This window comes from Enterococcus sp. BWT-B8 (assembly GCF_020567625.1).
GTDB lineage: Bacteria > Bacillota > Bacilli > Lactobacillales > Enterococcaceae > Enterococcus_L.
Genome location: NZ_JAJDJV010000008.1, coordinates 1 through 115,343 on the forward strand (window position 1 = coordinate 1; position 115,343 = coordinate 115,343).

Here is a 115,343-nt window from a genome sequence, read left to right on the forward strand (position 1 = left end):
ATTTCCCATTTCTTTAAGAAAGTAAGACCCCTGAGAGAAGATCAGGTAGATAGGTTGGAAGTGGAAGGCTAGTGATAGTTGGAGCGGACCAATACTAATCGGTCGAGGACTTAACCAAAGAATAGGAAGAGAAAAAGAATGAACTAGGTGAGTAATGTGTTGAAGAGAAACGATCTATCCAGTTTTGAGTGAATAAAGAAGTCACTCAAAAGTAAATAAGCACCAACACCAGTGTGGTGGCGATAGCGAGAAGGATACACCTGTTCCCATGCCGAACACAGAAGTTAAGCTTCTTAGCGCCGATTGTAGTGAAGGGTTTCCCTTTGTGAGAGTAGGACGCCGCCGCGCGATGATTCCGGCATAGCTCAGTTGGTAGTAGCGCATGACTGTTAATCATGATGTCGTAGGTTCGAGTCCTACTGCCGGAGTATAGCGAAAACCAATTAATTGGTTTTCGCTTTTTTTGTATTAGCAGACATGAGATGATAAAATCGTAGTAGTTAGTTGGGGTATCTTTTTGTTGGCAGCATTTAAACTTCTTTCTAACACTTATGTAAGTTTGTTGTTGTTATTTATTTGCAAGGGTGTATATTTCAACGTTTTTCCATATTTCAATAATGATATATACAATTTAAGACTTAAGTTTGACTAAACTCTTTTTGACTTGTGATATAATGTTTTTATTGTGATATGGAAAGACGATCCTGTCTGTAAGACTAACTCATCTTTTCCTGAAAAAAGATAGAGTTGTAAATAATTTGAAATAGATATGGAATTAATGGAGGGAAAAAAAGTGAAAGTTGGATTTTTCACCGATACCTATTTTCCCCAGATAAGCGGGGTAGCAACTTCAATAAGTACGTTGAAACTTGAATTGGAAAAAATGGGACATGAGGTTTATATTTTTACAACAACTGACCCGAATGCAGATGCATTTGAAGAAGATGTTATCAGGATGCCAAGTGTTCCCCTGGTCTCTTTTAAAGAACGTAGAATTGTTGTTAGAGGTATGTGGTATGCCTATTTAATTGCTAAAGAATTGGAGTTGGATTTAATTCATACCCATACAGAGTTTGGTGCCGGCTTATTGGGAAAAATGGTAGGTAAGAAATTGAAAGTACCCGTTATTCATACGTATCATACAATGTATGAAGAGTATCTTCATTATATTGCGAAGGGTAAAGTGCTGAAGCCGACACACGTCAAATATTTTTCAAGAGCATTCACGAATCATACGACTGGAGTAGTTTGCCCGAGTAAGAGGGTAATAAATAAACTGCAGGAATATGGTGTAAAATCACCGATGCGGATTATACCAACAGGAATAGATATAGAGAAATTTAAACGTCCTGATATAACAGCTGAGATGGTCGAAAATCTTAGAAAAGAGATTGGTCTAACAGAAGATCAGCTGATTCTGCTTTCTCTGAGCCGTATTTCTTATGAGAAGAATATTCAGACCATTTTAAAGGGAATGGATCAGATAATTGAAGAATTTCCTGAAGCAAGACTAGTAATCGTTGGAGATGGACCTTATGTTGAAGCGTTAAAAGAGCAGGCTCAAAGGTTGGGGATTAAAGACTATGTTATGTTCATTGGAGAGGTTCCCAATGATCGTGTAGCAATCTATTATAAAGCTGCTGATTATTTTGTCAGCGCCTCAACATCTGAAACACAGGGACTGACTTATACTGAGGCTATCGCTGCGGGTGTACCTTGTGTAGTGGAAGGCAATGATTATTTAAATGATTTGCTGGATCATCGTTCTTTGGGCATTACTTTTGAAAAGGATGAGGATTTTGCGTCGGCTTTTATTGATTATGTACATGAAAATGTACCTCATGAACAGGAAGTAGTTGAAAATAAGCTTTATGAGATTTCAGCTGATTATTTTGGTAAACGAATGATTGGGTTCTATAATGATACACTTAACTATTATGAGGAGCATTATGGTAATAAGAAAGAAAGTCTGGTCTCCATGGAAAAAATAAAAGGGAAATTTATTTCTCTAAGAAGGCAATAAAAATGTAAAAAACTCTGTTTGTAGGATATACTACAAATAGGGTTTTTATATTTTTATTGAGAGGGATGCAAGTATGAAAAAAATTGGATTTATCGGAATTGGTGTAATGGGCCATTCAATCGTAATGAATATGATGAAAAATAATTTAACAGTTTCTGTTTATAATCGTACAAAGAGTAAAACAGACGACCTGGTAAAAGAAGGAGCTGTTTGGAGAGATACCCCAAAAGACATAGTTGAAAACAGTGAGATTATTTTTACAATGGTTGGCTTTCCTTCGGATGTTGAGGATATCTATTTTAAAAAGGATGGGATATTTGATGCAGATGTGACAAATAAGATTCTTGTTGATTTAACTACCAGCACGCCGTCTTTAGCTGAGAAAATTGGAGCTGAAGCAGCTGAAAGGGGGGGATCTGCTTTGGATGCACCAGTTTCTGGAGGAGATCTTGGTGCTAAAAATGGAACATTAACAATTATGGTTGGCGGGTCGGAAGATGCATATAACGAAGTTGTTCCTGTTTTCAAAACGTTTGGAAAAACAGTTAATCTTCAAGGTTCATCTGGGAAAGGACAACATACCAAAATGGCGAATCAAATCATGATTGCCGGAACAATGACTGGAATGTCTGAGATGCTGGTTTATGCTGAAAAGTCTGGACTTAATCTGGATAAGGTAATTGAAACACTTGGCGGCGGGAGTGCATCGAACTGGTCAATGAACAATTATGCTCCCAGAATTTTAAAAGCAGATTATTCTCCTGGATTTTTTGTTAAGCATTTTATTAAAGATTTACGAATAGCCCTGGATGAGGCTGAAAAAATGAATTTGAAGCTTCCGGCAACAAAGCTTGCTGAAGAGCTGTACACTTGTTTGGCTGATAAAGGATTTGAAGATGACGGGACTCAGGCGCTTATAAAGCTTTGGTGGGATTAAAATGAACATTTAAAGAAAATTATTAAAGAACATCAAAAAAGTTAAAAAAAATGGCGAAAATCCATGCACAATAGCCAATGTTTTGTTACAATGATACAGGAATGAAACTTAGTTCGCCGAGGGAGGTCAAGTTTATGAAGCAGTCACAATTAGTAGCGATTATCAAAAGACTTGAAGCAATGACAGAAGCAGATGATAATGAAATACAAGTTCGCCGTTTTGAGCGTGAAGGCGTTGAAAAATGCTTAGTTAGTTTTGATAAAACGACGGATACTTTTGAACTGACAGAAACAGACAGTCAGCAAGTTTATCAATTTGACAATATTGATATTGTAGCTATGGAGATTTACGACTTAATCCAGTAATGAATAGCTGAAAATCTTTTAGTTGTATACAAAACTCATTGTTTAATAGGACAATTAAAATGAAATGCTTTCATCTGTCTTATCATTTATAGAGTAAAAAACAGCCATGAATGGAATGAACTGCTAAATGTTAGCTAAAAAATAACATTTAACAGTCTGTCCAACTGGCTGTTTTTGTTTGTTAGTAAGGAAGCTTTAACTGTTAAGTGTCAATTCTTTGAATATTTCATGAACTGTTGTCTGCTTTTGAATTTTGAAGGCATTTGTACCTGCAAAAACCAAAGCATTCTCTGGATTATTTGTCACAGCATTCAGCAGCGTTTCAGAGATACAGTAAGGAATTGTTTTACGATCACAGTGTTTAAAAGACAGGCAGTTTCGACATTTTTCTATAGGAATCTGTTTATTTTTGATTCGTTCAGTAAAAAGATTCTTAATAGCTCTTCCTGGCATACCCACCGGACTTTTAATAAGAGTGATATCTTCTTCTTTTGCATTGATGTATGCTTGTTTAAATGATTCGGGGGCATCACATTCTTCTGTAGCCACAAAACGGGTGGCCATTTGAACACCGGAGCAGCCTAAAGCGATATAATGGTCAATATCTGAACGGTCAAAAACCCCTCCTGCGAATATAACGGGAATCTGTTTTCCAAATTCATCGGCAAAAGAGTTGACAGTTGCAATGATTTTCTTTAATTCGTCATCCATGCCCTCAATATCCTCTTCAATAGTTTCTGCCTTGAATCCTAAATGACCACCTGCTTTTGGTCCCTCAACCACGATGAAATCTGCTGTTTTATTATATCTTTTTTTCCATAACCCCAACAATACTTTAGCTGCTTTGTTTGAAGAGACAATTGGTGCAATTTTTGTCTGACTGCCTGCCACCAGTTCGGGAAGATTAATTGGGAGTCCGGCGCCGGAAATGATAACATCTGCGCCAACTTCAACGCAGCGCTTAACATAACGATCATAGTGAAGGGTTGCTGCCATAATGTTAAATCCGATGATCCCTCCTTCAGCAATTTTTTTTGCTCTATCAAATTGAATTTTTATTGCTTCCATATTTGCCCGCATAGGTGATTTCTCAAATAATTCTTCTTGATAACCGATTTGTGCGGTAGACAGAATACCGATCCCGCCTTCTTTGGCAACAGTACCTGCTAGATTTGCCAGACTGATACCAATACCCATCCCGCCTTGAATGATGGGGACCTTTGCAATTAATTTATCCATTATTAATGGTTCTAAAATCATAGGTAAGCTCCTTTTTCTAAATGTAAATATAATTAATTTGATGATCAAACTAAAGTCACTATAGACAGTTCTTGATGAATTGTCAAATCTTTTCTGAAAATGAAAGATGAAATAGAGAGGATTGATTCAATTCGAACACTGATACCACAACTGTTTTTTCGAATAATGTAAAAAAAACATGAAAATACTTGCAATTAGTTTATGAATACGATATAGTTTGAACATCAAAACATTTGATAATCAAATTAATTACGGATGGTGTGCATGATGGAACCAGATTTAGAAACAATCAATGATTATCTTGTCAATGTTTTCAATGATATTTTGACTATCGAGGAATCAGAATTAAAAAAATCAAAATTCAAGGATTTATCAATCACTGAAATGCATACAATTGAAGCGATTGGCATGTATAAAAGGAAGACTTCATCAGAAGTAGCGAAAGAGCTTTCGATTACTGTAGGAACTTTAACTGTGGCTATCAATAATTTGGTGAAAAAAAATTATGTGGAGCGCATTCGCAGTGAAGATGATCGGCGAGTAGTGAAGTTAGGTTTGACCCAAAAGGGAAAACTGCTTTACCGTGTTCATCAGCATTTCCATCGTGAAATGGTCAAAAATATTTTAAGCGGAATGGATCAGAAGGAAGAACAAGCATTATTAAAAGCTTTGAAGAACCTTCATGATTTTTTACAAGAATATAAGTAGAGCGGGGAAAGAATGAATCAATACGGAAAAATAACCTATACAGGCAGCTATCTTCCAGAAAGAAACGTGACAAATGAGGAACTAAGTCAGTTTATGGATACTTCGGATGAATGGATTAGCAGTCGAACAGGGATTCGTTCCCGTCATGTCGTTACAAGCGAAAATACTTCAGATTTATGTATTAAAGCAGCGCAGGTTCTTTTGGATAAATCTCAAATTGATCCTGAAACAATCGATTTTATTATTGTCGCTACGATCACACCGGATTATCAGATGCCTTCTGTAGCCTGTCAGGTACAAGCGGGGATTAAGGCGGTTAACGCATTTGCTTTTGATATTAGTGCCGCCTGTTCAGGATTTATTTATTCACTGAGTATTGGAGAAAAAATGATTCGCGGCGGTTATAAGCGAGGAATCATTCTTGGAGGAGAGACATTGTCCAAGGCTTTGAACTGGGAAGATCGAACTAGTGCTGTTCTCTTTGGAGATGGTGCTGCCGGAGTTATTCTGGAGGCTGTGGAAAAACCGCATCTATTGGCTGAAAAACTTCAGTCAGATGGGCAACGAGGCAGCGCATTGACTTCTGGTTTTCAGTTTAATGAGAGTCCGTTTTACCAGTCAGAGGGAAATAAAAGAGAGCAAAGTAGCAGTTTCTTAAAAATGAACGGGCGTGAAATTTTTGATTTTACAATGAATGATGTGAGTAAGAACATTCAAAGCCTTGTAGATGAACATGACTTTGAAGCAGATTATTTTTTGCTTCATCAAGCAAATATTCGAATCATTGATAAACTAGCCAAGAAACTGAAGATTCCAAGAGAGAAATTTCTATCTAATATGGATAAATATGGGAATACTTCAGCAGCAAGCATTCCGATTTTATTGGATGAAGCAGTGAATGAGGGGATTATTAAACTAGATTCAACACAACAAGTGGTGTTAACAGGATTTGGCGGTGGGTTAACATGGGGCACAATGCTTCTGACACTGTAAAATCTGTTCACATATAAAATTAAACTTAAATTTTTGGAGGAATATACACATGGTATTTGAGAAAATTCAAGCAATTATTGTAGAAGAACTGGGAAAAGAACTGGAAGATGTTAAATTGGAAACAAATATCCAGGAGGAACTGGATGCTGACAGCTTGGACTTATTCCAAATTATTAATGAAATTGAAGATGCTTTTGATGTGAAGATTGAAACAGAAGATGGCATCGTGACAGTACAGGATTTAGTAACCTATGTAGAGAAACAAAAAAACAGTTAATTTAGAATAAAAGATTTTGTAACGAGATTAAGGCGAAAGTGTTGAATTTCCAAGAGTGGGCATTTATACAAAAAAGAAACAGATTTTTGTATAATATCACCTGCCTGTCGAAATTCGGCTTTCGTCTTGTGGTTTATTAAGACCTAAACGTCAGGACTATTGATTGAAAACAGTTATTGTAGTTGAATCGTTTTAAAATGATGAAGGATGTATTAACAGATGAACACAAGAATATGTGAGTTGCTTGGCATAAAATATCCTGTTTTTCAGGGAGGAATGGCCTGGATCGCTAATGCATCACTGGCAGGTGCTGTTTCTGAATCTGGCGGATTGGGAATCATTGCTGGTGGAAATGCCCCTAAAGAAGTGGTAAAAAAAGAAATTAGAAAAATCAAGGCTATGACAAACAAGCCTTTTGCTGTAAATATAATGCTGTTGTCGCCGTTTGCTGAAGAGATTGTAGATTTAGTCTGTGAGGAAAAAGTTCCGATAGTAACGACAGGAGCAGGGAATCCAAGTAAATATATGAAGCGTTTTAAAGAGAATAGCATTAAAGTAATTCCGGTTGTTCCATCAGTTGCGTTGGGGCTCCGTATGGAGAAAATAGGTGCGGATGCCGTTATCGTAGAAGGAATGGAAGCTGGCGGACACATAGGAAAATTGACCACGATCAGTTTGGTTCCTCAAGTAGCGGATGCTTTATCCATTCCGGTTATTGCAGCTGGAGGTATTGGAGACGGCAGAGGGATGGCCGCTGTCTTCATGCTTGGAGCAGACGGGGTACAAATAGGGACTCGTTTCCTTGTGGCAAAGGAATGTACAGTTCACGAAAACTATAAACAAAAAATTATTCAAGCAAGAGATATCGATACAGTAGTCACTTGTCAGCACTTCGGTCATCCAGTTCGGGCGTTAAAGAATAAATTAACCAGAGAATATGATCAATTGGAGAAGCTGGAACTGAAACAAGAAAATCCAGATCTGAAAAAATTTGAAGAGTTGGGTCAGGGTGCTCTTTATAAAGCAGTGGTAGAAGGAGACATGGATTCTGGTTCAGTTATGGCTGGTCAGATAGCCGGCTTAGTAAAAAAAGAGGAAACAGCAGAGGAAATTATCCACTCTCTGATTGAAGAAACAACCGAGGTAATTAAGGGACAGTATCAAAAATATTTGTAATCAGAATTTGGAAACAGCGGATAGGATTATTTTGATTTTGTGTCGGAAACTGTTCGCATTAGTAATAGTTAGCAGAGGTAATTGCACACGAACTATTAATAAAAAGAGTTTATTTAGAATTATCAAAGGAGACAACACATGAAAACAGCTTTTGTATTCAGTGGTCAGGGTGCTCAATACACAGGAATGGGTAAGGAGCTCTACGATCAGGAAAAGGTTGTTCGAGATACTTTTTCTGAAGCTAGTGAAATTTTAAATTATGATATGGCTGAGCTTTGTTTTTCGCCAACGGATAGACTAAATGAAACAGAGTATACTCAACCGGCAATTTTAACGGTCAGCACGGCATTTTATCGTATTCTTTCAGAGTATGGTATTAAACCGGATGTTGTAGCAGGCTTAAGTTTGGGAGAATATAGTGCGCTGGTAGCCAGTGAGGCTGTTTCATTTAAAGAGGCAGTGGCGCTGGTAGCAAAAAGAGGTGCATTTATGACTATAGCTGCTCCGCCCGGAACAGGGAAAATGGTAGCCGTAATGAATGCTGATAGAGCGTTAATTGAAGAGTGCTGTCGAAATGCAGAGAGTAAGGGAGTCGTTTCACCGGCAAACTACAATACACCACAGCAAATCGTTATTGGAGGAGAAACAGCTGCAGTCGATTATGCGGTTAATTTACTGCAAGAGCAGGGTGTAAAAAGAATGGTGCCGCTGAATGTAAGCGGACCGTTTCATACAGCACTGCTGAAACCAGCGTCTGAAAAGCTGGCAGAAGAATTGGCAAAGATAACGTTTCAGGAACCGAAGATCCCTGTCATCAGCAATACAACGGCTGATGTGATGGAGGGAAATCAAATTTGTGATCTTTTAACACTCCAGGTCATGAAAGCTGTTCGATTTGCAGACAGCATTGAAACAATGAAGCGCTTAGGTGTCACCAGAATTATTGAGGTTGGACCGGGAAAAACATTGACCGGGTTTGTGAAGAAAATTGATCGGGAGATCATTACTGGACGAGTGGAAAACAGTGTTACATTGGCAGAAACTTTAGAACTTTTAAAAGAGGGATAACTAAATGAATATACAAGGAAAGAATGTCTTTGTTACAGGAAGTACCAGAGGTTTGGGAAAAGCGATTGCACTTGCGTTTGCTGAAGCAGGTGCAAATATCGTTCTCAATGGGCGTAAGGAAATTTCTGAAGAGTTAATAAACGAAATAAAAGCTTATGGCGTGAATTGCATCGGAATTTCAGGAGATATTATTGATTTTGATACTGCCGGAAAGATGTTGGAAGAAGCAGAAAACAGTTTAGGTTCTGTGGATATTCTAGTTAATAATGCAGGCGTTACAAAGGATAAGCTGCTGTTGCGAATGTCCCCAGAAGATTTTGAACAGTGTATTCAGATTAATTTGAATGGGACATTTAATATGACGCAGCATGCTATTAAGCGAATGATGAAACGACGAAGCGGACGTATTATCAATATATCCAGTGTGGTTGGTCTGATTGGGAATGTTGGTCAGGCTAATTATGCTGCGAGTAAAGCCGGGATTGTCGGCTTCAGCAAATCTGTTGCCCGTGAAGCCGCTGCAAGAGGGATTACCTGTAATGTGATTGCTCCTGGCTTCATTGAAACAGAGATGACGGATGTTCTTTCCGATAAAATCAAAGAACAGACAAAAAGTCAGATTCCGTTACAATGCTATGGTCAGGCAGAGGATGTAGCAAAAGCTGCTGTATTTTTAGCTGAAAGTCCCTACATTACCGGGCAGGTGCTAAATGTAGACGGCGGTTTAGTGATGCATGGATAAATCGGTTGGGAGGAATAGTTGAATGAACCGAGTAGTAATTACGGGTTATGGAGTAACTTCTCCAATAGGAAATAATCCTGAAACTTTTTTAAACAGTTTAAAAGAAGGAAAAAATGGAATTGGTCCGATAACAAAATTTAATGCGGAAGAAACGGGGATTTCTTTGGCGGCTGAGGTGAAGGATTTTCCGTTTGAAAAATATTTTGTCAAAAAAGATGGGAAACGGATGGATATGTTTTCTATTTATGGTATTTATGCTGCACTGGAGGCCATGGACATGAGCGGTCTGAATGCAGAGGAGATCGATGCTGATCGTTTTGGCGTGATGGTGGGATCTGGGATAGGCGGATTACAGACGATTCAGGATCAGGTGATTCGTATGCATGATAAAGGGTCTCAAAGAGTGAGCCCTCTATTTATCCCCATGTCAATTGCCAATATGGCAGCAGGAAATATTGCTTTGCGTATAGGAGCTAGAGGCATTTGTACAGCAGTTGTAACTGCGTGTGCCAGCGCTACACATTCCATTGGAGAGGCATTCCGAAACATTAAGCATGGCTATTCAGATGTGATTCTAGCCGGCGGAACGGAAGCTTCTGTTACGGAAATCGGAATTTCCGGGTTTGCTTCGTTAACTGCATTATCTGAAGCAACGGATAAAGATCGGGCTTCTATTCCTTTTGATAAAGACCGTGATGGTTTTGTGATGGGAGAAGGAGCTGGAGTATTTATTGTTGAGTCTTTGGAACACGCGCAAAAACGGGGAGCAGCAATATTGGGTGAAATAGTCGGATATGGTGCCAACTGTGATGCTTATCATATGACTTCTCCTACACCTGATGGGAGCGGTGCAGCCAAGGCAATGATTCTGGCAATGACCGAAGCAGGGATTACTCCTGAACAGATTGGTTATATTAATGCTCATGGTACAAGTACGCCATCTAATGACGGTGCCGAGGCAAAAGCGATTAGGCTGGCGATGGGAGCAGCAGCTGATGACATACGGGTCAGCAGTACAAAGAGTATGACGGGACATTTATTGGGAGCCGCCGGTGGAATTGAAGGGATTGCAACGCTTAATGCACTGCAGCATCAGTTCATTCCTCCAACAATTGGATTGAAGGAACAGGATGAGGAAGTGACAATCAATGTAGTCGCTAATGAAGCTCAGCCGCATGCATTTGATTATGCACTAAGCAATTCACTTGGTTTTGGGGGACATAACGCAGTCATTTGTCTGAAACGTTGGGAGGAACAGTACTGATGGATATTAGTGAAGTAAAAGAGCTTTTAGCAAAATTTGATCAGTCCAGTTTGACTGAATTTGATTTAAGAGAAGGTTCATTTGAATTATATATGAATAAAAATACGATCTCACAAAAAAGAATTCAGCCGCAGGAAGAGCATTCCAATGCTGCAATAGAAATGAACAGCGAACTTTTGACTGCTAAAAACGAAGAAACAAAAGCTGCTGCTGTGGAAAATAAAGCGGTGCTATCTAAATCAGAAAATGCTGCAGAGGAAGAAATTACCTCTCCTCTTGTAGGGATTGTTTATTTACAGCCTGCTCCTGACAAGGAAGCTTTTAAGAAGGTTGGTGACGCAGTCAAAAAGGGTGATGTAGTCTGCATTATTGAAGCAATGAAATTGATGAATGAAATCACTTCTACTGTAGATGGAACGATTGCTGAGATTTTAGTTGGAAATGAAGAGGTTGTAGAGTTTGGACAGCCATTATTCAAAGTAACCGAAGTTTAATTTTAGTTTGATTGAAAAGAAGGAGCTTGTATAAGATGAATGTTCAGGAAATCATGGAGATCATTCCGCATCGATATCCTTTTCTATTGTTGGATCGAGTGGAAGAGATAACAGTTGGAGAGAAAATAGTTGCAAAAAAAAATGTCACAATCAATGAGCCCTTCTTTCAGGGTCATTTCCCATCAGAACCTGTGATGCCGGGCGTTCTGATTGTTGAAGCTCTGGCACAGGCTGGTGCAGTGGCGTTATTGTCAAAACCGGAATTTAAAGGAAAGACTGCTTATTTTGGCGCAATGGACAAAGTTCGTTTTAGAAAAAAAGTGGTACCCGGCGATACGTTATCTCTTGAAGTGGAAATTTTGAAAATAAGATCTGCAGCAGGAACTGGTCTGGGGATAGCTAAAGTAAATGGAAAAAAAGTAGCAGAAGCAGAACTAACTTTTATGATTGGATAGATGATGATGTTTTCAAAAATATTAATAGCTAATCGCGGTGAAATTGCGGTCCGGATTATTCGTGCATGCAGAGAACTAGGTATTCATACTGTAGCGGTTTATTCTGAAGCAGATCGGGAAGCTTTGCATACCCAATTGGCAGATGAAGCGATTTGTATTGGACCTGCAAAAGCGGGAGACTCATATTTAAAGGTTCAGCATGTACTGAGTGCAGCGATTGTGACAAACGCAGAAGCCATTCATCCAGGTTTTGGATTCCTCTCAGAAAACAGCCAGTTTGCTGCAATGTGTGAAGAATGTAATCTTACATTTATTGGACCAAAGGCAGAAACAATAGATGCAATGGGAAATAAAATCAATGCACGGAAATTAATGATCGAAGCAGAGGTACCTGTCATTCCTGGAAGTCCTGGTGTGATTGATACGGTTGAAGAGGCATTGTCTGTTGCTGAGAAGATCGGCTATCCGGTGATGCTTAAAGCAGCAGCTGGAGGTGGGGGGAAAGGAATCCGTAAGGTCCTTTCTCAGGATGAATTGCCGAGTCACTTTACCTCCGCTCAGCAGGAAGCGAAAGCAGCTTTTAACAATGGGGATATGTATATCGAAAAGATTATTTATCCGGCTCGACATATTGAAGTTCAGATTCTGGGCGATCAGTATGGAAATATTATTCATCTTGGCGAACGAGATTGTTCGCTACAGAGAAATAATCAAAAGGTATTGGAAGAGTCACCCTCCGTTGCTATTTCAGATGAAAAAAGGGCTTATTTAGGCGAAATTGCGGTAAGGGCTGCAAAAGCAGTTAATTATCAAAATGCCGGAACCATTGAATTTCTGATGGATGAAACCGGAAACTTTTATTTTATGGAAATGAATACTCGTATTCAGGTAGAACATCCGGTTACTGAAATGGTTACAGGATTTGACCTGGTTAAAGCACAGATTAAAATTGCTGCCGGCGAGGAGTTATCTATTACTCAAAATGATGTAAGGATAACCGGACATGCAATTGAATGCCGAATAAATGCTGAAAATCCTGCGTTCGATTTTGCACCGTCCCCTGGGACAATAAGTAATTTGCTGCTGCCTAGCGGAGGAATGGGCCTGCGTGTTGACAGCGCTATGTATACAGGTTATAAGATTTCCCCTTATTATGATTCTATGATTGCGAAAGTGATTGTTCATGGAGAAAACCGCATGGATGCTTTTATGAAAATGCAGCGTGCGTTAAGTGAAATAGTAACAGAAGGTCTGACAACCAATGCAGAGTTCCAGCTGGATCTGATTACTCATGAGAAAGTATTGGCTGGGGAGTATGATACAAGCTTTTTACAGGAAATCTTTTTACCTTCATGGGAACCTGAAACTGAACAATAAGAAGGGATAAAATCATGGCTTTATTTAAAAAGAAAGAGTACATTCGGATTAACCCGAACCGTGAATCACATTCTGATAATAAAAAGCCGGCTGTTCCAGATAATATGTGGGCTAAGTGTCCGTGCTGCAAACAAACACTTTATACAAAAGATATGGGGCCTGAAAAGGTCTGTCTACACTGCGGCTACAGTTTTAGAATTGGTGCGTGGGAGAGAATGGCGGTTACCGTAGATAAAAAAAGTTTTCATGAATGGGATAATGATATTAAGACAAAAGATCCCTTGAGTTTTCCTAACTATCATGAAAAGATTAAGTCTATGCAGGAGAAAACCAATTTAAACGAGGCAGTTTTAACGGGTCGGGCACAAATTCAGGGAAATGAGACAGCAATTGCCGTGATGGATGCGAATTTCATTATGGGTAGTATGGGGACAGTTGTTGGTGAGAAAATCACTCGTCTGTTTGAACGGGCAGCAAAAGAAAAGCTTCCAGTTGTGATCTTCACAGCATCCGGAGGTGCTCGTATGCAGGAAGGGATTATGTCGTTGATGCAGATGGCAAAAATATCTGCAGCAGTTAAGCGCCACAGCAAACAAGGTCTTCTTTATATTACGGTTTTGACTGATCCAACGACTGGAGGAGTAACCGCCAGTTTTGCCATGGAGGGCGACGTTATTTTGGCTGAGCCTCAAAGTCTGATTGGTTTTGCCGGACGCAGAGTGATTGAACAGACGATTCGTCAGGAACTGCCGGAAGATTTTCAAAAGGCAGAATTTTTATTAAAGCACGGTTTTGCTGATAAGATTATTCCCAGAAATCAAATGAGGGAAGTACTGGGAAGCATACTGAAGATGCACACGATGGAGGGATGGATATCATAATGAAAAGAACAGCAAATGATATCGTTACTTTAGCCCGATCTCAGGATCGTTTTACTTCATTGGAATATATCGATGCAATTTTTGATCAGTTTATCGAATTTCACGGCGACCGCTACTTTGGAGATGACCAGGCAGTTGTCGGCGGTGTTGCATTGCTTGCCGGAAAGCCGGTTACTGTTGTTGGTATTCAAAAAGGCAGAAACCTGCCGGAAAATATTGATAGAAATTTTGGTGCTCCTCACCCTGAGGGATATCGAAAGGCATTACGCCTAATGAAGCAGGCAGAAAAATTCAATCGTCCGGTAATTACTTTTATTAATACCGCCGGGGCTTACTGCGGCATTGAGGCAGAAGAACGCGGTGAAGGAGAAGCAATTGCCCGGAATCTTTTGGAAATGTCTGATCTGACAGTTCCAATCATTTCAATTATCATCGGGGAAGGCGGCAGTGGAGGTGCTTTGGCATTGGCTGTGGCCGATGAGGTTTGGATGCTGGAGCATACAATTTATGCGATACTCTCTCCGGAAGGTTTTGCATCAATTCTTTGGAAAGATGGGAGCCGCGCTAAAGAGGCTGCTGAGTTGATGAAGATAACAGCAGCAGAACTGAAAGAATTGACAGTCATTGACAAAATAATTCCTGAAGAAATGAATGGAGAACTGCTGGGACAATCCAAAATTAATCGAATGCTGCAGAAAGCCCTGATAAGTAAGTTAACAGAGCTTTGTAAGCTGACGAAAGAAGAGCTGACAGAGAATCGTTACCAGCGTTTTCGGAACTTTTGATTTCAAAAAGCAGGAATTAAAGTATATGTCAGAAGTGAATAGCTATGAAAGGGAACCGGGAGACTTAGATGACCGGTTCTCTTTTTTTGTATAAAATTGTGCATATAGTATCGTTATAGCTATTAAAATGAATAATTTTTCAAAAAAAGTGTTAAAATGGATGAAATTTCATTTTTGTTGTGGTATGATAAACCCACTTAATCATTTAACTTTAGGAGGAGTATTCAGTATGAAAAAATTGAAAGCAGTCATTATTGCCGCTTTGTCAGTGTTTGTATTAGCAGGTTGTGGAGGGAATGGGGAGACTAAAGATACCGGAAGCAGCAGTGCCAACTCAGAAAGTGCACTGGAGAAAATTAAAGAGAAGGGGACATTAGTGGTCGGAACATCGGCAGACTTTGCCCCTTTTGAATTTAAAACACTGGTCGACGGTAAAGATACGATCGTCGGCTCAGATATTGATATGGTTAAAGCGATTGGAGAAAAACTTGGCGTGGAAGTTGAATTTATGGATATGCAGTTTGATGCAGTTCTCGTTGCTTTGCAGCAGAATAAAGTTGATATTGCAGTTTCAGGTATTTCAGCAACAGAGGAACGGAAAAAAACATTTGATTTCTCCACTCCATATTACAATCCGCCTCAAAAAATTGTGATCAATAAGAACAATAAAGATATATTTACAAGCATTGACTCACTGAATGGGAAAAAAGTAGGTGCACAGAAAGGCTCAATTCAAGAAGGCGTTGTGGAAGCTCAGCTTCCTGATACACAGAAAGTTTCTATTCCGCGCGTACCAAATCTAATTGTCGAGTTAAACCAAGGTTCAATAGATGCTTTGGTACTGGAAGAAACAATTGCTGAATCTTATATTAATCAGAATCCTGATTTAATGATGGCGGATATCGAACTGACTTCCAATGAAGATGAAGCATTTGCCATTGCATTTTCTAAAGGTCAGGATGATCTGAAAAAAGAAATTGATGTGATTTTAGAAAAAATGATTGCGGATGGTTCTATTGATCAATATGTTAAGGCTGCGATGGAACTATCTGATAAAAGCAGTGAAGAATAAATTGGAGGAAGAGAAATGAATTTTTCATTTTTAGAAACCTATGTTCAATATTTTATATCCGGGGCAGCGGTAACGATTATAATCTCGCTGGTAACTGTCTTTTTTGGGACAATGCTGGGGGTATTAATTGCTTTGTTGAAACTATCCAAAGCAGCACCGCTACGTTGGCTGGCGAATATTTACATTGAAATTTTTCGCGGTACTCCAATGCTGATTCAAGTATTGATTGGTTTCGGTCTGCTGCAGAATCTGTTTCCTTCTTTTAATATGCCGATTGGGATTCTGACAATTGACTTTGGTCGTCTGGTTCCAGGAATGATTGTTCTGTCTCTAAATTCCGGTGCGTATGTAGCTGAAATTGTCCGTGGAGGAATTAATGCAGTGAACTATGGACAGACAGAAGCAGCACATTCTTTGGGGCTGCGCCCAATTCAGACGATGAGGTATGTTATTTTACCACAGGCTTTACGGAATATTCTTCCTGCTTTGGGAAATGAATTTATTATTCTAATTAAAGATTCTTCTTTACTGTCCATTATTGGTATTAATGAGCTCTTAAGCAGTGCACAAACAGTTATTTCCAGTACCTATATTCCACTGGAGCCCTATTATATTGCAGCAGCAATCTATTTTGTCATGACATTCCTGACATCAAGAGCACTGGCTGCTTTTGAGAAAAAATTAGGAAAAGGCTATCATCGTTAGGAGGGATTTTTGTGGAAAAGGCTGTAATTACTGTTAAAGATCTCCATAAAAATTTTGGAGAGGTTTCAGTTCTGAAAGGGATTGATTATCAGGTGCTTCAAGGAGAAGTAACTGTGATTATCGGTCCCTCCGGTTCAGGTAAAAGTACATTTCTGCGTTGCCTGAATCTTTTGGAAGTTCCTACTTCCGGACAAATATTTTTTGAAGGAACAGATATTACAGATAAGAAAAATGATATATTTAAGATGAGAGAAAAGATGGGTATGGTATTCCAGCAGTTCAATCTTTTCCCAAATATGACTGTGCTTGAGAATCTGACACTGTCTCCAATCAAGGTGAAAAAATTGTCTAAGGAGGAGGCTGAAGAAACGGCACAAAAGCTGTTAAAAAAAGTCGGTTTGGAAGAGAAAGCCAATGATTATCCTCAATCTTTGTCAGGAGGTCAGCAACAGAGAATTGCCATTGCCAGAGCATTGGCGATGGAACCGGATATTATGCTCTTCGATGAACCTACTTCCGCTTTAGATCCTGAAATGGTTGGCGAAGTTTTGAATGTGATGAACGATCTGGTGAAAGAAGGAATGACCATGGTGATCGTCACACATGAAATGGGATTTGCCAGAGAAGTGGGAGATACTGTTCTATTTATGGATGAAGGAAAAATTATAGAAAAAGGAACACCTGAAGCTGTTTTCGAGTATCCTGAAAACAGTCGAACGAAAGATTTTCTTGGAAAAGTTTTATAGAGCAATGGCAACGAGGGTGGGACAAAAGCGATCAGCTCCGAGAATTAAGAAGGAATATCCGAAAATTGTAAAGGAACACGATTCATAGAATGAATAGCTGTGAATGGATACACTACGCTGCATTTCGAGCACCTCAACTTCTACGTAGGAAACATACGAGAGTTGACAGGCTTCACTAGGATTGCTTTAGCAGAGTAGCTGAAGTCCTGTTACCTACTCGGTGAAGGACCTTGAGGTTCTCATATTTTCAGGATCGTTCGGCTTAATTCCGAAGGAGCTGCTCCTGCGGTTACTCGTCGTAAAAAGAATTTTTACTTTTGTACGGCCGTTTATTCGAGGGTAGATACGAAGAGAGAGTGGAACTTTATTTCTGTCCCTCTCTCTTTTATTTGCAGTTTCTGATAGACAGATAACAGTTTTGTAAAATTTGAATAGGGTGTGGAAGGGCTGCTTTTTTCGGTTAATCTTTCCGAATGGCTTCATTTTATTTATTTTAGTCTGTCTTTCTAAAGAATTTCAAGCTTTGTCGAGCAACCTCAGCGGCATTTATAGAATTTTTTAGTGAAATGCAGTATAATACTACAGAAGAGGTCGGGGCAAAAGTCATGCAGCTTCATATCAGAAGCAGATTTTGTCCCGCTATTTGTTCGCTTCCGGCGAAATTGCTGATGAAGAGCAAGAATTATTGTATAGATAGTGAGAGGAGTCCACATGTTTTCAAAATTTAAACCTACTTGGATGGTTGATGCCATTTATAAAATCACACCTGAACAGCTGCGGAAGCTAGGTGTTAAAGCTGTTTTGACAGATTTAGATAATACACTGATTGCCTGGAATAATCCTGATGGGACAGAAGAACTGCTGGTATGGATCGAAGAGATGAGAAATGCCGGATTTCCAGTCGTTGTTATATCTAATAACAAAGCCAGCAGAATTAAGCGTGCTGTTGAAAATTTTGAATTGGCCTATGTTTCCAGAGCGTTGAAGCCTTTAACAAAAGGCTTTAAGGAAGCGGAAGAGATGCTGAATTTAAAACCTGAAGAGCTTGTCATGGTTGGTGATCAGATCATGACTGATATCAGAGGTGCAAACGCTGCAGGAGTCCGCAGTATTTTAGTTCGTCCAATTGTGGACACGGATGGATGGAACACCAGAATTAATCGTTTTTTTGAGCGATTGATTATGAAGCAGCTGACAAAGAAAAATCCTGATATGGTATGGAAAGGCGGACTCGAATGAACGAAGTAATTCATTGTATCGGCTGTGGAGCTGTTATTCAGACAGAGCATCCGAATGAACTGGGGTACACTCCGAAAGCAGCTCTTGATAAGGGTCTGGAAACTGGTGATGTCTATTGTCAGCGCTGTTTTCGATTGAGACACTATAATGATATTCAGGATGTTCATTTAACCGATGATGATTTCCTGCGTCTGCTGAACGAACTGGGACGCAAAGATGCACTGATTGTTAATGTAGTAGATATATTTGATTTTAATGGTTCGCTGATTCCCGGACTGCACCGATTTATTGGGGATAATCCTGTTTTACTGGTGGGGAATAAAAAAGATATTCTGCCTAAGTCGTTGAAAAAAGGAAAAATGATTCAGTGGATGAAAGAGCGGGCTCACGAGCAGGGCTTGCGTCCGGTTGACGTACTGCTGACCAGTGCAAAAAAAGCGCATGAAATGGATGAGCTTCTTGCTGTGATTGAAAAGTATCGTGAAGGTCGGGATGTGTATGTTGTTGGTGTAACTAATGTTGGAAAGTCAACCTTGATCAATCAGATCATCAAAAATACAGCAGGTGTCAAGGATGTTATTACCACTTCTCAGTTTCCAGGGACGACATTAGACAAAATAGAGATACCTTTGGCTGACGGTCATTTTTTGATAGATACACCCGGAATTATCCATCGTCATCAAATGGCTTATTATCTTGGAAAGAAAGACTTGAAGCTTATTGCGCCGCAGAAGGAAATCAAACCAAAAATCTATCAGCTGAATCAGGAGCAGACGTTATTTTTAGGCGGGCTGGCCCGCTTTGATTTTATTCAGGGAAATCGTAGTTCGTTCATTGCCTATGCTTCAAATGACCTGACTATTCATCGTACAAAGCTGGCTAATGCTGACAGCTTTTATGAAAAACATTTAGGCGGGCTGCTCCAGCCGCCAAGACCGGACGAAGTCGCAGAATTTCCGGAGCTGGTGCGTTTTGAATTTTCGATTAAAGAAAAAACAGATATCGTCTTTGCCGGTTTAGGCTGGATTACGGTCCAATCAGCAGCCGTAGTGGCGGGTTGGGCGCCAAAAGGTGTGGAAGTATTAAAGAGAAAAGCGTTGATTTAAAATATCAACAATGGAAAGAAGGATTTTTGTGGAATTAAGAGGAAAACAGAAACGTTATTTACGTAGCCAGGCACACCATCTGCAGCCGATTTTTCAAATTGGCAAAGGCGGATTGAATGAAGAAGTTATTATTCAGATCAATGAGGCTTTGGAAAAACGTGAATTGATTAAAGTCAGCTTATTGCAGAATACAGATGAAGTGGCAGAAAATGTGGCTGAAATACTGGAAAAGAAGATTCATTGTAATGTTGTTCAGGTGATTGGACGTGTATTGGTTGTATTCAAGCCATCGTCTAAAGAAAAATATCAGAAATATTCTAAAGAAGTTAAATCAATTTAGGATGTGTCTGGAAAGTACTCGCCACTAGAGTTTTCAGACAGGGCCTAGCAAAGTAGCAAAGTTATTGGAGGAATCAATCGATGAAGGCAGCTGCCCGTGCGATAAGAGGAACTCAACCAATTGTTAAGGAAAAATTGAAGCTTTTTCAAAGAAGAAAACAAGTGGGAATTCTTGGCGGAAATTTCAATCCGGTTCATAATGTCCATTTAATGATGGCAGAGCAGGTCTACCAACAGTTAGGCTTGGATAAAGTGTATTTGATGCCTTCCTATTTACCTCCCCATGTGGATGAGAAAATGACTATAGACAGCAGTCACCGTCTGGCCATGCTGGAGCTGGCTGTTGAAGGAAACAGTCATTTGGCAGTAGAACCAATTGAAATAATTCGAAAAGGTAAAAGTTATACATACGATACCATGAAAGCGTTAATTCAAAATAATCCCGATACGGATTACTATTTTATTGTTGGCGGAGACATGGTAAACTATTTACCAACCTGGTATAAGATTGATGAATTGATTTTGATGATGAATTTTGTTGGAACACGGCGTCCTAATTATGATGTGGAAACACCTTATCCGATTATTTGGGTAGATACACCTCAAATGGATGTCAGTTCAAGTATGATAAGAGAAAAAATAGCTCAGGGATGTACTGTACGCTATCTTCTTCCTGATAATGTGATAAACTATATCTACGAGAAGGGATTGTATGTTGATGGAATTTAGTGGAAGATATACTCCTTTTAAACGGGAAGAGCTGATGCAGAAAGTGCAGATGCAGATGAGTGAACGGCGGTTTCAGCATGTTTTAGGTGTTGAAGAAGCAGCTGTTGCACTGGCGTCAAAGTACAATTGTTCTCAGGAAAAGGCGAGTATTGCAGCATTAGTCCATGATTATGCAAAAGAACGTCCGGATGATGAATTTCAATTGATTATTGAAAGAGACGGCTATAATCCTGAGCTGTTGAATTATGGAAATGCAATTTGGCATGGACTTGTAGGTGCAGATATGATTCAAAGAGAGCTGGGAATAGATGATGAAGAAATTTTAACAGCTGTTCGCTTGCATACAACCGGTGCAGAAGAAATGAGTCTGCTGGCTAAGATCATCTATATTGCCGATTATATTGAGCCGAACAGAACATTTCCTGGTGTTCAGGAAGCCAGAGAGATTGCATTGATAAGTTTGGACGATGCAGTTGCTTATGAAACGAAGCACACACTGCTTCATTTAGTTGAGCAGGAACAGAAAATTTACCCAAAGACGATTGAAACATATAATCAGTGGGTTGTGAACAGAAAATAGGAGGGAACAATCATAGATAGTCAGAGGATTTTAGAAATTGCTGTTAAAGCAGCGGATTCAAAAAGAGCGGAAGAGATTGTCGGCTTGGAAGTAAAAGACATTTCATTGCTGGCAGATTACTTTATGATTTGTCAGGCAAACAGTGAGCGGCAAATCAACGCAATTGTTGAAGAAATCATCGAAAAAGAAGAAGAGGCTGGAACTGAAGTTAAACGAATTGAAGGAAAAGACGGCGGGAAATGGGTACTGATCGATCTTGGAGATGTGATCGTTCATGTATTTCAAACTTCTGAACGAACTTTTTATAATCTGGAAAAACTTTGGTCAGATGCACCATTGGTAAATACAGAGCAGTGGGTAAGCTAACATGACCTACAAAACCTTTGCTTTTGTTTATGATGAAGTAATGGATGAAGCATTGTATGAACAATGGCTGGCTTTTTCAATGAGGCATTTACCAAAACAGACAAAACGTATTTTGGAACTGGCTTGTGGTACTGGACGTTTGGCGGTTGATTTTGCTGAAGCCGGGTTTGAAGTTACTGCTTTGGATCTGTCAGAGGAAATGCTGGCAATTGCCAGCAAAAGATCCAATGAAAAAGACATGGACATTCAATTTGTACAGGGAGACATGTTGGAGCTTTCGGAAGTTGGTCAGTATGAAGCAATTACTTGTTTTTCAGATTCTCTTTGTTATATGGAAAGTCGAAGAGATGTTCAACAAGTATTTGATGAGGTCTATCAGGCGTTGGAAGATCAGGGAACCTTTATTTTTGATGTTCACTCCATTTATCAGATGGATGAAATTTTTCCTGATTACAGTTATCATTATCAAACAGAAGAGTTTGCTTTTCTTTGGGATAGTTATCCGGGAGAAAAAGAGCACAGCATTGAACACTTTCTGACTTTTTTTGTGAAGCAGGAAGAAGGAAGAGAAGTCTTTATTCGAAGAGATGAGCTGCATCAGGAGCGGACCTATTCACTGGATAATTATTTGATGATGCTGGAAAGCAGCGGTTTTTCAGAAATTCAGGTTTATGGGGATTTTACTGATGAGGAACCAAAGGAAACAACGACTCGATGGTTTTTCGTTTGTCAGAAATAAACAGATAATAAAGCTGGGAAGCAGCGGGCGAAAAGCCGCCTTCTCAGCTTTTTAACTTATTGGTGAGGGAGGTTTGTCAATGAAAGCTTGTGGAATAATTGTTGAATATAATCCATTTCATAATGGACATGCTTATCATATTGAAAAAGCCAGAGAAGCTTCTAAGGCAGAAGTGATTGTTGCAGTTATGAGCGGCAATTTTCTTCAAAGAGGAGAACCGGCAATTATAGACAAGTGGATGCGTACAGCTGAAGCCTTAAAGAATGGTGTTGATTTGGTTGTAGAGCTTCCATTTTACTGGGCAGTTCAATCGGCAGATTATTTTGCTCGTGGCGGTGTAAAACTGCTTCAGGCATTAAACTGTGAGTCTTTATGTTTCGGAACGGATAGTCCATCGGAGAATGATTATCAGAGTTTTGGAGAATTTACAGCAGCGAATCAGCAGTTAATTGAGCGAAAATACAAAGAAATAAATCAGCAGCATTTGAGTTATTCACGACAGATGACACAAGTTTTTCAAGAATTGTATCCATCACTGCATTTGGATTTTTCTTCTCCAAACCATATATTGGGTTTGAGTTATGCAAAAGAGAATGCTCAGTATGAGCATCCCATGTCATTGCTGCCTATCAAAAGAAATGTGTCAAAATATAATGAAGAAAAGATTCATCAGGAATTTGCTAGTGCGACTGCTGTCAGAAATGGCGCATTTAAAGGGCAATGGGGAGCTTTGAAAATGGTTATTCCTGACCAGACACTAATAGATTTGACACAGAAAAAATTAGTATCATGGGAAGATTATTGGCCGCTTTTGAAGTATCGTCTGATTAGTTCGTCCTATGAGGAACTGCAGCAGATTTATCAGATGACGGAAGGAATTGAGTATCGTTTAAAAGAGAAAGCATTGAAAGCCGAGACGTTCCATCAATTTATAGAATCTGTTAAAACGAAACGCTATACATGGACACGACTTCAACGACTGGCAGTCTATATCCTAACGAATATTTCTGCTGAAGAAATCTATCAAGGATGGAACAACAGCTATCTAAATATTCTGGGAATGACTGAAAAAGGTCAGAGCTATCTAAAAATACAAAAAAAGAAGAGCAAATTGCCAATCCTGACTAAACAAATGAAGAATACAGAAAAATATTTTAAAATAGGGGTTAAATGCGACAGAATTTATCAGTTGGGGAATAATGGGATTGCTGAACAAAATAGCGGACGATTTCCCATTCGAATAAAAAATGCTTAACAAAACTTGTTCTGGCAAGTATAATAAGAAAGGCTGCAAAGCAAACAATAAGAATAAGACGAAAGCGAAGTGAGAATATGGGCCGTAAATGGGCAAATATAAAAGAGAAAAAAGCTGCTAAAGATGCAAACAACAGCCGAGTTTATGCAAAATTTGGAATAGAGATTTATGTTGCAGCGAAATCAGGTGATCCTGATCCCCATGCAAATCAAAAGCTGCGGTTTGTAATCGATCGAGCTAAAACATACAATGTACCAAAACATATTATTGACCGCGCAATTGAAAAGGCAAAAGGTTCAGGTGATGAACAGTATTCTGAACTGCGGTATGAAGGATTCGGCCCAAATGGTTCAATGGTGATTGTTGATGCGTTGACAAATAATGTAAATCGTACGGCAGCAGATGTACGGGCAGCATTTGGGAAAAACGGAGGGAATATGGGTGTCAGCGGCGCAGTTTCCTACATGTTTGACAATACGGCGATTATTGGATTTGAAGGCAATGATGCAGATGATATTCTTGAGTTTCTGATGGAAAAAGATATTGACGTACGCGATGTAGTTCAGGAAGATGAACAAATCATTGTTTATGGTGAGCCGGAAGATTTGCATGCTATTCAGGAAGCATTGAAAGAAAAAGGAATTGAAGAGTTTTCTGTCACTGAATTGGAAATGGTTCCTCAAAATGAAGTAACTTTAACAGGTGATGATTTAGAGAAATTTGAAAAAATGATTGATGTCTTGGATGACTTGGAAGATGTTCAAAAGGTTCACCATAACGTGGACTTAGGAGAATAAAAATTATGAAACCCTATTGTCGGTTCAATTAACGAACCCGACAGTAGGTTTTTTTTTATTTGAATGAAAAATAAAAAACCCTCCGCATCACACACTAATACGAAGGGAAACACAAAATGAAATCTAAGATTGAATTCATAATAACATGAAATGAATGTTTTCTCAATAATTTAGCATAATGTATAAAAAAATGAGAAAACACGAAGCTTAATCCAACTGAACTGGCAAAAACCTCAAATTTTTTAAAAAAAGGAAAATAATTTACTTTAATTGATTGGGATGGAAAGAGTATAGTTATGAGCTCAAAATATCAAAGACGGGCTTAGAAAAAGCAGTTAAAAACTAGAGAATAAACAAAGAGAACTGTTATAAAATACTTTTTAGATTAAATGAAACATATTATATTAATCTGTTGTCTTCTTTATGTCAAGTATATTGTCTTTTCAAAAAATTAGAAAAATCTCTAAAAGTATGGTAATTAAAACGCCAATATGTATTGTATAATTAATTTTATGTAAATACAAATATCTTTTAAATCAACTATTTTATAGATTTGATCTAAAAATTTTTTTAAAAAAAAGAAGGGAATGAAATACAAAATGAATAATTCGTTAAAAAAGGGCTCATTTAAGTTTTTATTGTATTCAAATACGATTCTCATGGGGGCAGTAACTCCCATTCGTTCGTTGTCTGTTTTTGCTGAGCAGATTACATCTTCAGCAGAAGTTGCAGTTCAACGAAATTATGCGAATACACTGGTTGAATATCAGGATGCAAGAAATGAGTATGAAACAGCTAAAGTAACATATGATCAGGCTCTTGCAGATTACAATGGATTGAAGGATACAGCAGATGCTACATATGCTGTGGCACAACAATTGAAAACTGAATTAGAGACATTGAAAGCAGAGTATCAAGATCAAGCAGCTGTTTTTGAAACTGCAGCTCAAAATTATAATGCTGTAAGAGAAATTTATGAAACAAACAAAGCCGAGTATGAAGCAACAGTAACTGATTACAATACAGCAAAAGCTGATTATGAAGCTGAACAGCTTATTTACCAAGAGATGAAATCTGCTTTTATCGCTAAACAAAATAAGTATTTTACATCCCTTTCTGAATATGAAACATTAAATAATGATGTTGAAACAAAAAAGATTGCGTATGAATCACTACGCATGGAATATGAAAGCAAGCGTACTGAATATGAAGAGTCTGCTAAGGCTTATGAAGAGGTTCAGGCTGCTTATAATGATGCGAAACTTGCTTACCATACTCAGTTGACAGATTACAATGAGGGGAAATTTTCTTATGAAACATTACTGAATGAATATACTAATAAGAAAGATAGTTATGCTGTCTCAGCAACAGTTTTTAATCAGGCTGCAGAGATGTATGCGGGGATAAAAGCAGAGTTAGAGGCTGCTAAAATAGCTTATGTTGGAGAAAAAGCACAATATGATCAGGAGCTCAGCAAATATAATATTCTGTTAGAGGAGTACAATACAAAGAAAGATGAATATTTAACTAAAAAGACGGCATATGAAACGCGTTTGGCTAAATTAACTGCTTTAATCAGCGGTTATGAAAAGCAACTTGCTGCATATAATCAGATTAAGGATGACTATTTAACGACCAAACAGACCTATGAAGCTTCAAAAATAAGTTATGAAACATTGTCTGCTCAATTAACTGAATTAGCTAGTCAATACGAAAACGAGCGAACGGCTTATGAAGTTGAAAAAACAGCTTTTGAAGAAAAGACAGTTGTTTATCAGACTGCTAAAACAGCCTATGATCAGCAAAGGGCATTTCATAATACACAACTCGAAGCTTATGAAAATGAGCTGAAAGCTTACAACGAGAAACGAATTGCAGCAGAAGAACTTCTTGCTCAATATGAAGAAGGAACGGCAGAGTATCAATCTGCTTTAGAAACATACAATGAAAATAATAATCGCTATAATGAAATTAATATAAAGTATCAGGAAGTTAAAGCTCAGGCTGATCAATTAAGTGTTGAATTCAAAGAAGCACAAACAGTTTATCAAACAGCGTCTGTTGATTATCAAACAACTACTACTTCCTATCAAGCAGTTAAACAACAGTATGATACTTTAGCAGCTCAACTGGAGCAGGCCAAAGGTGACTATCAGGAGTTGGAAAGAGATTATCAGTTTTTAAGCAGTAAATATGCTGAAGGAATGGCGGTTTATACAGAAACAGAAACAGCTTATCAAAAAACTTTGACAGAATCAGATGAAGTAAGAGCTGAATATATGGAGTTAAATAATTCTTATGATCTTGTTTTAGCAGAATTTATCAACGGTTCAGCAATTTACGAAGCGACGGAAGAAAAGTATATTGCTGCAAAAGCTTTCTATGATGCTGTCAATCAGCAATATGAAGCAGCCCGATCAGAATACGACCGTTTATTGTTAGAGCAGCAGTCTCTTAAGGATGAACTGACTCAACTTCAAACAGAACTTTCTCAGCTAGAAGCAATTTATAACAGTCTTGGTATTTTAATGGTCACTGTTCAAACTCAATACAGCGAATTGGAAGCGCAATATAATGAAGCAAAAGCTGCGTATCAGGAAGTAACTGCGCAGTTGACAGCTTTGGAGCCAGAATATACCGCTGTATCTGCAGCCTATATATCTGCTCAGGAAGCCATCGCAGATGTTGCAGCTGTTTATCAGCTTCGTGAAAATGAGTACACAGCTTTAGCAGCTTCATATGTTGAATTGAACGAAAAATATAATCAAGCTTATGCTCTTTACCAAACTGCTTTAGGTAAACTTAGCGATGCTCAGAATGAGAAAGTATTCCATGAAGCAGAGTATGGAGTAGTACAGGGAGAGTATGATGATTTACAGATGGAGTTCTCTGCGTTGGAAATTAAGTATAATGAAGTGAATCAGGCATATACAAATGCTTTTGAAGCTCATAATACAGCTCAAAGCGCTTATATTGAAGCAAAAGATAAATTACTGGAACTTACAGACAAATTTACAGAGGCAAACACAAAATATCAAGCTATGTTAGTAAAATATACAACTGCAAAAGAGGAATATGATGAAGTACAGAGATTATATGATGTAGTTGAAAGTGCGTATCAAGTTGCATTAAGTGCTGAACAAAAAATTAGTACTGCTGTGACAAATATGAACTCTGTAATGAATAATTTTCCTTCCATTACACAGGAAAATCTTGTCAATATTGCAGCTGAGATTGAGGTATGGCAAGTTGATTATGCAAATGCAAAAGTTGAATTAACTGAGGCTTTAGACTCTTGGTCAGATATTCAAGCATACCAGACTGCAAGCGATGACTATAACAATAAGTTAGGAAATTCATCAAGTCCTGTTTATACTCCGGAGTCGTTTAGTGATGAGCTGGCTGACTATATTAATGAGGCTGGCACAGCGATGACAAATAATATTAAGAATGCTGAAATCTATCAACAATATTATCAGGCATATGCTGATTATCAAGAGGCGTTTACAAAATATACAGAAGGATGGGGAGAAAAAAATCCTTATAATAATGATTTAGATGATTGGGTGGCAGTAATCAATGTTCCAGTCAGTCAGAATTATAGTTTAATTGGCTTAACTGATGAAATATTGTTGGAGATGGAAGATACTCCGGAAAATCGTCAGTTGCTTATAGATACTTACGAGACTTTTTCAAATGATCAAGTGACGGAATTTGAAAAACTTGCAGACTATTTGAGGGAGGTTTCAGCTGAATGGCAATTGGCCAAAATAGCGTTAGCTGATGCTATTGAAGTATTTAATAATGCAACTCAAAACAGTGTAATAATGGGTGAGGAGACTGATCCGCTTCCAACGAACGCCAATAATATCCTAAAAAGAGTAAGATCAACAATAGAAAATAATTTGGATGAATTTGGAGACTATGCTACTATTTCGAAAAAAACTTCTATATACGTATGGATTCATTCACTTGGGAATTTTGTTGCCTATACAAGGTATTTAAGCGGTCAAGATGTAGAAGATCCAATTTCGGAAATTCCTCCTATGGTAATTGAAACACTTGGAGCAGAACCAGGACCTTTGGCATTGATACCGGTTGAACCCACTGAGGAGGAACTTCCAGAACTGCTTGCTGCACCAATAGAACCAGAAGTACTCAATGAGCCAGAAGCAGTTTCACCTGTTGCAGAATACGAGATTCCTGCAATTGAAGCACCGTCATTAGTTTCAGAAATGACAATTAATGATAACCTCACTGGCATTACTCAGGCAACTCTTACAGAAGCTCGTGCTTCCGCACCAACTGATTCTGTTGTTGAGCCAGGTGTATCTCAACCAGTAACGGATGTGGAATGGGACAGTGAAGAAGCAGTGGCTTCTATCACTCCTGAAGCTCCTTCCGAACTAAATGATTTGGAGGAGGTAACAGCTCCTGAACCTATAGAGGTACCTGAAGTGATTGAAGAAGTACCTGCTGTAGAAGAGCCGATCATTCCAGAAGTCACAGCTCCAGAAATAGTAGAAGAAGCTGCGGCTCCAGTGGAACAGCCAGTCGAGATTACTGAACCAACAGAACCAACAGTGATCGAAGCACCCATGTCAGGAGAAGTACCGTCCGCACCTATTACTTTGACTGCACCTGTGGAAAAAGCACAGCCTGTTTATACAAATACTGTAAGTATTGCAGCTGAGCCTGAAAATCAACTTTCAACCACTCGTTCTAAAAGAAGGTTACCAAATACAGGAACAGAAGACTCTACAGCCGGACAAAGTGCCGGAATGCTTATGACCGGCTTGGCTGGTTCCCTTATGTTCTGGAAGAGAAGAAAAAGAAGGCATGTGAAATAAAGTAATCGATTATTCAAAGTGATTCTTTCTAAAATAAATAGGTGTGGTTTTGACGGTAATTACCAAAATCACACTTATTTTTTAATTCATTCTGTTGTCTGTCTCTGAGTAAGGTTGTTACCAGTCAAAAAGGACTGCATAGCTAAGTGCAATAATCTCCCGGGCATACATTCTCGCTGTAACAGAGGATTCAGATTTGGCAGGTAATCCGCTTAGTTCCTCAATTCCTAAGCGGTTTGCCAGGAGTTTAGAGCGATAGATATGGAAATCACTAGTTACAATTACGGTTTTTCCCAAGTCTCTTTTTTCCAGCGCATTGGTAATATTCTCTTTTGTTCGGGTGGATTGATCTTCGCGAATGATTCTTGATGAGCTGACACCGTTGGCAATCAGATAGCCTGCCATAACATTTGCCTCGGAATCTGGTTCATCGGAACCTTGTCCGCCGCAAACGATGATAACCGCCTGAGGATTTTCGTCAATATAGCTGATTGCTGTATTTAGGCGTTCTTTCAGCACTGTGCTGGGATAAGCAGTTTCTTTACTCTGACCTCGTACTTGTGCTCCCAGAATAAGGATTGTATCCGGCTCAGCTGCTGGTATTTCTTTTGTGCCCTTTAAAATCAGAAAAAATATGGAGCCAATATATATGCTGCACAAAATAACAATAACTGCTAGTACTTTTTTAATTTTTTCATTCATTCCCCTCTTTGCTGCTAGTCATTATACCCCGTTACTTTGGCAGGCAGGGTAGGCTTTGTTAATCATTGAATTAAATAATTTGACTTTTGTAATGATAGTCTGACGTTATTAAGTGTAAACGAGAAAGTACGAAAAGGTCTTGTTTTCACTGCACTTTAAATAATTTTTAAACTCATTAATTAATTCTTGAGGTTCGATGGGAAATACTCTATTTTCTCAGGCAAATTAATAGAAATCACTTGTTGAATCCTATATGATTAAAGATATATATAATGAATTAAAAAAAATAAAAGTGATAAATTGATGTATTTTCCAAATTTATTCATAAAATAACTGAATAAAGTCTACGATCCTTCGAGATTATATGGTAGAATAGAAAAATGTATAGTTCTAGAGATAATTGATTTATCAAGAGTGAAATAACTGGGAATTTTGACCATAAAATCAAATGATAAAAAAAGGAAGTTTGTTAAAATGAATGAAAAAAATATCACTACTCGTTCGGAAAGAAATAAACAAAATAAGCCAGTTAAAGAGACAAAGCAGGCTGATCCGGATAAACCGATAAAAAAAGGCACAGCTAAAAATAAGACAATAGCTATCCCTCTTGTTACTGCTGTAACTTTATTTACGCTGGTTTTAGTGGTAGGATATGTATTTTTTCAGTCTCACTTTTTACCAACTGCAGAAGCAAATGGTGTGAAAATAGGCTGGTTAAATGTAAGTGCTGCTGAGGAAAAATTGAAAAGTTTGAATACTGATGCCGGAGATATCGTGATTGAGACTGCTGATGGACAAAAACAGACAATCCAAATTCCTGAAAAATATGCGGTTACAAAAGAATATTTGAATGAAAATATTGGAAGCCAGTCAATTGAACTGCCTTTGAATGAGTCATTTAAGACAGAACTGGAAGCTAAACTGAACGAGTTGACATTTGCTGAAGGAACGCCAAGCAAAGATGCACGAATTGAGCGTTTGGATACTGGCTTCCAAATTGTTCCTGAAGAAAATGGAACGGTCATTGATAAAGAGAGTCTTATGAATAAAATAATTTCTGACGTAGAGAAAAATACCGGCAACTATATTTATAATGTAGCTGATTTTTATCAGAAACCGGCTGTACTGCAGGACAATGAAGACTTGAAGAAGCAATTAACTGCTCTCACGCAAAAAGAGAATAAGAAAATAACTGTTGCTGTCAGCGATAAAACAGTAGAGATTCCGAAAGAAACATTGCAAAGCTTCATCAATGATGAAGGTCAAGTTGATACAGGTGTTGTTGAAATCTGGTTAAATCAGATCAGTTTGGAGTATTCTGCTGTCAGTCAGCCAATCACATTTACCAATGTGCATGGTGAAACGAGACAATATAAAAATAATGGCAGCTATGGCTGGTCATTGAATGTTGCTGAAACGATCCCTTTAGTTGTTCAGGCATTAGATAGTGCTAATTTGGAAGAAACAGTTACTGCTGTGATTGACGGAGATGTTAATCAGTCATCGGTTGTTAATCAGACATATATAGAAATTGATCTAAATAATCAGATGATGTATTATTTTGAAAATGGCGTAAAAACTTTGGAGACTCCTGTTATTACTGGACGCTATCATAAAGGAACTGCAACTGTACCGGGTTTCCACACGATTCTTTACAAGGATACAAATACAAGCCTTAAAGGTCAGATGCTGGATGGTTCAAGTTATGATGTTCCTGTAAGCTATTGGATGCCGTTACTGAGCTATGGCGGAGTTGTTACACAAATTGGTATACACGATGCAGATTATAAATTGGAACATTTTGGAAATAAAGAAGCTTACAAAACAACCTTGGGAAGTAATGGCTGTATTAATACACCGGGAAATGTAATGGCTCCATTATTTGCCGCTTCTTATCCGGGAATGCCTGTTATTATTTACGGTACTATCTATGATGATGCTCCAGGTGAATTCGACAAGCCGGTTGATTATGGTACACCGGTTTAAAAATAACGAAAATAGTTAAGAGCTTTTGAGGTTTTCAGCTTCAGAAGCTCTTTTTAGTTAATTTTTTGTATTCTTGGAAGACTTTTGTTGGGCAGAAATCGTTGAATAAAAAGCTTCTGAAAAGAAGACTAATTTTTATTCTCACGAAGGGCTTGCTTTTTTATTTGAGAAGTGATTAAATGGGTACATAACATGATTGAAGAAAAAGACAACTGAACTTGAGATGCAGTCTTACAGAGAGGAAAAACACAGCTGAAAGTTTTCCGGATATGCGCAGGGGATGACCACTTTTGAAACCTTTGTTGAAGCAGAGGCGGTTGTACCGTTACCACATTTAAGGAACAGGGTTTTTTACTTTGTTTAAAATTAGGTGGAACCACGAAATATTCGTCCTAGTATCTAACATAGATACTGGGGCTTTTTTATTTAGTGACGGGACTAAGAAGTTGGAGAAGCATTCTGAATCAAGTTTTTCTTAATTATCCTGATAGCTGATATAATATGAAATGTATAAAATCAGTAAATTTAAAAGGATCATTAAGCAGAAAAAAATTCAATCAGCGATGAAGGAGGAATATCTACCATGTTAATCAAAATCACTTTTCCAGATGGTGCAGTCAAAGAGTTTGAGGCTGGTATCACTACACTGGATATTGCTAAAGGAATAAGCAGCAGTCTGGCTAAAAAAGCGTTAGCTGGAAAATTTAATGGAGAACTGATCGATTTGGAGCGGTCGATTGAAGAAGATGGGGTCATTGAAATTGTTACTCCAGATCACGAAGAGGCTCTAGGAATTTTGCGTCATTCAACTGCTCACCTGATGGCCAATGCTCTGCGCCGCCTATTTCCATCCATTAAATTTGGGGTGGGTCCTGCTATTGAATCAGGATTTTACTATGATACTGATAACGGGGAAAGTCCTGTGACAGCCGAAGATTTGCCGGCTATTGAAGCTGAAATGATGAAAATTGTCAAAGAGAATAACCCCATCGTCCGTAAAGTAGTTACAAAAGAAGAAGCACTTGATTTGTTTGCTGATGATCCGTATAAAGTTGAGCTGATCAGTGAGCTTTCGGCTGATGAAGTGATTACGGTCTATGATCAAGGAGATTTTGTAGATCTATGTCGAGGAGTTCATGTTCCGTCAACAGGTCGGATTCAGGTCTTTAAACTGTTGTCTGTAGCTGGTGCATATTGGCGCGGAAACTCTGACAATCAGATGATGCAGAGAATATATGGTACAGCATTCTTTGACAAAAAAGATTTAAAAGAATTTATCAAAATGCGTGAGGAAGCGAAAGAACGTGACCACCGAAAGCTTGGGAAAGAGTTGGAGTTGTTCATGATTTCTCAGGAAGTAGGCTCCGGTCTGCCATTCTGGTTACCTAAAGGTGCAACAATCCGCCGTACAATTGAACGCTACATTACAGATAAAGAAATTAGTCTAGGCTATCAGCATGTCTATACACCAATTATGGCTGATGTGAATTTGTATAAAACTTCAGGCCACTGGGATCATTATCATGAAGATATGTTCCCGCCAATGGATATGGGAGATGGAGAAATGCTTGTTTTGCGTCCAATGAACTGTCCGCACCATATGATGGTCTACAAAAATGATATTCATAGTTACCGTGAATTGCCGATTCGTATTGCAGAGCTTGGAATGATGCACCGTTATGAAAAATCAGGAGCACTTTCCGGGCTGCAGAGGGTGCGGGAAATGACACTGAATGATGGTCATACTTTTGTTCGACCGGATCAAATTAAAGAAGAATTCAAACGGACACTTGAATTAATGGTGGCAGTTTATGAAGACTTCAATATTACTGATTATCGCTTCCGTCTAAGTTATCGTGATCCGAATAATACTGATAAATATTTCGATGACGATGCAATGTGGGAGAAAGCTCAGACTATGTTGAAAGCAGCAATGGATGAAATGGAGCTGGAATATTTTGAAGCAGACGGAGAAGCAGCATTCTATGGTCCGAAGCTGGATGTTCAGGTAAAAACAGCTTTGGGAATGGAAGAAACACTTTCGACTATTCAATTGGACTTCCTGCTTCCTGAACGGTTTGATCTGACATATGTTGGGGAAGACGGAGAAAATACACATCGTCCAGTTGTCATTCACCGTGGGATCGTTTCAACAATGGAACGTTTTGTTGCTTACCTGACAGAAGTTTACAAGGGAGCTTTCCCAACTTGGCTGGCACCTATCCAGGCGACAATCATCCCTGTCTCTGTAGAAGCTCATTCAGAGTATGCTTATGACTTGAAAGAACGCTTGCAGGCTGAAGGCTTGCGGGTTGAGGTTGATGATCGCAATGAGAAAATGGGATATAAAATTCGTGCCTCTCAAACACAAAAAATCCCTTATCAAGTAGTTATTGGTGATAAAGAAGTAGAGGATGCGACTGTTAATATTCGTCGTTACGGAAGTAAAGAGACAACTGTGGAAGACACAAATATTTTTGTTGAAAGTATGGCAGCTGAAGTGAAAAACTTTAGTAGATAGACTGAGGGTGTGATCGTTCTTTGCTTGTCTCAGGCTGTCAGTTCTGCTTACGCAGTAATAAGTTAGCAGGATGGTATACAACGCTCTGATGAGGATAAATTTGTCAGAATTTATTCTATATCACTAGTGTTGCATGAAACGTTGAATGTTTCATGCAACACTAGTGATTTTTGATATATTTAATATAATTTGTGTAATTTAAACGAGTCTTATAAAATACTTTTCTCAGCACTTGATCAAGTTTCAACAGGAAAGATGAAGTTGTTTGTTTCTCATAATAATAATTGATTTTCAGAAGAAATTTTTAAATATTTGCTTACGATGCTTATTACCACTATTAATTTTAGATATTTTTGGTTAGAATAAGAAAGCAGGACTTTTTGAGTATTGAAAGGAAACTACTATGAAAAATATGAATTTCTTAGATAAATGGAAAAAGAATCAGGAAGAACCAAGTACATATAAAGCAAGGAAATCACATATTCCCTTTCGATTGAACTTTTTATTTTTTATTATTTTTGGTTTGTTTGTTTCATTGATTGTTCGTTTGGGCTATCTTCAAATTGTTGAAGGAGCAGATTATGAGGAGCGAATCAGTCAGATTTCCAATCTTGAAGTGGAGAGCGCATCTCCCAGAGGGGAAATTTATGATGTGAATGGAACTGCTTTGGTAAGCAATAAATCAAATTTGGCAATTACGTATACACGAGGGAAGAATGTTCAGGCAGAGGATATTTTGGAAATTGCCAATCGTGTTAATGAGTTGATCAATGTTCCGGCAGAGGAACTGACAGAAAGAGATAAAAAGGACTACTGGCTTGCAAATAGTGAAAATCTAAAAGCAGCACAGGATCGTTTGACGGATAAGGATAAAACTGACGAGAAGGGCAATACCATTACAAATGAAAGTACCTTGTATTCTCTGACTGTAGATAAAGTAACAGAGGAAGAAATCAATTTTGATGAGTATACGCTTCAAGCAGCAACGATATTCAAAAAAATGAACTCTGTTCTTGAATTGAACACAACCTTTATTAAGAATGACGGAGTTACAGAAGACGAAATCGCAGTAATTGGAGAACATGTGGCTCAAATTCCCGGCGTATCCACAGGCATGGACTGGACAAGAGAATATCCTCAGGGTGATTTGTTGAGAACGATATTAGGAACTGTCTCCACTGAGAAATCCGGTTTGCCGGCAGAAGAAGTGGAAGAGTACCTGGCAAAGGGATATGCTCGAAATGATCGTGTGGGCACCAGCTATTTGGAAAAACAATATGAATCTGTTCTTCAGGGGACGAAATCGAAGTCTCAGCTGGTTGTTGACAATAATGGCAAAGTCACCAGTCAGACACTTGTTTCTGAAGGAGAGAAGGGACAAAATCTGAAGCTGACGATTGATTCAAAATTTCAAACCAAAGTGGAAGAGGTTGTTAAAGCACAGTATGAACAATTGCTGCAAACTGGAAAGGCACCTTATTCTGATGGAGTCTATGTTGCAGTGACTAATCCTAAAACAGGGGCAGTTCTGGCAATGGTGGGTTATAATCGTGATCTCATTACGAATGCATTAACTCCAGATCCTCTGTCAATAATTAACAAAGCTTTTGAACCGGGATCAGTTGTCAAAGGGGCTACTATTTCAGCCGGGTATGAAGCGGGTATTATCAATGGGAACGAATCGTTCATTGATGAGCCGTTTCAAATTGGGGGAAGTAATCTGAAATCATCTAACTTTAACCCGGTATTGGGCAATAGGATAGAGGTAACCGCAGAGCAGGCTCTGGAGTATTCATCCAACGTTTATATGATGCAGCTGGTTCTTAGAATGTTGGGAACAGAATATAGTTATAATATGACTGTTCCATATACAGAAGGAGATTCACGAGTATTTGATATTTTGAGAACAACCTATGCTGAATATGGAATGGGCGTCTCAACAGGTATTGATTTGCCTGGGGAATCTACGGGACTTGTACCAAGTAATTTTGATGATCCTGATTATGCACCTAGTGCAGGTAATTTACTGGATTTGTCTTTTGGTCAGTATGATAACTATACTGCATTGCAGCTGGCTCAGTATGTAGGGACGATTGCGAATGACGGAAAACGGATGAAGGCTCATATTGTTGACGGTATTTATGATAATAATTCTGATGGCACTATCGGAGAGCTTGTAGAAAAGATTGAGCCTGAAGTGTTGAATGAAGTGAATATATCAGCTGAGCAGATGGATTTGATTCAAAGAGGATTCCATCAGGTTGTGTATGGAACCAGCGGATTCACTACAGGGAGATATATGGCTGAAGCAGCACTTGAAATGGGAGCGAAAACAGGGACTGCAGAGGCTTTTTATAGAGATGAAGATGGGACAGTACACAGCGACTTAATCAATAGTAATGTTGTTGCCTATGCTCCTTATGATGATCCTGAAATTGCCATCAGCGTAATTTTGCCGCGACTAAACAATGATACTGAAAATTACAAGGCAAATCAGTATGTTGTTAATGCAATTGTTAATGCGTATGCTGAAATGTATAAACAATGATTTTGTAAAGGAGTTTCACTTTACAAAATCTGTAAAAAGGCTGGTAATTGAAAAGTAAACATGATATGATATTTGAGGCTAAGAATTATCTTAGATATCAATGAATCAAGTATAGGAGGGAAAGAAATGCGCGTAAACATCACATTAGAATGTACTTCTTGTAAAGAACGCAACTACCTTACAAGCAAAAATAAACGTAACACTCCAGATCGTTTGGAGAAACAAAAATACTGCCCGCGTGAAAGAAAAGTTACTTTACACCGCGAGACTAAGTAAGAAATTTATTTGTGAGCTAGAACTCTTGTGCGATAAGGGTTCTAGCTTTTTTATTTTGCTTATAAATCATATTTAACTACGTGGCTAACTACAATCAAAAGTTCATATACTGTGTATGCCGTTCAATTGCAGTGCTTAGTTTCTTCTCAGATACATGCGTATATGTGTTCATGGTGATTGCAATATCGATATGTTCAAGTATTTCTTGAACTTCTTTTGAATCAGATCCGGAGTCATACATGAGACTTGCAAAAGTATGTCTGAATCCATGGCAACCTGATTAATTTTATCTGGGGAGGAGCAGTGGCTGAGCTTGCTGCCAGAGCACGGGGAAAAGACAAAGAAAAACGGCAATCGAAATCTTTCAACAGCTTTTTGATTGCCATTTTTCTTTTTTGATTATTTTAGGACTACTTTTGTCACAACACCCCTTTATTTTGTTCATATAAAATTTAGAACTATAAAAAATAGGCTATGTGACAGCAAATAGAGAGTATAAACTAAAACAATCATATTATTTAGATTCAATTTTTTAAATTTATTGAAGTGAATCTTTTGAATGGTTATGAAAAGCATTAGCAATACAATAAAAGGGACTGCATTTTTTTTTATATCAAACAATATATTCAGAAATGGAGAAAGCGTAGATATCTGTACTCTTGGTAAAGCAGGATACAGAAAGATTGCTAGATAAATATGAAAATAAAGATTGTCTCTTTTCTCTGTCATAATAACGCCCCCTGTCTAATAGACCAATCTGTGCTGTTCTTCAACACTATTATGCTTAGTAGATACAGTTCGTATATATCTATTACTGTATTTGTCGTATAGATCATATTGAGCTGTATACGATACATTTCTACGGAAAACATTATATCTTCTGCTAACAGTTACTCCCCACTGGCTAACTGCAAAATTAACTGTATGTGAATAATACCATCCAGAAGTCACGCGATAATTAGTTGTTCGATGATTTTTAGCAATATAACCTCCAGTTCTTGAAGAAATTTCTGGCCCAGAAAATGCAGACAATTCTGGCGTAGAATATTCTGCAGCCAAAGCTGTTCCCGCCGGTGCTAGGGATGTCAAAATGACTCCTAAACTAAAACAAGTTACCATTTTCACAAAATACTTTTTCATAATAACCTCCCTAAATCTATATTTTTGTTTCCAAATTAAAGCTAGCATGAGTTTCTCTATTAGTCAATATATCGTTGTTACTTCATGTTGTTGATAATTACGTTAAACGCTTTCATATAGTGTTCAAAATTTGAAAAATATTAATAAAAATAAGAAAGTTCATTCTTTTTGAAAATTTTTAATTATTTGTATTTTGGTCGAATTGTTACGGTTGTTAAAAATTAGTATTTATTGTGGAATAGTTGTAAAAAATAGAGAGCCCGTTTTACTTGAAGAGTAGCGGACAATTATCATCTCGTAGCGCCTATTTTTGACCTTGAAACCATTGATAAATATTCTGATGTATTTACTAATAAAATCCCATTATCTGATTCAATCTGGCTATTATCTACTTTTATTTTTAATGCCAGCTTATTCACTGAAAGTATCTCCCCTCTAATCTTCCTTGGTAGAATTTCTTCAACGGGTGCAGGTGTTTCAGCTTGTTCATTTTGTTTTTCATTCTTCGTACAACTTACCCTAAATCCCCAAATAACCAAAATTAATAATACAAAAAATTTTTTTTAATGATACCAACTCTTCTATCATTGCTTTTGATCTGGAAATAAAAGTTATCACAGGGTACATCTTTTGGTAAAGGACATTCATGTCTTTTAGCGATATTAGTTTTTAAATAGAAAAGAACCGTGAACAGCGCCGTAGCTTATGAGAAATTTTCTTTGTCATTTTGAATGCCATCAGTAAAATACTTGTTGATAGTCCATGACAGATGATTAGTAAATTTTATTTTTGCTAGTATAAAATACTGTTTAATTTGATGATATCTAGCGACCGAAATACCGCGAAACTAAATAAGTTTATTATTTATCGGCTCAATCCCTTTCCGCACATAGGATTGATTACATAACAACTTATTTAACTACGATTAATGGTTCATATATTGAGTATGACGTTCAATGACTCACTTTTTTGTTATTGTGAGGGGACATTTTCCGATCGTTATGATTTTGTATTCCCAGAAGAGTTCCGTCTTTACGTTTTTCTTTTTGAATGCTAACGTAAGTCATAAAATTTTTTCCTCCCCTGTTCAATTCGTCCACCTTGCCATAAACGGGAGCGATGTCCAAGTAAAGAGTAATGCGCTTTATTAACGTAAAGAATATACTTTGCCGAGGGCTATTGGTTAGTGTACCGAAAGATTGTTCCTCTCAATCGACACCAGCCAATGATCAAAAAATAAGCAAGCAATTTTTACAACTGTAGAAATTACCCACCTATTTTTTTAATAAAAACCCGATCTATTCATCATGAAAATCCTTCTATCACCAAAACAACTTAGTTAGTTTTGCTATAGATTAAATTGTTAACGTTTTCTGTTTTTAGAAAATGTTTCCTCTTTTACCATACTCTATAATTTTGAGCAAATTTGTGTTCTAAGGTGAGCCAATTAGAATTGCTGGTCGTTCCTAGGTGAGTCCATCCACTTGCAGCATATCCATTCTGAACATTAATAGTTCCGTAGATATACCCATGTAGGTTAGGAGCCCAATTCCCTGTTAATCTAGTTTGATACTGATGGAAATATCTCAATACTGTGGTAACATAAGCTCTGGTTTTTGGGTTGATAGACTGACTGCCAATTTCTGTTTGCAGTTCTATTAAAGCATCATGCTGAATAACTTCTTCAGCATTAACTGATGAAACAAACAACAAACTGCTTCCCAACAAAATTGTTACAATAAAGCCATAAATAAGATTCTTTTTCATTTTTTAAACCTCCAACTATATGTTTTTTTGTTAATTCATGATAACATATTATTATCAATAATAAAAGTTTTGTTAATTTAATTTAATATTACATTTAAAATGAATGGAATTTCTAATTTTAAGGAGGAACAGTTTTGGAAGAATTAATAACAATTAGTAATCTTCATGTAAAGATAAAAAAAGAAATGATAATAAGCAACTTATCTCTGAGTTTGAAAAAAAACTCCATAAATTGTGTTGTAGCTCCAAATGGAATGGGAAAAACAACTCTTTTTAAATCATTAGTTAATATTATTCCAATTGAATCAGGTGAAATAAAGATAAATTTGGAGACTTTGAAAAACAGGAGAAAGTTCAACAGAAATATATTTTTTTTAGAAACTTCGGATCAATTATTCTCTAACTTAACAGTCTATGAAAACATGTTGTTCATAGCAAAATTATGGGAATATAAATCTGATTTAGAAAATATTATTGATTTGGTCGGTGTAGAAAGTTATAAAAATAAAAAAATAAAGCATCTTTCTTTAGGCATGAAGCAAAAAGCTTTAATAGCTGTCGCTATTTCTAGTGGAGCGAGGTTCATTATTTTTGATGAACCAATAAATGGATTAGACATTGAAAATATCGAAAATATAGCTACTATTTTCTTAACTCTAAAGAGTGCAGGGAAAACTATATTATTGTCCTCTCATAACATTTTTGAAATAAGTAAACTATGTGACAATATTTACTTCTTAAATAATGGTGTTCTGAAAACAGCTCCTTTAGATTATGAATTGTTAAAAGAAGAATACAATGAATTATATGTAACTAAAAGGAGAGACTAAATGTTAAAATTTGAACTAATAAAAATATATAGAGAGAAAACAATATACATATTGTTTTCCATGTTGTTATTTGTTATATGTGTGCCATTATTTTTAGGGAATACTCAATTTGATTATTTAAAATATTATGAAAACAACTACAATGCAAATTTAACAACTCTCGAAAATATAAAGAATGATCCTACAGCAGCAGAAACAGTTGAGGATATAAAGGAAGTAAACGGCTATTTAAAAGAGCTTGTTGAATCCATGAAAAAAAAGGATACTAAGAACATATTAAAAAATGAACTCAATTTTGAAAAGAAAAATCTAGAAGATATGGAAGCAGGTAAACTGCATGCAGGTTCATTAATTGATAAAAAAATTACGGTTGCTATACTTGAGTATCTAAAAAATAATGATATGGATAAAAAAAGTGACGATACAAAAAAATTAGAAGGAATACAGTATCTAAATCTGATAGTATCTACACCGCAATTAATGCTAATTATACTGATTTTAATTTGTTTCCATGTAGCATATGTATTTAATTTAGACTACAGAAAAAATAATTTTATACTATATTGTATATCTCCTAATTCGTATTTAAAAACGTATTTTACCAAATTTTTAGCAAATATAATATCTAGTTTTGTTAACGTAACAGGATCATTTTTAATTATTCTGACTATTCTATCTATAAAAAATGGAATAGGAGCATTGAACTATCCTGTTCCAACTATACAAAATAATGCAGATATAAAGCTTATATCTACAGGGGAGTTTGTATTCAAAGCAGTACTTTTTCTATTTCTATTTTTGGTATTTATTAATTTATTCGGGTTGTTGTTATCAATCTTATCGGATAATTTAATACTAAACATATCTGTTTTGATATTTCCGTTAATTTTTGGTCAATATGAAGTAATAAATGCTTTTGTAAGCGATAAGTTTAAACATTTTATCCTACTGAGTTACATTGATATAGTTCATATTCTATCAGGCGGAAGCAGCATGAAACCTCTTACTAGCCCAATGCTAACGTATGAGAACGGAATGATAGTATTGATAATAAATATTGTCGTATTTTTATTTGTCGCTATAGGCATTTTACTAATTCCTTCACAAAAATTAATGGTTAGAAAATTAATGAAATAAGTGGATTCACTAGAAAATGGAAGAGATTCGTCGCAAAATACTTGGGAGGAAATACCAGTCACAGCTAGTACGACAGGTAACGATCTCAAGGTCAATGAAAGGGGATAGGTTGTTGGGGGATTCCAACAGTCATAGACCGAGTAACCCAACAAGTGATTGCACAAGTACTAACTTCAATTTTTGAAATAAGGTTTCATCTAAACAGCTGTGGATGTATATTTGGAAACAATGGAAAACGCCCAAAAACAGACGAAAGAGTTTAATCAAACTGGGAATGGATAAAAATTAGGCTTATAGAATTAGCTATTCAAGAAAAGCAGCAGAAAGAATAGCCAATTCATGGGTGGTGTTGTGTACAACAATCACTAATTGTAGACTGGAACGCTTCGGTTTATTGCCAGTAGTCACACAGTATCAAAAAGTATATGTGATATAAAGTTGAACCACCGTATACGAGAGCCGTGTGTCAGACTGTTTAACAAATACTTCAATATAAAAAATCTACTTTCGATTTTACTCAATCATAGTTCCAAACGACATCAGAATAACAAAAAATAAAAGCTTCAGGATCATTGGGTTGCCAACAACCTTACGATTTCTGAAACTTTCTTTATATTTATCAATCGTTTGAAGTTGTAAACGAGACCAAGTAGAATTGTCTCTGAGTCAACAGAACTCAGTTCTTTAAGTAAACAGGAAAATGTCTGTATTACTTTTTTATCCCTGTACGGTTATATGGCTGCTGTCCAGGATTTTGTTTTAATACTCCACGATGCCATCTAAGATAAGCAAAGTCATTCAACGAGAGCATCGACAGCTCGAACTGGATTTTCACTATCAATGATTTCATCAAATGAGAATAACTGAAACCTTATTTGTTCTCTTGAGCAGCTTTGAACAGTGCTCATTTGAGTAAACTCCCCTAGTTAGCCCAATTATAACATCAACGGAGTCACTTGCTAGATAGTCTGACGTGTGGCGATTTGTCGATTAATGATTAGCCTTCTATTCGATCGTTTTAAATGTAAAAGTACTTTGCAATTTTTAGAAGTATATTTTTTGGTGTCTGTACAATTAAAACAACGTAGGATAAAATGAATCATCCCACGTTGTTGTTCTTCTTGATACTAAAAGACAGTATTCATCACATCGCCATCCACGACGGCTCCAATGTATTTCCGTCTGGATCCTGTACTTCCAGTCCATACATTTGTTCTTCTGGAATGCCCATGTCTACTCGATAGAAATCACCGCCGTTTGCTTTTGCTGTTTCGCCAAATTTTTTCACAGCTTCTGCACTTTCTAAACTAAATGCAGTCAGAACACTGCTGGTAGTTTTTGTATCTGCAATTTTTTTACCATTGATAAACTTACTGTAAAAATCATGGTTAAGAAGCATAATCCAAAAATTATCATCCCAAACCATAGCACTCGCTTCTTCTGTTGAGAAATCTTTATTTTGTGTGAATCCCAATTTTTGATAGAATTCAGTGGAGCGTTGTACATCAGTTACAGGAAAATTCACAAAAACCATTGTTGCCATAAAAAACCTCCGCTTTTCATTTTGGGCAGTTCAAAATATATTCTAAAAAATGCTCTGAAAACCTAACAGCAATGCAGTTTTCATCTGCTTTGACACTTCATCCTCGTGTCAAAGAGCAGCTGTTATCTAAGGCAGTGAAACGAACAATTTACAGTGAGCATCATTAAGCTAAGCCTGTTGTTCTGACGCACTTTTTTACTGTACTTTTTTCTTCAGCACGATCGATGTTGAAGGCTAGCTGTCAAGTGCACTGATTATTCAGTACAGAGTTTTCATAGATTATTTTGAGTTACCTTTATTTTGTTTATTAGGAGAAAAGAATCTCATTATGGTACTTTTTTGTCAAGAATAAGGTTCTGAATGAATAAGGATAATTGCAAATATCATTTAATTATCAGTAAAATATGCTTTTTCGGCTATGTATAACCCGATTTCACGAAAATAATGAATAGTGGTACACTTAAAAGGAATTGAAAGGAATGGTTAAATGGATAAGCGTGTATTGTTAGGGATTGGCGCTATTCTGGCTGTTGTACTCTTGATTATAATGATTGAGCTTTTTTCACAGCATAAACTTAAACTGAGAATTAGATATCAGTGGGGGAAAAAGCCGGCTTGGAGCCGTTTGGATAATGAAGACAGCCTAAAAGAAGCATGGCATTCTGCTCAAACCTACCAAAAAGCGGACAGCATAGTAGACGATATTACTTGGAATGATTTAGATATGTTGGAAGTCTTTGAAGCAGTTAATGCAACCTATTCCAGTGTGGGGTCAGAAGCATTGTATCATCAGCTTAGAAGCTTTGATTTTAACAGTCAGTCGGCTGAAAAAATGGAACAGCTGATCACTTTTTATCAAAACAATCCTGAGATGCGTGAGAAAATACAATTTAAATTTGCGCAGCTGGGAAAGAAAGATAATAATTTTGTGAAACATTATTTATCAACAACAGAAGGGAAGGAATTGCCTCATTTTTATCTATATATGTTGTTAGGGCTGCTGCCCTTCACAGGTCTTCTCTTCTTGAGTTTTGGACAAGTTTTTGGTGCGGCTGTTTCACTTGGCAGTATCTGCTTTAATACTGTTTATTATTTAATCAAAAAGGAACGGATGGAAATGGAACTGAGCAGTCTCCGTTACTTTGTTCGTACACTTGGGATAGCCAAAGATTTAAGCAAGCTGGAAACACCCGTTCAAAAAAAGCTGAAAGAAAATCTCAGTCCGCTGAAAAAGATTTTGTTCGTTGGCTTCTCTTTTAGAGTAAAATCCAATTCCGAAGCTGAAATTATCTTTGACTATGTCAATATGGCTTTAATGCTGCCGTTTATTTCCTATAATTTTGTATTGAAGCGATTGGCCAGACATCGTTCAGAAGCAATAATGTTATGGGATATTCTTGGAAAAATGGAAATGGCATATGCTGTACTGAACTTCCGTTTATTTATGCCTGCAGTCTGTCAGCCTGAATTTGCCAGAGGAGGTATAACTGCGACGAACAATTACCATTCTTTATTATATGTCAATGCAGTTGCCAATCCTATTGATTGGGAGCATAATACGCTAGTTACCGGTTCTAATGCTTCTGGAAAATCAACGTATGTAAAAAGTATTGCAATTAACTGCATTTTAGCCCAGACAATACAAACTGTAACGGCAGACAGCTTTAAGATGGAGAGAGGACATGTTTTAACATCAATAGCGATTGAAGATAATATATTTGAAGGCGACAGCTATTTTGTAGCAGAAATCAAATCAATCAAACGAGTATTGGATCAGGTTGAACATGGAGAACGTAATTACTGTTTCATTGATGAAATACTCAAAGGCACCAATACGATTGAACGGATTGCTGCTTCAGCCAGCATTATTAACTGGCTGAAGCAATACCCTTCTCTGGCCTTTGTGGCGACCCATGATATAGAGCTGACCGAAATCTTAAAGCATTCCTGTGAAAATGTACATTTTGAAGAACGTGTGGAAGAAGAGGGAATTACATTTGATTACGAATTAAAAGCAGGACCGGCAACAACACGAAATGCTTTGCAGCTGCTGCAGGTTATGAATTATCCTGATGAGATAGTAACAGCAGCCAAAGAAGAAGCTCAGTTTTTTGATGATTACAGGACCTGGAAGATTTTGAACAGCTGAATATTTCTAAAGAATTTGTGGTGAGTAAGAAAATGATTGAGCCTCTTCAAAACTTGAACGGGGAATGTTTATTCCGTAAGAGTTACCTTTGCTGCTAAGCTGGGTGAACTGTTATGATTTATCAAAAATGCCGGAAAGGATTCAATGTAGACTGCTATTATTCTGTCATGGAACGAAAGATGCAAAAATTGATTACGAAGATACAGATGATCTTGAAACCAATGGTTCCGGATAAGAGTACGCTGAAAATACTCAGTTTCTGATTGGTGAAGATGAAGGACATCTGGGTTAAGGAAATCTAATGAATCAGGTCACAGATGTTTTTGAAGAAGAATTACAAACAAAATAGAGTTTTCAAGTTACAAAGTGAGGCAAGTCTAAAAGGGCGGCCTCTTTTTATATTCTATTGAGTTAACCAAGTAAAAGTTTAAGAAAAAGATAAGGTACTTGTTTAATAAATCAGGCACCTGTATAATGATAGTTTGTAAGGTACCTTGATATTTGGATGGAGGAATGTATGATGAAAAATTTTTTTGATGATCAACTAATAAAAGACTATTTTAATTTCGAGAGAACGATGCATCAGTATTATACCTGGAAGCGAAGAGAAAAAGATGGGGATGGAATTTCAGTTAAAGAGCAGCGAAGACTGTTAAGCTTGTTGACGATACAGCCGCAAATGAATAAGAGAGAAGTTGGTTTTCTTCTTGGAATGCATCCAAAATGGCTGAATCAGCTTTTACAGCATTTGAGTGAAAAAGGCAAGGTTATAGTAGAGGTATCTAAAAAAGATTCAACAGCTGCTGAGATTACACTGACTGAAGCTGGGAGAAAAGAAGTTGCGAAAATGGATGAAGAAAAGAAAACATCCGTATTTGATATCTTGTCGGATGAAGAAAAAAGTCAGTTCCAATCAATAATCGGAAAAATTACAAGAGAACTTGATGAAGAGCTTCCGGAAGATGCGAAGAAGTTTTTTAAGCATAATGGATATGGTCGAAGAGGATTCGGAGGGAAAGGCAGAAAGGGCAGATTCCATCATTTTGATTGTCAACATGATGGCAGACCAAAAGAGCATCCTGTACACGGACCTGAGTTTGAAGGTTTTGGATTATTTGAAGATAGAGCTTGAAGAAAAGAAGCGAGTAAGCAGGATATTCAATTGAGCAATAATGTGTCAAGATAGCTGTAGTGCAGGATATGCGATTTACAGAGACTTGGAAATAATTACTATTTAACTGAAGAGCTCTGGCAAAGCAGCTTATTTCCTAATTTGTACAAAAAAGTCATGCGTCTTAGTTTTTATTTGCTCAGCTCTAAAATTTAGGATTGAAGGAGATTCAATTCAGCAGAAAACAAAAAATGGTATGAGTAGCTTGAGATCCACCCACACCATTCGCTTTTTCAAAGAGTAAGTAAACTTTATTACCTAATTTCATAGAAATATTCTACTGATGCTAGATATTTTCCTGAAAATTAGGTACAATAAAGATCGCTAGTACTTCGGTACTCGCAAAGGGCAACTTGGATAGATAGTGGCAGCTCTCTATTCAAGGCTTCATCGTCTGGTTGGCGCCAGGGGATGAAGTGCCTTTTTATTTTGTTGTTTAAAATGACCAGATCAGGTTACAGAAATCAGGATTAGGGTTGAGTATTTTCATTGGGTCGTGCTGGTGAAAACAGTTCCCGCCTGTCTGGCTTCATTCCCTGCTGCTGTAAAGAAACTCCTTCAATACAACTAGCAGGATAGAAAAAAACGGTATCAGAGCTGCTGCTCCAATACCGTCAATAGTTCACAACAAATATACATAGTTTCCGATACCTGAAATTTGGGAAAGGAGAAAAGTAAACTTCTAAAGAAAGATTTCAGGCAAAACAAAAAAACTAGTATGAAAAGCTGAAGACTACTGGCATTTGTATCGGCAGTGGCAGCTGTCTGTACAAGGCTTAAACTATCTGGTTGGCGCCAAATAGATAAGTGCCGTCTTTTATTTATATCAAGTTAAATATTTCTATCCTACGTCTTATAGTATACCTAAATAATTTGTCCTTCGCAATAAAAAAATAAAGGTTCGATTAATTTATTTGATAAATACAAATGAAAAAGAACAATTTGGAAGAAAAAACAGCTATTGTTGTTTCTTTCTTATAGTCCATTTCAGTCTGCTATGTTATCCTGATAGAAAGCGCTTTACTTTCTGGGAGGGATAATTGAAATTGAAAGTAGTTATTATAGGGGCTTCATTTGCTGGAATAGCTGCAGCCTTTGGAGTACGAAAAAAATTTAAAAGAGCAGATATATATATTATTGATCAGCAATCAGAAATAGGCTATTTACCCGGAGGGTTAAATTTATTTGCCTATCATCAAATCGCCAGTTTAAAGGAAGCACGATTTATTACTGAAAGTGAATTGCAAAAAGAGAATATTCAGTTGATGCTTCAATCAAAAGTGATTAAGCTGCATACGAAAAATTATGCTTTAACTTATATTAAAAAGGGACAGGAGTATTTATTTTCATATGACAAATTGATTCTGGCTACAGGGTCCAGTCAATGGTCAGAAAAGATATCCGGCAGCAGTTCTAAAAAAGTCCTAAAATACAAATTCTTTGAAGACAGTTGTCATTCTTTGCCAATGTTGGAAAGCAGCCGGAAAGTATCTATAATAGGCGGTGGTCAGATTGGTATTGAAGCAATCGACAGTCTGTTGAAAATGGGTAAAGAAGTTTGTGTGTTTGAAAGTATGGATTATCTGTTGTTCAAATATTTCGATAAAGAAATGATTCAGCCTGTTTACGAAGAGATGTTGAAAAGAGGTGTACTGTTTCATTTCAATGAGCCTATAGATAAAATTGAGAGCCTTGAAAATGGACTGAGCATACATACAAATAAGGAAGAATACTTCAGTGATGTTGCTGTTTTTGCAATGAACGTTCGCCCTGATTTATCCTATCTTGATTCTAAAATAAAAAGACACATCGATGGAACTGTTTTGGTTGATGAGTACCTGAGGACCTCTCAAAAGGATGTTTTTGCCGCAGGAGATTGTATTCAAATCGCTCATTCAGTGTTGGGGGAATCATTTTATATTCCACTGGTAAATAATGCCGTTCGAACAGGGCTGGCTGTTTCGCAGAATTTATTAGTTCCGACAGCGGAATTTATCGGCTCAATTCGAACCATTGGAACGCGAGCTGTTGGATATTATATAGCTAGTACAGGTTTGACCGAAGAAGAAAGTCTGTTTTATCCGCAAGAAGTAGGTTCTGTTCACATAAAACAAAGAAGCAGTCTTTTTTCAGGTGAAGAAATTTCAGGGAAGCTCATTTTTGAAAGAGCCACGCATAGATTATTAGGTGCACAGCTAGTTTCAAAGGACAATATTCTCGAAAAAATCAATACTTTGGCACTGAGTATTCAAGTCGGACAATGTTTGGAGGAAGTGTATCAGAAAGAATATTTTTTCCATCCGTTTTATTCAAGTCCTTTAGACATTACAAATCTATTGGGAATAAAAGGAGTATGGGAGGAGCAGAATGAGAGTTGAATCATTACTTGATAAAAAGAAAGCTCGGGAGATTCGGCTGTTAAAGAAAGTAGTGCTGGAAGGCGGGCAAATTTCGGATGCAGCATTAATCAAGTATCTCAATATTTCCAAGGCATCGCTGGAAAATGACTTAAAGGCATTGAATTGTGGACTGAAAGTTTATGGGAATGATTGTTGTCTTTTTTATGATGGGCAGCAGATCAAGGTAGAACTGGCAGCCCATTTTAGTATGGCACGTGTAATTAATGACTATCTTCAGCAGTCACTTAAATTTCAGTTGATTGATTATTTGTTTATTCACCGGGAGTTTACAATTATCCAGTTAACAAATAAATTTATGATAAGCGAGTCCTCTCTTTTTAGAAAGATAAGAGAACTGAATACTGTATTAAAAGAATTTGACATTCAAATAAAGAACGGTCATTTAAAAGGAGAAGAACTTCAAATCCGTTATTTTTATTTTCAAATTTACTGGTTCCTTACGCCATATGAAAAGCATTTAAAAGCAACTATAAACGCTCAGAATGAACGAATGATCAATTCACTTGAAAAACGGCTGACTATAACGCTGGCTCAGGATAGTCGATTGAAGCTCAGCCTTTGGCTGACAATCAGCAAGAGGAGGCTTACAGTACCTGGAAAAATTTATCGTTTATTAACAGAAAAATCATCCAGCTACGAAGCTGATCCGATGTTTCAACAGCTGCGCTCTTTTATTTTACGCTATTTCAGCCGTTACCCGCTTGAAATAGATAATGAAGAAAGTATGCTGCATTTTATCTTTTTAACGAGTATGTTTGTTCTTTCGGAAGAGGATATTGAAAGGTACGGACAAATAAGAGGCAGACGGACACCGACTTCATTGGCGGATACATTCATGCTGGAACATGCGGTTCTCTATTATCGGCCTCAAAAATTTTTTCCGACACTTGAAAGAAAGATTTTTTACTATTTTTCTCAAATTCACAGCCGACTTTATTTTTTTAAAGGAGAATTGGAAATTTTTGACAAGGACAATATTTGGGAAAAAGAAGAAAAACTTTCAGGACACCATTTAATGAATTTTTCAAAAATATTACTGTCTGAAAGCTTGGATGTTTTAGGTTTGTCTTATGAAGAGAACAACAGTCTTTATGAATGGTCGCTGGTAAAGTATGTGAGTTTGCTTGCAATTATTGATTTTGAGATGATGAGTGAGCTTCAAATTGGCATTGATTTGAAAATGGACCCATTATATCGTGACGCACTGACTCAGGTTTTAATCTTGAGCTTAAAAAATGTAAGCGGGGTAAGGATTGAGGAATACCGGATAAAAAAGAATTATGATTTAATTATTACTAACAGAATGGGGGGAGAAGCTTATCCATCCGGTCAGCACCTCTATGTTCTTTCAGAGCTGGGATCAGCCTATGATATTGAACAAATCAAGAAAAAAATCAGGCAGTTATATCAAAAAAGTAATAGCTAACTTGAGGTCTGGACAAAAGCGATCAGCTCCGAGAATTAAGAAGGAATATCCGAAAATTGTCAAGGAACACTATTCATAGAATAAATGGCTGAGAATTGATACACTGCGCTTCGATTACATCAACTTCCACGTATGAAACATACGAGAGTTGACAGGCTTCACTAGGATTGCTTTAGCAGAGTAGATGACGCCTGTTACCTACTTGGTGAAGGACTCGGAGCTCCTCATATTTTCAGGATCGTTGGGCTTAATCCCGAAGGAGCTGCTTCTGCGGTTACTCGTTGCAAAAAGAATTTTTGCTTTTGTACCGCCGTTTATTTGAGGTTAGATACGAAGAGCATTTGGAACTTTATTCTGTCTCACTCTCATTTGAATCTGGGGGAATCAAAAACTATCAACAATTTTTAAAATTAAAAAAAATATGACACTTTTAATGGGGTGTTTTCTTTTATGATAGAAAAGGAAAGCGATTTCATTAAAAACAGGAGGAAGCAACATGACAGAGAAAAAATATATCATGGCAATTGATCAGGGAACAACAAGTTCGAGAGCAATTATTTTTGATAAGGCTGGCAATAAAGTCGGCAGTTCCCAAAAAGAGTTCACGCAGCATTTTCCTAAAGCCGGTTGGGTGGAGCATAATGCAAATGAAATATGGAATTCAGTACAGTCAGTTATTGCAGGGGCACTGATTGAATCCGAAGTCAAACCAACAGATATCGTTGGAATCGGAATTACCAATCAGCGCGAAACGACCGTTGTCTGGGATAAAGAGACAGGTTTGCCGATTTATAATGCGATAGTCTGGCAGTCACGGCAGTCTTCGCCGATTGCTGATCAGCTGAAACAAGCTGGACATGGAGAGATGATTCACAAGAAAACTGGTTTGATTATTGACGCATACTTCTCTGCCACAAAAGTCCGCTGGATTTTGGATCATGTTGACGGCGCACAGGAACGGGCTGAAAAAGGAGAATTACTGTTTGGAACAATTGATACCTGGCTGGTGTGGAAATTAACCGGTGGTGAAACCCATGTAACGGATTATTCAAATGCGAGCAGAACGATGCTTTTCAATATTCATGAACTGGATTGGGACCAGGATATATTGAAGCTGTTGAATATTCCAAAAGCGATGCTTCCAAAAGCTGTATCAAATTCAGAAGTGTATGGACTGACAAAGACCTATCATTTCTATGGAAGTGAGATTCCTATTTCAGGCATGGCAGGAGATCAGCAGGCTGCTTTATTCGGACAAATGGCATTTGAGCCGGGAATGGTTAAAAATACGTACGGTACAGGTTCCTTTATAGTAATGAATACCGGAGAAAAACCGCAGTTGTCAGATAATAATTTATTAACTACCATCGGCTATGGAATCAATGGAAAAGTTTATTACGCATTGGAAGGAAGTATTTTTGTTGCAGGTTCAGCAGTTCAGTGGTTAAGGGACGGTCTGAAAATGATTCAGACTGCAGCAGAATCTGAAGCTGCAGCAGAAGCTTCTTCTAACCGTAATGAGGTTTATGTAGTTCCGGCATTTACCGGTCTGGGTGCACCATATTGGGATTCTGATGCACGAGGGGCAGTCTTTGGCTTAACAAGAGGAACAACAAGGGAAGATTTTGTGAAAGCGACATTGCAGGCTGTGGCTTATCAGGTGAGAGATATCATTGATACGATGAAAAACGATACTGGTATTGATATACCTGTCTTAAAAGTAGATGGCGGCGCAGCTAATAACGATTTGCTTATGCAGTTTCAGGCGGATATTATGAATACTTCCGTTCAAAGGGCTCAAAATTTGGAAACAACTGCATTGGGTGCAGCGTTTCTTGCAGGACTTGCTGTAGGCTTCTGGAAAGATTTGGATGAGCTGAAATCTTTCCATGAAGAAGGGCAGGTTTTTGAAGTGAAAATGGCTGAAGAAGAACGTGAAGACTTATATGAAGGCTGGAAACAAGCTGTAAAAGCAACACAAATGTTCAAACATAAACCAAAATAGGAAGAAGGGTGCAGGATGTCATTTTCAGTAGCCAAGAGAAAACAATATATCGAGAAAATGAAAGAAGAAATCCTTGATTTACTGATTATCGGCGGTGGTATCACGGGAGCAGGTGTTGCTTTGCAGGCTAGTGCTTCCGGAATGAAAACGGGACTGATTGAGATGCAGGATTTTGCTGAAGGCACATCTTCAAGATCTACAAAACTGGTGCATGGCGGTATCCGTTATCTGAAAAATTTTGATGTTGAGGTTGTTGCTGATACAGTTCAGGAACGAGCGGTTGTTCAGGCAATTGCTCCCCATATTCCCAAGCCTGATCCAATGCTTCTGCCAATTTATGATGAACCAAAAGCAACCTTTAACATGTTTTCTGTAAAGGTGGCAATGGATCTTTATGATCGGTTGGCAGGTGTTCTTGGCACAAAATATGAGAACTATACATTGACAAAAGAAGAAGTGATTGAAAGAGAACCGCAGCTGAAAAAAGAAGGATTGCTTGGAGGCGGAGTTTATCTGGATTTTCGAAACAATGATGCCCGCCTGGTTATTGAAAATATCAAACGTGCAGCACAGGATGGCGGTTATCTGGCAAGCCGAGTTAAAGCAGTTGGTTTTTCTTTTGACGGTAATGGAAAGATTAGCGGTGTGAAGGCAGAAGATCTGCTGACGGGAGATCAATTTGAAATAAAGGCAAAAGTTGTAATTAATGCGTCCGGACCATGGGCTGATAACGTTCGGGGACTTGCTACTGAAATGGAAATCATTCCTCAGCTTCGTCCAACGAAAGGGGTCCACCTTGTCGTTGACAGCAGTCGACTCCATGTTCCGCAGCCGACTTATTTTGATACCGGTAAAAATGACGGCAGAATGGTTTTTGTTGTTCCCAGAGAACAGAAAACGTATTTTGGCACAACAGATACAGACTATACCGGGGATTATGAGCGTCCGGAAGTAACTCAGGCGGATGTTGATTATCTATTGGAAGTGGTTAATTCACGCTATCCTGAGGCAAACCTAACGATCACGGACATTGAAGCCAGCTGGGCAGGCTTAAGACCTTTGATTTCAGGCAACAGCGGGTCAGATTATAATGGCGGGAATAATGGAAAGATTTCAGATGAGAGTTTTAACCAGTTAATCTCAATAGTCGAAAAGTTTCAAAAGAAGGAAATCGAACGATTGGAGGTAGAAAGTGCACTGAAACATCTGGAAGATTCATTATCAGAAAGTGAGAATAATCCGTCTTCTGTTTCCAGAGGCAGTTTGCTGGAACGATCCAAAGAGGGGCTGCTAACGTTATCAGGAGGAAAAATAACTGATTATAGAAAAATGGCTGAAGGAGCGATGAGAGAAATTCAGCGTATTCTAAAAGACGAATATGACAGCGGTTTCGAACTGATTGATTCTAAGAATTACCCTGTTTCAGGCGGAGAAATTTCACCGGAAAATGCTGAGGAAGAACTAAAACAGTTGGCAGATGAAGGTATAGCTAAAGGATTAAGTGAGGAAGAAGCTTTATACCTGGCTCATTTATATGGATCAAATGTCGCCTGGCTGTTTGAACGTATCGATGAAATAAAACCTGCTGAATACCTGACATTAGCAGAAACATTGAGCTTATACTATGCACTTGAAGAAGAAATGACACTGACACCGGAAGATTATCTGGTTCGCAGAACAAATCATCTTCTATTCATGAGAGATTCGCTGGATCAGGTGAAAGAAGGGGTTGTTGCAGCGATGGCCGATTATTATCATTGGACAGGGGCAGAGACGAAAGAGTATCGGGAAAAATTGAATGAAACAATTGCTAAATCTGATTTGACTGAGCTGAAAGGCAGGGGACCTCAAAATGGATACATCCAACATGACACAACTATTCAGTGAATTTTTGGGAACACTTATTTTAGTACTTTTAGGTGACGGTGTATGTGCAGCCGTCAATTTGAAAAAAAGTAAAGCAGAAGCTTCAGGCTGGATTGTCATTGCTTTAGGCTGGGGAGCAGCTGTAACAATGGCTGTTTATATTTCAGGATTTATGGGGCCGGCGCATTTGAATCCGGCAGTAACCATTGCAATGGCTGTGGTAGGGAATTTTGAATGGGGAGCGGTTATTCCATTTGCCATTGCTCAAGTGGCTGGTGCTTTGATTGGTGCAATTTTGGTTTGGCTGGCTTATCTTCCGCACTGGGAAGAGACAGAAGATAAGGGTGCTGTCTTAGGGACGTTTGCTACAGGTCCTGCAATTCGCAATTATCCGGCAAATGTAGTGACTGAAGCTATCGGTACAATTGTTCTGATCCTTGGGCTGCTTGCATTTTCTCAACACACATTCGCTGACGGAGTGAATCCATTTGTTGTTGGGATTCTAATCGTATCCATTGGACTTTCACTTGGAGGTCCTACAGGTTATGCTATTAACCCTGCAAGAGATTTGGGGCCGCGTATTGCTCATCAAATACTGCCGATTGCAGTAAAAGGAGAATCAGATTGGGGATACTCATGGGTACCCATTGTTGGTCCGATTATTGGAGCTGTGGTTGCCGGCGGAATCTGGATGGTTATGATCTAACCTGCATATAATCGAGCATAATGGTTGGAACAGAAGCTGTTTCTGTTCCAATCATTATTTGTTTTTACCGGAAAATGAGTTTGAAGATCTATGAATTGTTATGAGTAAAAGATTTAAAGTTGTTCAGCTTTCTTTTCAGGCAAACTCATGCTACCATTTTGAGTAACAGTAAATAAAAGCAAATAACAGGATGTGAAGACTTGGAAGAAAATAAATTTTTATATGCAGAGGAACGAAAGGCTGAGATATTGAGATTGCTTGAAGAACAGGAACGGCTTCAGGTAATAGATTTGGTGGAATTATTTCAGGTTTCGGGCAGTACTATTCGAACGGATATGCGTGAACTTGAAAAAGAGCATTTATTGACACGAACTCATGGAGGAGCGATTCGCAATCCGCAAAGAAGTTTTGAAGATAAGCCCAAAGTCAGAGAACTGACGGCTGAAAAAAGGCAGATTGCTCGTAAAGCAGCTAGTTTGCTGAACGATGGCGATTCTCTGGTTATTGATACTGGGACTTCCTGTCTGGCTTTTGCAGAAGCTTTGGTACACAGCCAGATTAAGGGTCTAAGAATTCTTACGTATGATTTGCAGATTGCTTCCATGCTCAGCGAGGAAACAGAGCATGAGATTTGTTTTATCGGTGGGATTATTCGAAATGGATTTCAGTATACTTCAGGAGAAATGGTGATAGAATCATTACGGACATTTTTGGTTGATAAAGCAATTATTGGGACAACATCATTTTCTATAGAGAAAGGCTACTCTACGCCAAATATAGGCACAGCCGAACTCAAAAAGATTTTGTTTTCCATCGCAAGACAGAAGCTGCTGCTTTGTGAATCCAGCAAAATTGGGAAAGAAAGTTTCAAACTATTTGCCGGAACTGCTGATGTGGATATTTTTATTACAGATAAAGGAGTCAAAGAAACGGATCAGCATTCCATGAACGCTAAAGGCTTGACTGTTTTAACTGCCTGAAAAAAGAATGAAGTGAACGAAAAGAGCAGAAATACCATCAAAAAATGATGATATTTTCTGTTCTTATTTCTTTTCTTCAAAAGCAATTGAAAATGATTTGACTTTCATTTTCTTTTATTTATTGACAAAATGAAAGTTCGTGATAAAATGAAATCGTATTCAAGTAAGAGGAGGAAATGAAATGACAGTCAATTTATCAGTGAAAGAATTAGCAAATTTGGTTGATCACACCTTATTAAGGGCAGATGCACAGCGTGCAGAGTTTAATAAACTTTGTCAGGAGGCAAATAATTATGGTTTTAAAATGGTGGCAATTAACTCATCTCCTGTTCAGCATTGCGCAGAACTTTTAAAGGAAAGCCCTGTTCATGTCGGTGCAGCGATTGGATTTCCTTTGGGGCAGACGACGATTGAGACAAAAGTCTTTGAAGTGGCCAATGCAATTAGTAATGGTGCAGATGAAATTGACTATGTAATTAATATAGGGGAGTTAAAAGATGGAAATTTGACTTACATCCGACAGGAAATGGAAGAGATCGTTTCGTTGTGTCGGGAAAAAGGAATATTGAGCAAAGTGATTCTTGAAAACTGCTATTTATCTGATGAAGAAAAGGTTGCTGTTTGTAAAATTGCGAAAGAAGTACTGCCTGATTTTGTAAAGACTTCTACTGGATTTGGTACAGGCGGCGCAACACTGGCTGATGTGAGATTGATGAAAGAGGTAGTGGGTGATAAGGTGAAAGTTAAGGCTGCCGGAGGCATTCGTGATTTGGAGACAGCTCTGGCAATGGTTGAAGCAGGAGCGGAAAGACTGGGAACGAGTTCAGGAATTCCAATTGTTGAAGCGTATAAAGAATTCATGGAGGAAAAAGGATGAGTTTAAAAGAGCTTATGTCTGAAAAACTGATTATCATAGAATTGCAGAGTAAAAATAAGGAAGAAGGGATTAAAGAGCTGGCTGAAAAAATGGCTGCATGCGGAAGAGTCACAGATCTGCCTGTCTATCTGAATGCTGTAATGAAGAGGGAAGAGGAAGCAACAACTGGTATAGGATTTGGCGTAGGCATCCCACATGGAAAGTCGACATCAGTTGCAGAGGCAAGTCTGGCATTTGGTCGAAGCAAAGAGGGAATTGTTTATGATTCCATGGATGGAAGTCCAGTGCATTTATTATTTTTAATTGCAGTCCCGGAAAATTCTGATAATGAACACCTGAGGATTTTGAGCCAGTTGTCCAGAAAGCTGATGCATCAGGAGATTAGAGAACAGTTGATGAATGCTGTCAGTAATGAAGAAATTTATTCGATTATTGACATGTAGAAATTTTACTCTGCCAAGGAGTTTTCAAATGAAATATTCCGTGGTAAACAGTAACAGCTATTATTCTCTAATGATGCAAGAGATCAACACTGAAATGGTTGGATGCAAGAAAGACTAAGGAGGAAATAGAATGAAAATAGTTGCAATTACTTCATGTTCCACTGGAATTGCCCACACGTATATGGCTGCTGAAAATTTGGAAATGGCTGCAAAAGAAAAAGGATATGAAATCAAAGTTGAAACTCAAGGTTCTATTGGGGCTGAAAATGTTCTTACCACAGATGAGATTACTGCTGCTGATGCAGTGGTGATTGCTGCCAGTACAACGGTCAATAAAGAGCGTTTTAATGGAAAACGGCTGATTGAAGTGGATGTGAACGAAGCAATTAATAACGGACCCAGCCTGCTGGAACGATCACTTTCAGCACCTGTTTATCAAACGGGTTCGGGAACAGAAAATATGAAGGAAGAGAGACAGTCAGGTAAAGGGATATACAGTCATTTAATGACAGGGGTTTCCTATATGATTCCATTTGTAGTTGCCGGAGGCTTGTGTATTGCACTGGCATTTGCTTTTGGGGGAATCAATGCCGAAGGAGATTTTGCTCAGGGAATTAATGAATTGGGCGGCTTGGCGATGGGGCTGATGTGGCCAGTTCTGGGTGGATATGTTGCTTTCTCTATTGCGGATCGGCCCGGTCTTGTTCCGGGAATGGTCGCAGGAATGGTTGCTTCGGGAATGAATGCCGGCTTTTTAGGAGCCCTGCTGGGCGGATTTCTGGCAGGTTATACAATTTTAGTATTAAAACGATTCTTAAAACTGCCTGCAGCTTTTTCTGGTTTGCTGCCGGTATTAATCCTTCCAGTTCTATCAGTTTTAATCGCCGGAGGAATTATGAAGTTTGTTGTAGGTGTTCCAATCACAGCAATTAATGAAGGGATAATGAACTGGTTGAACAGTTTAACAGGGATTAATTCTGTTTTACTGGGGCTTATACTAGGAGCCATGATGGCTGTTGATTTGGCCGGACCTATTGGAAAGGCAGCATACTTCTTTGGTGTCGCTTCTCTGACAAATCTGGGGGCAGGTGAGACCAGCACGATTATGGCAGCTGTCATGGTTTCTGGAATGGTACCTCCTCTGGCAATGGCTCTTTCTTCTACTATACTTGGAAAACAGCTGTATACAAACGAAGAAAGAGAAGCAGGAAAGTCGGCATGGGTATTGGGGCTGTCTTTTATCTCTGAAGGAGCCATTCCATTTGCGGCAGCAGATCCAATACGAGTGCTAGGTTCAGTTACAGTTGGTTCAGCGATTGCCGGGGCTCTGTCAATGATATTCAATTGCGGCATTGCAGTTCCGCATGGCGGATTTTTTGTATTTTTGATCCCAGGTGCAGTCACAAATGTTTTATTCTATATCATTGCACTGGCAGTTGGAACGGCAATCAGCGGTTTTCTGGTGACAGCAGTGAAACTGGCGGGTGTCAAGAAAAGGGAACAAGTGTAAACGAGAGAACAGGCGGAGGGGAAATTCGTGAAAATGGTGAATATTTGTTTAATCGGTACAGGACGAGCTGGTATGATTCACGGCAGAAATATGGCAGCTAAAATAAAGGGCGGCAAGTTGATTGCTTTATGTGATCCTTCAGAAGAATCTCTAATGAATGCACAAAAGGAGCTGACCGTTGATTATATTTATAAAGATTATAGAGAAGCGATAGAGAACCCGGAAGTTGATGCAGTAGTGGTTGTCACGCCGACAGTCTATCATAAAGAAATCGTCATTGCTGCAGCTGAAGCCGGCAAACATGTTCTTTGTGAAAAACCTTTGGCAATGGATGAGCAGGAATGTCTGGAAATGATTCAGGCAGCTGAAACAAATAACATCAAACTTCAGGTGGGCTTCATGCGCAGATTTGATGAAAGCTTTCAGGAGGCAAAAGCAATTGTGGATTCCGGAGCAATTGGCGAGGTGGTTTTGGTTAAATCTCTAACCCATGGTCCAAGTGAACCAAAACCATGGATGTATGACATCTCTCAAAGTAATGGACCTATTGGCGAAGTGAACAGTCATGATCTGGATACCCTGCGCTGGTTTACAGGTAGTGAAGCAATCTCCATTTATTCCATTGGCGGAAATTTTCGTTCACCGGAAGTTCGAGCAGAATATCCGGATTACTATGATACGGTTTCCATGAATTTGCAGTTTTCTGATGGCAAACTGGGCGCTGTGGATGGTGCTCAATATGTTCAATATGGTTATGATGCTCGCGTGGAAATACTGGGTACAACAGGCAGCATACTGATTGGAGATCAAAGTAAACATAAGCTGGTTGTCGCTAATCGGCAAGGAGAAATTGTTCGGCCGGCAATGCACAGCTGGACATATCTGTTTCAAGATGCGTATGTGGCAGAGGATCAGGCATTTGTCGACTGTATCGCAGCAGATACAGAGCCGCTGGTTAGTGGCTATGACGGAATGATGGCAGTAAAACTTGTTCATGCAGGTTTAACGTCGCTACTTGAAAAACGAGTGGTACAGATAGATTAGGAGGATAAGGATGTCTCAGAAAATGATGAAAGCCGCACAACTTTCAGGAAAAGAAAAACTTCAAGTCACAGAGGTGGATACACCGGAAATCAGTTCTTCTGAAGTACTGGTAAAAGTGAGGGCTGCTTCTATTTGCGGAACAGATGTCAGAATGGTTAAAAATGGCTATACCAATGTGGATGAAAGACATCCATTGACATTAGGACATGAAATTGCAGGAGTGATTGAAGAGGTTGGCTCTGAAGTTAAAGGCTGCGAAAAAGGAATGCGTGTCGCAATTGCTCCAAATATGGGCTGCGGCATTTGTAATCAGTGTGTCAGTGGAAATACGCATTTATGCGAGCACTATGAAGCCTTTGGAATCAATCTGCCGGGCGGCTTTGCTGAATATTTGAAAATACCGGAAAGAGCAATCCGTCAGGGGAATATCACACGGCTTCAGGATGAAATCAGCTTTGAAGAGGCAGCATTAATCGAGCCGTTCAGCTGTGTATTTAATGGACAGGAAATTGCAGGAGTTTTCCCAGGGGATACAGTGTTGATTATCGGCGCAGGACCTATCGGTATCATGCATGCAATGTTGGCTTTGAGTCAGGGAGCTGGTAAAATTATTATGAATGATCTTCAGGAAGAGCGTTTGAATACAGCAAAAGAACTGGTGCCGGAGCTGGTAATTCTGGGGAGTGAGGATTTACAGAATAAGATTATGGAGGAAACCAATGGTCAGGGAGCAGATCTGTGCATCGTGGCAGCACCAGCTCCGCAGGCTCAGGAGGCTAGCTTCAACTATATGGGAATGAATGGTCGTCTGCTCTTTTTTGGAGGGCTTCCGAAGCAGAAAGAAAATGTTTCGCTGAATACGAATATTTTGCATTACAAGCAATTGAGAGTTTACGGCTGTACCAGAGCCAGTCTGCGCAGCTACCGTATTTCAGAACAGTTAATTGCCAGTGGGCGCATTCCAGTTAAACGCCTGATTACGGAATGTTACTCTATTGATGATTTTATGACTGCCATGCAAAATGCCAAGCAGGCTGTCGGCTTGAAACACGTCATCACATTTAATTAAGAGATCTGTTATTTATGTCAGCTGGTCAAAGGTGGTAATCCGCAGACCAGCTGACATTTTTCCCTTATTAATTGTTTATCAAGATAAAAAGAGAATCGGTCTATTTTTTTTACGACTATTGTATTTACCTCCGTTCTATTTTTTACTCTTAAACGGGGTTTATTTTTGAGTGAGAAGTAACAAAAAGTGTTTTATCAGGAAATAGTCTTTCTTTTTTGGGAGGTCCGGGGATTTTTCTTTTCAGAATAATGTATATGGGAGATGGACTTCAAAAACAGCAGGGGATTCTCTGCGGGAAATTTTAAATACATTTACTCCTACACTATTAGGAGATGTTTTTGCCGATCTTATTGTAACCGCAATTGTTCAAAGCAGTTTAGGAACAACAGTATTAACAGTTGGTTTGGCAAGAGTTGGGGGGATGTTTCTATGCTAGGTGATTGGCGTAATCATTGGGGCTAATGTTGATACTGGGAGAATCGTTTTCTGTATTGAGTTTAACTTAAGTGAATATGCACTATTCATTATGGGTGTCGGTTCCATTAGCTCTTTTTTTAAAAAAGAGTGTATTAATAATATCGGACAGATAGTTTTTGGTTTTGGCTGTTTGTTTTATGGTTTGAAATTAATGGAGAATGGTATAGTGTCATTATAGGATATACCTCAGCTTGCTGATTTAATGGTTGAAGTATCTGATTTTCCGATTCTGGGTACAGGAATTGGCATGTTGCTGACCATAGTTTTGCAAAGCGTACGGCAGCTTCACAGGCTGCCTTTAGCATAGTTGGAGCGGTTATTTTTACTATTTTACTGTCTCCATTAATCCGATTATTCATATAGGAGATAAAATCTAAACACTCAAAAATTTCAATACATTGGGTTTTGAGTGTTTTTACAGACAAAAATATGCTGATAAAATTAAATCCTTCTTTTTCGGGCAGATAAAGTAGGGTTTTCAGATGCAAAAAAAGTAGAATAGAAGTAGGAGTTGATAATAGTGGAATGGATAGACAGACTTGAACAATCTTTGGACTACATAGAAAAAAATTTGACTGAAAAAATTGATTATTCGGAGCTGGCTAAGATTGCTTGTTGTTCAGAGTATCATTATCAGCGAGTTTTTTCTTATATTGTAGGCGTGCCGTTAACGGAATATATTCGCAGAAGGAGGCTTTCACTTGCCGGTGCAGAACTGCAGCAGGGAGATAAAGTACTGACAGTGGCTGTGAAATACGGATATGAATCAGCGAATTCATTTACACGGGCTTTTAAAGCTATTCATGGGATTACCCCTTCTCAGGCAAAAAAAGAAGGTGTTCGTTTAAAAAACTATCCGCGTATCAAATTTCAAATTTCGATTAAAGGAGATGTTGAAATGGAGTACCGTATTGAAACAAAAGAAGCATTTAGAATTGTGGGAGCAAGGACACCCCTTTCCAAAGAAATTGAGGAGAATTTCAAAGAGGTTCCTCAGTTTTGGTCTAAGGTTTCCACAGATGGGACACTGTCAAAGATAGTTCCTCTGATGAATCAGAAGTTAAAAGGGGTTATGGGAGTCAGTTCCGGATTTGCCGCCAATGAGGATGAACCGGAATATTACATTGCTGTTGCCAGTGATCAGCCGGTTCCGGAAGGTCTGGCGGAATATACTGTGAAAAGGTATACTTGGGCAATTTTTTCCGGCAGCGGACCGATGCCTCATGCAATTCAGGAGCTGGAAAAACGAATTGTGACAGACTGGCTGCCAAGCTCCGGCTATGAATATACAAATGGTCCGGATATTGAACTCTATATTGAAAGCAACCCTGAAAATGCTGTCTTTGAAGTTTGGATGCCGGTGGTAAAGGCAAAAGAAAATACAGAAGATTAAACAATTGCTGTTGTCAGGAAAGCGGTCTAAGTGTGATGCTTTCTCTACATACAAAGACTGCGATGAGGATCGCAGAATAGCGAGAACCTTAGGAGCACTACTCTTTCCCATGATTCATGACAAATAATTGCAGGGAAGCTTGCAAAAACCAGATGGTATGTATCGAGAATCAAAATGAAATCCTTCAATTCTTAATGGCTTTCCATTTAGAAATTGGGGAGATCGAAACAAAGTGTATCGAGAGCCGGAGATACATATTTTAAATGGTATGTATCAGGAATCAGAACGAAACATGCAAACGATGAAATCCTGTTTATTCGGCTTTTGGGGGATGAGGCATATTGATGCCTCATCCCCTTTCGTGTGGGCTCATTATGCCAGTCTTTTTTCCGTGGTTAAAGAATCTTAAAGAAAAATTATAAAAGAAAAGTACAGAATTTCCACTTCAATGATTCACAATCCGATATAATAAAAGGGATTGAGAGAAGGTGAGGGAGAGCAATGGAATCAACGTATATACTGTCTTCAGATAAACAGACCCGGCTGCACCTTGTTTATTGGGAGCCGCAGCAGTCTCCGGTGGGAATTGTTCAGATTATTCATGGAATGGCTGAGTACATTGAACGGTATTCAGATTTTGCAGCCGAGCTTAACAGACTTGGGTACGTGGTTGTCGGACACGATCATTTAGGTCACGGAAAATCTGTTGATGAAGTCAATCCTAAATATGGCTATTTCGGTAAAGGCGAGACTGCTAAAACAGTTATAGAAGATATTCATCTCGTTAAGCAATGGACAGAATTATATTTCCCTGAAATTTCCTATTTCATGCTAGGGCACAGTATGGGATCGTTTGCTCTCCGTAATTATTTACAGCAGAATCAGAAAGAACGATTGAACGGAGCAATTCTGATGGGGACAGGGACAGGCGCAGCAGTTATCCCAGCAATATTGGCACTCACTTCTGTACTGAATCGCTTACAGCCTGAAAAAGTCAATTATCTATTGGATCATTTGGCTTTTGGTTCTTTCAGCAAAAATTTTCCGGAAGAAAGTCAATTTAATTGGTTAAGCAAAAATCAGGAAAATGTAAAGAGCTATGAAAAAGGAGCTCTGACAGGCTTTATATTTACCAATAATGGCTTTCATACATTATTTCAGCTCCTTCATAATGCAAACCGAAAAGGCTGGGCTGACAACATTTCCAAAACGCTGCCAATCCTCGTAATCAGTGGAGAGCAGGACCCTGTTGGAGACTTCGGAAATGGTGTGAGAAAAGTGGCAAAAGACTTAAATGCAGCCGGTGTAACTGATGTAACAATGGCAATGTTTGCAGAGCTTCGCCATGAACTATTATTGGAGAAAGAAAAAGCTCAGGTCTACGAAAAAATCAGCAGCTGGATAAAGGCCCATAACAAATAAGAATGTCGGATCGCTCAAGTGTCTGCTTCAGCTTGAAAAATAACGTAAAAAGTACAGCTTGCATTTTGGAAAATTCTCCAAAAGAAAAAATTTGCTCCGGGTGATTTGATTGCTATTTTTCCTGTTTTTTTATAAACTTAATAAATTGAATGAAGGAAAATGAATAGTGTTAAGCAGTGCTGGAAGGAGTTGCAAAATGATGGATAAAAAAGGCACCAGAAAATTGGGGAAAGCAAATTTACATTGGCTTCATAAAAACAATGAGATAAAAAAGAACAAAGAACAACTGATTCGGGAGCAATTATTTTCAGATCAGCTCTGGATAGCTGCGCAAACCATTGGTGTGGTTAAGTCCATGCCTTTTGAATTCAACACATTGCCGGTTATAGAGCAGGCCTGGTCTGAAGGCAAAAAAGTGGCTGTACCTAAAACAGAAAAAAAAGGATTGTTTTTTCATTCGATACATACTGAATCAACATTTGTTAAGTCTTCTTTTGGGGTAGAAGAACCGGCTGAACATGCGGTAATTTCTTTGGCGGAGATTGACTTGCTGATTGTTCCGGGCGTGGTTTTTACAACAGACAGGTTGAGAATAGGGTTTGGCGGCGGCTATTACGACAGAATTTTGGAACAGTATTCGGGAGCCAGCTGCAGTTTGGTATTTAGTGAACAAATTCAGGAAGGCTGGCAGGCGGAAAGCTTTGACCAGCGGGTAGACAAGTTGTTTATTCGATAAGGAGGATTTGATGGATTATCAAACGAAAATGAAGGTAAAGAATTTTTTGAGCAAGCCTTTTATTACATACGTAATACTTGGAATTACAGTTATTGTATTTCTGGGTATGGAATTGTCTGGCGGATCTGAAAACAAGCAGGTACTGCTGGACTGGGGAGCAATGTCAAAAGACCGGGTGGTTCTCTATCATGAGTATTGGCGCTTCTTTACGCCTATGTTTCTTCACATTGGCTGGATGCACATCATTCTGAATATGATTACGTTATACTATGTGGGTGCTCAGGTGGAAGGTGTTTACGGACACTGGCGCTATCTGCTGATCTATCTTACAAGCGGTCTGCTTGGTAATTTTGTCAGCTTTGGGTTCGGCTCACGATTTACAATTTCTGCAGGAGCCAGTACTTCTATTTTTGGATTATTTGGTGCATTAATTATTCTGGGGTGGCATTTCCGTGATAATCAGGCAATTCGATTTATGGTTCAGCGTTATTCAGTCTTTATTGGAATAACACTGCTCTTTAATCTGTTCAGTTCATCTGTTGATATTTTAGGTCATATTGGCGGTCTGCTTGGAGGATTACTCGCCGGGACATTTGCTGCTGTTCCAAAGCAATCTGAAAATTTTAATATTCATCAGCGAATTATTTCGGTAATGATCATCGCATTCATTTTTGTTGTTTGTTTCTTCTTAGGTTTTAAAAATTACAATTAACTTGTATAATAAGGAAGTGCTTTAATCATGGAAACGTTATATGATGTTCAGCAGCTGTTCAAGCGTTTTGGGATGTATATTTATGTAGGCGCCCGAATCTATGATATTGAACTGATGGCAATTGAATTAAAGAATCTCTATGAAGGACATTTAATTGATAGAGACATCTATCTTCAGGCCAGACGAATCCTAAGCAGAGAGCATAAAATAGAAGAAAACAGGTTAACAGAGAGAGGGATCGAATGACATGGAAAAAAAGATCATAGGAATTGATTTGGGCGGTACAACAATCAAGTTTGCAATTTTGACCTTGGATGGAGAAATCCAGCAAAAATGGAGCATTGAGACCAATATTTTGGATGAGGGATCGCATATTGTTCCAGATATCATTGAATCGATCAACCATCGAATTTCTCTTTATGGAATGAGTAAATCAGACTTTGTGGGGATTGGTATGGGAACTCCCGGCAGTGTAGACTTGGAAAAAGGTACAGTGATCGGAGCTTATAACCTGAACTGGACCACGCTTCAGCCTGTGAAAGAACAGATTGAAGCCGGAACAGGTATTGTTTATGCTCTTGATAATGATGCAAATGTAGCTGCTTTAGGGGAGCGCTGGAAGGGTGCAGGGGAGAATGATCCGAATGTGGTATTCATCACATTAGGCACTGGTGTTGGCGGAGGAATTATTGCAGAAGGCGTACTGCTGCATGGAACAGCCGGATGTGCTGGAGAGATAGGTCATGCAACCGTTGATCCTAATGGTTTTGACTGTACCTGCGGGAAAAAAGGCTGTCTGGAAACAGTAGCAAGTGCTACCGGAGTTGTCAGACTGGCAAGAAAATTGTCAGAAGAGTACGCTGGAGACGCTGAACTGAAACAAGCGGTCGATGACGGACAGGCAATTACGAGTAAAGATGTTTTTGAATATGCTGAAAATGGAGATGCTTTTGCTTTAATGGTTGTTGACAGAGTTTGTTTCTATTTGGGTCTGGCATTGGGCAATATCGGAAATATTCTGAATCCGTCAAGCATTGTTATTGGCGGCGGAGTATCAGCTGCTGGAGAGTTTTTACGGGGACAGGTTGAAAGCTACTTTAAGGAGTTTACTTTTCCTCAGGTTCGGGAAAGTACTAAAATTAAGTTAGCTGAATTGGGGAATGAGGCAGGTGTAATCGGAGCCGCTTCGCTGGCATTAAAATTTATTGAAGAGTAAGAGAGGGTTTTGAGATGTCTGGGTTATTAATGTTAAATATTATTTTAGGTTTGGTTCTTCTGGCAATGGTCGGCAATACGCTGTATATGTATATTCTGGGGAAACGGTCAGCCAAGCTGATCACAGAGGACGAGTTTAGGGAAGGGATGAGAAAAGGGCAGGTCATTGATGTCAGAGAAAAAGATGCATTTGATGCCGGTCATATTTTGGGTGCCCGCAGTCTTCCTTACTCCATGCTGAAAACAAGTATGCAGTCTCTTCGGAAGGATCAGCCAATCTATCTATATGACCAAAAACGATCAATCAGTATTCGGACAGCAAGCAAGCTGAAAAAAGCCGGTTATACAGATATCTATGTATTAAAAGACGGTTATGAGGGCTGGACAGGGAAAATTAAAAAGAAAAGTACACTTTAACATTTCAAAGATTGAAGCAGAGTTTAGGATAAAACGTGAAAAGTTTTGTATCCTCTTTGCTTCAGTTTTTTTTCTTTAGAAAGCCTAGGAAAGAGAGGGGGTCTGTCAAACATTTATGAACTCATCCTATTTTGAGCTCTCACCTAAAGGGAAATAGTTTTATTTTTTGGGATTTACGCTACAATGGAAGAGGGGCGATTAAAGTGATTTATATTAAAAGAGCTTATGAAAAACCAGATAAAAAAGATGGTTATCGGATTTTGGTTGATCGTTTGTGGCCGCGAGGAGTCACTAAAGAAAAGGCTGAAATTGACTGCTGGATGAAGGCTATTGCGCCTAGTAAAGAGTTAAGAAAATGGTTTAATCATGAACCTGAAAAATTCTCTGATTTTAAAGAAAAATATAAAAAAGAGCTTTTGAATGAACCGGAAACTGTTCAGGAGCTTTCAGCTATTCTTAAGCAAGAGCCGATTGTGACATTTGTTTATAGTGCAAAGGATGAAACGATGAATAATGCAGTAGTTTTGAAGGAAATCATGGAAGAAGTCCACAGAAAAAAATGATAAAGAGGAGAAAGACGGGTGAAAAGCGTCGCCATCGGAGGCGGACTGCGCAGATTATCAGTGTGGGACTGAATTTTCGTGGAATATGAGAGAAGCTGACAGGATTTCAGAAAAAATCCTGTAATAGTATTTTCGTTAAGCTGATGACAAGTCTCCAAATGGATGCACGTGAAAAAAAGAAATCGGCTGCTTGTTCAGCTGATTTCTTTTTTCACTGTTGACTTCTTAGCGTGTAACACGTTTACGCATTGCTTTTTTACGGTTTTGTTCAATCATATCCTCTTTTTCTTCGATCGGATCAATTACTGTTTTCTTTACAGTAAACGCAAGACCGGCAACAGCAGCACAAGTAACAGCTGTACCGACTAACAGGCCGGAAATAAATTTTTTCATAACATCATCTCCTCTATATAGTTAATTCTACATATTTCATTATGAACGAAAATACGAAAAAAGCCAACTCTTTTGTCATAGAAAGTAAACCTTTAATAAAATAGTTATATAATGAAATTCATTGGAAAAAGTGAGATAATCTTTCGTGAATGATTTGCAGAAAGAGGAGGATTAAACAATGAACCTTAATCAGATAATAGAAGCTTTTCTATCTCTTTCTATTCAGAACGGCGGCTGGATGGAATTGGATTGTTTTTACTTAAAAAACAGAATTTTACTACTTGTAGGTGAAAAATTATTGGAGGAAGAATCACAGACAGTGGAGCTCTTTCAAGGGACAGCAGAAAAAATGGTAGACGAGTTAATAAACTATGCTTTGGCTAATAAAAAAATAGAGAATGATCAGGCATCAAAAAATGTGCTGAAAGCTCAGTTATTTGATCTTCTTATGCCGCCGCCAGCCGTTGTTAATGCATTTTTTGCTCAATATTATTCAAAAACGCCTCAAGATGCGACGGACTACTTTTATCAGTTAAACAGGAAGAGCGGGTATGTTAAGAAATATGAATCTTTGGAATCCATGACAGTTGAAGCAGGCTACGGAGAAATGACGTTTAAACTGATGACTGATCAAACGAAAAAGACATCTGAAACAGCGGCTAATGAATTTGCTGCCGCATGTATTCAGGAGAAAAGCTCTCCTCAATGTCCTTATTGTTTTGAGAGTGAAGGATATGCGGAACAAAAGGCAGAAAATAGTATGAAGCGTTTTATTCGGATGAATCTCCAAGGTGAAAGCTGGGGATTTCAGTTCGCTACTGATGAACAGTATTCTGAACAATTCTTTATTTCTCCAGAAAAGCATAGCTCTTTGGAATATGGGAAGAGAGGAATTAATCGAATGACTCAGATTCTTGATGTTTTTCCGCATTATTTTATCAGCTTAAAAGATGATGGGAGTATAAGACATGGCTGTTATGAAGGAGGTAAGGAGCAATTCCCGTTATTTCATAAGAGTATCAGTCGTTATATTGAGCTTGCTGATTTTCCGTTATTGAATATTGGGACAGTTTATTGGCCTTTTCCTGTAATTCGGCTGCAAAGTCCCAATAAAGAAGATATTACGGAAGCCGCAGCAGTTGTTTTGAATAGATGGGAAAAGAGTATTAAAACTATTGAAGATAATATATTTATTTCGATTATTGGCCGGCGTAAAGAAGGGACATATGAGTTTGATTTGCTGTTTACTAACGCAGATAAAACAACTGAGAACAGAGAAATAGATAGACAGAAATTTTCGATTGCGGAACTTTCAGGGGTGCTTAATCTTTATGATGCAGAGCTTATCAAGACCGAAGAAATAGAAAGAAGCGGGCGGATAGAACAGCTGTCAGAACAATACCTTGGTCAGCTGATGCAAACGGATCTATTTAAAAGGGGTGATTCTAGGATTGAAAGTTTTGAAGATTTTTTAACCAAGCTGGAAAAAAATTAATGAGATATTTATAGTGCTATACTTATCGATGTTCATTACAAAGGGGTTCATATTGTTTGAGTAAAACATGGCAAGTACAAGATTCAACAATCCACTCTTTTTTTCCTTTGAAAGGACTGGTATACTAATTAGGAAACACAAATTTTAAAAAGGAGAGTAGGAAGAGAGTAATGAAAAAGAAAGCGTACAGAAATACTCCGGCTTTTTCATTTATGAGCTGGGGATCATTTGCCTTTTTTGTAGCATTGATGTTGATTGGTTTATACACACTTAAAGAACCCTTGATGGTAAAAGGGTATTACTTGATGGGTTCAGTTGGTTTGATTTCTTCGTCTTTTACACTTGCAAAAGTAATCAGAGATAATCAGGAAGATGAAGAACGTTATAATCAGATGTTCCGTGCAATGGATGATTCAATAAAAAAAGAAGATTAATTTGTTGAAACTGAATATTAAATGGAGCTTGGGAATGATTCCTCGGGCTCCTTTTTCGTTTAAAATAAGGGGCTTGATAAGTTGAAACAGGAATGTTTCCAATCGTTATATCAGACTGGCTCAAGACTAATTTTTCCTCTGGTTGAATTTTTCATTTTGACAGTCAACCTGAAACTTTTTATGGATTCATTATCAGATGAACTTGAGCAATTTTTTGTTTTTTGATAGAAAATCATAAAAGGTTTTTAATGCTTAAATGGTTAAAATCACGTATAATAGTACATAGTGAAATTTCAGAGGAGGGTAAATAATGGCATATCAGGCACTTTATCGTGTGTGGAGATCTCAGCGTTTTGACGATATTGTTGGGCAAAAAGCTGTTACAAAAACATTGAAAAATGCGATTATACAGAATAAAACTTCTCATGCTTACTTGTTTACCGGTCCAAGAGGAACTGGTAAAACCAGTGCAGCAAAAATCTTTGCCAAAGCAATCAACTGTAAAAACAGTGTGGATGGAGAACCCTGTAATGAATGTGAAATTTGTAAGGGAATTACAGAAGGACGTTTGAATGATGTTATTGAAATTGATGCGGCGAGTAATAACGGTGTCGAAGAAATTCGGGACATTCGAGATAAAGCCAAATATGCGCCTACACAAGCTGACTATAAAGTTTATATTGTGGATGAGGTTCATATGCTGTCCACAGGCGCTTTTAATGCCTTGCTGAAAACGCTGGAAGAGCCCCCAAAAAATGTTATTTTTATTTTAGCTACTACTGAACCACATAAAATACCGCTGACAATTATTTCAAGAACACAGCGTTTTGATTTTAAACGAATTAATACACAGGATATCGTAGAGCATTTGGCCTATATTTTAAAGCAAAGCTCTCTGAGTTATGAAGAACAGGCATTGTATACAATTGCCAGAGCAGCTGAAGGCGGGATGCGGGATGCACTGAGTATTTTGGATCAGGCACTTTCATTCAGCGACGAGATGCTGACACTGGAATCTGCACTGCAGGTGACCGGGAGCCTGACTTATGAGATGATGGATCAATATGTTTCTGCCTGTATCTCAGGAGACGTTGAGAAAGGTCTGGAAACACTGGAAATCATTTTAAGTGCCGGTACAGAAGCAAGTCGTTTTTTGGAGGATATTTTATTGTATTCCCGTGATTTGCTTATGTTTCAACAGGCACCTAAGCTTCTTGAAGGGAAGACAGGTACGATTACAGATCGTTTTAAACAGCTTGCAGAAGAGACGGCACCTGAACGAATCTATCATTTGATGGAAATTCTAAGTGATACGCAAAATGATATTCGTTTTACAAATCACGCTGGAATCTATCTTGAAGTGGCAACAGTCAAGCTGGCTCAGACCGGTAAAGCTGCTTTGCAGCCAAGTGTAAACCTGCCTGAGCACACTCAAGTAAATGAGAGCAGCGGTCAGGCAGTATCTGATCTTCAGAAACAAATCCAGTTCCTGCAAAAGGAAATCGAAACACTTAAAAAGAATGGGGCGGCTTCGACTGCTTCCGAGCCAGTTAAAACTGCGCCAAAGCAGGCAAATCGAAATGCCTTTAAAGTGCCGACTGAACGTGTTTACCAAGTCTTAAGAGAAGCTACAAGGAAAGACCTTCTCAATATAAAAAATGTTTGGGATGATTTGCTGCAGATGATGTCGGTTACGCAGCGGGCGATGTTGAAAGCCAGTGAACCTGTGGCCGGCAGTCCAGCGAGCATTGTGCTGGCATTTGATTATGAGATTGTTTGTTCCAGAGCTGCAGGAGATGATGAACTTCAACTGGCGATTCAAAATAATCTAAGCAGACTGATTGATGCATCTCCGGGCATTGTCTGTATCACAAGAGACAGCTGGCCGAAGCTGCGTCAGACCTTTATTCAGCAAAACAATGAAGGACAGAAGGCGGCACATGATATTGATGAAATCGACAACAATGGTGAAATTCAGCTAATCTCTGAAGAAGTTGAAGATGACTCCGGGAAGCAGCAGGTTGTTGATGAGGCTGTTGCCATATTTGGATCAGAGTTAGTAGAAGTAGTAAATGATTAGAATGAGAGAGGAAGAATGTTATGCGTGGAATGGGAAATATGCAGGGAATGATGAAGCAGGTTCAAAAAATGCAGAAAGAAATGGAAAAGAGTCAGGCTGCATTAAATGAAAAAGAATTTATTGGTGAAGCAACCAATCAGCTTGTAACGGCTGTATTTACAGGTGATCGTATATTAAAAGATATCACGATTAAAGAAGAGGTTGTAGACCCTGAAGATGTTGAGATGCTGCAGGATCTTATTGTAATGGCTGTTAATGACGGCTTAAACAAAATTGAAAAAGAAACTCAGGCAACAATGGGACAGTATGCAAAAGGACTTCCGGGACTCTAATAAAAATTTTGACTTTTAATACTGAGAAAAATATTTTTAACTCCTTAATCTACGTATCGGGCAGATTAAGGGGTTTTTTGGAACTTGATTTAGACAGTGTTTAATGCAAGCAGGTCCTAAATATATTTTAATTTCGTGGCTTGTATTTAAGGCATGGCTCATACTGATGAGAGTGAGGGGATTGTTTTTATATATGGGTATGAGAAAAATACTGATCTGTAGTTCAAAAGGCACGACGATGCTGATATGTAAAATGGCTAAGTTATTGATGGGAGGGTCTGAAAGATGTTTAAAATCGGGGAGTTCTCAAAAATATCCAATACAACAGTACGGACATTGAGATATTATGAAAAATTGAATTTGTTGATTCCTGCTAAAATTGATTTCCAATCAGGCTATCGTTATTATGAAGCTGGACAGATAACAAAAATCAATCAGATAAAACTACTTCAACAGGTAGGTTTAAAGCTGGAAACTATCAAAGAGATTCTGGAAAAAGAGCAACTAGAGATTGTTAATTCATATTATGAGGAAAAAGAATCTGAAATTGATGAAGAGATGGAAACGCTGGTAAAAAAGAAAAAAATGATTCAACAATTGCAAACGCAATTAAGAGAAGGCAGCGATATAGAAAAGTATAATGTTCTCTTAAAGGTAATACCGGCAAGAAAAGTAGCCAGTATGAGAAAAAAGCTTCTGACCTATCAGGATGAAGGGGAACTCTGGGAAAATATATGGAAACAAATCCAGCAGCTAGGTGCAAAAGCTGTTCCAGCTTCACTTCCTGTAAGTATTTATCATGATGAAGAGTATAGAGAGAAAGATGTGGATGTTGAGGTGCAGATAGAAGTAGCGAGAGAGTATGAAGGGAACAGAGAAATTACTTTTTTCAATGCTTCCGAAATGCTGACTGCTTCAGTAACCTTTAACGGCAGCTTTGAGCAGATGCCTCAGGTCACACAGGCGATTGCTTTGTGGCTCGAATTCAACCAGTATCAGGTTGCAGGTCCTATGGTGAATCGTTCTCATGTATCACCGGGACAAGAGCCAGATCCTGCAAAATGGATTACAGAGACCTCTTTTGTGGTGGCACCAATTGATTGTGAAAATAAAAAAAAGTCACTGGAGTACTAAATTAACAATTCAGCCTCCAATATTATGGATAAACTCAAATAGAGAGTTTGAGCAGGCTGTTTAATGAGGTGTATTGCTCTTTTTGTTTCTGCCATCAAACTTTGCTAAAATGATGATAGTGCGGTATACGTGGTTTTATCTGTATTAAGCAGAAAATCGAGTTTTTGATAATTTGATGAATTGGTTGCTGTGCTCTTTTATTAAAAGGTTATTTGTTGGAGGTAATTATAAAAGAAAATCAATACAATTAATAATGTGGAAGAATCAGCTGTTATAACTAAACACTTGAGCAAATTAAGTGTATAATGATGAGATGGGAAATAAAAAGATTTGCTATTCACAGAAAAATATTTGATAACAGGAAATTTTAAGTTACAGACAAATATTTGCTTAAACATTGGAAGTTAACCGGATATGAAACCGAATAGTCGAGTATCCAGGTTTTTGATAATTAAAGTACTAACGGCATACGTCCGGTATGAGAGGAAGTTAAAGTATAGATGCAATACCCTGAACCCATTGCCAGATTGATTGAGAGCTATATGAAGCTGCCCGGAATAGGACAGAAAACAGCAACTCGGTTGGCTTTTTATACGATAGATATGAAAGAAGAAGATGTAAACACCTTTGCTAAATCTTTAATCAGTGTAAAGAGAGATCTTCATTTTTGCAGTATTTGTGGAAATATTACAGAAGAAGATCCCTGTGATATCTGTAAAGATCAGAGCAGAGACCGAAGTACAATATTGGTTGTTGAGGAATCCAAAGATGTTATGGCAATGGAAAAAGTCAGAGAATATCATGGACTGTATCATGTACTTCATGGTGTCCTTTCTCCAATGGAAGGCACTGGACCTGAGGATATTAATATCCCTTCACTAATCCAAAGACTTCATGATGATGAGGTGCAGGAAGTGATTATTGCAACGAATGCAACAACTGAAGGCGAAGCTACTGCAATGTATCTTTCCCGACTGATTAAGCCGGCAGGAATTACTGTGACGAGACTTGCTCACGGATTGTCTGTAGGCAGTGATATTGAGTATGCGGATGAAGTTACGCTGCTTAAAGCAGTTGAAGGACGCAGAGAGCTTTAAATGGGATATTCGACAGAGGTTTGTTTTTCAAGTAAAATAAATATATTAAACCAATGAGTTAATAATGACTGAAAGAGAGTATGAAGCATATGAGCTTAAAAGGACTATTTATAACAATTGAGGGGCCAGATGGAGCGGGGAAAACCAGTGTATTGGGAGAATTATATCCACGACTGACATTGTCGGCCAGAAAGAGGATTATTAAAACAAGAGAACCTGGCGGAATTCCTATTGCAGAAAAGATTCGTCAGATTATATTAGACCCCCAAAACCAGGAGATGGATGAACGGACGGAAGCGCTGCTTTATGCAGCAGCTAGAAGACAGCATTTAGTGGAAAAGGTTTTTCCTGCTTTGGAAGAAGGCAATATTGTTTTATGTGACCGTTTTGTGGACAGCTCAATTGCCTATCAGGGGGCAGGACGCAGGATTGGGGTTAAGCCAATCGCAGAAATCAATGAATTTGCCATTGAAGGAACGGTTCCTGATTTTACAATTTATTTGGATGTTGATTCTGATACAGGACTTCAGCGCATACAAAATAACAGAAGAAACCAGTACGATCGACTGGATTCGGAAGGTCTTGAATTTCATCAGCGTGTCCGTCATGAGTATCTGAAACTGGTGGAAGAAAACCCGGAGAGAATTCAAAAGATTGATGCCAAATTGAGTTTGGAATCAGTTGTGGAACTAACATTTGAAGCAATTGTCAATCGCTATCCAGAATATTTTAGAAATTAGAAGGGTGATGTCAAATGAAAATTATATTAGCTATTGTACAGGACAAAGATAGTAATCGTTTAGCCAATGAGTTCATTGATGCAAATATTCGTGCGACCAAGCTTTCTACGACCGGTGGATTTTTAAAAGCCGGAAACAGTACATTTATTATAGGGATTGATGATGAAAGAGTAGAGGAAGCACTTGAGCTGATTAAAGAAACTTGCCAGTCGCGTAAACAGTATGTTTCTGCACCGGTGACTCTTGATCTTACAATGGAGGGGCAGGTACCATATCCGGTAGAGGTTGAAGTAGGCGGAGCGACAGTCTTTATTCTTCCTGTAGAAGGATTTCACCAGTACTGATGATGAATGATTATCAACAGCTGGAACAGCAGCAGCCCTTACTGTACAAACAGCTGACAAAAAGTTTTGAGCATGGACGTATTGCCCATGCTTATCTTTTTGAAGGCGGTTCAGGAACCGGGAAGCGGGAATTTGCCCTGTGGCTGACGAAAAGAATCTTTTGTCAGAATATAACAGACAATAATCCCTGCAATCAATGCAGCAATTGTGTACGGATTAACGAACAGGAGCATCCAGATGTTCTTACCATCGTGCCTGACGGACAGACAATAAAAGTTGATCAGATTCGCCAGTTAAAAACTGAGTATAGTAAAAGTGGAGTGGAAACAAAACAGAAAGTATTTATTATCGAGCAGGCAGAAAAAATGAGTATAGGTGCAGCAAATAGTCTGCTGAAATTTTTGGAAGAGCCGGAAGGAAATGTTGTCGCGATACTTGAAACTGAATCAATCGGGAAAATACTTCCGACCATTCAGTCCCGCTGTCAGATTTTGCATTTTCAGCCCTTGGCTGCAGAAAAAATGATTCGTTTATTAAAAGATAAAGGAATAGGTGAAAAAACTGCTGTTCTTTTGTCTTCTTTGACAAATAGTTTAGATAAAGCAGTTGAAATCTCGCAAGATGAGTGGTTTAATGAGGCTAGGGAAATCATTAAGCAATGGTTTGATTATCTTGTGAAAGATGATCTTCAGGCGTTTATATATGTTCAGAAAAAAATGACAAAAGTTTTCAGGGAAAAAGAACAGCAGAAGCTGGGCTTTGACTTGTTACTTGCCTATTATCGTCAGCTGTTACTGGAAAAAGCAACAGAAGGACGATCGAAAGCAGACGTTGAAAAAGCTGCACTGCGAGTGGAGCTGATTCTGAAGGCGTATCGAAAATGGGAGGCAAATGTCAGCTGGCAAAGCGTTTGTGAACAGCTTGTTTTACGAATGATTCACCCTTAATTTATCTATAGGAGGATTACAATGGTTGAAGTAGTAGGCGTTCGTTTTAGAGAAGCCGGTCATATATATTACTTTTCTCCAGGTAAGGCAGAGTATGTCTATGATGAAAAAGTCCTCGTAGAATCTCAGCAGTCAAAGCAGATGGCTGTTGTTGCCATACCTAAGAAATCCCTTGATCCTGAGGATTTGCCTGAGGATTTAAAGCCAATTTTAAATAAAGCTTCTTCTGAAGATTTGGAAAAAGAACAGAAGAATATCGAAGATGCCGATGCGGCGTTTTCTACTGCAAATGAAAAAATTGCCAAGCATCAGCTGGAAATGAAGCTGATTCGAGTGGAATATACATTTGACCGCAGCAAAATGATTTTCTATTTTACTGCAGACGGACGAATTGATTTCCGTGAGCTGGTAAAAGATTTGGCAGCTATTTTTAGAACCAGAATTGAACTGCGGCAAATTGGTGTAAGAGATGAAGCCAAAATTTTAGGCGGCATTGGTCCCTGCGGCCGTCAATTGTGCTGTTCGACTTTTTTAGGTGATTTTGTTCCAGTTTCAATTAAAATGGCAAAGGATCAGGGCCTGTCTCTCAATCCGATAAAAATTTCCGGATTATGCGGTCGTCTGATGTGCTGTTTGAAGTATGAAAATGATGAATACGAAGCAGCGAAAAAAGAATTGCCTGATTATGGATCAGAGGTTCTGACTCCTGACGGCAAAGGAAAGGTTATCGGTCTTAATCTTTTAAGCAGAATCGTCAAAGTCAGGCTGTTCGGCAGAGAAACACCAGTTGAATATGATTATGAGGAACTGAAAGAAGCTGCAGAAAAAGCTGACTCAGAAAAAGGTGATTAAAGATGGATAAACGATCACTGTATGATGGACTGGATTCACTTGAAATAGAGTTGAAAGAAACGATGTTCCGGTTGTCTGAGTTAAAGGAAGGGCTTCATGAGCTTGTTGAAAAAAATACAACACTTGAAATAGAAAATCAGCGATTAAGAGAACATCTGCAGGAATTAAACCAGCTTTCTCAACCAGACGCTGACCCTTCTCGACAGGAATTATCAAAATCACGGATGAATTTGGAAAAATTGTATGAAGAGGGATTTCATGTATGTAATATTTTGTATGGCTCCCGTAGAGAAAATGATGAAGAATGTGCGTTTTGTCTGGATGTAATCTATGGAGAGCGTAATAAATGAGCAGAAGGTTGATTGATTCTTAATTGGTATTTCATAAATTTTTGATGAATTTTGGCTTATTGTCGAAGAGGTTGCTTCTGAAATATCATTTATGGGTTTTGAAGGGCTGTGGCAAATACTGCCACGCCCTATTTCTTTTTAGAGAGTGGAGGGAAAAACGCTGAAAAAGCAAAAAAGCTATACGCAGGAAGCTCAGGGGAAACTATTTTTAGTCCCAACGCCGATAGGAAATTTGGAAGATATGACGTTTCGCAGTATCCGCAGTTTAAAGGAAGCAGATCTGATAGCCAGTGAAGATACTCGAACAACGAAAAAACTGCTGAATCATTTTGAAATTGATACCCCTCAAATGAGCTTTCATGAGCACAATTACAAAGAGCGAATACCTGTACTTCTTGAGCGCCTGCTCTCAGGAGAGACAATCGCTCAGGTCAGTGATGCCGGAATGCCTTCGATCAGCGACCCGGGACACGAACTCGTCGTTGCCTGTATAAAGGCACAAATCTCTGTCATTGCATTACCTGGTGCTTCAGCGGGAATAACCGCTTTAATTGCTTCAGGAATTTTACCTCAGCCGTTTACCTTTTATGGTTTTCTGCCTCGAAAAGGGAAAGAACAAAGGGCTGCTCTGGACAAGCTAAAATATCTGGTTCCTGCTCAAATTTTTTATGAGTCGCCTCATAGAGTACTGGCAACATTAAAGAATATGCAGGAGATCTATGGTGGTGAGCGTCAAGCGGTTTTGTGCAGAGAACTGACAAAGCTCCATGAGGAGTATCTTCGCGGAACAGTTAGTGAACTGATTCGTTATCTAGAGGAGCAGTCTGTCAAAGGGGAATGCTGTTTAATTATTTCCGGAGGAGAAGAACCTGAGGAAACTGTTGATTTTCCGGATTCGGTGAAGGAACATGTCGAAGGACTTATTTCAACAGGTCTGACTTCAAAAGAAGCTGTGAAGGAAGCGGCTAAACTTAGGGGGATGAAAAAACAGGATGTTTATAAAGCCTACCATGTAGGTGAAGAATAGATATCGGGTAATATGTGAGTTCGATTATCTGTGCGGAGGTTATTCGCAGTATGAAAGGGAGACAATAGAATATAAAAATCAGCCGGGCGAATTAAATTGTCAGGCTTTTTTTTAGATGAAGTATAGCTCACTAAAGTAAATTTGATAGTAAGACGAGCTTGGTTTATTCCCCCATTTATTAAGAGGATATCTTATGACATTATTTGTTAAAAATGAAGGTTGATTAAATTTGATTTTAGAGGGATTGTAGATAATATGTTCGAGGACAGGAGGCTATCACTACTCTATTCCTGAATGTGAAGCTTAGTTTTATTGTTGAAGATGGAAATGTTGAGTCAGTCATTTCTCTTATTTTGGATATTTGTCAGGCGGAAAAGTTGGAGATGGTAAAATATTTGTCTGTCCAGTTGAAAAAGTCATACGTATTAAAATAAGGGAATGAGGAATTAATACCATTTTTAAAATGAATAATATAAAAAAAACTTTATCTGATAAAAATTGAAAATAAGATAATATGATTAATCTGCATAAAATCGCGGATGAACAAGTGAATATCAGAAATAGACATTATTTTCTTATAAGCTTCCAAGAGGATAATAGTTATTTTTTGAATTTTATTCAGATGATATTTTTTATCTTTTGAAACAATATATTATTTACTAATTAGTACAAATAAAGTAGAATAGAAATGAAATAATTATTGGATATTAGGAGGGGGAAAATGAAGAAAGTACTGTACGGAATTGTGTTGCTTCTTATGAGCATTGCAGCAGCAGGTGTCAATGGGGAGACTGCCGAAGCTAGTTTGAGTAAAATCAATTCAATAACAGGTTCAGTCTATCATGATATCAATGGAAACGGCATTCAGGATTTGGACAAACTTGAAGTTGGGCTGGCAAAGCAGAAGGTTGTTTTATACAAGGGATTAGAGGATGCCCAAAACAATCAAAATAGGGTTAAAGAAGCTGCCAGCAACAGTCTAGGTGTTTTTAATTTTTCCGGTTTGGAAAAAGGTACGTACTATCTGCGGTATGATTATGATGCAGGATATAAACCAACCATTTCAGCTGAAACTGCGGTGAACTCGAAGGGTGAAGCAATATCAGGGATTGTCAAAGTAGAAGCGACTAAAACATTGCAAGCGGTTTATACAACAAAACTTTCCTTAAAAAGAGCAGCTTCATTAAATATTTTGCCTTTTAATGATAACAATTGGGATGGCGTAATGGGTGAAGGCGAAGAAATTATCAATGGGAAAACGATGATTATTCTAAATCTGCGCCGTTTTGCAGAAGTTATGGAAACGGGGGAATTAGGAGCCGTAAATGTTGCTTCGCTTTTAACCAACGCACTTAATGGAGATGTTGATATTGCAGATGCAATTTATCTGAGAACTACAAAAAAAGGTCAGCTGATCAATATTCCCAATATAGAGAGCGATTTTTACATTATTATGCGTTCGCCATTTAATCTGACACTTTCCGGTATGCTGGAAAACAGCAGTAAAATTACAGCTATATTGGATATTATTCAGGGAAAAGATGTAACCTCAATTCTGAATAATCCTGAGTTGCTTTCGACAGGCGATATTGATACGAACAATGAAAATCGTTATATCAAGCAACTTGCAGAACTCTTTCCAAAAATTGCAGATGAAGTGGATAAATTGAACTATGAAGCATGGCTTGGTGAAGAAACAGCAGCAACTATTCAAAGCTCGACTCAAGCATTGCGGGGAATTGGTAATTTGATTGACCAGATTCCGGCGACACGTTTTGTAAAAGTAGACTACTTTGGAAACGTCTATGACTTTACCGGTTTGAAAATCAAAAAGACTGATCATTTTTATTTTGGTATTAAGCAATATGCGAATATCACCGGACAGGTATTTAATGATACTAATATGGACGGTAAAAAGGGAGTATTGGAATTTCTAAAAGAAGTTGAGTTGACTGCTTATGATGGCAACGGAAATGTTCTTGCACAAACCAAATCACCATCACTTGTAGGATCATACAAACTTGAAAAAATTCCTTATGGGCAGCCTGTTTACCTTGGTGTTTCTGAAACGGCTCCTATTTATCCGGAAGTAGTGGGTGGGAAACCAGAAGCTCTGAGTGGTAAACGTATTGTAGGTGTGTATGAGTTTGGTCAAACAGACAGTGTGACAACAATAACTCAAAATATCGGCATCGGGAATTTGACGACACCAACTATTCAGGTGAAATCAAAAGATGAAAATCTAAATACAGCAATTCTGACTTTTTCAAATAAAAACAGTTCTGCAGTGAAAGTATCGTATAGCTTGAATGATGATTCTGCAGGTACATTTGACATTAAAGCAAAAGGGCTGCTATCGAAAGAATCAACCTATGATCTTCCATTAAGTAACGTTTTTACTGAAGGAGAAAATCATCTGACTGTTAACTGGACTGTCGGTATTTACAGCGGTTCAACGATTCTGTTTGATTTTTAAGAATCAGATAGGATAGGAAATAATCTAAATAATTTTGCTAATACAGAGGTCGTGACAAACACTCATGAGGGCTGTCGCCCACACCAAACAGAATGAAAAGAAAAAATGATCGACCTACACGCTGTTTCCTGTCATACTAAAGAGGACAGAAGGGCTTGTAGGTCGATCACTTATTGAGGTTCTTTTCCAAGTTGACCTTGAGGGACAAACTAGATCGTTCTACTCATCTGCTCCTGCGGTTACTCGTCGCAAAAAGAATTTTTGCTTTTGTCCCGCCGTTTATTCGGGGGTTGATACGAAGAGAGTTCAGAAATTTATTTCTGTCCTTCTCTTATTTTTTTGCAGTCACTGAATAAAAAACAACTAAAATATCATTAGTGCTGCACAGAAATAGAAGCACCAAAGAATCAAGCCCGAGCTATATTTCCAGTATCTGGAACAGACGGTTAGCCGGGAGCAGCTCGGAAAAAAGGCTGTGGCTGCTTTCATCCCTAAATGACGTCCAGCAAGCTGTAATTCCTTCGTTGAAACAGTTTGCAATTCCTTATTTTCTTTTGGATCAGCTCATTATTGTGACAGAAATGGATTGTTCTTTTCTAAGAAAACTGGGAAAACCAAGCCTAAACAAAAAGGACTTGTATATAGATAAGTTTAGCTCAAAAAAATTTTTTTCAGAAATTATTTTCTTCTATTTCTTTAAATAATTTATTGGAAGAAGCCTAACAAAAGATCAGCCAATTTCATTTTTAGCATAAAAACTTGATTTTTAAACAGTATTGAAAAGCTTTCTCTATACCATTTATTAAGAAATCCTTAGCTATAGTGGAATTGGACGTACTTTTCAACAGAAACAGTCAGACAAAGAAATGGGTAATTGATCACTGTTCTTTTTCTAGAAAGCTGCAAGCGATCAATCAAAAAATTCTACAGGCACTCTTTCAATAACTGGCGGTAAAGGCTCAGCAGATTCAACCGACAACGAAGAGAAGTAGTTTTCACTTAATTGATTCTTCTCACCTTCCTTTAAACAAGCAGGTATTTCAGCGGGCGAAGTTTTGAATAACTAACCTTGGGCTATATCTTTGCAGCACTGGTGCTAGAATATAAAGGAATAGATTGTTGAACGACTGTTTGAAAAAAGTTTTTTATTCGCAATCATGATGGATTGTATATGAACAAACGTTCGTTTATAATAATAGAGGAAAGGGGCGCTGACGGATGAGTGAACTGCAATTTCCTCTAAAAAAAGATACCTCAAGAAAAATTATTCATATAGATATGGATGCATTTTTTGCTTCAGTAGAAGAAAGAGATCATCCGGAGCTTGTCGGTCATCCTCTGGTAATCGCCCGTCATCCAAGCGATACTGGCGGTCGGGGAGTAGTAACAACCGCAAATTACGAAGCACGGAAATACGGTATCCATTCTGCCATGAGCGCTCAAAAAGCCTTTGAACTTTGTCCGGAGGCTATTTTTAAACCTGGAAACCATAAAAAATATTCTGAAATTTCTGTTCAAATTCGTGAGATTTTCCGACGATATACGGATATTATTGAACCAGTATCAATTGATGAAGCATATTTGGATGTTACTGTGAACAAAATCGGGAGCAGCTCTGCAATTAAGATTGCCAAGCTGATTCAACGGGATATCTGGCTGGAGCTTCGGCTGACTTGTTCAGCAGGGGTTAGTTATAATAAGTTTTTAGCAAAACTTGCTTCAGATTTTCAAAAACCCAAAGGTTTGACAGTCATTTTACCGGAAGAGGCGGAAGATTTTTTAAAGGCTCTTCCAATCGACAAATTTCATGGGATTGGTAAGAAAACAGTGCCTAAGATGAATGATTTGGGGATTTTTACAGGTGCTGATTTGTATGAGGTAGACGAAATGACTCTAATCAGACATTTTGGTAAAATGGGTTATTCTTTATATAGAAAGGTCAGAGGGGTTCATGATTCACCGGTCAGTGTGACAAGGGATCGAAAATCTGTCGGCAGAGAAAATACATATGGAATACCGCTGACAACTGAAAATGAAGTAGTTGCTCAGCTCCGTACACTGGCAGAATCAGTTGAACACTCTTTAAGACGAGTACAAAAACATGGTAAAACGATTGTTTTGAAAGTTAGATATGCAGATTATACAACTGTAACTAAAAGAAAGACTCTACCTGATTATATTTTAAAAAAAGAAGAGCTTTACTATCAGGCTCATCTGATCTGGGAAGAAGTTGGCGGGTTGGAGCATGGGATACGGCTGTTGGGGATTACGTTGACTAATCTTGATCCCTTGTCTTATGAAAATATTGTGCTCCCATTGTGGGGAGAGCAGGAGAAAACTAATATCAATCAAACAGATACATAAAAAATCTCCATGTAAAATTGACAGGGGTGAAAAACGAGAAAAAATGAACTTCAGAGAAGCTTCATTAGGATGACACGTATTATTGTAATAGAGGAGACAGATAATGGCTGTATGAATTTTCACCGTAAAGAATCAACTATCAACTGGAATTTTGGAAAATTTTGCATTCTGCCGAAATATATTGGAAAAGGGTTGGGCATCCAAGCGTGGGAGTTGTTGGAACAGAAAGAACAGTTAACCTGCTGGCCCTTGGAAATACCTGACTATTCAATTAGAAATCATCGCTTTCATGAAAGGTACGGCTTTCATAAAAGCGGACAAGATAGATAAGATGCAGACAGGTATTCATTTAGAATGTAAGTAAAGAAACGACAGAAATGAGCGATTTTAAATCGCTTATCTCTATCGCTTGTCTATATTAATTCAGCTTTACGTATCTGCTCGTAGGAGGTTTCTGCATCATGACATTTTTCCCAAATAACTGCTTTGCCTTCTGCGAGAGATTTTTTTACATCTATAATCCGCTGATTACTGCTTCCGCGGAATTGGAGATTTAAATTACGTTTGCTTAATTCAAAACGACCATCCACCAGTATATCAATTTTGTTAAGCAGCTCCAGCTTGTCTTCTGTTTCCAAAAGCAGCTCTTCAAAGGTATAGCCACTCCATGACCAGATATCTTTAGTTGTTCCAAATTCCTGATGAATCCGATCAACAACTTTCAGACAAACCTCTGTATTCAAAAATGGTTCACCGCCAAGAAGTGTCATTCCCTGGACATAGTCATGAGACAAATCCTTGATAATTTGGTCTTCCAGCTCCTGGGTAAAAAGCTTCCCATAATGAAAATTTTGTATAGCTTTGTTAAAGCAGCCTTCACAGGCAAAAAGACAGCCGCTGACATAAAGACTGTTGCGAACTCCTTCACCATCAACGAAGTTGAAAGCTTTATAGTCCGCAATATAATTCTGGCTGTAATCTTTTGCGAGCCATTCTTTTGGGTCAGGATTGTTCATATATAAAATCATCCTTTCAATGATGCATTCATACTGTAAAAGCAGGTAAAAAAGGCAATTTAAATAATTTACTCAATTCCTTGCTTCAGCGCTCGTCTGAGATGAGGACGGGACAAAAGTGATTAGCTCCGAGAATTAAGAAGGAATATCTGAAAATAGTCAAGAAACACTATTCATAGGATGAATAGCTGTGAATGGATACACTACGCTGCGCTTCGATCCCATCAATTTCTACGTAGGAAACATAAGCTTCACTAGGATTGCTTTAGCAGAGTAGATGCAGATGCGTCCTGTTGTCTACTCAGTGAAGGAGCTGCTCCTGCGGTTACTCGTCGCAAAAAGAATTTTTGCTTTTGTCCCACCGTTTATTCGGGGATAGATACGAAGAGCGTTTGGAACTTTATTTCTGTCCCACTCTCGGTTAAAAAAACAGCTTCATTAGAATAAGGAAATTGTTTCTTGGAACCGTCAAAACGATTTTGGGAAGCTTTTCCTTATTCTTTGAAGCTGGCCATTTATTTTTACAGATTCCTTTTAGTTCATGTGTTTAACACGTGAAGAGATTTCTTTGTGACGTCCATGAACCATTGGACGGGCTTGAGGATTTCCGAGATATCCGCAAGTACGTTTTACTACATCGCAAGATTTAGGGTCATGATTTCCGCATTGCGGACATTCAAACCCTCTTTCTGTCGGCTGGAAGTCCCCTTCATAGCTGCATTCATAGCAATGGTCTATCGGTGTGTTTGTACCTAAATAACCGACCTTGTCATAGGCATAATTCCAAACAGCTTCAAGTGCTTTAGGATTTTGCTGCAGAACTGGATATTCGCAGTAGTGAATAAAACCGCCTGAACAATATTGAGGATAGTCTTTTTCAAAATCAAGCTTTTCAAAGGGTGTCGGATTTTTTCGGACATCGTAATGGAAGCTGTTTGTATAGTATTCTTTATCAGTGATGTTTTCTATTACACCGAATTTCTCAGTATCCAAACGGCAGAAGCGATCAGTCAGACTTTCGCTTGGTGTACAGTATACACTGAAATGGTATCCGTACTCGTTGCCCCATTCGTCAGCACTGGCTTTCAAAGTTTTAAGAATATCCAAAGTCAGTTCTTTTGCTTCCGGTTTGTTTTCCCATTCACCGCCGTAAAATGCGGAAGCTACTTCATACAAGCCGATATAGCCCAATGAAACAGTTGCACGTTTATTTTTAAATAGTTCATTTACTGGCTCATCTCTTGAAAGACGTTTGCCAAAAGCACCATACATATAAAGGATTGGTGCATTGGCAGGAGCAGCTTCTTTACAACGTTCTACGCGATAAACAAGCGCATCTTTCATTGTACCCAGCCGTTCGTTAAGCAGTGACCAGAATTTGTCCAAGTCACCATTTGCTTCAAGAGCAATTCTAGGGAGATTTAAGGTTACTACACCTAAGTTCATTCGCCCAACGTTAATTTCCTCGCCGTTTTCATCTTTCCAGCCCTGAAGGAAAGAGCGGCAGCCCATCGGTACTTTAAAACTTCCTGTCAATTCAATCAATCGATCATAATTCAAAATATCAGGGTACATGCGTTTTGTTGCACAGTCCAATGCAAGCTGTTTAATATCATAGTTGGGGTCTTCACTGTTCAGATTTGTTCCTTTTCTCAGTGTGAAGATCAGTTTAGGGAAAATGGCTGTTCGTTTTTCACTTCCCAGTCCATTGATTCGAATTTGCAGAATCGCTTTTTGAATTTCACGTTCAAACCAGCTCAGCCCAAGTCCAAATCCTAGAGAAGTGAACGGTGTCTGACCATTTGAAGTGAACAAGGTATTAATTTCATATTCCAGACTTTGCATAGCATCATAGATGTCTTTTTTTGTTTTTTCCTTCGCATATGTTTCCTGACGTTCTTTTCCGTCAATCCATTTTTTTGCATCATCAAGATGTTTTAAGTAATTTAATTCAGCGAATGGAGCCAGCAGTTCATCTACACGGTCGGCAGAACAGCCGCCGTATTGACTGGAAGCTACATTGGCAATAATCTGTGATATTTGTGCAGTCGCAGTCTGTATAGATTTTGGTGATTCAACTTCTGCGTTTCCAATTTTAAATCCATTATTCAGCATGCCTTTGAAATCAATCAGACAACAGTTCGTCATTGGTGTATATGGATGGTAATCCAGATCGTGATAATGAATATCCCCTTTTTGATGAGCATTGGCAACATGGGGAGGCAGCATTTTTAATCCGATAGATTTACCTACAATTCCGGCGGTCAAATCTCTCTGTGTATTAAAGACATCACTGTCCTTGTTGGCATTTTCATTTACGACAGTCTGATCTTTATTCAGCAGTTTCCCTATAGTAAAATTAATATCAGTTGCTTTACTACGTTCAAAGTCGCGGCGAGTACGGTAGTTAATGTATTCTTCGGCTAATTCGTATTCATTTTTTTCCAATAGAATGTGTTCAACAATGTTTTGGATTTCATAAATTTTTACGTTTGAAGTAAAACGTTCTGCAATTTCCCTGTCTACATGCTCAACAATTTCCTGGATACGTTCGTAGCTGAGAGGCGCTAGTGCCCCGTTAATTTTTTGTTCAGCTTTGATCAAAGCATCATAGATTTTTTGATCATCAAAATCAACGAGACGACCATCTCTCTTAATGATCTTCATATTTCGCAGCGATGAAACGGTAGTGCTAAGAGAATCTTTTTGTTTAACTTCCATCATAACTTCCAACTCCTCAATGACTTATTCCTCATCTATCATAAATCAATTTCGTTTTTCTTTCAACTATATATAGTGCTAAAATGATAAAAAAACACATATCCATAACTATATATTGTATATCCGTGTTTTGAAAAGCTAATGAAAGCACGAAGCGGAACGGTTTATCAAGAATCGCTTTACTAAAAAAGGAGGATTAGAAAAAGTTTTCAATCACAAATGGATTTTTACGGAAGCGCGACAAATTGTTTCGTAATGAGAATGATCTGTGAAAAAAGTAACATTTTAGAATAATTTTCATTAATAGAAGACTAAAGATGAAGTAACAGACTACTAACTTTATCTGCTTGTCTGCAGCGAAGAGAGTGGGGCAGAAATTGGTGCGCTCCTTCTATACAGGACATTGAAATATAAAAATGTCTTGTATAGGGGGAGTTTTGTATGTCTGAGATCCCTAAAACCGAATAAACGGTGTTCCAGTCTTTGTATGATTCGAGCATTCGAAGAAGCCGTAGGAGCAAGTTCCTACATGCCCTCCAGACATGCGACGAGCATTCGAAGAAGCGTAGAAGCAAGTTCCTACATGCCCTCCAGACATGCGACGAGCATTCGAAGAAACCGTAGGAGCAAGTTCCTACATGCCCTCCAGACATGCGACGAGCATTCGAAGAAACCGTAGGAGCAAGTTCCTACATGCCCTCCAGACATGCGACGAGCATTCGAAGAAACCGTAGGAGCAAGTTCCTACATGCCCTCCAGACATGCGACGAGCATTCGAAGAAGCGTAGGAGCAAAGCCCCTCCATGCTTCGAGGATCGGAACGAAGTCCTTCAATTCTTAATGGCTCTGCCGTTTAGAAATTGATGAGATCGAAACGAAGTGTAGTGTAGTGAGAACCGTAGACGCAGAAAAACGGATACAGCGTAATGGTTTGTTTCGAGAATCGTTAGACTCGTAGAGACAGCAGTTCTGGAAATAAGTCGAACTATACTGAAAATATGAGTAGCTCCAGGGAGGTATCCATTCACAGCTAGTCATATTATGACTAGTGTTCCTTGACAATTTTCGTATATTCCGACTTATTGTCATAAATCACTATGATTGACTTGTCAGAGTAGATGATACATGATACCTACCTGGTTCTTGAGACAGAACACTTCTGTCACAACCTCGACGAGTAACCGCAGGAGCAGCTCCTTCGGAATTAAGCCGAACGATCCTGAAAACATGAGGAGCTCCAGATCTGTCACCGAGTAGGTAACAGGACGTCATTTACTCTGCTAAAGCAATCCTAGCGGAGATTGTCAACTCTCGTATGTTTTCTATGTAGAAGTTGATAGGATCGAAGTGGAGCATAGTGTATCCTTTCTCAGCCATTCATTTTAAAAACAATATTATATTTATTTTTTATAAGATTTTCAAAATATTATAATAGACGAATCAATGTTCAGGCAGGAGAATTATTGGTAAAATGAAAGCAATAAAAATGATTGGCGGCAATAAAAATGAATAAAATAATTGAAGTACAGCATGTGAGCAAATCCTATGGCTATCTGATTAATAAAGTAAAGGTTCTTGAGGATCTTTCTTTTACAGTTGAAAAAGGGGAATTTGTAGGGATTATGGGACCCAGCGGAGCTGGGAAATCGACCTTGCTGAATGTAATCTCAACCATTGACTTGCCAACAGCAGGAATAGTAAGAATTAACGGGAAAAATATTTTGGAATTAAAGAGTAATCAATTAAGTGATTTCCGCAGGCAGGAAATAGGGTTTATATTTCAGGAGTTTAATCTTGTTGATTCGTTAACTATCAAGGATAATATTCTGCTTCCTCTTGCCATTGATCATATACCGCTTGAAGAAATGGACAGTCGTCTGCATCATGTTGCAGAGCTGTTGAACATTGAAGCAAATTTGAATGATTATCCGAATACAGTATCTGTCGGACAAAAGCAGCGGGCTGCAGCAGCTCGAGCACTAATCACAAAGCCGCTGCTGATTTTTGCTGATGAACCAACTGGATCACTTGATTCTAAAGCGGCTGCTGAGCTGCTCCAATACTTAACTGAAATAAACAGACAGGATGGTGCGACAATCATAATGGTTACTCATGATCCATACACAGCCAGTTATTGTGACCGAGTTTTGTTTATCAAAGACGGCTCATTCTTTGCAGAGGTTGTTCGACAGGGAGCCAGAGAGAAATTTTTTAATCAGGTCATTGATATGCAGGCGACAATTGGAGGAGGGACCCGTCTGAATGATTTTTAAGTTATCATGGAGAAGTGTTCGGTCGAAATATTATCATTATATAGTTTATCTGATTGGAATGGTCTTTGCTGCAACCATTTATTACAGCTTCAGTGCTATTACTTATGATCGGGTACTGATCGACAGTGTGGGTCAGGAGGTCAGTCTCAAAAATGCAATGGGAATCGGAAGTCTGTTGATTATTGTAATGATTGCCTGCTTTATGATAACCGTCAATCGTTTTTTCTTCTTTCAACGAACAAAGGAAATTGGAATTTATCAGTTGACGGGAATGAAAAACAGACAGATTGCCAGCCTGCTTTTAACAGAGCTGTATATTTTGGGGGCTGCTGCATTAATTGCAGGTCTCATACTGGGCATCATTTTTTCGAAGCTTTTTTCGATGATTTTGGTCAAAATTATGTATTTAAATGTAGAAAGTATTCTTAGAATCTCAGTACCTTCTGTTATGGAAACAACGGGTATTTTTATTTGGCTGCTGTTGATTGTTTCTATTCACATCTGCTTTTTGGTTTATTCGTATCAGCTGACTAGTTTTTTTAAGAAGGAAGAACGGGTAGGTATTCAATCAGAAAAACTGACGAAAAAACAGTTGGTACTTGGAATAACAGGAATTGGTTTGATTGTATTCAGTTATATACTGTCATTTAATATTTGGTCGCTGCCAACCAATTCTGCACAGCTTATCCGGCTGCTGTCTGCGCCATTTTTGCTGGTCGGCTTGTGTACAATCGGCACTTATTTGATTTTTAAATATACCATCCATATTCTTATTCAGTTTTTCAGCAGCAGGAAGGGCTATTATTCTAATGGTTTGACGATGCTTTCTGCCGGTAATACACGTCTTCATTTGAGTAAAGGCAGCAACACACTCACCGCTGTTTCTATCTTTATTGCCTGTGCGTTGGGGATTATCGGCGGAGCAGCTTCGTTTTATACACTGGGAATGGAAAGTGTGAACTCTTCGGACCCAGTTGATTTTATTGTAAGCAGCGAGCTGTTTCAAGCAGCAGAAGAAAATGCAGCTGAGCAGGGGGCCGCTCTTCAAGAAACAAGGCTGAATTTTAAAATGACCGGTGCCCGCTATCGCTACAGCTATTCAATCAGCCGGAAGGAAACACTTGATTATGAAGGTCCGATTAATGTGATTTCGCTGTCTAATTATCAGGACTATCAGGAGATTAATCCGTATTTACAAACAGTTGCGTTAAGAAGTGAAAATGAAGCTGTAATCCTGAATGGAATACAGAATACATTTAGTCGCTTTATTGAGTATGATTCTGCTGTTCAGCTTGCATCAGGCCGAACGATAATGATTGCAGGTATGGTGTCAGATTATCTAGGAAATTCTATGCTTAGGTACAATAAACCAACAATGGTGGTTTCTGATGAAGTTTATGAAGCCATTCCAGCAGATGTTATATTTGAACTGAGTGCTTTCAACCTTGAGCAGAGAGAGGGTGAGATACTTCCGGATCAGATAATGGCTGGGATTTCTAAAGAATGGCAGCATCCGGTGTATTATGGGACGAATGCAAACGATGAGGTTTATGTTTCACAGGAACCGATTCAAGCGTCAAAAACTGAATCGGTTGAAGTCAACGAACAGGAAGGCTGGCGTCTGAATTATACGAGCCGAATAGCCGCATTTATTCACAATCGAAAAGCACTTGGTGTTTTTATCTATGTTATGTTATTTCTAGGTGTTTTGGCGCTGATTATTACCGGGAGTGTCTTAATGGTTCGGCAATTTGCGGAGGCCGAACGTGAGAAAGCAACATTCAGTTTGCTTAGAAAACTGGGGATTTCTGAAAAGCAGCTGCGACGACTGATCTACAGGCAGAATATTGTTGTATTCCTTTTGCCTATACTCTTGGGATTACTACACGCAGGATTTGCCATTCGTTTGTACAGCCAGCTGGTACCAAGTTCAGGCTATTGGCTGGTCTATCTTTCCTGCGGTTTGCTGATTATTATTTACGCAGTTTATTTTCTGGTGACCTCTTCAGTCTATTGTTGGATTGCAGGAGAGAGCAACAAATGAATGTCCGGTATAGGCTGGTTTTAGCAGTTTGAGTCTAGTTTGTGTGGAATTCTATTCCAATTTTCAGTGTTTGACAAGTAATTTTATTAAGGTTCTGAGAGTTCTGTTGCTTTTTCTGCTATTAAATAGAGTATGAATGTTATAATATTTTTGAAATGATTTCTGAAAGGGGCTTTCGTGTTGGATAAGCGTGAAGAAGAATTATTAATCGAGTTAGTAAATGCAAAAGGTGTGCCGGGAAATGAAGACGAGGTACGAGCTGTGTTTAAAAAGCATGCTGAGCCTTTTGCCGACAGTATTCTCTACGATGGCTTGGGAAGTATTATTGCCAAGCGCACAGGGGATAAAGAGGGACCTAAAATTTATTTTGCCGGTCACTTGGACGAAGTTGGCTTTATGGTGACTCAGATCACCGAGAATGGATTTATTAAGTTTGAAGCATTGGGCGGCTGGTGGGAGCAAGTTATGCTGGCACAGCAGGTTCAGATAAAGACTCGGTCAGGAAAGGTCATTCATGGAGTCATCGGTTCAAAACCCCCGCATGTTTTAACTCCTGAAGTGCGGAGCAAGCCTTACCAGATGTCTGATATGTTTATTGATATTGGTGCGTCCAGTGAGGAAATGGTGGAGGAATGGGGGATCAGGCCAGGCGATATGGTTACTCCTTATATTGAATACCGCAGAATGAATGAGACAAAATTTTTACTGGCAAAAGCCTGGGATAATCGCGTCGGCACTGCTGTTTCTTTAAAGGTATTGGAGAATTTGGCTGAATCCGGACATCCTAACATTCTTTTTGCAGGAAGCGATGTTCAGGAAGAAGTAGGGCTGAGAGGGGCTCAAACTAGTACGAATCTGGTTGATCCGGATATAGCATTTGCTCTGGATACAGGTACTGCCGGAGATACACCGGGAATGACACCAAAAGAGGCAGATTCCAAGTTGGGGGAAGGACCGCAGATTTTAATTTACGATGCTTCCATGATTCCACATAAGAAGCTAAAGGATTTTGTTATTGGTATTGCAGAAGAACTGAATATTCCTTTTCAGTATACAGTGATTACAGGCGGCGGAACGGATGCCGGCAGAATGCATTTGGCTCGAAATGGTGTGCCGTCTCTTGCTATTACAGTGCCGGTTCGCTATCTTCACTCTCATACGTCAGTTATTCATGAAGATGACTATTTAAATACGGTTAAGCTGGTGACGGAAGTTGTTAAACGTTTGGATAAGGAAGCCGTTTGCAAAATCAAAGAATATTAAAGGAGATGAGAGAATGGAGAAGCAAATGACCAATGCTATGCATAGAGACAGAGCTAGAAAAGCCCTGAGCGGCAAATGGGGGACGATGGCGCTGATTGTTTTTGCAAGCTTCCTGATCAAATTGTTTGTCAGTAACCTGATCGGCAGTTTTACAAATCTATCAAGTGAGAGTGCTTCAGGCAGGTTAATTAATTTTATATTGAGTAATGGTTTTTATTTTGCATTAACATTTGGTACGTACTTTGCCGCGCTTCAGGTAATTAGGGAACGGCCGGTCAAAGTGGAAATGTTGCTAATGATGTTCAGAGGAGAATATTATCTTCCGCTGCTGCTTATTAATTTGATTCAATATGTGCTGAATCTGCTGATAAACTTTATTATGCTGCTGCCGGTTCTTATCTCATATGGAGCAACTATGTATTTTGGCTTGATGTTTAATGTGGTTTCTGTTGAACGCTTCCAACAGGAAATGTCGGCCAACATCACTCTGGCCTTTGTTATGCTGCTGTTTTCACTGCTGGTCATTTTGATTAGTATGTTTATTGGCGGGGTTTTCCAGTTTGCGGTTTGGGTTAAAATTGATCAGCCTGCTTTGGGAATCGGTGATATTTTGAGAGAAGCTCTGAATATGATGAAGGGGCATTTTAAGCAATACGTATTTTTACAGCTGTCATTTATCGGCTGGTACATTGTTGGAGCTATAGCAGTGGGAATTGGATTATTATGGGTAATCCCTTACCATGATGTTGCGGTGGCAAGTTTATATGACAGTATTCGACGCGAAAAGGAAGTTGTCTTTTAGGAAGGATTGCAAAAATTTTTTCTGAGGGCATTTGAGAATCAGGTCAGATGATCCCTTAAGAAAGAATGAACGGACTGCAGCAAATATATCAGAGGCTGATTAAACACAGAGCTGTTGCAAATGATTAAAAGACTTGGAGGAGAAGCAAGTGAAAATAACTGTTTTAGGCTGTCTGGGTGCATATCCGTATGATGGCAAAGGAACAAGCTCCTATTTATTGGAATCGGAAGACTTCCATTTACTGCTGGATGCAGGAAGTACTACTTTGATTAATTTGGAAAGGCACGTTGATCCATTAGAATTGGATGCGGTTATCTTGTCGCATTATCACTATGATCATATTGCTGATCTGGGTGTCCTGCAGTATTACCGTCAATTGTATCCGGTTTTGACCCCGTTGCCGATTTTGCCGATTTACGGACATACCGATGATGCAGCTCATTTTGCTGAACTGGATATGGATGGAGTGTCTAAAGGAATGCCTTATTTTGAAGCTGAGGAACTGAAAGTTGGACCATTTATCATTAGTTTTATGAAAACAATCCATCCGGTGCCCTGCTATGCTATGCGCTTTGTGGAAGAAAAAACAGGAAAAGTTTTTGTTTATACAGGAGACTCCGGTTATTTGGAAGATTTTATCGAATTTGCTGCAGGAGCAGATATTTTTCTGGCAGATACGTATTTATTTGAAGGTAATGAAAGACACCATGCTCATTTTACTTCGAAGGAATCTGGAGAATTGGCTAAAGCGGCAAATGTGAAAAAGCTGATTTTGACTCATTTACCTCAACATGGGTCTTTGGAAGAATTAAAGAATCAAGCTGAAAAAGCGGCTGATTATCAGGTGCCGGTAGAGCTGGCCTATCAGGATTTAGTTATCGAATTGTAAGCAGTGGTCAATAAAAAAATGAAAAGGAGCTGTTCGGAGTGATATTTGTCCCAAATGAAAACAATGATCCGCGAGTGAATTTAGCAATTGAGACGTATTTATTGAAGGAAAAACCTTTAGATGAACCGATTCTTTTGTTTTATATTAATGAGCCGTCAATTATTATTGGTCGTAATCAAAATACAATTGAAGAAATCAACAAAGAATATGTGGAGGAGCAGGGGATCCATGTCGTTCGCCGATTAAGCGGGGGCGGTGCGGTGTATCATGATCACGGTAACCTGAATTTCAGTTTTATTATGCCGGATGACGGTAATTCTTTCCGGGATTTTGAAAAAGTAACGAAACCGATTATTCAAGCTCTGCATGAATTGGGCGTTTCGGGAGCAGAACTAAAAGGGCGTAATGATTTGGTTATTGACGGAATGAAGTTTTCCGGAAATGCGATGTATGCAACAGATGGACGCATGTTTGCACATGGAACACTGATGTTTGACAGTGATATTGATGAAGTTGTTAATGCGCTGAAAGTACGAAAAGATAAAATTGAGTCAAAAGGAATTAAATCGATTCGTTCACGTGTAACAAATATCAAGCCGTTTTTATCTCAGGATAAGCAGGGGATGACAACAGAGGAGTTTCGTCAGGATATTCTTTTGAAAATTTTTGGTGTTGATTCTGCTGATCAGGTGAAAACGTATGAACTAACTGAGGAAGACTGGCAGCATATCAATAAAATATCTGACGAATATTACCGAAACTGGGATTGGAACTATGGAAAATCTCCTTCCTTCAATTTGGAGCGCAGGCATCGTTTTCCAATCGGCTCTATAGAAGCTCGTATGGATGTTGAAGATGGTCAGATTAAAGAGCTGAAAATTTATGGTGATTTCTTTGGTCTCGGTGAAATTAAAGATGTCGAAAACACATTGACAGGTGTGAAATATGACAAAGAAGCCATCCGTGAAGCAGTTGATAAGATTGACGTAAAAAAATATTTCGGCAATATAGAAAAAGAAGAATTTGTTGAGTTGTTATATTAGGGCATGTCTGAAAAGTTAGTGGAATTCGAATTTTTCAGTGGTTTTTGTTGAAATCAAGGAAGAAAACACAGCTTATGTGGTTCATAAGCGAGTATTTATGACGATGGGTTTGATAAAAATCATCAAACTATTCGCCGATTGAGTTTTCAGACACACCCTAATACAGAGGAAAAAAACATACTGATAAAATATGCAGTGAAAGTCGAGATGATTTTTGCTGCGTATTTTTAATAGTTAAATGCCTGTTTCAGAAAAAGAACAGCTTTTGACATCGAATCCGCCAATTCGTATAATAGTGGTCGTGAGAAGGAGTGAAGAACATGCGCAATGAAATGATGCATCGACCGGTTGTGAAAAAAGAACTGCTGGATTTTATGCGTGAGAAACAGAAAAAATTGCCCGGAGAACTGGGAGTGGTGGAAGAAGAGGCTCATGCAGATGGAGTTCCAGTTATTCCACATGAAACGGTTGTGTTTCTGCAGTTTTTACTGGGGCAGATTAAACCGAAAAATATTTTGGAAATTGGTGCTGCGATTGGTTTTTCTTCCAGTTTAATGGCACAGTATGTCGGAGAAGACGGTCATGTAACAACTATTGACCGCTTTGATGTAATGATAAAGAAGGCAAAGAAAACCTATGAACGTCTGAATTTGACAGATAAAGTAACCCTGTTGGAAGGAGAAGCAGCGGATATTCTACCGACCCTAAATGAAAGCTATGATTTTATTTTTATGGACAGTGCAAAATCCAAATATATTGAATTTCTGCCGAACTGTCTGCGCCTTTTGCGTGTTGGAGGAGTATTGATGGTGGATGATGTTTTTCAAGCTGGGACAATTCTTGAGCCTCTGGAAGATATTCCAAGAGGAAAACGAGCAATTCACCGCAAACTGAATGAGTTTCTCGAAACAGTTATGGCTCATCCGGATTTAACATCCAGTTTAGTACCATTGGGAGATGGTATTATTTTGATTACGAAGGAAAATGAAACGATTGAATTATAAAAATCGAGTTTGGGACAGAATTAAAGTTCCAAACTCTCTTTATATCTAAACCCGAATAAATGGCGGAACAAAAGCAAAAATTCTTTTTGCGACGAGTAACCGCAGGAGCAACTCCTTCGGAATTAAGCCGAACTAGCCTGAAAATATGAGGACCTCCAGGAAGGTATCAATTCACAGCTATTCATTCTATGAATAGCGTTCCTTGACAATTTTCGGATAGTCCTTCTTAATTCTCGGAGCTGATCGCTTTTGCCCCGACCTCGTTTTTGCTGTCAGATTGATCTATAGTAATTTTTTTCGCAGGTTTCAGGCTACATCGGCTTCAAATTTTTTTCCAGCCGATCAATCATCCATGCCAGACGTTTTGTTCGACCTGCTTCGGTTTTAGCATCAAGATAGGCTCTTGTGTATGTCTTTTTTACTGATGGAGACATATTTTGAAAATTTTTATAAGCCAGTTCATTTCCTTTTAGCAAAGCAGCTGTTTGTTCAAGCTGTTCATTGGTAATTGCAGAGGGCTTATTGGCATTATCCCACTGTCCGTTTGCTTTGGCCTCTGCAATTTTTTCCCTGCCGAAATCAGTCATCTGGCCATCGTTTTCCAATCGCTCAACAAGGGATTTATTTTTAGCTGACCACTTGCTGTTTTTTCTTCGGTTGGAAAAATACTTAATGTAGGCAGAGTCGTCTATCCGTTTCATTACTCCATCAATCCAACCGAAGCAAAGCGCTTCTTCAAGTGCTTCACTAGCTCTTAACGTGCTTAATTGATCTGTCTTACTGAACAGCAGCCAAACACCTTCACTGGTTTGACTGTTATCTGACAGCCATTTTCTAAAATCATTTTGTGTTTCAAAATGCAGCGGATCGGTCATTGAGTTTCCTCCTTTAATTCTAAATGGCTCTGCCATTTAGAAATTGATGAGATCGAAACGAAGTGTAGTAAGAACAGTAGAAGCAAAAATTATCTAGTTACTGAGGTTTTCTTATAACCGTTATATTTTAATACGCAACTTCTTTTTTACTGAAACTGTTTATTTTGGTGTAACCAGTTTTTTCAGTGGTTCAACCCCAAACATTTTTTCCTGATAGAGTAGTATTTCCGCACAGGCACGACTGTCTTCAAGAGCATCGTGGTGATGATTCAGCTGGATATTCAAATTTTCGCAAACGGTATTCAGTTTATGATTTGGAAATTCGGGAAACAGCTTTCGGCTGGTTTTCACTGTACAAAGTGAAAGATAATTCGGCTGCTGGATTTGATAATAATCCAGGCATCCGGCCAACACACCACAGTCGAATCCGGCATTGTGGGCAACAACCAAACTGTCAGAGCTGAAGCAGGAACAAATCTGGTTCCAGACATCAGGAAACTTCGGAGCATCCGCAACATCTTCTGGATGAATCCCGTGTACTTGAATATTCTTCCAGAAGAAGTCTGTTTCCGGTTTAATCAGAGAATAATATTCACCAACAATTTGACTATTTTCAACTTTTATCAGGGCCACCGAGCAGGCGCTGTGTTTGGCGTAACTAGCTGTTTCAAAATCAATAGCATAAAAATTCATCTTAAAAATCCTTTCATTCAGATTGATAGTTTAATTATACGTTATTTTTGAAGAAATAGATTTATAGTTAACGTATTTAACAAAAAATTAGGACCTGTTTAGAAATTTTTTAGTCAGGAATCACAGAAGCAGACTGTTCTTCTTTAGTATAAAAATCCGTTAGCTCCACTTCTACAGGACAATGATCACTGCCGAAAATTTCTGTGTGTATTTTGGCTGAAGTCAGCCTGTCTGTCAGATCTTCTGATACAAGGAAGTAGTCAATCCGCCACCCGGCATTGTTCTGCCGTGCATTAAACCGATAGCTCCACCATGAATAGACGCTTTCAGTATCTGGATAGAAATAGCGGAAGGTATCAATAAAACCGCCTTCCAAAAGTGCTGAGAATTTTTGACGTTCTTCTGGTGTAAATCCTGCATTCTTTTGATTGGTTTTCCAGTTTTTCAAGTCAATATTTTTATGAGCAACGTTCAGATCGCCGCAAATAATCACTGATTTTTTCTTTTTAAGTTCACTCAGATAATTAAAAAATGCATCTTCCCAAGTCATTCGGTAATCCAGACGCTTTAACTCATTTTGTGAATTAGGTGTATAACAGGTAACTAAAAAGAAATCAGCATATTCAAGTGTGATCACACGTCCTTCTTTATCATGTTCTTCCATTCCGATCCCATAGTAAGCATTCAGTGCTTCTGCTTTTGCAAAAATAGCTGTGCCGGAATATCCCTTTTTCTCTGCATAGTTCCAGTACTGATAATAGCCAGGAAATACAAGATCAATTTGACCTTCCTGAAGCTTTGTTTCCTGCAGACAGAAAAAGTCTGCATCCATTTCTTCAAATACTTCAATAAAATTCTTTTTGACCACAGCCCGCAAGCCGTTTACATTCCATGAAATACATTTCATTATGAGGTTCCTCCTAATTTTGAAAGTAGATATATTTTACTGCAGATTGTCTGCTATGCTGTGTTTTTTCAGCTTAAAAATGAAAAGAAAACTTAATGCGGTAGAAAGAATAAAAAGCGAAATACCAAAATATAAGAGTGGTGCTTTCTTCAGATTTCGAATAAATGTCTCCCCTAAATAGATTTATAGGTGAAAGAACTGTGTATGAAAAAATATCAATAGAAAACATAAAGCACAGTCCGGCAATAAACAGACAGATAAAGCAGTTTTTTTGCTCATAAACAGCTTCCTCCAACTATTCTGATGAAATGAAAAATAGGTTCAGCCTTATTAATTATAACACTATTGCTCTGACCAAATTATAAATTATAGTAAAAAAATGATAGGAGTTATGTTTGAGTTAGTGAAGAACGAAAGGATCGGACGGATAAGAATTTCTGCAGTGTTAAAGGTAACTTGGGAATCAGCAGCTATTTGAAAACTTTGAATAATGAGCACCAAGAAAAGAAGTAATTTTCTTTGAAATATAGTACTATTAAAGATAATTGTTTATAGGAGAGGGTATGTATGAAAATAGGTGTTATCGGTCTGGGAAACATCGCTCAAAAAGCATATTTGCCGGTGTACAGTGAGTTAAGAAATGAAGGCGAATTTGTTCTTTCAACCAGAAATAAAGAAACAAGAGAGCTTTTACAGAATAAATATGGGTTTAAAGAGCTTGTTGCAACAGTGGAAGAGCTGATTGCTTCAGGAATTGAAGCATGTTTTGTTCATGTGGCAACAGAAGTTCATGTTGAAATTGTAGAAAAACTGTTGAAAGCCGGCATCCATGTTTGTGTGGATAAACCTCTGAGCGAAAATCTTTTAGAAGTTAAAAAACTGCAGGAATACGCACTGAAGAATCAGTTGATTTTGATGATTGCTTTTAACCGCCGTTTTGCTCCGTTTGTTGATAACCTTAAGAAAATTGAAGATAAGAATTTGATTCTTGTACAAAAAAACAGAATTAATTCACCGGGAGCCTCCAGCTTTATGATCTATGATCTTTTTCTTCACGTGGTTGATACAGCGGTTTATCTCCTTGATGGACCCGTTCAGCAGGTGCAGTCAAAAATGATTGAGAAAGACGGGAAGCTGCAACGAGTATTTCTGCATTTAGAGACAGAGACTACAACGGCAATTTGTTCCATGGATCTGGTATCTGGTGCGAATACCGAATCCTGTCAAGTGACGTCACCTTCTGGAACCTTTTACTTGGAGAACTTAACAGACTTGACATCTGTATCTGCAGAAGGAACAGCGAAAGAAACTTTTGGAGACTGGACAACGACGCTTGAAAAAAGAGGATTTGCTCCGATGATAAGAAACTTTATCCAAGGCGTTAGGGAAAAAAATCCTGCGAAGCTAAAACAGGAAGAGGTATTTTTAAGTCATGAACTTTGCAGCCTGATCTTGCAGCAGCATCAACGCCATGTTTTATAGGTGAAATGATAGATTGGTAAAAAGCTTTGGAGAAATCCGAAGGTTTTTAACGTCCTCTAGAAAGTTTCTCTTTATCATGCTAGAATGATAACGATGCTTTGTAAGAAAGGAATCGACTTTCAATGAATAAAATTAAAGAGAAAATACAATTAAAACTTAAAGAAACGACTATTTTGTTTGATGAACCTTTGATGAATTTTACTTTTACAAAGACCGGAGGACCAGCAGACATGCTGTCTTTTCCAAAGACTAAGGAAGAGGTACGGCAGATAGTTCTTTTTTGCAGGGAGAATGATATTCCGTGGATTGTTCTGGGAAATGCAAGCAACCTGATTGTTCGTGATGGCGGAATTCGCGGCATGGTTATCATGCTGGCGGAGATGAATCAGGTCAATGTGGCTGGCGATAAACTAACAGTAGATGCCGGTGCTAAACTGATCGATACAACCTATGAAGCACTGGCCAATGATTTGGCAGGTTTTGAATTTGCATCAGGTATTCCCGGAAGTGTCGGTGGAGCTGTCTTCATGAATGCAGGAGCCTATGACGGCGAAATTAAAGATGTTTTTGAATCAGTGGAAATTTTGTTGCCTACAGGTGAATTTCAACTACTGACAAATGAAGAAATGAATTTTTCCTACAGACACAGTGCTCTTCAGAATATGAAATGTATTGCTTTGCAGGCGGTTTTTGCACTGACAAAGGGTGATACTCAGCAAATCAAACGAAGGATGGATGAGCTGACTGAATTAAGACAGTCAAAACAACCATTGGAATATCCGTCTTGCGGCAGTGTGTTTAAGAGACCGGAGGGACATTTTACAGGTAAGCTGATACAGGATGCTGGATTACAGGGGCTAAAATGGGGCGGTGCACAAATTTCAGAGAAGCATGCAGGTTTTATCGTAAACATTGATGGTGCAACTGCAACTGATTATGTGGAATTGATTGCCCATATCCAGTCAGTGATTCTGGAACAGTTCGGCGTTAAACTGGAAACTGAAGTCCGCATTATCGGTGAAGAAAAATAGAAGAAATAGGGTGTCGAAAACAATACTAAATTTTCGTTTTGCTGAAGAAAAGGACCTTCCCGTAAATTCTTCAATATATCAAAGAACTTGCTGAATACGAATAACTTTCTGCAGAAGTGACTGCAGATGAAACTATTTTGAAAGAGTGGTTTTTTGATAAGGAAAGAGCAAATGTACTGTTTCCTTTGGTTGAAAATAAGCTGATTGGTTTTTGTCTGTACTTTTATAATGTTTCTACATACCTAGTCCGCTCCGGTTTGTATATTGAAGATTCATACATCGAAGAAAAATACTGGAGAATAGGGTATGGCAAAGAACTTCTGCACAAGATTTTTGAAATTGTCAAAGAAGAAAAATTAGGGACGGTGGAATGATTGTACTTAAATGAAAATACACCGGCTATGGAGTTTTATATTTCTCAAGGTACTGATCTGATGATGGATTGGACAGTGTTCAAAGTTAAAAATGAATTGCAAGAAAAAATCATCCTGAACAGAGGTCCAGGATGATTTCTATAATCTAATTTTTGTTGTTTTTTAAGTCTTCAATTTCCACAACCTTGAAGTTCTTTCTTTCCAGCTGCTCCACAATCAGAGTACATATTTCTTCTGTTGTTTCAGAAGGCAGGGTGATTAATGTCCGGCGAATAAACTCATCTTCACCAATATCCAGAGTGATACAGCTGGCTATACTGCTGTGCTTTGCAATGATCTTGGAAATGCTTGCCAAATCGCCCTGTTTGCCAGTTGAAGCAATAGTCAGAACATAGCTTCCTCTTTCAATATTCCATGATTGAGCGAGAATGTTCAGAAGAGTGCTGTGGGTCAAAATTCCATAAAAATGATTATTTTCATCTAAAACAGCAATATAAGGCAATTCTTTGATTGTAAAGAACACTTTAAAAAAGGAAGTGTTGATAAAAATAAATTTCGTCGCGTTCTTTAATAAATAAGTTACAGGGAGACTCATATCCCCTCCGTTTGCTTTGTGTCTGTAGATATGCATTTTATAAATATTGCCTCGGAATATTTTTCCTGTTTTATCCAAAATCGGTACACAACGATAGCCTGATTCTTCTAGTATATTTAAGGCTTCTTCCAATGTGCAGGATTCGTTTACTGTAGTTAGATTTTTTTTCTTGAGAACAACAGATTTTACTAACATGTCTAGCCCTCCTTGAATTAGATGTTTATGACAAATTAATGATAACATAACTTGATGAAAAACAATAGCCTGTAGAATACAGCAGAATTTGAAAAAATTCGGATTTTCAGTTTTCAATTTTTGGAAGAATGGCTGTTTAAGATTGTTGACTGAAGCAACGGAAATTAAAGAGAGTTACTGCTTGTGTACTGTCTGATTGCTCTCAATAAATTGATGCTGATTTTTTTAGGCAGTTGATAAAGGAGATAGGAATTTTTTTAAGAATTGACAGCAGGTTGCACAAGGACAAAAGGATGAAGAAACCAATAGTGAAAATCATATTATTAATTTTCTGAATCTAAAATTTCTCTGTTATTTCCCATTCACTTTTGGTGATAGCAGATAGTTAGTCAAAAAATACATGGCTATTATTTATCAATTGCAAATTTTTTGATTAATAACCATACATTTCAGAAATTTTTCTACAGTTTCAGAAAAATATTTCTTCATGATTTTGTCATGAGATTGAAATACTCAATATTGACTTTTTTTCAATTAAGTGCTAATGTTATTGAGTGATTTTGCGAACGGAGGAGGATAAAATATGGCAGTAAAAAAAGCAGCTCTAGCCTGTTCAGTTTGCGGCTCTCGCAATTATTCCAAAGCAGTCAGTGAGGGAAAGCGCGGAGAGCGATTGGAAGTAAAAAAGTTCTGTAAATATTGCGGACAGCATACCTTACATAAAGAAACGAAATAACCATTTGGAGGGGTAGAAATGAAATTTTTTAAAGGTGTCAGAGAAGAAATGAAGCAAGTCACTTGGCCTGGAAAAAGACAATTGCGTAAAGACACGCTGATTGTTATTGAAACAACAATCCTGTTTGGCGTAATGTTCTTCATTATGGATACAGCCATTCAGACATTGTTTAGTTTAATCCTTCGCTGATTGTAACTGGTATTTTACTGAAAACGGTGCTATACTGTTGTGGTAAAGAAAAACTTCGGGACTGCTGAGGTTTTTTTATTTTTCTTAAAAATAGAACCTGTGTGGAGACTTTGACAGCAGAGTGTTCAAACAGATTCTTGCTAATCTAAATTATAAGGAGCTAGAAAAAATGGAATCCTATGAAAAAAACTGGTATGTGCTGCATACTTATTCCGGTTATGAAAACAAAGTAAAGGCAAATATTGAATCTCGTGCTCAAAGCATGGGGATGGGTGACTTTATTTTTCGTGTAGTTGTTCCTGAAGAAACAGCTACAGAAGAAAAGAACGGAAAAAAGAAAGAAGTCGTTCATAAGACATTTCCTGGATATGTACTTGTTGAAATGGTCATGACAGATGATTCCTGGTATGTAGTTCGTAATACTCCCGGCGTAACAGGCTTTGTAGGATCTCATGGTGCAGGAAGCAAGCCAGCTCCTCTGTTGCAGGAAGAAATCAATCATATTCTTCGCTCCATCGGTATCAGTACACGTCAATCTGAACTTGAAGTAGAGATTGGGGAAACTGTTCGAATTATTGAAGGAGCCTTCTCTGGACTGGAAGGCGAAGTGACAGAGATTGACGAAGAGAAACAAAAACTGAAAGTAAACATCGATATGTTTGGTCGTGAAACAAGTACCGAACTGGACTTTGAACAAGTGGACAAAATTTAAAGCTTGGACTAAATAAATAGATAGGATCTTTTAAACTGAGCAGCCTCAGTTTAAAAGATTCTTTTTTAATGTTCGTGTTTTCGTCGATTTGAAGAAAGACAAATAGAATTAAATGTCTATACATAAATTAAAGGAAGTAAAAACTATACTTTGTTTGAGAAATTGCACTCTGTTATTGTAAATCAAGTAGAAATTTTTTTGAGTAAATGAGTAGAAAGTTGAATGGAAATGCAAACAAATTGTATTTGTTATTCATTTGCTTTGAACTTGTGCTGAAAAAATAAGAATATACTGCAAAGTCTTATTGAAAATGTTCGTATTCTTGATTATAATATTACAGAAAACGAATGAGGAGAGGTTGAATGAAGAAGAATGTTCCGTATTTGATTATTACACCTGGTATTATTCTACTGTTATTTTTTATGATTGTACCATTGGTAAACAGCATCTGGCCAACAGTTTTTACTGAAAACGGAGCCAGTGTTCAATCCTATGTCGATTTTCTGACAGACGATTATAACCTGAAGATTTTTCTTCGTACGATACGAGTATCGTTGATTGTAACAGTGATATCTGCTGCTTTGGGAATACCGGCGGCCTATTTTATTGCAGGAGTGAACAAAAAATGGAAGAGCATCTTGATGGCAATGACGATGTTTCCACTGTTAACAAATTCGGTTATCCGAAGTTTTGCATGGATCAATATTTTGGGGAAATCCGGTGTTGTAAACAACTTGCTCGTGAATACCGGAATTGTTGATGAGCCGCTGACGTTGCTGTACACAGAATTTTCCATTGTTGTCGGATCAGTTTATCTTTTTTTACCAACAATGATAATGACACTTGTAGGTGTGATGGAAACAATTGAACGGGAAACATTGGAAGCTGCTGAGACGCTGGGCGCAAGTCCTTTCAGGGCTTTTTATAAGATTGTTCTCCCTCTTTGTACACCAGGTGTAATTGTCGGCAGTATTCTGGTGTTTACTGGGACTATGACAGCCTATACCACACCACAGTTATTGGGAGGCAATAAAAATATGATGATGGCAACCTTCCTTTATCAAAAAGCATCTACATTAGGCGACTGGACATCAGCTAGTGTCATTGCACTGATTATGATTGCAACCACACTTATTGTAAATAAGGGATTGAACATGATTGCTGCCCGTCTGGATCGGAGGGAGATGAACCATGCGTAAACAAAGAGGAATGACAATCATTGCAGTTTTAGTCTTTGCGTTTCTTTTTTTGCCGCTTGTCGTGATTGTGGTCACATCATTTGGCAAATCCGCAACGATTCAGTTTCCAATAGAAGAATTTTCTTTAGACTGGTATAAAAAAGCACTCAGCTCAGAAACATTTATGAGCAGTTTTAAATTAAGTCTATCCATCGGTATTGGAGCAACACTTCTTGCTTTACTGGTTGGGGTGCCTGCTTCCTACGCACTTTCCCGTTACAGTATGAAGAGTAAAAATATATTGAAAAGTTTCTTTTTATCTCCAACCATGATTCCGGGAATCGTTGTCGGCTACTCGCTTTTTCAATTTGTAGTGATTCGCTTGAATCTGCCGGTTATTCAGGGGCTTCTGATTGGTCACTTTCTGATTAGTCTTCCTTACATTATTCGGGTGGTTGGTTCGAGTATGGAGCAGCTTGATTTTTCAATGGAAGAAGTTGCCTGGACATTGGGCTGTACCAGACCCCGGGCATTTATGAAAATTGTTTTGCCAAATGTTTCTTCAGGAATTTTTGCGGCATTTATGCTGACTTTTGTTAATTCATTTAACAATGTTCCTGTCTCCATGTTTCTTTCAGGACCGGGAGTGACTATGTTGCCGACCTCTTTGTTAAGCTACATCGAATACACCTATGATCCGACTGTTTCAGCGATTTCAGTGATGATCATGCTGCTGACCATTTTGTTGATGTTTATTATTGAAAAGACACTGGGGTTGGCATCTATTGCATAGTAGTAAATTAAAAAAATTCTTGTCGCTGTCAGTCAGCTGAACAGGATTTGTATACCGATGGAGGGATAAAGTGAGTTTTGTAAATTTAAGTAATATTCGTGTCAGTTACGACGGAAAGCAAAATATACTGGAAGATTTAAACATTTCCATGGAAAAAGGCGAGCTTGTTTCTTTGCTGGGACCGAGCGGCTGTGGAAAAACGACCACGCTTAGAGTTATCGCAGGTTTGATTTCCCCTAATGACGGGTCTTTTATATTGGATAATCAGGAGCTTGTCAAAGTGCCTGTTCACAAACGAAATTTTGGAATGGTTTTTCAAAGTTATGCCTTGTTTCCACACTTGACAATTTCAGAAAATGTTGCGTTTGGCTTAAAGCTTCGTAAAGAAAAAAAAGAAACAGTTGATAAAAAAGTAGCAGAGATGCTGGAAATTTGCGGTCTGGGTCATTTAGGAGAACGTTATCCTAAACAGCTGTCAGGCGGTCAGCGTCAGCGAGTTGCGTTAGCCAGAGCCTTGGTAATTGAGCCGAAGCTGCTTCTTCTTGATGAACCATTAAGTAACTTGGATGCAAAGCTTCGTGTACAAATGAGAATTGAGATTAAGCGAATTCAGCAGCAGCTGGGGATTACAACGGTTTTTGTAACGCATGATCAGGAAGAATGCTTCTCTATTTCTGATAAAGTAGCGGTAATGAATAACGGTGTGATTGAACAATATGATACACCTGAGAAAATTTACAGAAGTCCGAAGACAAAATTTGTAGCACAATTTATCGGTTTCGAAAATTTCTTTTCGGTTAAGCATTTAGAAGAAAGTCGTTATCAGACAGACAGTGTTGTGATTGAAACAGACGTTTCTTCAGCACCTGCTTCTGAGCTTGTTGCCACAATTCGTCCTGAAGATATCGAAATTGCTTCAGCAGCTCAGGAAAATCTAGTTGAAGGACAGGTTGAAGTCCGTACTTTTCTTGGTAAAAGTTATCAGTATGAAGTTGCTACTTCATTGGGGAAATTTTTGGTTAATGGAACAGATAAACAAATTTATGAAGCAGGCGATACTATCGTACTGCATTTTCCAAAAGAAAAAATTGTTCTTTTGGAAGATAAATAAACTAAACTGAGAAAAGAGGAAAAAATAGTGAAAAAACGTTTTGCATTGGGATCATTCGTTTTGGCAAGTATCTTATTATTGACAGCATGCGGAGGAGGAAATTCTGAGTCATCGTCTTCCGACAAAGCAGCTTCTAAAGATTTAGTCGTGTCAACATTTGGATTGAGTGAAGATATCATAAAAAGTGATATCATGGTGCCTTTTGAAAAAGAGTTTGGGGCTAAAATTACTTTGGATGTAGGCAACAGCGGTGACCGTTTTACAAAGCTTGTCAGCAATCCTAAAGGAATAGATGTGATTGAACTGGCTCAGGCCAACTCTGCGGACGGTGCTTCTCAAGGCTTGTTCGAAAAATTGGATGAATCAAAAATTCCAAACCTTGCTGATTTGACATCCGGTGCCAAAGAAGTATTTGACAGCGGAGCTGGTGTGCCAATTGCTGTGAATAGTGTAGGGATTGTTTATGACAAAGAAAAAGTCGGTAAAGAAATCACTGACTGGTCTGATTTATGGGATTCCTCTTTGAAAGGAAAAATCTCCATTCCTGAAATTACAACAACTGCAGGCCCATTGATGATGTATATTGCCAGCGATTATGCAGGAAAAGATATTACTGAAGACAACGGTGAAGCAGCTTTTGGAGCTTTGGAAGAGTTAAAACCGAATATCGTAAAAACCTATGCAAAATCATCTGATCTTGCCAATATGTTTCAAGCTGGTGAAATTGAAGCTGCGATCGTAATGGATTTTGCCTATGATATCATAAAAGGTGATTCAGAAACAATCGAATATGTAGTTCCGGAAAGCGGGACTTATGCAAACTATAATACGGTCAATATTCCTGTAGAAGCTGCCAATAAAGAGCTTGCCTATGAATTTGTTAACTACAGAATCAGTGCGGATTCTCAAAAGACAAAAGCTCTTTCTTTAAATGAAGCACCAACAAATGGAAAAGTGGAGCTTACTGATGAAGAAGCAGGGAATATGACATATGGTGCTATTGCAGATCGTGCGAAAACCGTTGATTTTGAATTTGTTAATGAACAGTTAACGGACTGGATTGATCAATGGAACAGACTGATCAATCAATAGTCTTATTCTGAATATTTTTGCTTTTCATAAAGCCGAAAAAAATAGAAGGGTTGGGATTACGGTTCCAGCCCTGTTATTTATTTTGAAGCTGAGAATTGAAAACTGATAGTGAAAAAATGGAGGAGACAACATGCATGTAGATTTACTGATAAAAAACATCAATGTTTTTAATACTGTTAAACAAATCTTTGAAAAGAAGCAGGTGACCGTCCATAAAGGAAAGTTTTACTACATAAGTCCGAACGCCCTGTTGGATTTTAATGCTGTTCAAGAGATTGATGGCGGCGGACGTTATATGATTCCCGGATTAATTGATATTCATATGCACATTGAAAGCTCTATGACTACCCCTGCTATCTTTTCAAAAGCAGTGCTTCCCTTTGGTGTGACAACTGTTGTTGCTGATGCTCATGAAATGGCGAATGTCTTTGGTATCAATGGACTTACGGAGTTTATGAATGCTGAAACAGAGATTGACATTTTTCATGCGATTCCTTCCTCCGTTCCATCCACAACCCCTGAACTTGAAACGACAGGCGGAATTATCGGACTTCCGGAAGTAGCTGAATTACTGGAAAATCCGCAAATTGTCTGTCTGGGAGAAGCCATGAACTTCAATGGTATTGCAAATGAACCTCAGTCACTAATCCGGCAGATTATCGATCTCTGCCGGGAAAAAAGACCCACGATGCCTCTTGAAGGACATTGTCCGAAAATATACGAAGAAGAGCTGGCAGCCTTTATGTACAGCGGAATCACTTCAGACCATACCCATCAGTTTCCTGATTCGTTGGCAGAAAAAATAGAAAATGGCATGTTTATTCAATTCCAAAATAAATCAATTACGAAAGAAAATATGGCAGTTATTGTGGATAATAATTATTATGACTATGCTTGTATTATCACAGATGATGTAATGGCGGACGACTTGTTAAATGGTCATTTGAACGAAAATCTGAAAAAAGCTGTACAGGCTGGACTCCCTCTGGAAAAAGCAATCTACATGACAACTTATACCCCGGCACAGCGGATGGGTTTCCACGACAGGGGAATGATTGCTCCCGGAAAAGCTGCTGATTTTATATTACTGGATGATTTGAACAGCTTCTCTATAGCGGCTGTGTACAAGTCCGGACAATGTGTTCACAAAAAAGGGGACAAGGTCAGCTATCCTGACAAAGTTGAGCAGTTTCCTGCCGCATACAGTCAGACATTGAAATGCCAGAAGCTGACAGCTGCTGATTTGAAAATTCGTGTGGAAACAGACTTACCGGCTGTCCGATGTAATGTGATTCAAAAACAGGAGGTTGGCACATTTACTGAAAGAATAACCAAGGAAATTCCAATAAAACAAGGTTATTTGGATTGGGAGCATTCAGACTGTGCCTTGTTGATTGTTATGGAGCGCTATGGCAAAAATGGAAATATTGCTTTTGCCTTGATGGAACAGCCGCTTAGTGAACAGGGGAGTATTGCCACGACTTGGGCGCATGATCATCATAATTTGATGGTGTTGGGAAATAATAGTCAGGATATTCTTATTGCACAACAGGAGCTGTTGGATATACAGGGCGGTTATGTTGTAGCGGCAGATCGGCAAATTAAAGCAGTTTGTCCTTTGCCGATCGGTGGGATTTTATCACAGGCACCTATTGAAGAATTGGGTAGAGAACTTAACGAGGTTCGTCAGGCGATGCAGCAGCTTGGCTATAAAAATATGAATGAAATCATGTCGTTTTCCACACTGTCTCTTCCGGTTTCGCCTGCAATTAAAGTAACAGATAAAGGCATGATGAATACAAAAACGCAGGAATTTTATCCGCTGATTTTTCCGGAAGATGGGGTGATCATATGACCACATTAATCAAGAATGTGCATGTTCTGACGATGGATGATGAAATGAAGGAATATAAAAAAGGATATGTACTCATCGACGAGGAGAATATTTCTGCTGTTGGCGAATGGAAAGAACAAAATATTCAGTCAGATGAAGTGATTGACGGAAGCGGGAGCCTTCTTTTACCGGGATTCGTCAACACGCATACACATGCAGGAATGATTCCTTTTCGGTCACTGGGAGACGATGTACCAGATCGGCTGCGCAGATTTCTTTTTCCGCTTGAAGCATTTATGACGAAGGGGTTGGTGAAAGCCAGCAGTGCGTATGCCATCAGTGAGATGCTGCTCAGTGGAGTCACTGGCTTTTGTGATATGTATTATTTTGAAGATCAGGTGGCGGAAGTCTGTGAGGAATTCCATGTCCGTGCTGTTGTAGGAGAAACTATTATTGATATGCCTACTTGTGACAGTTCAGACCATTCCGGCGGTCTATCCTATTGTGAAACATTTTTGCCTAAATGGCAGGGGCATCCATTGATTACACCAGCAATTGCTCCGCATGCACCCAATACCAATACGAATGAGGCGTTGGAAAAGATAGTTGAAATGAGTAAAAAATATGATGTTCCAATTACCATGCATGTGGCAGAAATGGATTATGAAATGAAGGAGCTGGCAGAAAAATATGGGCTTACGCCTTTTGGCTATCTGGAAAAATTGGGTTTTATGGAACAGCCGTTTATCATGGCTCATTGCATCCATATGTCTGAAGACGATATTGCTTTGACAGCCAAATATGCAGAGACAGCAAAGATTGCCCACTGTATTGGTGCCAATACTAAATCAGCGAAAGGAGTTGCTCCGGTGAAGGCGATGCTGGAGGCAGGTCTAACAGTAGGCTTAGGAACGGATGGTCCCAGCAGCGGTAATACATTAGATCTTTTTTCTCAAATGAAACTGTTTGCCAATTTCCATAAGACATACGAAAAAGACAGAGCATTATTTCCTGCGAAAGAAATTGTCCGGCTGGCAACCAGAGGAGGAGCAGAAACTTTAGGTTTTCACGAAACAGGCAGCATTCAGCCTGGTAAAAAAGCCGATCTGATTATGGTTGAAACAGAGTCAGTCAATATGTTTCCGATTTTTGATCCATATTCTGCTCTGGTTTATTCTGCGAATCCATCAAATGTTCAGCAGGTCTGGGTAAATGGTCGGCTGCTGGTTGAGAATCATCAGCTGGTGGAGCATGATTTAAAACAAATTAGATCAAACCTGTATAAGCAAATGGATAAGTTTGTTGCAGAAGCAAAGAAAAGAATGTAACTATTAATAAAGCAAGGACAAGACAAACACTCATGGGTGTTTGTCTTGTCCTCGCTTTATCCTATATTCCAAAACTATTTATTTAATTGTTCGGTTAGTCTTTTTGCTGTAGGTGTAACTGCCAAACCGCCTTCCGCTGTTTCTTTGAAAATGCTTGGCATTTGTCGACCTACCTGATACATCGCAGCTACGACTTCATCTGGCGGAATCACACTTCTGATTCCGGCTAAGGCCATATCGGCAGAAATGAATGCCTGCGAAGACCCTAATGCATTACGCTTTACGCAGGGAACTTCAACCAGTCCAGCGACCGGATCGCAGATTAAGCCCATCATATTTTTCAATGTAATTGCAATTGCCTGAGCAGCTTGTTCTGCGGTTCCGCCGGCAGCGCAAACCAGAGCAGCACTTGCCATGGCGCTGGCAGAGCCGACTTCAGCCTGACAGCCGCCCTCTGCTCCGCTGATGGAGGAATTATTGGCAATGACCAATCCAAAAGCACCGGCTGTAAATAGAAAATTCAGCTGTTGTTCATGAGTCAGATTTAACCGTTCAACAGCTGCCATCAATACCCCTGGGACGACTCCTGCACTTCCCGCAGTTGGTGTTGCACAGATCAACCCCATATTGGCATTGACTTCGTTAACTGCAACGGCATTTCTGACGGCAGTCAAGATTGTTTCACCGCTTAAAAAATTTCCGGATTGAATGTATTCAGTCATTTTCACAGCATCGCCTCCGGTTATGCCTGTTACAGATGTGACCCCCGCTGTACCTTCTTCAATTGACTGTTTCATGACAATCAGATTTTTTTCCATTGTTTCAATTACCCGCTGCCGGTCACACTGGCTATTTTCCATTTCTAAAGCAATCATTAATTCAGCAACAGAAGGATAATTTTTTGCTTGTTCTACCAGTTCTTTTATAGAAAGAAACATACTTGTTTGGCTCCTTTATTAGTCAAAGTAATTAACTGTGTGGATATGAGGGATTTTCTTTAGCGTGGCTGCGACAGTATCAGATGCTCGTTGATCAATCTCGATAATCATAATAGCTTTTTCACCCTTGGATTCACGGGTCACAGTCATGGTTCCGATATTTATGTTTAAGCTGGAAAGCTGATTGGTTACTTTGGCGATCATACCTGGAACATCCTGATGGACAATAATGAATGTCGGAGTCCCCATATTCAGCGAGATCTTGAACCCATCCAGCTCTGATATCTGGATATTGCCGCCGCCAATGGAAATTCCTGTGACAGACAGCTTGCGGTTTCCTTTAGAAACAAGCAGCTGAACAGAATTTGGATGATCCGCCCGCTCATTCTTAGGCACAAAAAGAACTTCCATTTCTTTTGCGTGAGCAATTTTTAGAGAATCTGCCAGCTGCGGGTCATCGGGTTCCATATCAAGCAAGCCTCCGACAAGGGCAATGTCTGTACCATGCCCTCGATAGGTTTTTGCAAATGACTCATATAAATAAATGTCCACTGTATCCGGCTGTTCTCCGAAAATCGTTCGAACAATTTTTCCAATACGGGCAGCACCGGCTGTATGGGAACTGCTGGGACCGATCATAACGGGGCCAATAATATCAAAAATACTTTTATAGCGAAGCTGTTCCATCGTTCTTCCTCCTCATGAATGCAGTAGCTTACTGCCGAAAGTGTATCACAGGAAATGGAAAGAAAAAAGTCTTTCTCATGAAAAATGAATAGAATTATCTGGTATCTGCAATTTAAAAAAAAACTGACAACCTTCATCATAATGAAGAATAGACGTTTTCGTACTTTTGGCGTAGAAAGTTATTAAAAATCATTGAAAAAATTTCTGTTACCCTGTATACTATTAAAGTGTGCATTTTTGTACATGTCTTTTCCTGGCGTTTTAAGGAAAGACCGTGGGAGGAGAAATATTGATCTCCAATTAACCACATCACGGACTCAAGGAGGTATGTCTCGTGGCAAAAAAAGTAGAAAAATTAGTTAAATTGCAAATTCCTGCAGGTAAAGCAACACCAGCACCGCCGGTAGGTCCTGCACTAGGTCAAGCGGGTATCAACATCATGGGATTCACAAAAGAATTCAATGCTCGTACAGCCGATCAAGCAGGTTTAATCATTCCAGTGGTAATCTCTGTATATGAAGATCGTTCATTTACATTTATTACCAAAACACCGCCAGCTGCAGTATTATTGAAGAAAGCAGCTAAAATTGACAAAGGTTCAGGCGAACCAAACAAAAACAAAGTAGCTAAAGTAACCAGTGACCAAGTAAAAGAAATCGCTGAACTTAAGATGGCAGACCTAAACGCCGCTGATGTAGAAGCAGCAATGCGCATGGTTGAAGGAACTGCACGAAGCATGGGGATCACTGTAGAATAATAGATTATCTGCAACCCTAAAGAAGTAGCTTCTCAGTCGGCTTCATATTGAAAAATGTGAATTACGTGGGAGGTTCTACCGTTATAACCACAATCAAGGAGGAAACAAAATGGCTAAAAAGAGCAAAAAAATGCAAGATGCATTAAAAAAAGTTGATACTACTAAAGCTTACACAGTAGCAGAAGCGGTAGCTTTGGCTAAAGATACAAATACTGCAAAATTTGACGCAACTGTTGAAGTTGCCTACCGTCTAAACGTAGACCCTAAAAAAGCAGACCAACAAATTCGTGGAGCAGTTGTACTGCCAAACGGAACTGGTAAAACTCAAACCGTTTTA

107 protein-coding genes, 1 tRNA gene, 2 rRNA genes and 2 pseudogenes (1 of these 112 running past the window's edge) are annotated in these 115,343 nt (G+C 38.5%); 96 read left to right on the forward strand and 16 right to left on the reverse strand.

The features are described 5' to 3' along the window. From LI951_RS08735 to LI951_RS08760, 6 genes are all read left to right on the forward strand, one after another. A 23S ribosomal RNA gene (locus LI951_RS08735) occupies window positions 1–118 on the forward strand; the annotation flags it as partial. A 114-nt stretch (window positions 119–232) separates the two neighbouring features. Next, window positions 233–348, forward strand: a 5S ribosomal RNA gene (gene rrf, locus LI951_RS08740). Window positions 349–354: 6 nt separating this feature from the next. Then, window positions 355–428: transfer RNA gene (locus LI951_RS08745), tRNA-Asn, on the forward strand. Window positions 429–793: 365 nt separating this feature from the next. Next, window positions 794–2,023, forward strand: coding sequence for a glycosyltransferase family 4 protein (locus tag LI951_RS08750; RefSeq protein ID WP_229441894.1), 1,230 nt, complete (start codon window positions 794–796; stop codon window positions 2,021–2,023). A 73-nt stretch (window positions 2,024–2,096) separates the two neighbouring features. Then, on the forward strand, window positions 2,097–2,960 hold the full coding sequence (locus LI951_RS08755; protein WP_229441895.1) for an NAD(P)-dependent oxidoreductase: 864 nt from the start codon (window positions 2,097–2,099) through the stop codon (window positions 2,958–2,960). 134 nt (window positions 2,961–3,094) lie between these two features. After that, a complete protein-coding gene (locus tag LI951_RS08760; protein ID WP_202069095.1) occupies window positions 3,095–3,325 on the forward strand; it encodes a YkuJ family protein in 231 nt (76 codons plus the stop codon). A gap of 195 nt (window positions 3,326–3,520) precedes the next feature. Here the strand turns inward: LI951_RS08760 and LI951_RS08765 are convergent, their stop codons facing one another. Continuing rightward, on the reverse strand, window positions 3,521–4,585 hold the full coding sequence (locus LI951_RS08765; RefSeq protein ID WP_229441896.1) for an NAD(P)H-dependent flavin oxidoreductase: 1,065 nt from the start codon (window positions 4,583–4,585) through the stop codon (window positions 3,521–3,523). 267 nt (window positions 4,586–4,852) lie between these two features. Between LI951_RS08765 and LI951_RS08770 the strand changes: the two genes are divergently transcribed. From LI951_RS08770 to LI951_RS08890, 25 genes are all read left to right on the forward strand, one after another. Next, complete coding sequence (locus LI951_RS08770; protein WP_202069091.1) at window positions 4,853–5,293, forward strand: MarR family winged helix-turn-helix transcriptional regulator; 441 nt, start codon at window positions 4,853–4,855, stop codon at window positions 5,291–5,293. 12 nt (window positions 5,294–5,305) lie between these two features. Beyond that, window positions 5,306–6,286 (forward strand): beta-ketoacyl-ACP synthase III, encoded by a 981-nt coding sequence (locus tag LI951_RS08775; protein ID WP_202069089.1) that lies wholly within the window; start codon window positions 5,306–5,308, stop codon window positions 6,284–6,286. 49 nt (window positions 6,287–6,335) lie between these two features. Continuing rightward, on the forward strand, window positions 6,336–6,563 hold the full coding sequence (locus LI951_RS08780) for an acyl carrier protein (protein ID WP_202069087.1): 228 nt from the start codon (window positions 6,336–6,338) through the stop codon (window positions 6,561–6,563). A 219-nt stretch (window positions 6,564–6,782) separates the two neighbouring features. Next, a complete protein-coding gene (gene fabK / locus LI951_RS08785; RefSeq protein ID WP_229441897.1) occupies window positions 6,783–7,739 on the forward strand; it encodes an enoyl-[acyl-carrier-protein] reductase FabK in 957 nt (318 codons plus the stop codon). Between the two features lie 138 nt (window positions 7,740–7,877). After that, complete coding sequence (gene fabD, locus LI951_RS08790) at window positions 7,878–8,807, forward strand: ACP S-malonyltransferase (RefSeq protein ID WP_229441898.1); 930 nt, start codon at window positions 7,878–7,880, stop codon at window positions 8,805–8,807. A gap of 4 nt (window positions 8,808–8,811) precedes the next feature. Further along, window positions 8,812–9,549 (forward strand): 3-oxoacyl-[acyl-carrier-protein] reductase, encoded by a 738-nt coding sequence (gene fabG / locus LI951_RS08795; protein ID WP_202069081.1) that lies wholly within the window; start codon window positions 8,812–8,814, stop codon window positions 9,547–9,549. A gap of 22 nt (window positions 9,550–9,571) precedes the next feature. Then, on the forward strand, window positions 9,572–10,813 hold the full coding sequence (gene fabF / locus LI951_RS08800) for a beta-ketoacyl-ACP synthase II (protein ID WP_202069080.1): 1,242 nt from the start codon (window positions 9,572–9,574) through the stop codon (window positions 10,811–10,813). Beyond that, window positions 10,813–11,307: an acetyl-CoA carboxylase biotin carboxyl carrier protein gene (gene accB, locus LI951_RS08805; RefSeq protein ID WP_229441899.1), complete on the forward strand. Its 495-nt coding sequence runs from the start codon at window positions 10,813–10,815 to the stop codon at window positions 11,305–11,307. The genes fabF and accB overlap by 1 nt, the downstream gene beginning before the upstream one ends. A gap of 35 nt (window positions 11,308–11,342) precedes the next feature. Continuing rightward, window positions 11,343–11,762: a 3-hydroxyacyl-ACP dehydratase FabZ gene (gene fabZ / locus LI951_RS08810; protein ID WP_202069078.1), complete on the forward strand. Its 420-nt coding sequence runs from the start codon at window positions 11,343–11,345 to the stop codon at window positions 11,760–11,762. 6 nt (window positions 11,763–11,768) lie between these two features. After that, a complete protein-coding gene (locus LI951_RS08815) occupies window positions 11,769–13,139 on the forward strand; it encodes an acetyl-CoA carboxylase biotin carboxylase subunit (protein WP_229441900.1) in 1,371 nt (456 codons plus the stop codon). 14 nt (window positions 13,140–13,153) lie between these two features. Beyond that, complete coding sequence (gene accD, locus LI951_RS08820; protein WP_202069076.1) at window positions 13,154–14,020, forward strand: acetyl-CoA carboxylase, carboxyltransferase subunit beta; 867 nt, start codon at window positions 13,154–13,156, stop codon at window positions 14,018–14,020. Then, window positions 14,020–14,805 (forward strand): acetyl-CoA carboxylase carboxyl transferase subunit alpha, encoded by a 786-nt coding sequence (locus tag LI951_RS08825; protein ID WP_229441901.1) that lies wholly within the window; start codon window positions 14,020–14,022, stop codon window positions 14,803–14,805. Before accD ends, LI951_RS08825 begins: the two co-directional genes overlap by 1 nt. 229 nt (window positions 14,806–15,034) lie before the next feature. Continuing rightward, window positions 15,035–15,877 carry a transporter substrate-binding domain-containing protein gene (locus LI951_RS08830; RefSeq protein ID WP_202069072.1) on the forward strand — a complete coding sequence of 281 codons (843 nt, stop codon included), beginning with the start codon at window positions 15,035–15,037 and terminating at the stop codon, window positions 15,875–15,877. Between the two features lie 15 nt (window positions 15,878–15,892). Then, entirely contained in the window at window positions 15,893–16,582 is a 690-nt protein-coding gene (locus LI951_RS08835) for an amino acid ABC transporter permease (protein WP_202069070.1), read from the forward strand. An 11-nt stretch (window positions 16,583–16,593) separates the two neighbouring features. Further along, complete coding sequence (locus LI951_RS08840) at window positions 16,594–17,328, forward strand: amino acid ABC transporter ATP-binding protein (protein WP_202069069.1); 735 nt, start codon at window positions 16,594–16,596, stop codon at window positions 17,326–17,328. Window positions 17,329–18,039: 711 nt separating this feature from the next. Continuing rightward, complete coding sequence (locus tag LI951_RS08845; protein WP_202069068.1) at window positions 18,040–18,567, forward strand: YqeG family HAD IIIA-type phosphatase; 528 nt, start codon at window positions 18,040–18,042, stop codon at window positions 18,565–18,567. Further along, a complete protein-coding gene (yqeH, locus tag LI951_RS08850; protein WP_229441902.1) occupies window positions 18,564–19,673 on the forward strand; it encodes a ribosome biogenesis GTPase YqeH in 1,110 nt (369 codons plus the stop codon). Before LI951_RS08845 ends, yqeH begins: the two co-directional genes overlap by 4 nt. 28 nt (window positions 19,674–19,701) lie before the next feature. Next, entirely contained in the window at window positions 19,702–20,013 is a 312-nt protein-coding gene (gene yhbY, locus LI951_RS08855; RefSeq protein ID WP_202069066.1) for a ribosome assembly RNA-binding protein YhbY, read from the forward strand. An 80-nt stretch (window positions 20,014–20,093) separates the two neighbouring features. Then, the gene (locus LI951_RS08860; protein WP_202069064.1) at window positions 20,094–20,741 is read left to right on the forward strand and encodes a nicotinate-nucleotide adenylyltransferase; all 648 of its coding nucleotides are present in this window, start codon (window positions 20,094–20,096) and stop codon (window positions 20,739–20,741) included. Continuing rightward, window positions 20,731–21,321, forward strand: coding sequence for a bis(5'-nucleosyl)-tetraphosphatase (symmetrical) YqeK (gene yqeK / locus LI951_RS08865; RefSeq protein ID WP_202069103.1), 591 nt, complete (start codon window positions 20,731–20,733; stop codon window positions 21,319–21,321). The genes LI951_RS08860 and yqeK overlap by 11 nt, the downstream gene beginning before the upstream one ends. Window positions 21,322–21,348: 27 nt before the next feature. Next, window positions 21,349–21,687 carry a ribosome silencing factor gene (gene rsfS, locus LI951_RS08870; RefSeq protein ID WP_202069102.1) on the forward strand — a complete coding sequence of 113 codons (339 nt, stop codon included), beginning with the start codon at window positions 21,349–21,351 and terminating at the stop codon, window positions 21,685–21,687. Window position 21,688: 1 nt separating this feature from the next. Further along, the gene (locus LI951_RS08875; RefSeq protein ID WP_229441903.1) at window positions 21,689–22,426 is read left to right on the forward strand and encodes a class I SAM-dependent DNA methyltransferase; all 738 of its coding nucleotides are present in this window, start codon (window positions 21,689–21,691) and stop codon (window positions 22,424–22,426) included. A 79-nt stretch (window positions 22,427–22,505) separates the two neighbouring features. Next, window positions 22,506–23,681 (forward strand): nucleotidyltransferase, encoded by a 1,176-nt coding sequence (locus LI951_RS08880; protein ID WP_202069060.1) that lies wholly within the window; start codon window positions 22,506–22,508, stop codon window positions 23,679–23,681. A 77-nt stretch (window positions 23,682–23,758) separates the two neighbouring features. Then, window positions 23,759–24,478 (forward strand): YebC/PmpR family DNA-binding transcriptional regulator, encoded by a 720-nt coding sequence (locus LI951_RS08885; protein ID WP_202069058.1) that lies wholly within the window; start codon window positions 23,759–23,761, stop codon window positions 24,476–24,478. 599 nt (window positions 24,479–25,077) lie between these two features. Then, window positions 25,078–29,328 carry an LPXTG cell wall anchor domain-containing protein gene (locus LI951_RS08890; protein ID WP_229441904.1) on the forward strand — a complete coding sequence of 1,417 codons (4,251 nt, stop codon included), beginning with the start codon at window positions 25,078–25,080 and terminating at the stop codon, window positions 29,326–29,328. 117 nt (window positions 29,329–29,445) lie between these two features. Here LI951_RS08890 and LI951_RS08895 read toward each other — a convergent pair whose 3' ends face one another. After that, window positions 29,446–30,030: a YdcF family protein gene (locus LI951_RS08895; protein ID WP_229441905.1), complete on the reverse strand. Its 585-nt coding sequence runs from the start codon at window positions 30,028–30,030 to the stop codon at window positions 29,446–29,448. A 474-nt stretch (window positions 30,031–30,504) separates the two neighbouring features. Here LI951_RS08895 and LI951_RS08900 point away from each other — a divergent pair, with 474 nt between their 5' ends. The 4 genes from LI951_RS08900 (at window position 30,505) to rpmG (LI951_RS08915) (ending at window position 37,361) form a co-directional block, all read left to right on the forward strand. After that, window positions 30,505–32,016 (forward strand): L,D-transpeptidase family protein, encoded by a 1,512-nt coding sequence (locus tag LI951_RS08900; RefSeq protein ID WP_229441906.1) that lies wholly within the window; start codon window positions 30,505–30,507, stop codon window positions 32,014–32,016. A gap of 583 nt (window positions 32,017–32,599) precedes the next feature. Beyond that, window positions 32,600–34,537: a threonine--tRNA ligase gene (gene thrS / locus LI951_RS08905; RefSeq protein ID WP_229441907.1), complete on the forward strand. Its 1,938-nt coding sequence runs from the start codon at window positions 32,600–32,602 to the stop codon at window positions 34,535–34,537. Between the two features lie 403 nt (window positions 34,538–34,940). Next, window positions 34,941–37,085, forward strand: a complete 2,145-nt coding sequence (locus LI951_RS08910) for a penicillin-binding transpeptidase domain-containing protein (protein WP_202068788.1) — start codon at window positions 34,941–34,943, stop codon at window positions 37,083–37,085. Between the two features lie 126 nt (window positions 37,086–37,211). Continuing rightward, window positions 37,212–37,361, forward strand: coding sequence for a 50S ribosomal protein L33 (gene rpmG / locus LI951_RS08915; RefSeq protein ID WP_202068787.1), 150 nt, complete (start codon window positions 37,212–37,214; stop codon window positions 37,359–37,361). A gap of 94 nt (window positions 37,362–37,455) precedes the next feature. Here rpmG (LI951_RS08915) and LI951_RS15395 read toward each other — a convergent pair. From LI951_RS15395 to LI951_RS08925, 4 genes and pseudogenes are all read right to left on the reverse strand, one after another. Further along, window positions 37,456–37,620 (reverse strand): annotated as a pseudogene (locus LI951_RS15395) (tyrosine-type recombinase/integrase); the annotation flags it as partial. A gap of 485 nt (window positions 37,621–38,105) precedes the next feature. Continuing rightward, complete coding sequence (locus LI951_RS08920) at window positions 38,106–38,501, reverse strand: hypothetical protein (RefSeq protein ID WP_202068782.1); 396 nt, start codon at window positions 38,499–38,501, stop codon at window positions 38,106–38,108. A gap of 290 nt (window positions 38,502–38,791) precedes the next feature. Further along, window positions 38,792–38,920: a hypothetical protein gene (locus LI951_RS15100; RefSeq protein WP_267491503.1), complete on the reverse strand. Its 129-nt coding sequence runs from the start codon at window positions 38,918–38,920 to the stop codon at window positions 38,792–38,794. A 979-nt stretch (window positions 38,921–39,899) separates the two neighbouring features. Continuing rightward, window positions 39,900–40,268 (reverse strand): hypothetical protein, encoded by a 369-nt coding sequence (locus tag LI951_RS08925; protein ID WP_229441908.1) that lies wholly within the window; start codon window positions 40,266–40,268, stop codon window positions 39,900–39,902. Window positions 40,269–40,402: 134 nt separating this feature from the next. Between LI951_RS08925 and LI951_RS08930 the strand changes: the two genes are divergently transcribed. Further along, window positions 40,403–41,098, forward strand: coding sequence for an ABC transporter ATP-binding protein (locus tag LI951_RS08930; protein ID WP_229441909.1), 696 nt, complete (start codon window positions 40,403–40,405; stop codon window positions 41,096–41,098). Then, a complete protein-coding gene (locus LI951_RS08935; RefSeq protein WP_229441910.1) occupies window positions 41,099–42,235 on the forward strand; it encodes a hypothetical protein in 1,137 nt (378 codons plus the stop codon). A gap of 1,144 nt (window positions 42,236–43,379) precedes the next feature. Here the strand turns inward: LI951_RS08935 and LI951_RS08940 are convergent. Further along, window positions 43,380–43,778, reverse strand: a complete 399-nt coding sequence (locus LI951_RS08940; protein WP_202068777.1) for a VOC family protein — start codon at window positions 43,776–43,778, stop codon at window positions 43,380–43,382. A 487-nt stretch (window positions 43,779–44,265) separates the two neighbouring features. Between LI951_RS08940 and LI951_RS08945 the strand changes: the two genes are divergently transcribed. From LI951_RS08945 to LI951_RS09055, 23 genes and pseudogenes are all read left to right on the forward strand, one after another. Further along, the gene (locus LI951_RS08945; protein ID WP_229441911.1) at window positions 44,266–45,927 is read left to right on the forward strand and encodes a MutS-related protein; all 1,662 of its coding nucleotides are present in this window, start codon (window positions 44,266–44,268) and stop codon (window positions 45,925–45,927) included. Window positions 45,928–46,040: 113 nt separating this feature from the next. Next, window positions 46,041–46,190 carry a hypothetical protein gene (locus LI951_RS08950; protein ID WP_229441912.1) on the forward strand — a complete coding sequence of 50 codons (150 nt, stop codon included), beginning with the start codon at window positions 46,041–46,043 and terminating at the stop codon, window positions 46,188–46,190. A gap of 254 nt (window positions 46,191–46,444) precedes the next feature. Then, window positions 46,445–47,059, forward strand: coding sequence for a MarR family winged helix-turn-helix transcriptional regulator (locus LI951_RS08955; protein WP_229441913.1), 615 nt, complete (start codon window positions 46,445–46,447; stop codon window positions 47,057–47,059). Window positions 47,060–48,138: 1,079 nt separating this feature from the next. Beyond that, window positions 48,139–49,476, forward strand: a complete 1,338-nt coding sequence (locus LI951_RS08960; RefSeq protein ID WP_229441914.1) for an FAD-dependent oxidoreductase — start codon at window positions 48,139–48,141, stop codon at window positions 49,474–49,476. After that, a complete protein-coding gene (locus LI951_RS08965) occupies window positions 49,466–50,944 on the forward strand; it encodes a helix-turn-helix domain-containing protein (RefSeq protein WP_229441915.1) in 1,479 nt (492 codons plus the stop codon). Before LI951_RS08960 ends, LI951_RS08965 begins: the two co-directional genes overlap by 11 nt. A 496-nt stretch (window positions 50,945–51,440) precedes the next feature. Then, window positions 51,441–52,949 carry a glycerol kinase GlpK gene (glpK, locus tag LI951_RS08970; RefSeq protein ID WP_202068771.1) on the forward strand — a complete coding sequence of 503 codons (1,509 nt, stop codon included), beginning with the start codon at window positions 51,441–51,443 and terminating at the stop codon, window positions 52,947–52,949. Between the two features lie 15 nt (window positions 52,950–52,964). Next, window positions 52,965–54,836 carry a type 1 glycerol-3-phosphate oxidase gene (gene glpO / locus LI951_RS08975; RefSeq protein ID WP_229441916.1) on the forward strand — a complete coding sequence of 624 codons (1,872 nt, stop codon included), beginning with the start codon at window positions 52,965–52,967 and terminating at the stop codon, window positions 54,834–54,836. After that, complete coding sequence (locus tag LI951_RS08980) at window positions 54,802–55,521, forward strand: MIP/aquaporin family protein (protein WP_229441917.1); 720 nt, start codon at window positions 54,802–54,804, stop codon at window positions 55,519–55,521. The genes glpO and LI951_RS08980 overlap by 35 nt, the downstream gene beginning before the upstream one ends. A gap of 200 nt (window positions 55,522–55,721) precedes the next feature. After that, window positions 55,722–56,501, forward strand: a complete 780-nt coding sequence (locus LI951_RS08985) for a DeoR/GlpR family DNA-binding transcription regulator (RefSeq protein ID WP_229441918.1) — start codon at window positions 55,722–55,724, stop codon at window positions 56,499–56,501. Window positions 56,502–56,682: 181 nt separating this feature from the next. Further along, window positions 56,683–57,378 (forward strand): deoxyribose-phosphate aldolase, encoded by a 696-nt coding sequence (gene deoC, locus LI951_RS08990; protein ID WP_229441919.1) that lies wholly within the window; start codon window positions 56,683–56,685, stop codon window positions 57,376–57,378. Further along, window positions 57,375–57,821, forward strand: a complete 447-nt coding sequence (locus tag LI951_RS08995; protein WP_229441920.1) for a PTS sugar transporter subunit IIA — start codon at window positions 57,375–57,377, stop codon at window positions 57,819–57,821. Before deoC ends, LI951_RS08995 begins: the two co-directional genes overlap by 4 nt. Before the next feature lie 130 nt (window positions 57,822–57,951). Beyond that, the gene (locus LI951_RS09000; RefSeq protein WP_229441921.1) at window positions 57,952–59,331 is read left to right on the forward strand and encodes a PTS fructose transporter subunit IIC; all 1,380 of its coding nucleotides are present in this window, start codon (window positions 57,952–57,954) and stop codon (window positions 59,329–59,331) included. Window positions 59,332–59,364: 33 nt separating this feature from the next. Then, entirely contained in the window at window positions 59,365–60,375 is a 1,011-nt protein-coding gene (locus LI951_RS09005) for a Gfo/Idh/MocA family oxidoreductase (protein WP_202068797.1), read from the forward strand. A 10-nt stretch (window positions 60,376–60,385) separates the two neighbouring features. Then, entirely contained in the window at window positions 60,386–61,444 is a 1,059-nt protein-coding gene (locus LI951_RS09010) for a zinc-dependent dehydrogenase (RefSeq protein WP_229441922.1), read from the forward strand. A 298-nt stretch (window positions 61,445–61,742) separates the two neighbouring features. Further along, a pseudogene (locus tag LI951_RS09015) lies at window positions 61,743–62,099 on the forward strand (Na/Pi symporter). Between the two features lie 342 nt (window positions 62,100–62,441). After that, on the forward strand, window positions 62,442–63,314 hold the full coding sequence (locus LI951_RS09020; protein ID WP_229441923.1) for an AraC family transcriptional regulator: 873 nt from the start codon (window positions 62,442–62,444) through the stop codon (window positions 63,312–63,314). A 501-nt stretch (window positions 63,315–63,815) separates the two neighbouring features. After that, the gene (locus LI951_RS09025; RefSeq protein ID WP_202068754.1) at window positions 63,816–64,736 is read left to right on the forward strand and encodes an alpha/beta fold hydrolase; all 921 of its coding nucleotides are present in this window, start codon (window positions 63,816–63,818) and stop codon (window positions 64,734–64,736) included. 199 nt (window positions 64,737–64,935) lie between these two features. After that, window positions 64,936–65,472 carry a 5-formyltetrahydrofolate cyclo-ligase gene (locus tag LI951_RS09030; protein WP_202068752.1) on the forward strand — a complete coding sequence of 179 codons (537 nt, stop codon included), beginning with the start codon at window positions 64,936–64,938 and terminating at the stop codon, window positions 65,470–65,472. A gap of 10 nt (window positions 65,473–65,482) precedes the next feature. Next, on the forward strand, window positions 65,483–66,184 hold the full coding sequence (locus LI951_RS09035) for a rhomboid family intramembrane serine protease (protein WP_229441924.1): 702 nt from the start codon (window positions 65,483–65,485) through the stop codon (window positions 66,182–66,184). A 27-nt stretch (window positions 66,185–66,211) separates the two neighbouring features. Then, window positions 66,212–66,430: a YqgQ family protein gene (locus LI951_RS09040; RefSeq protein ID WP_202068748.1), complete on the forward strand. Its 219-nt coding sequence runs from the start codon at window positions 66,212–66,214 to the stop codon at window positions 66,428–66,430. A 1-nt stretch (window position 66,431) separates the two neighbouring features. Continuing rightward, window positions 66,432–67,400, forward strand: coding sequence for an ROK family glucokinase (locus LI951_RS09045; protein ID WP_202068746.1), 969 nt, complete (start codon window positions 66,432–66,434; stop codon window positions 67,398–67,400). 14 nt (window positions 67,401–67,414) lie between these two features. Continuing rightward, window positions 67,415–67,816, forward strand: coding sequence for a rhodanese-like domain-containing protein (locus tag LI951_RS09050; protein ID WP_202068742.1), 402 nt, complete (start codon window positions 67,415–67,417; stop codon window positions 67,814–67,816). A gap of 203 nt (window positions 67,817–68,019) precedes the next feature. After that, the gene (locus LI951_RS09055) at window positions 68,020–68,379 is read left to right on the forward strand and encodes a DUF488 domain-containing protein (protein ID WP_229441925.1); all 360 of its coding nucleotides are present in this window, start codon (window positions 68,020–68,022) and stop codon (window positions 68,377–68,379) included. Window positions 68,380–68,604: 225 nt separating this feature from the next. Here the strand turns inward: LI951_RS09055 and LI951_RS09060 are convergent, their stop codons facing one another. Next, on the reverse strand, window positions 68,605–68,772 hold the full coding sequence (locus LI951_RS09060; RefSeq protein ID WP_202068738.1) for a DUF3042 family protein: 168 nt from the start codon (window positions 68,770–68,772) through the stop codon (window positions 68,605–68,607). A 178-nt stretch (window positions 68,773–68,950) separates the two neighbouring features. Here LI951_RS09060 and LI951_RS09065 point away from each other — a divergent pair, with 178 nt between their 5' ends. The 15 genes from LI951_RS09065 (at window position 68,951) to LI951_RS09140 (ending at window position 84,774) form a co-directional block, all read left to right on the forward strand. After that, window positions 68,951–70,267, forward strand: a complete 1,317-nt coding sequence (locus LI951_RS09065) for a hypothetical protein (RefSeq protein WP_229441926.1) — start codon at window positions 68,951–68,953, stop codon at window positions 70,265–70,267. 170 nt (window positions 70,268–70,437) lie between these two features. Next, window positions 70,438–70,701: a YiaA/YiaB family inner membrane protein gene (locus LI951_RS09070; RefSeq protein WP_202068736.1), complete on the forward strand. Its 264-nt coding sequence runs from the start codon at window positions 70,438–70,440 to the stop codon at window positions 70,699–70,701. A 310-nt stretch (window positions 70,702–71,011) separates the two neighbouring features. Then, a complete protein-coding gene (dnaX, locus tag LI951_RS09075; protein WP_202066849.1) occupies window positions 71,012–72,781 on the forward strand; it encodes a DNA polymerase III subunit gamma/tau in 1,770 nt (589 codons plus the stop codon). A 20-nt stretch (window positions 72,782–72,801) separates the two neighbouring features. Continuing rightward, window positions 72,802–73,113, forward strand: a complete 312-nt coding sequence (locus tag LI951_RS09080; RefSeq protein WP_229441927.1) for a YbaB/EbfC family nucleoid-associated protein — start codon at window positions 72,802–72,804, stop codon at window positions 73,111–73,113. Window positions 73,114–73,398: 285 nt separating this feature from the next. After that, entirely contained in the window at window positions 73,399–74,247 is an 849-nt protein-coding gene (locus LI951_RS09085; RefSeq protein ID WP_202066851.1) for a MerR family transcriptional regulator, read from the forward strand. A 500-nt stretch (window positions 74,248–74,747) separates the two neighbouring features. Further along, window positions 74,748–75,344 carry a recombination mediator RecR gene (gene recR / locus LI951_RS09090; RefSeq protein ID WP_202066852.1) on the forward strand — a complete coding sequence of 199 codons (597 nt, stop codon included), beginning with the start codon at window positions 74,748–74,750 and terminating at the stop codon, window positions 75,342–75,344. Window positions 75,345–75,433: 89 nt separating this feature from the next. Continuing rightward, entirely contained in the window at window positions 75,434–76,084 is a 651-nt protein-coding gene (gene tmk / locus LI951_RS09095) for a dTMP kinase (protein ID WP_324254767.1), read from the forward strand. 14 nt (window positions 76,085–76,098) lie between these two features. Further along, window positions 76,099–76,428: a cyclic-di-AMP receptor gene (locus LI951_RS09100; RefSeq protein ID WP_202066854.1), complete on the forward strand. Its 330-nt coding sequence runs from the start codon at window positions 76,099–76,101 to the stop codon at window positions 76,426–76,428. Window positions 76,429–76,430: 2 nt separating this feature from the next. Beyond that, complete coding sequence (gene holB / locus LI951_RS09105) at window positions 76,431–77,375, forward strand: DNA polymerase III subunit delta' (protein WP_229441968.1); 945 nt, start codon at window positions 76,431–76,433, stop codon at window positions 77,373–77,375. A gap of 21 nt (window positions 77,376–77,396) precedes the next feature. Continuing rightward, entirely contained in the window at window positions 77,397–78,227 is an 831-nt protein-coding gene (locus LI951_RS09110) for a PSP1 domain-containing protein (RefSeq protein ID WP_202066855.1), read from the forward strand. A gap of 2 nt (window positions 78,228–78,229) precedes the next feature. Next, window positions 78,230–78,577: a DNA replication initiation control protein YabA gene (locus LI951_RS09115; protein WP_229441928.1), complete on the forward strand. Its 348-nt coding sequence runs from the start codon at window positions 78,230–78,232 to the stop codon at window positions 78,575–78,577. A 160-nt stretch (window positions 78,578–78,737) separates the two neighbouring features. Next, window positions 78,738–79,604 (forward strand): 16S rRNA (cytidine(1402)-2'-O)-methyltransferase, encoded by an 867-nt coding sequence (rsmI, locus tag LI951_RS09120; RefSeq protein ID WP_229441969.1) that lies wholly within the window; start codon window positions 78,738–78,740, stop codon window positions 79,602–79,604. 721 nt (window positions 79,605–80,325) lie between these two features. Next, the gene (locus tag LI951_RS09130) at window positions 80,326–82,080 is read left to right on the forward strand and encodes an MSCRAMM family adhesin SdrC (RefSeq protein ID WP_229441929.1); all 1,755 of its coding nucleotides are present in this window, start codon (window positions 80,326–80,328) and stop codon (window positions 82,078–82,080) included. A gap of 1,218 nt (window positions 82,081–83,298) precedes the next feature. Then, window positions 83,299–84,444 carry a DNA polymerase IV gene (gene dinB, locus LI951_RS09135; protein WP_229441930.1) on the forward strand — a complete coding sequence of 382 codons (1,146 nt, stop codon included), beginning with the start codon at window positions 83,299–83,301 and terminating at the stop codon, window positions 84,442–84,444. Window positions 84,445–84,513: 69 nt separating this feature from the next. Further along, window positions 84,514–84,774, forward strand: a complete 261-nt coding sequence (locus LI951_RS09140) for a GNAT family N-acetyltransferase (RefSeq protein WP_229441931.1) — start codon at window positions 84,514–84,516, stop codon at window positions 84,772–84,774. An 83-nt stretch (window positions 84,775–84,857) separates the two neighbouring features. Here LI951_RS09140 and nrdG read toward each other — a convergent pair whose 3' ends face one another. Then, a complete protein-coding gene (gene nrdG, locus LI951_RS09145) occupies window positions 84,858–85,460 on the reverse strand; it encodes an anaerobic ribonucleoside-triphosphate reductase activating protein (protein WP_229441932.1) in 603 nt (200 codons plus the stop codon). A 534-nt stretch (window positions 85,461–85,994) separates the two neighbouring features. Beyond that, on the reverse strand, window positions 85,995–88,184 hold the full coding sequence (gene nrdD, locus LI951_RS09150) for an anaerobic ribonucleoside-triphosphate reductase (RefSeq protein ID WP_229441933.1): 2,190 nt from the start codon (window positions 88,182–88,184) through the stop codon (window positions 85,995–85,997). Between the two features lie 1,502 nt (window positions 88,185–89,686). On the opposite strand from nrdD, the gene LI951_RS09155 reads away from it, so the two are divergent. The 7 genes from LI951_RS09155 (at window position 89,687) to LI951_RS09185 (ending at window position 97,499) form a co-directional block, all read left to right on the forward strand. Continuing rightward, window positions 89,687–90,454 (forward strand): ABC transporter ATP-binding protein, encoded by a 768-nt coding sequence (locus tag LI951_RS09155; RefSeq protein WP_202066861.1) that lies wholly within the window; start codon window positions 89,687–89,689, stop codon window positions 90,452–90,454. Continuing rightward, complete coding sequence (locus LI951_RS09160; RefSeq protein WP_229441934.1) at window positions 90,444–92,498, forward strand: FtsX-like permease family protein; 2,055 nt, start codon at window positions 90,444–90,446, stop codon at window positions 92,496–92,498. Before LI951_RS09155 ends, LI951_RS09160 begins: the two co-directional genes overlap by 11 nt. Before the next feature lie 180 nt (window positions 92,499–92,678). Then, window positions 92,679–93,761, forward strand: a complete 1,083-nt coding sequence (locus LI951_RS09165) for a M42 family metallopeptidase (protein WP_229441935.1) — start codon at window positions 92,679–92,681, stop codon at window positions 93,759–93,761. 13 nt (window positions 93,762–93,774) lie between these two features. Then, window positions 93,775–94,563 carry a DUF975 family protein gene (locus LI951_RS09170; protein WP_202066864.1) on the forward strand — a complete coding sequence of 263 codons (789 nt, stop codon included), beginning with the start codon at window positions 93,775–93,777 and terminating at the stop codon, window positions 94,561–94,563. A 148-nt stretch (window positions 94,564–94,711) separates the two neighbouring features. Next, window positions 94,712–95,452 (forward strand): MBL fold metallo-hydrolase, encoded by a 741-nt coding sequence (locus LI951_RS09175; protein WP_229441936.1) that lies wholly within the window; start codon window positions 94,712–94,714, stop codon window positions 95,450–95,452. 38 nt (window positions 95,453–95,490) lie between these two features. Beyond that, the gene (locus tag LI951_RS09180; RefSeq protein WP_229441937.1) at window positions 95,491–96,495 is read left to right on the forward strand and encodes a lipoate--protein ligase; all 1,005 of its coding nucleotides are present in this window, start codon (window positions 95,491–95,493) and stop codon (window positions 96,493–96,495) included. Between the two features lie 320 nt (window positions 96,496–96,815). Next, the gene (locus LI951_RS09185) at window positions 96,816–97,499 is read left to right on the forward strand and encodes an O-methyltransferase (protein ID WP_202066867.1); all 684 of its coding nucleotides are present in this window, start codon (window positions 96,816–96,818) and stop codon (window positions 97,497–97,499) included. Window positions 97,500–97,810: 311 nt separating this feature from the next. Here LI951_RS09185 and LI951_RS09190 read toward each other — a convergent pair whose 3' ends face one another. The 3 genes from LI951_RS09190 to LI951_RS09200 form a co-directional block, all read right to left on the reverse strand. Then, entirely contained in the window at window positions 97,811–98,374 is a 564-nt protein-coding gene (locus LI951_RS09190; protein ID WP_202066868.1) for a YdeI/OmpD-associated family protein, read from the reverse strand. 159 nt (window positions 98,375–98,533) lie between these two features. Beyond that, window positions 98,534–99,067, reverse strand: a complete 534-nt coding sequence (locus tag LI951_RS09195; protein WP_202066869.1) for a 3'-5' exonuclease — start codon at window positions 99,065–99,067, stop codon at window positions 98,534–98,536. 109 nt (window positions 99,068–99,176) lie between these two features. Then, the gene (locus LI951_RS09200; RefSeq protein WP_202066870.1) at window positions 99,177–99,974 is read right to left on the reverse strand and encodes an exodeoxyribonuclease III; all 798 of its coding nucleotides are present in this window, start codon (window positions 99,972–99,974) and stop codon (window positions 99,177–99,179) included. Between the two features lie 567 nt (window positions 99,975–100,541). On the opposite strand from LI951_RS09200, the gene LI951_RS09205 reads away from it, so the two are divergent. The 3 genes from LI951_RS09205 (at window position 100,542) to LI951_RS09215 (ending at window position 102,861) form a co-directional block, all read left to right on the forward strand. Next, a complete protein-coding gene (locus LI951_RS09205) occupies window positions 100,542–101,456 on the forward strand; it encodes a Gfo/Idh/MocA family protein (RefSeq protein ID WP_229441938.1) in 915 nt (304 codons plus the stop codon). Window positions 101,457–101,578: 122 nt separating this feature from the next. Further along, on the forward strand, window positions 101,579–102,487 hold the full coding sequence (murB, locus tag LI951_RS09210; protein WP_229441939.1) for a UDP-N-acetylmuramate dehydrogenase: 909 nt from the start codon (window positions 101,579–101,581) through the stop codon (window positions 102,485–102,487). Between the two features lie 137 nt (window positions 102,488–102,624). After that, the gene (locus tag LI951_RS09215) at window positions 102,625–102,861 is read left to right on the forward strand and encodes a GNAT family N-acetyltransferase (protein ID WP_229441940.1); all 237 of its coding nucleotides are present in this window, start codon (window positions 102,625–102,627) and stop codon (window positions 102,859–102,861) included. 145 nt (window positions 102,862–103,006) lie between these two features. Here LI951_RS09215 and cbpA read toward each other — a convergent pair whose 3' ends face one another. After that, window positions 103,007–103,651 (reverse strand): cyclic di-AMP binding protein CbpA, encoded by a 645-nt coding sequence (cbpA, locus tag LI951_RS09220; RefSeq protein ID WP_202066874.1) that lies wholly within the window; start codon window positions 103,649–103,651, stop codon window positions 103,007–103,009. Between the two features lie 583 nt (window positions 103,652–104,234). Here cbpA and rpmG (LI951_RS09225) point away from each other — a divergent pair. The 9 genes from rpmG (LI951_RS09225) (at window position 104,235) to LI951_RS09265 (ending at window position 112,624) form a co-directional block, all read left to right on the forward strand. Continuing rightward, the gene (gene rpmG / locus LI951_RS09225; RefSeq protein WP_202066875.1) at window positions 104,235–104,387 is read left to right on the forward strand and encodes a 50S ribosomal protein L33; all 153 of its coding nucleotides are present in this window, start codon (window positions 104,235–104,237) and stop codon (window positions 104,385–104,387) included. A gap of 18 nt (window positions 104,388–104,405) precedes the next feature. Beyond that, window positions 104,406–104,576, forward strand: a complete 171-nt coding sequence (secE, locus tag LI951_RS09230) for a preprotein translocase subunit SecE (protein ID WP_229441941.1) — start codon at window positions 104,406–104,408, stop codon at window positions 104,574–104,576. Window positions 104,577–104,745: 169 nt separating this feature from the next. Beyond that, entirely contained in the window at window positions 104,746–105,288 is a 543-nt protein-coding gene (gene nusG / locus LI951_RS09235; RefSeq protein ID WP_202066877.1) for a transcription termination/antitermination protein NusG, read from the forward strand. A 362-nt stretch (window positions 105,289–105,650) separates the two neighbouring features. Beyond that, the gene (locus tag LI951_RS09240; RefSeq protein WP_202066878.1) at window positions 105,651–106,487 is read left to right on the forward strand and encodes an ABC transporter permease; all 837 of its coding nucleotides are present in this window, start codon (window positions 105,651–105,653) and stop codon (window positions 106,485–106,487) included. After that, entirely contained in the window at window positions 106,480–107,259 is a 780-nt protein-coding gene (locus LI951_RS09245) for an ABC transporter permease (RefSeq protein ID WP_229441942.1), read from the forward strand. The genes LI951_RS09240 and LI951_RS09245 overlap by 8 nt, the downstream gene beginning before the upstream one ends. 70 nt (window positions 107,260–107,329) lie before the next feature. Continuing rightward, window positions 107,330–108,370 (forward strand): ABC transporter ATP-binding protein, encoded by a 1,041-nt coding sequence (locus LI951_RS09250; protein ID WP_229441943.1) that lies wholly within the window; start codon window positions 107,330–107,332, stop codon window positions 108,368–108,370. 27 nt (window positions 108,371–108,397) lie between these two features. Beyond that, the gene (locus tag LI951_RS09255) at window positions 108,398–109,462 is read left to right on the forward strand and encodes an ABC transporter substrate-binding protein (protein WP_202066881.1); all 1,065 of its coding nucleotides are present in this window, start codon (window positions 108,398–108,400) and stop codon (window positions 109,460–109,462) included. 130 nt (window positions 109,463–109,592) lie between these two features. Then, window positions 109,593–111,317, forward strand: coding sequence for an adenine deaminase C-terminal domain-containing protein (locus LI951_RS09260; RefSeq protein ID WP_229441944.1), 1,725 nt, complete (start codon window positions 109,593–109,595; stop codon window positions 111,315–111,317). Then, window positions 111,314–112,624 carry an amidohydrolase gene (locus tag LI951_RS09265; protein ID WP_229441945.1) on the forward strand — a complete coding sequence of 437 codons (1,311 nt, stop codon included), beginning with the start codon at window positions 111,314–111,316 and terminating at the stop codon, window positions 112,622–112,624. Before LI951_RS09260 ends, LI951_RS09265 begins: the two co-directional genes overlap by 4 nt. Before the next feature lie 74 nt (window positions 112,625–112,698). Here the strand turns inward: LI951_RS09265 and sdaAA are convergent, their stop codons facing one another. Together sdaAA and sdaAB are read right to left on the reverse strand one after the other, a co-directional pair. Continuing rightward, the gene (sdaAA, locus tag LI951_RS09270) at window positions 112,699–113,562 is read right to left on the reverse strand and encodes an L-serine ammonia-lyase, iron-sulfur-dependent, subunit alpha (protein ID WP_229441946.1); all 864 of its coding nucleotides are present in this window, start codon (window positions 113,560–113,562) and stop codon (window positions 112,699–112,701) included. 18 nt (window positions 113,563–113,580) lie between these two features. Then, the gene (gene sdaAB, locus LI951_RS09275; RefSeq protein WP_202066885.1) at window positions 113,581–114,249 is read right to left on the reverse strand and encodes an L-serine ammonia-lyase, iron-sulfur-dependent subunit beta; all 669 of its coding nucleotides are present in this window, start codon (window positions 114,247–114,249) and stop codon (window positions 113,581–113,583) included. Window positions 114,250–114,583: 334 nt separating this feature from the next. Between sdaAB and rplK the strand changes: the two genes are divergently transcribed. Both rplK and rplA read left to right on the forward strand, forming a co-directional pair. Further along, a complete protein-coding gene (rplK, locus tag LI951_RS09280) occupies window positions 114,584–115,006 on the forward strand; it encodes a 50S ribosomal protein L11 (protein ID WP_202066886.1) in 423 nt (140 codons plus the stop codon). Window positions 115,007–115,115: 109 nt separating this feature from the next. Then, window positions 115,116–115,343, forward strand: the 5' portion of a protein-coding gene (rplA, locus tag LI951_RS09285; RefSeq protein WP_202066887.1) for a 50S ribosomal protein L1. Its footprint extends 462 nt past the window's final position; only the first 228 of its 690 coding nucleotides appear in the window; the start codon lies at window positions 115,116–115,118; its stop codon lies off the right edge, out of view.

Excerpts from the sequence above, each read along its gene's own strand:
- LI951_RS08755 (WP_229441895.1), top strand. The coding sequence starts at position 2,097 with ATGAAAAAAATTGGATTTATCGGAATTGGTGTAATGGGCCATTCAATC.
- LI951_RS08760 (WP_202069095.1), top strand. The coding sequence starts at position 3,095 with ATGAAGCAGTCACAATTAGTAGCGATTATCAAAAGACTTGAAGCAATG.
- LI951_RS08765 (WP_229441896.1), bottom strand. The coding sequence starts at position 4,585 with ATGATTTTAGAACCATTAATAATGGATAAATTAATTGCAAAGGTCCCC.
- LI951_RS08770 (WP_202069091.1), top strand. The coding sequence starts at position 4,853 with ATGGAACCAGATTTAGAAACAATCAATGATTATCTTGTCAATGTTTTC.
- LI951_RS08775 (WP_202069089.1), top strand. The coding sequence starts at position 5,306 with ATGAATCAATACGGAAAAATAACCTATACAGGCAGCTATCTTCCAGAA.
- LI951_RS08780 (WP_202069087.1), top strand. The coding sequence starts at position 6,336 with ATGGTATTTGAGAAAATTCAAGCAATTATTGTAGAAGAACTGGGAAAA.
- fabK (WP_229441897.1), top strand. The coding sequence starts at position 6,783 with ATGAACACAAGAATATGTGAGTTGCTTGGCATAAAATATCCTGTTTTT.
- fabD (WP_229441898.1), top strand. The coding sequence starts at position 7,878 with ATGAAAACAGCTTTTGTATTCAGTGGTCAGGGTGCTCAATACACAGGA.
- fabG (WP_202069081.1), top strand. The coding sequence starts at position 8,812 with ATGAATATACAAGGAAAGAATGTCTTTGTTACAGGAAGTACCAGAGGT.
- fabF (WP_202069080.1), top strand. The coding sequence starts at position 9,572 with ATGAACCGAGTAGTAATTACGGGTTATGGAGTAACTTCTCCAATAGGA.
- accB (WP_229441899.1), top strand. The coding sequence starts at position 10,813 with ATGGATATTAGTGAAGTAAAAGAGCTTTTAGCAAAATTTGATCAGTCC.
- fabZ (WP_202069078.1), top strand. The coding sequence starts at position 11,343 with ATGAATGTTCAGGAAATCATGGAGATCATTCCGCATCGATATCCTTTT.
- LI951_RS08815 (WP_229441900.1), top strand. The coding sequence starts at position 11,769 with ATGTTTTCAAAAATATTAATAGCTAATCGCGGTGAAATTGCGGTCCGG.
- accD (WP_202069076.1), top strand. The coding sequence starts at position 13,154 with ATGGCTTTATTTAAAAAGAAAGAGTACATTCGGATTAACCCGAACCGT.
- LI951_RS08825 (WP_229441901.1), top strand. The coding sequence starts at position 14,020 with ATGAAAAGAACAGCAAATGATATCGTTACTTTAGCCCGATCTCAGGAT.
- LI951_RS08830 (WP_202069072.1), top strand. The coding sequence starts at position 15,035 with ATGAAAAAATTGAAAGCAGTCATTATTGCCGCTTTGTCAGTGTTTGTA.
- LI951_RS08835 (WP_202069070.1), top strand. The coding sequence starts at position 15,893 with ATGAATTTTTCATTTTTAGAAACCTATGTTCAATATTTTATATCCGGG.
- LI951_RS08845 (WP_202069068.1), top strand. The coding sequence starts at position 18,040 with ATGTTTTCAAAATTTAAACCTACTTGGATGGTTGATGCCATTTATAAA.
- yqeH (WP_229441902.1), top strand. The coding sequence starts at position 18,564 with ATGAACGAAGTAATTCATTGTATCGGCTGTGGAGCTGTTATTCAGACA.
- LI951_RS08860 (WP_202069064.1), top strand. The coding sequence starts at position 20,094 with ATGAAGGCAGCTGCCCGTGCGATAAGAGGAACTCAACCAATTGTTAAG.
- yqeK (WP_202069103.1), top strand. The coding sequence starts at position 20,731 with ATGGAATTTAGTGGAAGATATACTCCTTTTAAACGGGAAGAGCTGATG.
- LI951_RS08875 (WP_229441903.1), top strand. The coding sequence starts at position 21,689 with ATGACCTACAAAACCTTTGCTTTTGTTTATGATGAAGTAATGGATGAA.
- LI951_RS08880 (WP_202069060.1), top strand. The coding sequence starts at position 22,506 with ATGAAAGCTTGTGGAATAATTGTTGAATATAATCCATTTCATAATGGA.
- LI951_RS08885 (WP_202069058.1), top strand. The coding sequence starts at position 23,759 with ATGGGCCGTAAATGGGCAAATATAAAAGAGAAAAAAGCTGCTAAAGAT.
- LI951_RS08890 (WP_229441904.1), top strand. The coding sequence starts at position 25,078 with ATGAATAATTCGTTAAAAAAGGGCTCATTTAAGTTTTTATTGTATTCA.
- LI951_RS08895 (WP_229441905.1), bottom strand. The coding sequence starts at position 30,030 with ATGAATGAAAAAATTAAAAAAGTACTAGCAGTTATTGTTATTTTGTGC.
- LI951_RS08900 (WP_229441906.1), top strand. The coding sequence starts at position 30,505 with ATGAATGAAAAAAATATCACTACTCGTTCGGAAAGAAATAAACAAAAT.
- thrS (WP_229441907.1), top strand. The coding sequence starts at position 32,600 with ATGTTAATCAAAATCACTTTTCCAGATGGTGCAGTCAAAGAGTTTGAG.
- LI951_RS08910 (WP_202068788.1), top strand. The coding sequence starts at position 34,941 with ATGAAAAATATGAATTTCTTAGATAAATGGAAAAAGAATCAGGAAGAA.
- rpmG (WP_202068787.1), top strand. The coding sequence starts at position 37,212 with ATGCGCGTAAACATCACATTAGAATGTACTTCTTGTAAAGAACGCAAC.
- LI951_RS08920 (WP_202068782.1), bottom strand. The coding sequence starts at position 38,501 with ATGAAAAAGTATTTTGTGAAAATGGTAACTTGTTTTAGTTTAGGAGTC.
- LI951_RS08925 (WP_229441908.1), bottom strand. The coding sequence starts at position 40,268 with ATGAAAAAGAATCTTATTTATGGCTTTATTGTAACAATTTTGTTGGGA.
- LI951_RS08935 (WP_229441910.1), top strand. The coding sequence starts at position 41,099 with ATGTTAAAATTTGAACTAATAAAAATATATAGAGAGAAAACAATATAC.
- LI951_RS08940 (WP_202068777.1), bottom strand. The coding sequence starts at position 43,778 with ATGGCAACAATGGTTTTTGTGAATTTTCCTGTAACTGATGTACAACGC.
- LI951_RS08945 (WP_229441911.1), top strand. The coding sequence starts at position 44,266 with ATGGATAAGCGTGTATTGTTAGGGATTGGCGCTATTCTGGCTGTTGTA.
- LI951_RS08950 (WP_229441912.1), top strand. The coding sequence starts at position 46,041 with ATGATTTATCAAAAATGCCGGAAAGGATTCAATGTAGACTGCTATTAT.
- LI951_RS08955 (WP_229441913.1), top strand. The coding sequence starts at position 46,445 with ATGATGAAAAATTTTTTTGATGATCAACTAATAAAAGACTATTTTAAT.
- LI951_RS08965 (WP_229441915.1), top strand. The coding sequence starts at position 49,466 with ATGAGAGTTGAATCATTACTTGATAAAAAGAAAGCTCGGGAGATTCGG.
- glpK (WP_202068771.1), top strand. The coding sequence starts at position 51,441 with ATGACAGAGAAAAAATATATCATGGCAATTGATCAGGGAACAACAAGT.
- glpO (WP_229441916.1), top strand. The coding sequence starts at position 52,965 with ATGTCATTTTCAGTAGCCAAGAGAAAACAATATATCGAGAAAATGAAA.
- LI951_RS08980 (WP_229441917.1), top strand. The coding sequence starts at position 54,802 with ATGGATACATCCAACATGACACAACTATTCAGTGAATTTTTGGGAACA.
- deoC (WP_229441919.1), top strand. The coding sequence starts at position 56,683 with ATGACAGTCAATTTATCAGTGAAAGAATTAGCAAATTTGGTTGATCAC.
- LI951_RS08995 (WP_229441920.1), top strand. The coding sequence starts at position 57,375 with ATGAGTTTAAAAGAGCTTATGTCTGAAAAACTGATTATCATAGAATTG.
- LI951_RS09000 (WP_229441921.1), top strand. The coding sequence starts at position 57,952 with ATGAAAATAGTTGCAATTACTTCATGTTCCACTGGAATTGCCCACACG.
- LI951_RS09005 (WP_202068797.1), top strand. The coding sequence starts at position 59,365 with ATGGTGAATATTTGTTTAATCGGTACAGGACGAGCTGGTATGATTCAC.
- LI951_RS09010 (WP_229441922.1), top strand. The coding sequence starts at position 60,386 with ATGTCTCAGAAAATGATGAAAGCCGCACAACTTTCAGGAAAAGAAAAA.
- LI951_RS09025 (WP_202068754.1), top strand. The coding sequence starts at position 63,816 with ATGGAATCAACGTATATACTGTCTTCAGATAAACAGACCCGGCTGCAC.
- LI951_RS09030 (WP_202068752.1), top strand. The coding sequence starts at position 64,936 with ATGGATAAAAAAGGCACCAGAAAATTGGGGAAAGCAAATTTACATTGG.
- LI951_RS09035 (WP_229441924.1), top strand. The coding sequence starts at position 65,483 with ATGGATTATCAAACGAAAATGAAGGTAAAGAATTTTTTGAGCAAGCCT.
- LI951_RS09040 (WP_202068748.1), top strand. The coding sequence starts at position 66,212 with ATGGAAACGTTATATGATGTTCAGCAGCTGTTCAAGCGTTTTGGGATG.
- LI951_RS09045 (WP_202068746.1), top strand. The coding sequence starts at position 66,432 with ATGGAAAAAAAGATCATAGGAATTGATTTGGGCGGTACAACAATCAAG.
- LI951_RS09050 (WP_202068742.1), top strand. The coding sequence starts at position 67,415 with ATGTCTGGGTTATTAATGTTAAATATTATTTTAGGTTTGGTTCTTCTG.
- LI951_RS09060 (WP_202068738.1), bottom strand. The coding sequence starts at position 68,772 with ATGAAAAAATTTATTTCCGGCCTGTTAGTCGGTACAGCTGTTACTTGT.
- LI951_RS09065 (WP_229441926.1), top strand. The coding sequence starts at position 68,951 with ATGAACCTTAATCAGATAATAGAAGCTTTTCTATCTCTTTCTATTCAG.
- LI951_RS09070 (WP_202068736.1), top strand. The coding sequence starts at position 70,438 with ATGAAAAAGAAAGCGTACAGAAATACTCCGGCTTTTTCATTTATGAGC.
- dnaX (WP_202066849.1), top strand. The coding sequence starts at position 71,012 with ATGGCATATCAGGCACTTTATCGTGTGTGGAGATCTCAGCGTTTTGAC.
- LI951_RS09080 (WP_229441927.1), top strand. The coding sequence starts at position 72,802 with ATGCGTGGAATGGGAAATATGCAGGGAATGATGAAGCAGGTTCAAAAA.
- LI951_RS09085 (WP_202066851.1), top strand. The coding sequence starts at position 73,399 with ATGTTTAAAATCGGGGAGTTCTCAAAAATATCCAATACAACAGTACGG.
- recR (WP_202066852.1), top strand. The coding sequence starts at position 74,748 with ATGCAATACCCTGAACCCATTGCCAGATTGATTGAGAGCTATATGAAG.
- tmk (WP_324254767.1), top strand. The coding sequence starts at position 75,434 with ATGAGCTTAAAAGGACTATTTATAACAATTGAGGGGCCAGATGGAGCG.
- LI951_RS09100 (WP_202066854.1), top strand. The coding sequence starts at position 76,099 with ATGAAAATTATATTAGCTATTGTACAGGACAAAGATAGTAATCGTTTA.
- holB (WP_229441968.1), top strand. The coding sequence starts at position 76,431 with ATGAATGATTATCAACAGCTGGAACAGCAGCAGCCCTTACTGTACAAA.
- LI951_RS09110 (WP_202066855.1), top strand. The coding sequence starts at position 77,397 with ATGGTTGAAGTAGTAGGCGTTCGTTTTAGAGAAGCCGGTCATATATAT.
- LI951_RS09115 (WP_229441928.1), top strand. The coding sequence starts at position 78,230 with ATGGATAAACGATCACTGTATGATGGACTGGATTCACTTGAAATAGAG.
- LI951_RS09130 (WP_229441929.1), top strand. The coding sequence starts at position 80,326 with ATGAAGAAAGTACTGTACGGAATTGTGTTGCTTCTTATGAGCATTGCA.
- dinB (WP_229441930.1), top strand. The coding sequence starts at position 83,299 with ATGAGTGAACTGCAATTTCCTCTAAAAAAAGATACCTCAAGAAAAATT.
- LI951_RS09140 (WP_229441931.1), top strand. The coding sequence starts at position 84,514 with ATGACACGTATTATTGTAATAGAGGAGACAGATAATGGCTGTATGAAT.
- nrdG (WP_229441932.1), bottom strand. The coding sequence starts at position 85,460 with ATGAACAATCCTGACCCAAAAGAATGGCTCGCAAAAGATTACAGCCAG.
- nrdD (WP_229441933.1), bottom strand. The coding sequence starts at position 88,184 with ATGATGGAAGTTAAACAAAAAGATTCTCTTAGCACTACCGTTTCATCG.
- LI951_RS09155 (WP_202066861.1), top strand. The coding sequence starts at position 89,687 with ATGAATAAAATAATTGAAGTACAGCATGTGAGCAAATCCTATGGCTAT.
- LI951_RS09160 (WP_229441934.1), top strand. The coding sequence starts at position 90,444 with ATGATTTTTAAGTTATCATGGAGAAGTGTTCGGTCGAAATATTATCAT.
- LI951_RS09170 (WP_202066864.1), top strand. The coding sequence starts at position 93,775 with ATGGAGAAGCAAATGACCAATGCTATGCATAGAGACAGAGCTAGAAAA.
- LI951_RS09185 (WP_202066867.1), top strand. The coding sequence starts at position 96,816 with ATGCGCAATGAAATGATGCATCGACCGGTTGTGAAAAAAGAACTGCTG.
- LI951_RS09190 (WP_202066868.1), bottom strand. The coding sequence starts at position 98,374 with ATGACCGATCCGCTGCATTTTGAAACACAAAATGATTTTAGAAAATGG.
- LI951_RS09195 (WP_202066869.1), bottom strand. The coding sequence starts at position 99,067 with ATGAATTTTTATGCTATTGATTTTGAAACAGCTAGTTACGCCAAACAC.
- LI951_RS09200 (WP_202066870.1), bottom strand. The coding sequence starts at position 99,974 with ATGAAATGTATTTCATGGAATGTAAACGGCTTGCGGGCTGTGGTCAAA.
- LI951_RS09205 (WP_229441938.1), top strand. The coding sequence starts at position 100,542 with ATGAAAATAGGTGTTATCGGTCTGGGAAACATCGCTCAAAAAGCATAT.
- murB (WP_229441939.1), top strand. The coding sequence starts at position 101,579 with ATGAATAAAATTAAAGAGAAAATACAATTAAAACTTAAAGAAACGACT.
- cbpA (WP_202066874.1), bottom strand. The coding sequence starts at position 103,651 with ATGTTAGTAAAATCTGTTGTTCTCAAGAAAAAAAATCTAACTACAGTA.
- rpmG (WP_202066875.1), top strand. The coding sequence starts at position 104,235 with ATGGCAGTAAAAAAAGCAGCTCTAGCCTGTTCAGTTTGCGGCTCTCGC.
- secE (WP_229441941.1), top strand. The coding sequence starts at position 104,406 with ATGAAATTTTTTAAAGGTGTCAGAGAAGAAATGAAGCAAGTCACTTGG.
- nusG (WP_202066877.1), top strand. The coding sequence starts at position 104,746 with ATGGAATCCTATGAAAAAAACTGGTATGTGCTGCATACTTATTCCGGT.
- LI951_RS09240 (WP_202066878.1), top strand. The coding sequence starts at position 105,651 with ATGAAGAAGAATGTTCCGTATTTGATTATTACACCTGGTATTATTCTA.
- LI951_RS09245 (WP_229441942.1), top strand. The coding sequence starts at position 106,480 with ATGCGTAAACAAAGAGGAATGACAATCATTGCAGTTTTAGTCTTTGCG.
- LI951_RS09260 (WP_229441944.1), top strand. The coding sequence starts at position 109,593 with ATGCATGTAGATTTACTGATAAAAAACATCAATGTTTTTAATACTGTT.
- LI951_RS09265 (WP_229441945.1), top strand. The coding sequence starts at position 111,314 with ATGACCACATTAATCAAGAATGTGCATGTTCTGACGATGGATGATGAA.
- sdaAA (WP_229441946.1), bottom strand. The coding sequence starts at position 113,562 with ATGTTTCTTTCTATAAAAGAACTGGTAGAACAAGCAAAAAATTATCCT.
- sdaAB (WP_202066885.1), bottom strand. The coding sequence starts at position 114,249 with ATGGAACAGCTTCGCTATAAAAGTATTTTTGATATTATTGGCCCCGTT.